The sequence below is a fragment of the Sphingomonas panacis genome (assembly GCF_001717955.1).
GTDB classification, from domain to species: Bacteria; Pseudomonadota; Alphaproteobacteria; order Sphingomonadales; family Sphingomonadaceae; genus Sphingomonas; species Sphingomonas panacis.
This window is the reverse complement of record NZ_CP014168.1, coordinates 2,017,501-2,132,843: the sequence shown is the minus strand read 5'-3', so window position 1 is coordinate 2,132,843 and position 115,343 is coordinate 2,017,501. Positions and strand designations below refer to the sequence as shown.

The 115,343-nt window shown below is 66.2% G+C and carries 90 protein-coding genes, 3 tRNA genes, 2 rRNA genes and 2 pseudogenes (2 of these 97 only partly in view); 53 read left to right on the top strand and 44 right to left on the bottom strand.

Annotated features, from left to right (window positions below; all coding sequences use genetic code 11):
* The 8 genes from J0A91_RS09640 to J0A91_RS09605 all read right to left on the bottom strand — a co-directional run.
* Positions 1-269 carry the start of a PilZ domain-containing protein gene (locus tag J0A91_RS09640; RefSeq protein WP_069204739.1) on the bottom strand. It extends 388 nt beyond the left edge of the window, so 269 of the gene's 657 nt are visible here — the first part of the coding sequence; its start codon is at positions 267-269; its stop codon lies beyond the left edge, outside the window.
* A gap of 342 nt (positions 270-611) precedes the next feature.
* Positions 612-1,745 carry a ThuA domain-containing protein gene (locus tag J0A91_RS09635; protein WP_069207189.1) on the bottom strand — a complete coding sequence of 378 codons (1,134 nt, stop codon included), beginning with the start codon at positions 1,743-1,745 and terminating at the stop codon, positions 612-614.
* A 114-nt stretch (positions 1,746-1,859) separates the two neighbouring features.
* Positions 1,860-3,281 carry an efflux transporter outer membrane subunit gene (locus J0A91_RS09630; protein WP_069204738.1) on the bottom strand — a complete coding sequence of 474 codons (1,422 nt, stop codon included), beginning with the start codon at positions 3,279-3,281 and terminating at the stop codon, positions 1,860-1,862.
* Positions 3,278-6,466: an efflux RND transporter permease subunit gene (locus J0A91_RS09625; RefSeq protein WP_069204737.1), complete on the bottom strand. Its 3,189-nt coding sequence runs from the start codon at positions 6,464-6,466 to the stop codon at positions 3,278-3,280. Before J0A91_RS09625 ends, J0A91_RS09630 begins: the two co-directional genes overlap by 4 nt.
* Positions 6,463-7,725 (bottom strand): efflux RND transporter periplasmic adaptor subunit, encoded by a 1,263-nt coding sequence (locus tag J0A91_RS09620; protein ID WP_069204736.1) that lies wholly within the window; start codon positions 7,723-7,725, stop codon positions 6,463-6,465. The genes J0A91_RS09625 and J0A91_RS09620 overlap by 4 nt, the downstream gene beginning before the upstream one ends.
* Positions 7,726-8,008: 283 nt before the next feature.
* Positions 8,009-9,550, bottom strand: a complete 1,542-nt coding sequence (locus tag J0A91_RS09615) for a cation:proton antiporter (protein ID WP_069204735.1) — start codon at positions 9,548-9,550, stop codon at positions 8,009-8,011.
* Entirely contained in the window at positions 9,547-10,113 is a 567-nt protein-coding gene (locus tag J0A91_RS09610) for a DNA-3-methyladenine glycosylase I (RefSeq protein ID WP_069204734.1), read from the bottom strand. Before J0A91_RS09610 ends, J0A91_RS09615 begins: the two co-directional genes overlap by 4 nt.
* Positions 10,114-10,130: 17 nt before the next feature.
* Positions 10,131-11,843, bottom strand: coding sequence for a thiamine pyrophosphate-dependent enzyme (locus J0A91_RS09605; RefSeq protein ID WP_069204733.1), 1,713 nt, complete (start codon positions 11,841-11,843; stop codon positions 10,131-10,133).
* A gap of 139 nt (positions 11,844-11,982) precedes the next feature.
* Between J0A91_RS09605 and J0A91_RS09600 the strand changes: the two genes are divergently transcribed.
* Positions 11,983-12,486 carry a hemerythrin domain-containing protein gene (locus J0A91_RS09600; protein WP_069204732.1) on the top strand — a complete coding sequence of 168 codons (504 nt, stop codon included), beginning with the start codon at positions 11,983-11,985 and terminating at the stop codon, positions 12,484-12,486.
* A gap of 47 nt (positions 12,487-12,533) precedes the next feature.
* On the opposite strand, the gene J0A91_RS09595 is transcribed toward J0A91_RS09600, so the two are convergent.
* Complete coding sequence (locus tag J0A91_RS09595) at positions 12,534-12,974, bottom strand: hypothetical protein (RefSeq protein ID WP_150126874.1); 441 nt, start codon at positions 12,972-12,974, stop codon at positions 12,534-12,536.
* A 108-nt stretch (positions 12,975-13,082) separates the two neighbouring features.
* Between J0A91_RS09595 and J0A91_RS09590 the strand changes: the two genes are divergently transcribed.
* From J0A91_RS09590 to J0A91_RS09575, 4 genes are all read left to right on the top strand, one after another.
* A complete protein-coding gene (locus J0A91_RS09590; RefSeq protein WP_069204730.1) occupies positions 13,083-13,427 on the top strand; it encodes a hypothetical protein in 345 nt (114 codons plus the stop codon).
* Positions 13,428-13,511: 84 nt separating this feature from the next.
* Positions 13,512-15,170, top strand: coding sequence for a glycoside hydrolase family 43 protein (locus J0A91_RS09585; protein ID WP_069204729.1), 1,659 nt, complete (start codon positions 13,512-13,514; stop codon positions 15,168-15,170).
* 211 nt (positions 15,171-15,381) lie between these two features.
* Complete coding sequence (locus J0A91_RS09580; RefSeq protein WP_069204728.1) at positions 15,382-17,376, top strand: glycoside hydrolase family 43 protein; 1,995 nt, start codon at positions 15,382-15,384, stop codon at positions 17,374-17,376.
* A gap of 15 nt (positions 17,377-17,391) precedes the next feature.
* Complete coding sequence (locus tag J0A91_RS09575; RefSeq protein ID WP_069204727.1) at positions 17,392-18,963, top strand: alpha-N-arabinofuranosidase; 1,572 nt, start codon at positions 17,392-17,394, stop codon at positions 18,961-18,963.
* Positions 18,964-18,991: 28 nt separating this feature from the next.
* On the opposite strand, the gene J0A91_RS09570 is transcribed toward J0A91_RS09575, so the two are convergent.
* Positions 18,992-19,993: a cupin-like domain-containing protein gene (locus J0A91_RS09570; RefSeq protein WP_150126872.1), complete on the bottom strand. Its 1,002-nt coding sequence runs from the start codon at positions 19,991-19,993 to the stop codon at positions 18,992-18,994.
* Positions 19,990-20,676 carry a SapC family protein gene (locus J0A91_RS09565; RefSeq protein ID WP_069204726.1) on the bottom strand — a complete coding sequence of 229 codons (687 nt, stop codon included), beginning with the start codon at positions 20,674-20,676 and terminating at the stop codon, positions 19,990-19,992. Before J0A91_RS09565 ends, J0A91_RS09570 begins: the two co-directional genes overlap by 4 nt.
* Positions 20,677-21,020: 344 nt before the next feature.
* Here J0A91_RS09565 and J0A91_RS09560 point away from each other — a divergent pair, with 344 nt between their 5' ends.
* From J0A91_RS09560 to J0A91_RS09540, 5 genes are all read left to right on the top strand, one after another.
* A complete protein-coding gene (locus J0A91_RS09560) occupies positions 21,021-23,972 on the top strand; it encodes a TonB-dependent receptor (protein ID WP_069204725.1) in 2,952 nt (983 codons plus the stop codon).
* Between the two features lie 59 nt (positions 23,973-24,031).
* Positions 24,032-25,573, top strand: coding sequence for a tryptophan halogenase family protein (locus tag J0A91_RS09555; protein ID WP_069204724.1), 1,542 nt, complete (start codon positions 24,032-24,034; stop codon positions 25,571-25,573).
* Between the two features lie 30 nt (positions 25,574-25,603).
* A complete protein-coding gene (locus J0A91_RS09550; protein WP_069204723.1) occupies positions 25,604-28,297 on the top strand; it encodes a glycoside hydrolase family 3 C-terminal domain-containing protein in 2,694 nt (897 codons plus the stop codon).
* A 10-nt stretch (positions 28,298-28,307) separates the two neighbouring features.
* Positions 28,308-30,239, top strand: a complete 1,932-nt coding sequence (locus J0A91_RS09545) for a sialate O-acetylesterase (protein WP_069204722.1) — start codon at positions 28,308-28,310, stop codon at positions 30,237-30,239.
* Positions 30,240-30,327: 88 nt separating this feature from the next.
* Positions 30,328-30,816 (top strand): hypothetical protein, encoded by a 489-nt coding sequence (locus J0A91_RS09540; RefSeq protein WP_150126871.1) that lies wholly within the window; start codon positions 30,328-30,330, stop codon positions 30,814-30,816.
* A 31-nt stretch (positions 30,817-30,847) separates the two neighbouring features.
* On the opposite strand, the gene J0A91_RS09535 is transcribed toward J0A91_RS09540, so the two are convergent.
* Complete coding sequence (locus J0A91_RS09535) at positions 30,848-31,759, bottom strand: LysR family transcriptional regulator (RefSeq protein ID WP_069204720.1); 912 nt, start codon at positions 31,757-31,759, stop codon at positions 30,848-30,850.
* Between the two features lie 103 nt (positions 31,760-31,862).
* Here J0A91_RS09535 and J0A91_RS09530 point away from each other — a divergent pair, with 103 nt between their 5' ends.
* Both J0A91_RS09530 and J0A91_RS09525 read left to right on the top strand, forming a co-directional pair.
* Positions 31,863-32,561, top strand: a complete 699-nt coding sequence (locus J0A91_RS09530; RefSeq protein WP_069204719.1) for a pirin family protein — start codon at positions 31,863-31,865, stop codon at positions 32,559-32,561.
* Between the two features lie 36 nt (positions 32,562-32,597).
* A complete protein-coding gene (locus tag J0A91_RS09525) occupies positions 32,598-33,425 on the top strand; it encodes an alpha/beta fold hydrolase (RefSeq protein WP_069204718.1) in 828 nt (275 codons plus the stop codon).
* Between the two features lie 144 nt (positions 33,426-33,569).
* Here J0A91_RS09525 and ung read toward each other — a convergent pair whose 3' ends face one another.
* Together ung and J0A91_RS09515 are read right to left on the bottom strand one after the other, a co-directional pair.
* Positions 33,570-34,271 carry a uracil-DNA glycosylase gene (gene ung, locus J0A91_RS09520; RefSeq protein WP_083224934.1) on the bottom strand — a complete coding sequence of 234 codons (702 nt, stop codon included), beginning with the start codon at positions 34,269-34,271 and terminating at the stop codon, positions 33,570-33,572.
* A gap of 48 nt (positions 34,272-34,319) precedes the next feature.
* Entirely contained in the window at positions 34,320-34,595 is a 276-nt protein-coding gene (locus tag J0A91_RS09515) for a hypothetical protein (RefSeq protein ID WP_169833113.1), read from the bottom strand.
* Positions 34,596-34,923: 328 nt separating this feature from the next.
* Between J0A91_RS09515 and J0A91_RS09510 the strand changes: the two genes are divergently transcribed.
* Positions 34,924-35,187, top strand: a complete 264-nt coding sequence (locus tag J0A91_RS09510) for a hypothetical protein (protein ID WP_069204715.1) — start codon at positions 34,924-34,926, stop codon at positions 35,185-35,187.
* Here J0A91_RS09510 and msrA (J0A91_RS09505) read toward each other — a convergent pair.
* From msrA (J0A91_RS09505) to galE, 3 genes are all read right to left on the bottom strand, one after another.
* Positions 35,184-35,849, bottom strand: a complete 666-nt coding sequence (gene msrA, locus J0A91_RS09505; RefSeq protein WP_150127075.1) for a peptide-methionine (S)-S-oxide reductase MsrA — start codon at positions 35,847-35,849, stop codon at positions 35,184-35,186. The genes J0A91_RS09510 and msrA (J0A91_RS09505) overlap by 4 nt on opposite strands.
* 77 nt (positions 35,850-35,926) lie before the next feature.
* Positions 35,927-37,324, bottom strand: a complete 1,398-nt coding sequence (locus J0A91_RS09500) for a M20/M25/M40 family metallo-hydrolase (RefSeq protein WP_069204714.1) — start codon at positions 37,322-37,324, stop codon at positions 35,927-35,929.
* Positions 37,325-37,571: 247 nt separating this feature from the next.
* A complete protein-coding gene (galE, locus tag J0A91_RS09495) occupies positions 37,572-38,570 on the bottom strand; it encodes a UDP-glucose 4-epimerase GalE (RefSeq protein WP_069204713.1) in 999 nt (332 codons plus the stop codon).
* 104 nt (positions 38,571-38,674) lie between these two features.
* Here galE and msrA (J0A91_RS09490) point away from each other — a divergent pair, with 104 nt between their 5' ends.
* The 5 genes from msrA (J0A91_RS09490) to J0A91_RS09470 all read left to right on the top strand — a co-directional run bounded on the left by msrA (J0A91_RS09490) (position 38,675) and on the right by J0A91_RS09470 (position 44,741).
* Positions 38,675-39,223 carry a peptide-methionine (S)-S-oxide reductase MsrA gene (msrA, locus tag J0A91_RS09490; protein WP_069207186.1) on the top strand — a complete coding sequence of 183 codons (549 nt, stop codon included), beginning with the start codon at positions 38,675-38,677 and terminating at the stop codon, positions 39,221-39,223.
* A 174-nt stretch (positions 39,224-39,397) separates the two neighbouring features.
* A complete protein-coding gene (locus tag J0A91_RS09485; RefSeq protein ID WP_069204712.1) occupies positions 39,398-40,132 on the top strand; it encodes a potassium channel family protein in 735 nt (244 codons plus the stop codon).
* Positions 40,133-40,150: 18 nt separating this feature from the next.
* On the top strand, positions 40,151-42,382 hold the full coding sequence (locus tag J0A91_RS09480) for a ribonuclease R family protein (RefSeq protein ID WP_069204711.1): 2,232 nt from the start codon (positions 40,151-40,153) through the stop codon (positions 42,380-42,382).
* On the top strand, positions 42,382-43,122 hold the full coding sequence (locus tag J0A91_RS09475) for a 16S rRNA (uracil(1498)-N(3))-methyltransferase (RefSeq protein WP_069204710.1): 741 nt from the start codon (positions 42,382-42,384) through the stop codon (positions 43,120-43,122). The genes J0A91_RS09480 and J0A91_RS09475 overlap by 1 nt, the downstream gene beginning before the upstream one ends.
* 233 nt (positions 43,123-43,355) lie before the next feature.
* Positions 43,356-44,741 (top strand): glutamate--cysteine ligase, encoded by a 1,386-nt coding sequence (locus tag J0A91_RS09470; protein ID WP_069204709.1) that lies wholly within the window; start codon positions 43,356-43,358, stop codon positions 44,739-44,741.
* A gap of 191 nt (positions 44,742-44,932) precedes the next feature.
* Here the strand turns inward: J0A91_RS09470 and J0A91_RS09465 are convergent, their stop codons facing one another.
* Positions 44,933-46,237 (bottom strand): methyltransferase family protein, encoded by a 1,305-nt coding sequence (locus J0A91_RS09465; RefSeq protein WP_069207185.1) that lies wholly within the window; start codon positions 46,235-46,237, stop codon positions 44,933-44,935.
* 95 nt (positions 46,238-46,332) lie between these two features.
* On the opposite strand from J0A91_RS09465, the gene J0A91_RS09460 reads away from it, so the two are divergent.
* The 5 genes from J0A91_RS09460 (at position 46,333) to mtnA (ending at position 49,342) form a co-directional block, all read left to right on the top strand.
* A tRNA-Gly gene (locus J0A91_RS09460) sits at positions 46,333-46,406 on the top strand.
* A 22-nt stretch (positions 46,407-46,428) separates the two neighbouring features.
* The gene (locus tag J0A91_RS09455) at positions 46,429-47,046 is read left to right on the top strand and encodes a methylthioribulose 1-phosphate dehydratase (protein WP_069204708.1); all 618 of its coding nucleotides are present in this window, start codon (positions 46,429-46,431) and stop codon (positions 47,044-47,046) included.
* Positions 47,043-47,582, top strand: coding sequence for a 1,2-dihydroxy-3-keto-5-methylthiopentene dioxygenase (locus J0A91_RS09450; RefSeq protein ID WP_069204707.1), 540 nt, complete (start codon positions 47,043-47,045; stop codon positions 47,580-47,582). Before J0A91_RS09455 ends, J0A91_RS09450 begins: the two co-directional genes overlap by 4 nt.
* Positions 47,579-48,226, top strand: coding sequence for an acireductone synthase (gene mtnC, locus J0A91_RS09445; RefSeq protein ID WP_069204706.1), 648 nt, complete (start codon positions 47,579-47,581; stop codon positions 48,224-48,226). Before J0A91_RS09450 ends, mtnC begins: the two co-directional genes overlap by 4 nt.
* 84 nt (positions 48,227-48,310) lie before the next feature.
* Positions 48,311-49,342, top strand: coding sequence for an S-methyl-5-thioribose-1-phosphate isomerase (gene mtnA, locus J0A91_RS09440; protein ID WP_069204705.1), 1,032 nt, complete (start codon positions 48,311-48,313; stop codon positions 49,340-49,342).
* A gap of 120 nt (positions 49,343-49,462) precedes the next feature.
* On the opposite strand, the gene J0A91_RS09435 is transcribed toward mtnA, so the two are convergent.
* Both J0A91_RS09435 and J0A91_RS09430 read right to left on the bottom strand, forming a co-directional pair.
* Complete coding sequence (locus J0A91_RS09435) at positions 49,463-50,230, bottom strand: metallophosphoesterase family protein (protein ID WP_069204704.1); 768 nt, start codon at positions 50,228-50,230, stop codon at positions 49,463-49,465.
* 14 nt (positions 50,231-50,244) lie between these two features.
* Positions 50,245-51,075 carry a diacylglycerol/lipid kinase family protein gene (locus J0A91_RS09430; RefSeq protein ID WP_069204703.1) on the bottom strand — a complete coding sequence of 277 codons (831 nt, stop codon included), beginning with the start codon at positions 51,073-51,075 and terminating at the stop codon, positions 50,245-50,247.
* A 111-nt stretch (positions 51,076-51,186) separates the two neighbouring features.
* On the opposite strand from J0A91_RS09430, the gene J0A91_RS09425 reads away from it, so the two are divergent.
* From J0A91_RS09425 to J0A91_RS09410, 4 genes are all read left to right on the top strand, one after another.
* Positions 51,187-53,133, top strand: coding sequence for an OPT family oligopeptide transporter (locus J0A91_RS09425; protein WP_069204702.1), 1,947 nt, complete (start codon positions 51,187-51,189; stop codon positions 53,131-53,133).
* A 235-nt stretch (positions 53,134-53,368) separates the two neighbouring features.
* Positions 53,369-55,363, top strand: coding sequence for an acyltransferase family protein (locus tag J0A91_RS09420; protein ID WP_069204701.1), 1,995 nt, complete (start codon positions 53,369-53,371; stop codon positions 55,361-55,363).
* Positions 55,350-56,840, top strand: coding sequence for an oligosaccharide flippase family protein (locus J0A91_RS09415; RefSeq protein ID WP_169833112.1), 1,491 nt, complete (start codon positions 55,350-55,352; stop codon positions 56,838-56,840). Before J0A91_RS09420 ends, J0A91_RS09415 begins: the two co-directional genes overlap by 14 nt.
* A complete protein-coding gene (locus tag J0A91_RS09410; RefSeq protein WP_069204699.1) occupies positions 56,837-57,943 on the top strand; it encodes a glycosyltransferase family 4 protein in 1,107 nt (368 codons plus the stop codon). The genes J0A91_RS09415 and J0A91_RS09410 overlap by 4 nt, the downstream gene beginning before the upstream one ends.
* A 15-nt stretch (positions 57,944-57,958) precedes the next feature.
* Here the strand turns inward: J0A91_RS09410 and J0A91_RS09405 are convergent, their stop codons facing one another.
* From J0A91_RS09405 to queF, 3 genes are all read right to left on the bottom strand, one after another.
* A complete protein-coding gene (locus J0A91_RS09405) occupies positions 57,959-59,242 on the bottom strand; it encodes a glycoside hydrolase family 130 protein (protein WP_069204698.1) in 1,284 nt (427 codons plus the stop codon).
* A gap of 46 nt (positions 59,243-59,288) precedes the next feature.
* On the bottom strand, positions 59,289-61,562 hold the full coding sequence (locus tag J0A91_RS09400; protein ID WP_069204697.1) for a glycosyltransferase family 4 protein: 2,274 nt from the start codon (positions 61,560-61,562) through the stop codon (positions 59,289-59,291).
* 133 nt (positions 61,563-61,695) lie between these two features.
* The gene (queF, locus tag J0A91_RS09395) at positions 61,696-62,142 is read right to left on the bottom strand and encodes a preQ(1) synthase (RefSeq protein ID WP_069204696.1); all 447 of its coding nucleotides are present in this window, start codon (positions 62,140-62,142) and stop codon (positions 61,696-61,698) included.
* A gap of 197 nt (positions 62,143-62,339) precedes the next feature.
* Between queF and J0A91_RS09390 the strand changes: the two genes are divergently transcribed.
* From J0A91_RS09390 to J0A91_RS09380, 3 genes are all read left to right on the top strand, one after another.
* A complete protein-coding gene (locus J0A91_RS09390; protein ID WP_069204695.1) occupies positions 62,340-63,179 on the top strand; it encodes a sulfurtransferase in 840 nt (279 codons plus the stop codon).
* Positions 63,176-64,363, top strand: a complete 1,188-nt coding sequence (gene metC / locus J0A91_RS09385) for a cystathionine beta-lyase (protein ID WP_069204694.1) — start codon at positions 63,176-63,178, stop codon at positions 64,361-64,363. Before J0A91_RS09390 ends, metC begins: the two co-directional genes overlap by 4 nt.
* Positions 64,364-64,549: 186 nt before the next feature.
* Positions 64,550-65,311 (top strand): TorF family putative porin, encoded by a 762-nt coding sequence (locus J0A91_RS09380; protein WP_069204693.1) that lies wholly within the window; start codon positions 64,550-64,552, stop codon positions 65,309-65,311.
* A gap of 86 nt (positions 65,312-65,397) precedes the next feature.
* Here J0A91_RS09380 and J0A91_RS09375 read toward each other — a convergent pair whose 3' ends face one another.
* Genes J0A91_RS09375 through ileS form a run of 3 tightly spaced genes read right to left on the bottom strand, consistent with a single transcriptional unit; the run spans position 65,398 to position 69,249 of the window.
* Positions 65,398-65,814: a DUF3035 domain-containing protein gene (locus J0A91_RS09375; protein ID WP_069204692.1), complete on the bottom strand. Its 417-nt coding sequence runs from the start codon at positions 65,812-65,814 to the stop codon at positions 65,398-65,400.
* Positions 65,807-66,328 (bottom strand): signal peptidase II, encoded by a 522-nt coding sequence (gene lspA / locus J0A91_RS09370; RefSeq protein WP_069204691.1) that lies wholly within the window; start codon positions 66,326-66,328, stop codon positions 65,807-65,809. The genes J0A91_RS09375 and lspA overlap by 8 nt, the downstream gene beginning before the upstream one ends.
* Positions 66,325-69,249, bottom strand: coding sequence for an isoleucine--tRNA ligase (gene ileS, locus J0A91_RS09365; protein WP_069204690.1), 2,925 nt, complete (start codon positions 69,247-69,249; stop codon positions 66,325-66,327). Before ileS ends, lspA begins: the two co-directional genes overlap by 4 nt.
* Positions 69,250-69,345: 96 nt before the next feature.
* On the opposite strand from ileS, the gene J0A91_RS09360 reads away from it, so the two are divergent.
* The gene (locus J0A91_RS09360; RefSeq protein ID WP_069204689.1) at positions 69,346-69,948 is read left to right on the top strand and encodes a DedA family protein; all 603 of its coding nucleotides are present in this window, start codon (positions 69,346-69,348) and stop codon (positions 69,946-69,948) included.
* Positions 69,949-70,041: 93 nt separating this feature from the next.
* On the opposite strand, the gene uvrB is transcribed toward J0A91_RS09360, so the two are convergent.
* Complete coding sequence (gene uvrB, locus J0A91_RS09355; RefSeq protein WP_069204688.1) at positions 70,042-72,255, bottom strand: excinuclease ABC subunit UvrB; 2,214 nt, start codon at positions 72,253-72,255, stop codon at positions 70,042-70,044.
* Between the two features lie 86 nt (positions 72,256-72,341).
* Between uvrB and J0A91_RS09350 the strand changes: the two genes are divergently transcribed.
* Both J0A91_RS09350 and J0A91_RS09345 read left to right on the top strand, forming a co-directional pair.
* Positions 72,342-72,932: a DUF3617 domain-containing protein gene (locus J0A91_RS09350; protein WP_069204687.1), complete on the top strand. Its 591-nt coding sequence runs from the start codon at positions 72,342-72,344 to the stop codon at positions 72,930-72,932.
* A gap of 101 nt (positions 72,933-73,033) precedes the next feature.
* Positions 73,034-73,309 (top strand): GCG_CRPN prefix-to-repeats domain-containing protein, encoded by a 276-nt coding sequence (locus tag J0A91_RS09345; RefSeq protein WP_069204686.1) that lies wholly within the window; start codon positions 73,034-73,036, stop codon positions 73,307-73,309.
* A 277-nt stretch (positions 73,310-73,586) separates the two neighbouring features.
* On the opposite strand, the gene J0A91_RS09340 is transcribed toward J0A91_RS09345, so the two are convergent.
* From J0A91_RS09340 to J0A91_RS09325, 4 genes are all read right to left on the bottom strand, one after another.
* Positions 73,587-74,768, bottom strand: a complete 1,182-nt coding sequence (locus J0A91_RS09340; RefSeq protein WP_069204685.1) for an MBL fold metallo-hydrolase — start codon at positions 74,766-74,768, stop codon at positions 73,587-73,589.
* A 57-nt stretch (positions 74,769-74,825) separates the two neighbouring features.
* Positions 74,826-75,746, bottom strand: coding sequence for a DMT family transporter (locus tag J0A91_RS09335; RefSeq protein WP_069204684.1), 921 nt, complete (start codon positions 75,744-75,746; stop codon positions 74,826-74,828).
* Between the two features lie 73 nt (positions 75,747-75,819).
* On the bottom strand, positions 75,820-76,083 hold the full coding sequence (locus J0A91_RS09330; protein ID WP_069204683.1) for a GIY-YIG nuclease family protein: 264 nt from the start codon (positions 76,081-76,083) through the stop codon (positions 75,820-75,822).
* A 110-nt stretch (positions 76,084-76,193) separates the two neighbouring features.
* The gene (locus tag J0A91_RS09325; protein ID WP_069204682.1) at positions 76,194-77,711 is read right to left on the bottom strand and encodes a fumarate hydratase; all 1,518 of its coding nucleotides are present in this window, start codon (positions 77,709-77,711) and stop codon (positions 76,194-76,196) included.
* A 183-nt stretch (positions 77,712-77,894) separates the two neighbouring features.
* Between J0A91_RS09325 and J0A91_RS09320 the strand changes: the two genes are divergently transcribed.
* Positions 77,895-80,075, top strand: a complete 2,181-nt coding sequence (locus J0A91_RS09320) for a putative bifunctional diguanylate cyclase/phosphodiesterase (RefSeq protein ID WP_083224591.1) — start codon at positions 77,895-77,897, stop codon at positions 80,073-80,075.
* 16 nt (positions 80,076-80,091) lie between these two features.
* Here J0A91_RS09320 and J0A91_RS09315 read toward each other — a convergent pair whose 3' ends face one another.
* A complete protein-coding gene (locus J0A91_RS09315) occupies positions 80,092-80,769 on the bottom strand; it encodes a glutathione S-transferase family protein (RefSeq protein ID WP_240502247.1) in 678 nt (225 codons plus the stop codon).
* A 424-nt stretch (positions 80,770-81,193) separates the two neighbouring features.
* Here J0A91_RS09315 and J0A91_RS09310 point away from each other — a divergent pair, with 424 nt between their 5' ends.
* Both J0A91_RS09310 and J0A91_RS09305 read left to right on the top strand, forming a co-directional pair.
* Positions 81,194-83,116 (top strand): ribonucleoside-diphosphate reductase subunit alpha, encoded by a 1,923-nt coding sequence (locus tag J0A91_RS09310; protein ID WP_069204681.1) that lies wholly within the window; start codon positions 81,194-81,196, stop codon positions 83,114-83,116.
* 103 nt (positions 83,117-83,219) lie between these two features.
* Entirely contained in the window at positions 83,220-83,627 is a 408-nt protein-coding gene (locus tag J0A91_RS09305; RefSeq protein ID WP_338056986.1) for an endonuclease domain-containing protein, read from the top strand.
* An 82-nt stretch (positions 83,628-83,709) separates the two neighbouring features.
* Here the strand turns inward: J0A91_RS09305 and J0A91_RS09300 are convergent, their stop codons facing one another.
* Positions 83,710-83,952, bottom strand: coding sequence for a DUF2171 domain-containing protein (locus J0A91_RS09300; RefSeq protein WP_069204679.1), 243 nt, complete (start codon positions 83,950-83,952; stop codon positions 83,710-83,712).
* Between the two features lie 74 nt (positions 83,953-84,026).
* Here J0A91_RS09300 and J0A91_RS09295 point away from each other — a divergent pair, with 74 nt between their 5' ends.
* The 10 genes from J0A91_RS09295 to J0A91_RS09250 all read left to right on the top strand — a co-directional run bounded on the left by J0A91_RS09295 (position 84,027) and on the right by J0A91_RS09250 (position 94,137).
* Positions 84,027-84,326: a hypothetical protein gene (locus J0A91_RS09295; RefSeq protein WP_069204678.1), complete on the top strand. Its 300-nt coding sequence runs from the start codon at positions 84,027-84,029 to the stop codon at positions 84,324-84,326.
* Positions 84,326-84,517 carry a hypothetical protein gene (locus J0A91_RS09290; RefSeq protein WP_069204677.1) on the top strand — a complete coding sequence of 64 codons (192 nt, stop codon included), beginning with the start codon at positions 84,326-84,328 and terminating at the stop codon, positions 84,515-84,517. Before J0A91_RS09295 ends, J0A91_RS09290 begins: the two co-directional genes overlap by 1 nt.
* Positions 84,518-84,575: 58 nt before the next feature.
* Positions 84,576-85,634 (top strand): ribonucleotide-diphosphate reductase subunit beta, encoded by a 1,059-nt coding sequence (locus J0A91_RS09285; protein WP_069204676.1) that lies wholly within the window; start codon positions 84,576-84,578, stop codon positions 85,632-85,634.
* A gap of 442 nt (positions 85,635-86,076) precedes the next feature.
* The gene (locus J0A91_RS09280) at positions 86,077-86,259 is read left to right on the top strand and encodes a hypothetical protein (protein WP_069204675.1); all 183 of its coding nucleotides are present in this window, start codon (positions 86,077-86,079) and stop codon (positions 86,257-86,259) included.
* Between the two features lie 7 nt (positions 86,260-86,266).
* Complete coding sequence (gene kdpF, locus J0A91_RS09275; protein ID WP_069207182.1) at positions 86,267-86,356, top strand: K(+)-transporting ATPase subunit F; 90 nt, start codon at positions 86,267-86,269, stop codon at positions 86,354-86,356.
* A gap of 13 nt (positions 86,357-86,369) precedes the next feature.
* Entirely contained in the window at positions 86,370-88,073 is a 1,704-nt protein-coding gene (gene kdpA / locus J0A91_RS09270; protein WP_069204674.1) for a potassium-transporting ATPase subunit KdpA, read from the top strand.
* Positions 88,074-88,088: 15 nt separating this feature from the next.
* Positions 88,089-90,119: a potassium-transporting ATPase subunit KdpB gene (kdpB, locus tag J0A91_RS09265; protein ID WP_069204673.1), complete on the top strand. Its 2,031-nt coding sequence runs from the start codon at positions 88,089-88,091 to the stop codon at positions 90,117-90,119.
* Between the two features lie 87 nt (positions 90,120-90,206).
* Positions 90,207-90,791, top strand: a complete 585-nt coding sequence (gene kdpC, locus J0A91_RS09260) for a potassium-transporting ATPase subunit KdpC (RefSeq protein WP_069204672.1) — start codon at positions 90,207-90,209, stop codon at positions 90,789-90,791.
* The gene (locus J0A91_RS09255; protein ID WP_069204671.1) at positions 90,788-93,454 is read left to right on the top strand and encodes a sensor histidine kinase; all 2,667 of its coding nucleotides are present in this window, start codon (positions 90,788-90,790) and stop codon (positions 93,452-93,454) included. The genes kdpC and J0A91_RS09255 overlap by 4 nt, the downstream gene beginning before the upstream one ends.
* Complete coding sequence (locus J0A91_RS09250; protein WP_069204670.1) at positions 93,451-94,137, top strand: response regulator transcription factor; 687 nt, start codon at positions 93,451-93,453, stop codon at positions 94,135-94,137. The genes J0A91_RS09255 and J0A91_RS09250 overlap by 4 nt, the downstream gene beginning before the upstream one ends.
* Positions 94,138-94,151: 14 nt before the next feature.
* On the opposite strand, the gene J0A91_RS09245 is transcribed toward J0A91_RS09250, so the two are convergent.
* The 5 genes from J0A91_RS09245 to J0A91_RS09225 form a co-directional block, all read right to left on the bottom strand.
* Entirely contained in the window at positions 94,152-95,207 is a 1,056-nt protein-coding gene (locus tag J0A91_RS09245) for a lipocalin-like domain-containing protein (protein WP_069204669.1), read from the bottom strand.
* Positions 95,207-97,720 carry an ABC transporter permease gene (locus J0A91_RS09240; RefSeq protein WP_069204668.1) on the bottom strand — a complete coding sequence of 838 codons (2,514 nt, stop codon included), beginning with the start codon at positions 97,718-97,720 and terminating at the stop codon, positions 95,207-95,209. The genes J0A91_RS09245 and J0A91_RS09240 overlap by 1 nt, the downstream gene beginning before the upstream one ends.
* Positions 97,710-98,390: an ABC transporter ATP-binding protein gene (locus J0A91_RS09235; RefSeq protein WP_083224589.1), complete on the bottom strand. Its 681-nt coding sequence runs from the start codon at positions 98,388-98,390 to the stop codon at positions 97,710-97,712. Before J0A91_RS09235 ends, J0A91_RS09240 begins: the two co-directional genes overlap by 11 nt.
* Entirely contained in the window at positions 98,387-99,583 is a 1,197-nt protein-coding gene (locus tag J0A91_RS09230; protein ID WP_083224933.1) for a multidrug effflux MFS transporter, read from the bottom strand. Before J0A91_RS09230 ends, J0A91_RS09235 begins: the two co-directional genes overlap by 4 nt.
* A 118-nt stretch (positions 99,584-99,701) precedes the next feature.
* The gene (locus tag J0A91_RS09225; protein WP_069207181.1) at positions 99,702-102,041 is read right to left on the bottom strand and encodes a TonB-dependent receptor; all 2,340 of its coding nucleotides are present in this window, start codon (positions 102,039-102,041) and stop codon (positions 99,702-99,704) included.
* Between the two features lie 401 nt (positions 102,042-102,442).
* On the opposite strand from J0A91_RS09225, the gene recJ reads away from it, so the two are divergent.
* The 4 genes from recJ (at position 102,443) to J0A91_RS09205 (ending at position 106,855) form a co-directional block, all read left to right on the top strand.
* Positions 102,443-104,209: a single-stranded-DNA-specific exonuclease RecJ gene (gene recJ / locus J0A91_RS09220; protein WP_069204665.1), complete on the top strand. Its 1,767-nt coding sequence runs from the start codon at positions 102,443-102,445 to the stop codon at positions 104,207-104,209.
* Positions 104,210-104,270: 61 nt separating this feature from the next.
* Positions 104,271-104,345: transfer RNA gene (locus J0A91_RS09215), tRNA-Glu, on the top strand.
* Positions 104,346-104,751: 406 nt separating this feature from the next.
* Positions 104,752-105,657, top strand: a complete 906-nt coding sequence (locus J0A91_RS09210; protein WP_069204664.1) for a tyrosine-type recombinase/integrase — start codon at positions 104,752-104,754, stop codon at positions 105,655-105,657.
* Positions 105,658-105,664: 7 nt separating this feature from the next.
* Positions 105,665-106,855, top strand: coding sequence for an IS91 family transposase (locus J0A91_RS09205; protein WP_069204663.1), 1,191 nt, complete (start codon positions 105,665-105,667; stop codon positions 106,853-106,855).
* 397 nt (positions 106,856-107,252) lie between these two features.
* Here the strand turns inward: J0A91_RS09205 and J0A91_RS09200 are convergent, their stop codons facing one another.
* Positions 107,253-109,214 (bottom strand): AAA family ATPase, encoded by a 1,962-nt coding sequence (locus tag J0A91_RS09200; RefSeq protein WP_069204662.1) that lies wholly within the window; start codon positions 109,212-109,214, stop codon positions 107,253-107,255.
* A gap of 251 nt (positions 109,215-109,465) precedes the next feature.
* Complete coding sequence (locus J0A91_RS09195; RefSeq protein ID WP_069204661.1) at positions 109,466-110,005, bottom strand: RNA 3'-terminal phosphate cyclase; 540 nt, start codon at positions 110,003-110,005, stop codon at positions 109,466-109,468.
* 425 nt (positions 110,006-110,430) lie between these two features.
* Here J0A91_RS09195 and J0A91_RS09190 point away from each other — a divergent pair.
* The 3 genes and pseudogenes from J0A91_RS09190 (at position 110,431) to J0A91_RS09180 (ending at position 112,963) form a co-directional block, all read left to right on the top strand.
* A pseudogene (locus tag J0A91_RS09190) lies at positions 110,431-111,668 on the top strand (tyrosine-type recombinase/integrase).
* Positions 111,669-111,767: 99 nt separating this feature from the next.
* Positions 111,768-112,550 (top strand): hypothetical protein, encoded by a 783-nt coding sequence (locus J0A91_RS09185; RefSeq protein ID WP_150126870.1) that lies wholly within the window; start codon positions 111,768-111,770, stop codon positions 112,548-112,550.
* 35 nt (positions 112,551-112,585) lie between these two features.
* A complete protein-coding gene (locus tag J0A91_RS09180) occupies positions 112,586-112,963 on the top strand; it encodes a hypothetical protein (RefSeq protein ID WP_169833111.1) in 378 nt (125 codons plus the stop codon).
* 217 nt (positions 112,964-113,180) lie between these two features.
* Here J0A91_RS09180 and J0A91_RS09175 read toward each other — a convergent pair.
* From J0A91_RS09175 to J0A91_RS09160, 4 genes and pseudogenes are all read right to left on the bottom strand, one after another.
* A pseudogene (locus J0A91_RS09175) lies at positions 113,181-113,357 on the bottom strand (Arm DNA-binding domain-containing protein); the annotation flags it as partial.
* 160 nt (positions 113,358-113,517) lie between these two features.
* A tRNA-Met gene (locus J0A91_RS09170) sits at positions 113,518-113,594 on the bottom strand.
* Between the two features lie 83 nt (positions 113,595-113,677).
* Positions 113,678-113,792: ribosomal RNA gene (gene rrf / locus J0A91_RS09165) — 5S ribosomal RNA — on the bottom strand.
* A 180-nt stretch (positions 113,793-113,972) separates the two neighbouring features.
* Positions 113,973-115,343, bottom strand: a 23S ribosomal RNA gene (locus tag J0A91_RS09160); it runs 1,421 nt beyond the window's last position.

The following is a 115,343-nucleotide window of genomic DNA, read 5'->3' as shown; positions in this document are numbered from 1 at the left end:
CGCCAGACGACGCGGCCTCGCACGATCTTCGAGGAGCGGAACTCGATCTTGACCGGATCGCCGACCTCCAGCTCGGAGAAGATATGCGCCATCAGCCCGCCGCGCGAGATGTTGCGGACGAGACAAAGCTCCTCGCCGAGCGCGGTGCGCAAGATCGCGGCCTTGAGAATCGACAGGTTGCGGGCGTCGCTGCGGCGCTCGGGCGCCGGCGGTACGTCGTCGCACATCGACACGACGGTCAAGGCTTTGTCATTGCAACGATCGAACATGGCCGCGCTCTCCCCCGATGTAGATGCCATTCGTGCTGGCCGATCGCACCATGCCGAGCGCCAACCCCAAAATGGGTATCCAGAGTTCGTTAACGTGCCGTTAATTAAAGAATTCAGGCCGGATCGGACAAATGCGCCTGACGCAATCAAGGGTGCTTTGTTCGCACTTGCAGCATTGTCAGTTCCGCCGCAAAGAGGGGGTGCCTTTCAGGCATCCTCTCCTAAAACTTTCAAGGCCGCCCTTCGGGGCGGCCCTTTTTTTGCCCGGCGCGTGGCCGATCCTGATGTCACCCCGAGCCGGGACACTTGCGAGATTGGGCGGACCGGCGGCATCCCGCCGGCTCAACGGGCCGTTTCGCGCCCGTCCCGGCAGGTCGTTTCGCCGAGCCCGGCCGACCAGGCGATTCCCTGTTCGAGCAAGCGCACGCTGTTGGGCTCGGTGTAGTTTTCCGGCCGGTGTCCGATCGCCGAATAGAAAGACCGCCCGGCGCCGATGCAACGCGTCCAGGCGATCGGGTGATCGCCCATCGCCAATGTCTCGCCGTGATAGCCGATCGGCGCATAGCTTTTCTCGTCGAGCGTCGCGAGGACATGCGTGCCGGGGCCGCGCGGGCTCTTGGCGAACGAATACCATTCCTCGGTCATCGTCCAGCCGTCACCGAGGCCGCGCGTGATCGCACTTTTCGTATCGTCGACGACGACGCGCGCCTGCTGGAATTGCGGCTTGCCGGGATGGCCGATGAAGCGCGCGCCGATCAGCGTATCGGGATACCAGTCCCACACGTAAAACGGGTCGCCCGACGCGCCGTGGAAGCCGGCGAACCCGCCGCCTTTGGCAAGATACGCCTGAAACGCCTTTTGCTGCGGCACCGTCAGCGCGTCGCCGCTGACGTTGTTCCAGATCACCGCATCGAATCGCGCGAGGTCACGCTGGTTGAACACCGCGCCCTTGTCGGTGAAGACCAAAGTCCAGCCGCGCCGCTGCGCCATCGCCTTCAACGCGGCGGTGGCGGCATCGACCGAGGGGGTGTCGCGAAAACCGGTGATCTTGTCGAACACCAGCAGCGCCGGGTGTTTGAGCGTGGCGGGCAGTTTGGGCGGGACATGATCGTAGCGCGCGCAGCGTGCGCGACTTGCCGCCGGAGTGATCGGGATCGCGCGCAATTCGGGATCGAGCCGGGCGAGAGTCGCCGCGACGTTGGGCGCTCCGATCATGCCCATCACTTCCTTGACCGAGATGATCGCCGCGAAGGTGGGCGGCGTGGTCGAGGCGAAACCTGGCGGCAGCTTGGCAAGCGCCGGCCCGAACTCCCGATCGAGTACCGCCTTGGCGCGCGGATCGAGCAGCAGGTCGATCACCGGTGTCCGCACCGAATACGGCGCGTGGGCGAGCGGGCAATCGAGCGGTTCGGCGCGGGCGACCTGAACGGTGCAGGCTGTCAGAGCGAACCCCAAAATGGTGCGTAGTGCGATCATGGCCGGCATCCCCTCGTGCCGGCGCGGTCCGCCTGGCGATGCCTTGCTAAGCGGGTTTCCGCCAGCGCACCAGAGATTGCGTGACGGCGTTCCCCCGCCTTCGCTGGGGAACCGCTATTGTGCTCCGATCCGGCTGCCGACCGCCTGAAACAGCGCGACCGTGTCGCTCAACCGTGCCGCGCGCGCCTGCACGAGTTGCGCGCGCGCCTGCGCATCGGCAGCGGTGGCGTTGAGCAACGCGAGCGTGCCGATGCTGCCAAGCTGGAGCTGCCGCCGCGCGAAGCCGAGCGCGCGGCCCGAGGCATCGCTCGCGCGCGTCGCGGCGTCGAGCGCGTCGGCATCGGTGCGCAAGCCACTCAGCGCATCGGAAACCTCGCCGAACGCCTGGAGCACCGTCGCGCGATACTGCGCCTTCGCGCCGTCGAGCGCGGCCTCTGCCGCGCGTTGCTGGTGGCGTAGCGCGCCGGCATGAAACAGCGGTTGCGTCACACCGCCGAGGATCGCCCAGAACGGGTTGCCATCCTTGAACATATCGCCGAACGCCTGCGCGGTGCCGCCGGCACTCGCGCTGAGCTGGATGCTCGGCAAGCGCGCCGCGATCGCGGTGCCGACATCGGCCCCCGCGCCCTCCAGCTGCGCACGCGCGGCACCGACGTCGGGGCGCCGCGTGACCAGATCGGACGGCAGGGCGAGCGGCAGACGCGTCGGCAGCGCCAGCGACGCCAGCGATGGCAGATCGGGCAAGGCCGCGCCGGCGGGCACACCGATCAGGCTGCCGATCACGACGCGCTGGTGGAGTTCCGCGCGGATCAGCGGCGGCAACGCGCCTTCAGCGGCGGCGAGCGCGGTCTGCTGAGTCGCGACATCGGCGGCGCCGACCTCACCGAGGTGCTGGCGCCGCTGCAAAGCGCCGAGGATGTCGCGGTTGACCGCGATGCTGGTCTCCGTCGCGGCGATCTGATCGGCGAGCGCGGCGCGCTGGATGACAGCGGCGACGAGGTTCGCCACCACGGTTGCGCGTGCGGCATCGCGCCTGTGCGCCTGCACCTCGGCGGCGGCACGCGCCGAGCGGATGCGCGAGCGGGTCGCCCCGAACAGGTCGAGTCCGTAGCTCACCGTCACCTGAGCGGTGTGGAGGCTGTAGAGATACTGGTTCGAATTCGTGACTGCCGGCGACAGCGCGCGCGAAACGCGGTCCCGCTGCGCCTGATAGTTGAGATCGACCTGCGGCAACGCCGCGCCAGCCGCCGCCCTGCCCGTCTCCTGCGCCTGACGCAGCGACGCTTCGGCGACCTGGATGTCATTGTTGTGCGCGAGCGCGGTGCCGACCAGCGCGTCGAGCTGATCGCTGCCGAACTCGCGCCACCAGTCGCCGGCAGGCACATCGGCGCCGACGGTCTGCGCCGGGCCGCTGACCGGGTGAATCGTCTCGGGCACGGGCGAGGGCGGCAACGCGGCATGCGGATCGAGGTTCTTCGGGCCGAGCGCGCAACCGCTGGTGGCGAGCAGCGCGGCGATCAGGAGCGAACGCGTCATGCCGGCATCTCCGCGTCGCCCGCAGGCGGTGTGTGATGCCCGACATCGCGGCCATGCGCGCCGCGATCATGCGGCGATACCCGGCGCGAGAAGCGCGCGATCAGCGCCGGCAGCACCAGCAGGATCAGCACCGGCGCCAGCGTCATCCCGCCGACCACGACGAGCGCGAGCGGCTTCTGCACCTGACTGCCGATCCCGCTCGACATCGCCGCCGGCAACAGGCCGATCGCAGCGACGAGGCAGGTCATCACCACCGGGCGCAGGCTGTGCGACACCGTCGTCGCCAGCGATCCCTCGCGATCGACGCCTTCGTCGATCGCATTGTTGTAGGTCGTCACGACGAGAATCCCGTCCATCACCGCGATGCCGAACAAGGCGACGAAGCCGATCGCCGCCGAGATGCTGAACGGCGTTCCCGACAGCGCCAGCGCGAGGATGCCGCCGATCACCGCCATCGGGATCGCCGAGAAGGCGAGCAGGCTGTCGCGGATCGAGCCGAAATTGGCGTAGAGCAGCAGCAGGATCAGCAACAGGCTGATCGGCACGACGATCTCCAGCCGCGCGACGGCGTTGTTGAGATTGTCGAGTTCGCCCGCCCATTCGAGGTGATAGCCAGACGGCAGATGGACGTTGCGCGCGATCCGCGCCTGCGCTTCCGCGACGGCGCTGCCGAGATCACGCCCGCGCACCGAATATTTGATCGGGATGTAGCGTTCCTGATGCTCGCGGTAGATGAACGAGGCGCCCGAGGTGAGCCGAACGTTGGCGATTTCGGACAGGGGCACCTGGATCATGCCGGTGCCGCTCGGCGCCGCCGCGCCGATCGTGATTCGGCGGATCGCTTCGACGGTGTCGCGTTGCTCGGGCTTCAAACGCACCATGATCGGGAAGTGGCGGTCGGTGCCTTTCTCGTACAGATCGGCGGTCGACGAACCGCCGATCGCGGCAGCGACGGTCTGGTTGACGTCGTCGGGCGTCAGGCCATAGCGCGCCGCTGCGCCGCGATCGACATCGACCTGCACGGTCGGCTGGCCGAGCGACTGGAACACGCCGAGATCGGCGATGCCCTGCACCTTGGCCATCTCGCTCTTGATCTGGTCGGCGTATTTTTCGAGCGTGGCGAGATCGGGGCCGAACAGCTTGATCGAATTGGCGCCCTTCACGCCCGAGGCGGCTTCCTCGACGTTGTCCTCGATGATCTGTGAGAAGGAGAATTCCACGCCGGGGTATTTGTCCGAAAGCTTCTTCGACAGTTCGGCGATCAGCGTGTCCTTGGTGACTCCGCGCGGCCAGGTGTCGAACGGCTTCAGCGGCACGAAGAATTCGGCGTTGAAGAAGCCCGTCGCATCGGTGCCGTCGTCAGGTCGTCCGTGCGCGGAAAGCACCGCGTTGACCTCAGGGTATTTCATGATGATCCGGCGCACGCCCTGCACCACCGGCTCGCCAGCTTCGAGGCTGATCGAGGGCGGCAGGCTGGCGCGGATGTACATGTTGCCCTCCTCGAGATGGGGCAAGAACTCGATACCCAGCGAGCGCCCGCCGATCAGCGCGACGACGAGCAGCAGCACCGCCCCGCCGATCGCGAGGATTCGGTTGCCGAGCGCGAAGGCGGCGGCGGGTTCGTACAGGCGCCGCAGCCGCGCGACGATCCACGTCTCCACTTCGGAGAGCTTGTCGGGCAGCAGCATCGCCGACAGCACCGGCGCGACGGTGAAGGTCGCGATCAGGCCGCCGCTGATGGCATAGGCATAGGTCTTCGCCATCGGCCCGAAGATGTGGCCTTCCACGCCGGTCAGCGTGAACAGCGGCAGGAAGCTGACGATGATGATCGCCGCCGCGAAGAAGATGCCGCGACTGACCTCGGAGCTCGCGCCAAGGATCGCCGAGAAGCGCGTCGCCGTGGTGTAATGGCCCTGCCCGCTTTCGACGCGCGCGGTACGATCGACCATGTGGCGGAAGATGTTCTCGACCATGATGACGCTGGCGTCGACGACCAGCCCGAAATCGAGCGCGCCGACCGAGAGCAGATTGGCGCTCTCGCCCTGCAACACCAGGATCAGGATCGCGAAGGCGAGCGCGAAGGGAATCGTCGCCGCGACGATGATCGCGCTGCGCAAATTGCCGAGGAACAGCACCTGCAACACGAAGATCAGCACGATGCCGACCAGCATGTTCTCGAGCACGGTATGGATCGTCAGGTGGATCAGGTCGGAGCGATCGTAGATGCGCTCGAGCTGGACGCCGGGCGGCAGGATGCCCGAACTGTTGATGTCGGCGACTTCCTTTTGCACCGCCATGATCGTCGGCATCGATTGCGCGCCGCGCTGCATCAGCACGATGCCCTGAACGATATCGTCCTGATCGTTATAGCCGGCGATGCCGAGCCGTGGCGCGTTGCCGATCTGGACGTTCGCGACATCCTTGACGAGAATCGGCTGACCGCCCGACGTGCCGACCAGCACGTTCTCGATCGCCGAGGCCGACTGGATCAGCCCGACGCCACGCACGATAGCCGCCTGCGCGCCGAAGTTGATCGTCTGGCCACCGACGTTGCCGTCGCTCTTGGCGAGCGCCGAAAGCACCTGCGAGATGGTGGCGTTGTGCGCGGCGAGCCGCGCGCTGTCGATCACCACGTCATAGGTGCGCAGCTTGCCGCCCCAGCCGGTCACGTCGATCACGCCGGGGATTCGCTTGAAGCGGCGTTGCAGCACCCAATCCTGCAAGGTCTTCAAATCCATCACCGAATAGCCCTTGGGCGCGGTGATCTTGTAGCGGTAGATTTCGCCGACCGGGCTGGTCGGCGACAACGTCGGTTGCGCGCCGCCGGCGAGCGGCGGAAGCTGCGACAGCCGGTTGATGACTTGCTGCTTGGCGGCCTCGTTGGTCAGATCATAGCTGAATTGCAGCTTGATGTCGGACAGGCCGAACAGCGAGATCGCACGGATCGCGGTGAGGTGCGGAATGCCCGCCATGCCGACCTCGATCGGGATGGTGACGTTGCGCTCCATCTCCTCTGCGGACAAACCGTGAGTCTGCGTGATGACCTCGACCATCGGCGGGACGGGATCGGGATAGGCCTCGATGTTGAGATTGAGGAAGCCGATCACCCCGGCCAGCAGCATGGCGCAGAAGATGCCGACGATCAGCATCCGCTGCCGCAGCGCGATCGCAACGAGACCGTTCATTCGCCGAGACCCGCCTCGTTGACGAACAAAGCGCCGGCGGTGACGATACGCTCACCGGGCTTGAGGCCGGCGGTGATCTCGACCGATCCGTCCTGCTCCTCGCCCGCCGTCACCGATCGCGCCGCGAGCAGCCCGTCCGGCCGCACCACCCACACCCGCGCCGAATCGCCTTCGTGGATGACGGCGGCGGCGGGGACACGGATCGCCTGCGCGGCGCCGGTCTGGTGGATCGCGAAGCTGGCGAACATCTGCGGTTTGAGCGCGCCGTCCGGGTTGGGGATCGCCGCGCGTACCGGCAGTCGGTGCGTATCGGGGTCGAGTGCCGCGCCGACCAGGTTGATCGTCGCATGGAAGATACGGCCGGGCAGCGCCGGCGTTGTCACCGTCACGGCATCGCCGACATGCACCGCGCTCGCGTCGCTCTCGGCGATCTGCGCGACCAGCCAGACGCGCGACGGATCGGTGATCGTCATCACCGGCTTGTCGCCGCCCTGCGACAGATATTGCCCGACCGACACGTCGCGCGTGGCGACAAGCCCGGAGATCGGCGCATGCAGCGTCGTCATGTCGTGGATGCCTGAGACTTCGCCGGCGCCTTCGAGTCTGTTGATCTCGGCCGGGCTCTTGCCGAGGATGGCGAGCTTGTCGCGCGCCGCGCCGAGTGCGGCGGCGGCGGTTCGCGCGGTCGCCTGCGCGGCGGCAAGATCGGCCTGCGCCTGCTGATAGTCTTTCAGCGCACCGCCGGCAGTCGAATAGATCTGTTGCTGGCGTTCGGTGGTGCGTTGCGCGGCCTGGAGTTGCGCCTGCGCGGTCTGGTACGCGGCACGCGCCGAGAACAGGCCGTTGCGCGCGTCGACGAAATCGCCGGTCTTCACCGTCAGGAGCGCCTGGCCCTGCTTCACATATTGCCCGGCATCGACGAGCACCTGCGCGACCTGCCCCGAATAGGGCATCAGCACCGGCGTGCTGTGATCGGCATCGACGGTGATCGCGCCGGTGGCGAGCGTGCGCGCATCCGAATCGCCGATCGCGACGCGCATCGTCTGCAACCCGGCGAACTGATCGCGCGAGAGGCGCAGGGTGCCCGGCGGCGTTGCCGGCGGTGCCGGCGGGGTGCTGCGGGTAAGCTGGGCGATCAGCATCACCAGCAGCACGATCACGACAAGCGCGGCGACACCCAAAGCGAGCCAGCGAAGCTGCGTGCGGGCAGGCAGGCGCGTCGACGGCGGCAGCGCCTTTGGCTCGTCGTGAGTGTGCATCGAATTCCTGTGTGTTTTGGCGGGCAGGCGCAAGAATGGGTCCGGCGCGGCATTACCGCGCTGCAATGCGGCGTAACAGTGACAAGTCCGTCATCCAGCGGTTATGAAATGCACGGGTTTGTAATATTTGACGGCGTCGGCATCATGTCGTGCCGGTCTTGACCGCCGTGCAGCAAGACTGGCGGCACGCACGATGCGACTACCGCCGACCCCGGACGTCCACCATCTATCCATATGTTTATGTACGTGAAGCCCGGTGACTCTTTCGAGCGCGGGCGCGAGGTCAGCTCTCGTCGATACGCCGGTCTTCGTCCGAAACGACGGCAAGTTGTTTCCAGTCGAGATCTTCCTGCAATTCGAGATATGCGTCGGGGCCGATCTCATCGGTATCGCGCAGGTCGTCGAGGCGCTTGCGCTGCGCCAGCACCGCGGCGAGCGACAGGCCGCGCCGGCGCGCGAGCGGTGCCTCGTGCTTGCGATCGGTCAGCCGGTCGCGATGTTCGCGATAGGCCTGGCGGATCGCTTCAGCGGAGTCGCCCGGCTCGCCCTCCAGCCGCGCCAGCGCCGCCTCGACGAGCGACAGGCGGGCGGCATCGCGTTCCTGCTCGGCATCCTTGCTGCGTTCGAGCTTGAGAACATGGATCAGCGGCGCGAGCGTCGCTCCCTGCAGCACCAAAGTCGCCAGCACGACCGCGAAGGCGGTCAGCACCACGAGATCGCGCTCCGGGAAGGTCTCCGGCAGCGCGAAAGCGGTGGCGAGCGTCACCAGCCCGCGCATCCCGGCCCAGCCGATCAGCACTGCCTCGCCGCGCGACGCCGGCTCGGCGCCGCCCGCGCGATTGTGCCGGTATTTCGCGAACTCGCGGTAGAGGAAGGCGAGCAGCAGCCGGGTAACGATCACCCCGGCCACCACCGCGCTGGTAAGGCCGACCGCGCGGTGCAGATCGGCGGTCGACATGCCGCCGACGATCCGCCGCGCCTGCAACCCCATCAGCAGGAAGGCGAGCACGTTGAGCAGGAACACCACCGTCGTCCACACCGCATAGGAATGGACTCGCATACGCGGGGAATCGGTGACGCGCGCGTGGTACGCGATCGTCATCGCGCTGGCGACGGTGGCCAGCACGGGCGAAAGGTGCAGCCGTTCGGCGATCAGCCATGTCGCGAAGGCATGGACGAACTGGAGCAAGGTGCCGGCGACGGTGTTGTCGGCAAGCGGCGTCAGCCGCGACACGAGCATCCCGTAGACGATCCCGAACAGGATGCCGCCGGGCACGGCGAGCGTCAGCCTGAGCGCAGTGCCGCCGTCGATCCCGCCATGCGCCTGCACCGCGAGCGCGGCACCGAACAGCAGCAAGGTCGTCGCGTCGTTGAACAGGCTCTCGCCCTTGAGCAAGGCATCGACCCGACGCGCGACCGGCAGATTGGTCAGCACCGCCGTCACCGCCGCCGCGTCGGGCGGCGACACGATCGCGCCGAGCGTCACCGCGACCACGACCGGCAAGCCGAACCCGCCCGAGCCGATCGCCACCACCACGGCGGTGGTCAGCAGCACCGCGCCGACCGCGAAGACGATCAGCGGCACCAACAGCCGCCACGCCGCACCGATCGGAAAGTCATAGGCCGAATCGATCAGGATCGGCGCGATGAACAAGGCGAGCGCGGTGTTCGGGTCGATCGGGATGACCGGCGCGCCGGGCACCATCCCCACCGCCACGCCGGCGGCGGCGAGCATACCCGGATAGGGCAGCCGCACCCGCCGCGTCACCTGCAACAGCAGGATCGCGGCGGCGAGCAATGCGATGAGGCTTTCGAAAAACGTCATGTCAAAGCGCGCACCTCGGCATGGCGGAAGCATTCGCGCGCGTGATCGTTGACCATGCCGACCGCCTGCATCCAGGCATGGACGATCACCGGCCCGACGAACTTGAAGCCGCGCGCCTTGAGCGCCTTCGACATCGCTTCGGAAGCGGGCGTGCTGGCGACGATATGCCCGTCGCCTTCCACCGGGGCACCGCCGGCGATGCCCCACACGAAGCCGGCGAAATCCTCGCCGCGCGCCATCATATCGAGATAGATCTGCGCGGCGGTGATCGTCGCGCGGATCTTGGCGGCGCTGCGGACGATGCCGGGGTCGGCTATCAGCCGTTCGATATCGGCATCGTCGAAGCGCGCCACGATCGCCGGATCGAAACCCTTGAACGCGGCGCGGAAGGCTTCGCGCTTGTGCAGGATCGTCCGCCACGACAGCCCGGCCTGGAAACCGTCGAGGACAAGCGTCTCCCACAGCTCGCGCGAATCGTGGAGGGGCACGCCCCATTCCTCGTCATGATAGCGCACCATCAGCGCGTCATCCCCGCTCCACGCGCACCGTGTCTTCCCGGCCATCGGCGATCCTCCCTCGTTTAGCTGATCGCGCCCTTCATAAGCTGGAACGCCTCGCCCGCGCGACCGGCGAGCACCGCCTTGGCGGAATAGAGCGCGGTGCCGAACACCTGGTTGGCCTCGACCTTGGGCGGCATCACCAGTTCGTAGCGATCGGTAACGACATCGAGCAAAGCTGGCCCCGGCTCGGCGAGCCATTGCCGCACCGCCGCGTCCAGATCGGCGCTGTCCTCGACGCGCCGGCTCCAGAAGCCCATCGCCGCGCCGACCTGCGCGAAATCGGGGTTCTTGAGATCGGTATAGGTGTCGAGCAGCCCCTCGACCTTCTGTTCCAGCTCGACGAACCCGAGCGAGCTGTTGTTGTAGATGCACACCTTGATCGGCAGATCTTCCTGAATCGCGGTCATCAGGTCGCCGATCAGCATCGCGATGCCGCCGTCGCCCGACAGCGAAATCACCTGCCGTTCGGGGAACGCCGCCTTGGCGCCGAGCGCCTGCGGCATCGCGTTCGCCATCGTGCCGTGGGTGAGCGAAATGACGGTGCGGTTGCGTCCAGTCGCGGGCACGTGGCGCAGCAGCCAGACCATCGGCGAGCCGCCGTCGGCGGTGAACACCGCGTCGGGCGAGGCGTGGCGGCCGATCGTCTCGGTGAGATATTGCGGATGGATCGCCTTGCCCGTCTCGGCGACGGCATGTTTGCTTTCGCTCTCCAGCGATTTTTGGCGATGCGTGAGGCAGGTGTCGAGAAAGCCGCGTTCCTCGCGCGTCTCGATCAGCGGGAGCAGTGCGCCAAGCGTTTCGCGAATCCCGCCGACCGCGCCGAGATCGACCGGATGGCGGCGGCCGAGATGCGATCCATCGATATCGATCTGGATGATCTTCGCCTTGGACGGGTAGAATTGCCGCCACGCGAAATCGCAGCCGAGCAGCAGCAGCGTGTCGCAGTCCATCAGCGCGTGATAGCCGCTCTCCGATCCGAACACGCCGGTCATGCCGACCACATACGGATTGTCATGTTCGAGGAAGTCCTTGGCGCGCGATGTATGCGCGACCGGCGCCTTGAGCCGCTCGGCGAGTGCGACCACCTCGTCATGCGCATCGTGACAACCCGAACCACCGTAAATCGCCACCTTCTCGCCCGCGTTGAGCAACCCGGCGATCCGCGCCAGTTCATCCTCCGACGGCAAGATGCGCGGCTGCGCGCGATGCACCGCGAACGCGGGTTCGTCGGGCGCGGCCGAGGACGACACATCGGCTGGCACGATCAGCACCGCCACACCCTTCTTCGCGAGCGCCGCCTGCGCCGCCATCGCCGTCATGCGGCGCGCCTGGGCGGGGGTGCGGATCTCGTCGCAGAACACGCTGCACGCCGAATAGACCTGCTTGAAATCGACTTCCTGCGGAAACTCGAAACCGAGTTCGTCGCGGACGATCTGGCTGGCGATCAGCACCACCGGCGCGCGGTTGCGGTGGCTTTCGAACAGCCCGTTGATGAAATGCAGGCTGCCCGGCCCGCACGACCCAGCGCACGCCGCCAGCTCACCGGTCAGCAGCGCATCCGCGCCCGCCGCGAAGCCGCCGGCTTCCTCGTGGCGGACATGAACCCAACGGATTCCCGAGGTGCGGATCGCATCGGTGATGTGGTTGAGCGTATCGCCGGGAACGCCATAACAGCGACGCACGCCCGCCTGTTCGAGCGTTTCGATGATAACCTGCGCGACGGTCTGGGCCATGAGGGATGCTCCGGGAAGAACTGGACCCGGCTGTAACCCATGAAGCGCCCGGACGGTCCTTGCGTCCGCTTTGCAGCCCCGAGGAACGCCCCGCGCCGACCGGACGTTGAGGGCGCACTATCCAACAGGAGAACACGACATGGCACACGACGCGATCGCCTTGCTCAAGGCCGATCACCGCAAGGTGGAAGATCTGTTTTCCGACTATGAGAGCGCCAAGGGTGCCGTCGCCAAGCGCAAGATTGCCGAGCAGATTTGCCTCGAACTCACCGTCCACACCCAGATCGAGGAAGAGATCTTCTATCCGGCGTGCAAGGGCGAAGTCGAAGACGATTTGCTCGACGAGAGCTATGTCGAACATGACGGCGCCAAGGTGCTGATCACCGAGATCGAGAACGGCAAGCCGAGCGACGATTTCTACGACGCCAAGGTGACCGTGCTGGCCGAGCAGATCAAGCACCACGTCCACGAGGAGGAAGCGTTCCTCAAGGGCCTGTTCGCGCAGGCGCGGCGCACCGACCTCGATCTCGCCGCGCTCGGCGAGCAGATGTTCGCCCGCAAGGAAGAGCTGACCGCGCAGTACAAGAAGAAGTTGCCCACGCCCGAGGCGCGCACCTTCGAGACCGTGTCGCTCGGCGGCTGACCGGACGGGCCGGGGCGTGAAGCCCCGGCCCTGACCGTTCGTGCGTTCTACTTCCGGAACCGGGTGTCGTTCGCCTTCACGCCGTCCTGAAGCGGCGCCAGCGTGGCGGTGGGGAGCGCGGCCATCGCCGCCGCCGCCGCGAGATTGCTTTCGGCGAGGCGCATCCAGTCGCTCGGCCACAGCACGCTGCCCGACGCCATCTTGCTCAGCGCCCGCGCATTGGCGCTGCCCGCGCGCTGCACGGCGTCGCCCGCCGCACTGATCGACTTGCCCGAGGTGGTGAACGCGCCAACCTTCTCCGAAACCATCCGGCTTAGTTCGACATGATCGGCAGCCAGCGGGTTCTGCATCGCCGCGGCGATCGTCGGCATGCGCGCGGCGACGACGCGCTGCGCACCGAACATCATATCGATGACGTCCTTGTTCCACTGCGCCGCGGCCAGCGGCCAGTTCCATAATGTCATGGCATTGTCGGTAACGGACGGCATTGCGGATTCCTCGAATTGCTGCACTGCAACAACGCACGGGAGTCAGCTTCGGACCCGTGCCTGGCACCCGCTACGATGTGATGCGTTGTGCCCGCAAGGAGAACGATCATGTCGGCACCCAAGGATCTACCCGAATCGCCCAGAGCGGGCGGCAGCATCGACAAAGACATCGACGTCCAGACCGGCGAGCTCGGCGCCGGCCCCGGCTATTCGGGCCAGGAATATGACAGTCAGGCGCATGCGAGCGAAAAGGCGCTGGAGGCCAATACGCGTGCCGACGCCGCGATCCCGCCCGACAATGGCAAGCGCGCCTCCTACGATTCCGCGACCGGCGCGGTCCACGGCAGCGGCTCGGGCGCGGGCGGCGGCAACGAAGGCGAGGATTTCGACAGCGACGCCGCCACCGGCGACGGCTTTCCGCTGACCGGGCGCAGCGCCGACGACGAGCGCTGAGCGAACGCCTCGACAGCGCTCTTTGATAGCGTTAACATCTGGCCTCGACGCCGTGGGACGGCGCGGTACGGGAGAGGTCGGACGATGAAGAGCACTATCCTGGCGATGGTCGGCGCGCTTGCGACAGCGACGTTGGTGTCGGCCGCGCCGGCACCTGAAAAGGCGCGCTTCGACTGGGTCGAATATCGCGGCACCGATGGCCCCGCCGCCCCGGCGGGCCAGTATCGCAACCCGATCCTCGCCGGCTTCTATTCCGATCCCAGCATCCTGCGCGTCGGCAGCGATTATTATCTCGTCACCTCGACCTTCTCGTGGTTCCCCGGCATCCCGGTGTTCCACAGCCGCGATCTGATCCACTGGAAGCAGATCGGCAACGCGATCGACCGCCCCGGCCAGCTCGATTTCGGCACGCTCGCGATGTCCCGCGGCGTGTTCGCGCCTGCGATCAACCACCACAACGGCCGGTTCTACATCGTCAACACCTGCGTCGATTGCGGCGGCAATTTCGTCATCACCGCGACCAACCCCGCTGGTCCGTGGTCCGATCCGGTCTGGCTCAAGACCGTCGAGGGGATCGATCCCTCGATGTTCTTCGACGACGATGGCCGCGCGTGGATCGTCAACAACCGCGCGCCCGAAGGCGAGCCGCGCTACTCGGGCCACCGCGCGATCTGGATCGAGCAGTTCGATCCGGTCGCCCTCAAGATGCTCGGCAACGCCAAGATGATCGTCGATGGCGGCATCGATCCCGCCGCCAAGCCGGTCTGGATCGAGGGGCCGCACGTCTACAAGGTCAACGGCACATATTATCTGATGGCGGCGGAGGGCGGCACCAGCGTCAACCACAGCGAGGTGATCCTCCGAGCCGACAAGGTCGATGGGCCGTATCGTCCCGCCCCGCCCTCGATCAACCCGATCCTGACCCAGCGCGATCTGCCCGCCGGTCGCGCCGCGCCGATCAGCGCGACCGGCCATGCCGATCTGGTGCAATTGCCCGACGGGCGCTGGTGGTCGGTGTTCCTCGGCACGCGGCCTTACGCCAAGGATTATTACAACGCCGGGCGCGAGACCTTCCTGCTGCCGGTGACGTGGCGTGACGGCTGGCCGGTGATCCTCGATCGCGGCAAGCCGGTGCCGACCTTGGTCAAGGCGCCGCTCCCCGCCGCCCCCGCCGGCACGACGCCGCTGACCGGCAGCTTCACCGTGCGCGACGATTTCACCGCGCCTAGCCTCGGCCGCGAATGGATGGCGATGCGCACCGCGCCGGTGCAGCCTGCCGGCGGCGCGCTGTCGCTGACGCCGGGTCACGACGGACTCGGCGATTTCGGCCGCCCCGCCTTTGTCGCGCGCCGCCAGCAGCATGCCGACGCGACCGTCACCACCGCGCTCAGCTTCGCGCCGCGCGAGGGCGAGATGGCAGGTCTCGCCGCGCTCCAGAACGACGAGTATTTCCTGACGATCGCGCTGACCCGCCACGACGGCAAGACCTTCGTCCGCGTCGCGCGCCGCGCCGGCAAGCAGGAGCCGCGCGACGGCGTCACCGTGGCGGAGCGTCCGATCGCGGCAGGCCCGGTGCAATTGCGCATCGCCGCCCACGGCGGCCGCTACGATTTCGCGGTATCGCAGGGCAAGGCGTGGACGACGGTCGCCGCCGGGGTCGATGCCACCAACCTCAGCACCGCGACCGCTGGCGGGTTCGTCGGCACGATGATCGGCCCGTTCGCGCAGGGGCTGCGGCGTTAACACGCGATGTTTTCACCTCCCCATTCGTGCTGAGTAGCTGCCGAGTAGCCCGAAGGGCGTATCGAGGTAGCGTATCGGAGTACAGGTTTCGCGCGCGACCTGTGCTTCGATACGAGCTCTCGATACAGGCCGTTGGCCCTACTCGATCTCTCCTCAGCACGAACGGAGCTGTTTGATGTCACGACGCTCTAAGAGCTTCCGGGAGACACGCATGAAATCGTTCGCAAGCCTGATCGCGCTGGCGCTCGTCGCCACCCCCGCCATCGCGTCGGAGCGCCCGACCTGGACCGCCGACAACGGCAACGGCACCTACACCAACCCGTTGTTCTACGACGAGTTCTCCGACCCCGACATGATCCGCGTCGGCGACGATTTCTACCTGACCGGCACGACCATGCACGCCATGCCCGGCCTGCCGATCCTCCATTCGAAGGACATGGTGAACTGGGATTTCGTCGGCTACGCGCTCGACACGCTCGATCTCGGCCCGGCATACCGGCTGGAGGACGGCAAGAATATCTACGGCCAGGGCATCTGGGCGCCGAGCTTCCGTTATCACGACGGCACCTTCTACATCTTCAGCAACGTCAACCACGCGATGACGCAGATGTTCACCGCCAAATCCCCCAAGGGGCCGTGGACGCGCACGCCGATGAAGCGGACCTTCCACGATCTGTCGGTGCTGTTCGATGACGACGGCAAGGCGTACGTCGTCTGGGGCTATCAGGAACTCCACCTCGCGCAGCTCGACGCCAGCCTGACGGACATCGTGCCGGGCAGCGAGCGGATCATCACGCAGAAGGGCACCGGGCTTGGCGAAGGCTCGCACTTCTACAAGTTCGGCAAGACCTATTACATCACCACCGCCGAATATTCCGGCAGCTTCCGCATGCCCGCCGCGCGCGCCACATCGCCGCTCGGGCCGTGGGAAATCAACCCGTCGATCAGCGAGCATGAGGATTTCGGCCTCGCCAAGGGCTATCACCTGCGCGGCAACAAGGATCTGGCGACGATCCTGCCGCCCGACCCGAAACTGCGCGATGCGATGTCGATGCATCAGGGCGGCATCATCCAGACCCCGAAGGGTGACTGGTGGGGCTGGTCGATGTTCGAGGGCAATTCGGTCGGCCGGCTGACCGCGCTGTCGCCGGTGACGTGGAAGGACGGCTGGCCCTATTTCGGCCTGCCCGGCAATCTCGGCCGAAGCCCGCGCACCTGGGTAAAGCCGATCGCTTCGGCGGCGGCGCCGCGCGCACCCTATCAGCGCAGCGACAGCTTCGACGGCGCGCTCGCCAATGTCTGGGAATGGAACCACGTCCCCGATCCGGCACGCTGGTCGCTGACCGAGCGGCCCGGCTCGCTGCGGCTTCACACCGCCCCCGCCAGCGATTTCCTGTCGGCGCGCAACACGCTGACCCAGCGCGCGATCGGCCCGCAATCGACCATCACCGCCGAACTCGATGCGAGCGGGCTCGCAGTAGGTGACGTTGCTGGACTGGCGTTGCTCAACCGCCCTTATGCATGGCTTGGCGTCGAACGTGGCGCGAACGGTCTGAGCATCGTGCGTTTCGACGAAAACGGCGGCCGCATCGCGAGCGCACCGGTTCGCGCGTCACACCTGTGGCTGCGCGCGGCGTGCGATTTCGATACCGAGCAGGCGCGCTTCAGCTATTCGACCGATGGCACCCATTTCACCGATCTCGGCCCCGATTTCACGACGGTCTATCAGTTGCTAACCTTCCAGGGCGTCCGCTCCGGGCTGTTCGCCTATAACCAGCACAGCGCGGCGGGTGGTTTCGCCGATTTCGCCAGCGTCGGCGTTACCGAAGGCCGGCCCGAAAGCCGCCCGACGATCCCCTTTGGCAAGAGCATCACGCTGCGCCCGCTCGGTTCGGATCGCACCGCCGCGCTGTTGCAGGCGCCGTTGCTGGTTGCCGACCGGAAGCTCGGTCGGGTGGCGTTGCTCAGCGGCCGCAAAGCGCTGACGGTAGCGGCGGACGGCGCGGTGTCGCTGCAACCGGTGCGCGCCGATTCACCGGGACAGAGCTTCCAGTGGATGGAAAGCCTCAGCGGCGGCGCGGTGCTGATGTCGCTCGCCACCAGCCGCTATCTCCATGTCGATCCCGCCACCGGCGCGCTTCGCGCCGACAGCCCGGGGCCAACCGCCGACAACGCCGATCTGGCGCGCTTCCGTATCCTGCCCTGACGACGAGGTCTCCCGATGAAACGCCTTGCCTGCACCGTCGCCGCGCTGCTGCTGTCGACTGCGACGCCCGCGCTTGCCGCCGACGCGCCGCTGATCGTCCGCGTAGAAGCAACCAAGCCTGGCCCCAGAATCGACCGCGACGTGTTCGGCCAGTTCGCCGAGCATCTCGGCACCGGCATCTATGGCGGCATCTGGGTCGGCAAGGCCTCGGCGATCCCCAACGTGCGCGGCATCCGCAGCGATGTCGTGCGCGCTTTGCGCGCGCTGAAGGTGCCCAACGTGCGCTGGCCGGGCGGCTGCTTCGCCGACGAATATCACTGGCGCGACGGCATCGGCCCGCAGACGAAGCGCACCGTCACGGTCAATGCGAACTGGGGCGGCGTGCCCGAGCCGAACAGCTTCGGCACCGAGGAATATATGGATTTCCTCGGCCAGATCGGCGCCGAGGCCTATGTCTCGGTCAACGTCGGCTCGGGCACCGTCGAAGAGTCGAGCAGGTGGCTCGAATATATGACCACCGACCAGCCGACCACGCTCGCCAAGGAGCGCGCCGCCAACGGCCATCCGGCACCCTATAAGGTCAAGTACCTCGGCCTCGGCAACGAGAATTGGGGTTGCGGCGGCGCGATGTCGCCCGATCATTATGTCGAACAAATGAAGCTGTTCAGCCATTTCTCGCGCAACGGCAATCCGGCGCAAAAGACCACCGACCAGATGAAGCGGATCGCGGTCGGTTGGGATGCCGACAAGGGCGATTATACCGAAGCGGTGATGAAGGCGTGGGCCAGCAAGGCGTGGAGCTGGGACATCGAGGGCGTGTCGCTGCACAGCTACAGCGTCGGCGGGTGGCCGCCGCGCATGGCGAGCACGGGCTTCGGCGAGGACGATTACGCGCGGCTGCTCAAGGAGACGCGCGGCATGGACGATCTGATCGTCAAGCAATCGGCGATCATGGACCGCTACGATCCGGGCAAGAAGATCGCGCTGGTAGTTGACGAATGGGGCGCGTGGCTGGCGCCGACGCCGGGCAGCAACCCCGGCTTCCTGCAACAGCAGAATTCGCTTCGTGACGCGATCCTCGCCGCGATCAACCTCAACATCTTCATGCGCCATGCCGATCGCGTGCGCGTCGCCAATATCGCGCAGATGATCAACGTGTTGCAGGCGATGATCCTGACCGACGGGCCGAAGATGGTGCTGACGCCGACCTACCACGTCTACCGGATGTACCTGCCGTTCCAGGACGCCACCTACGTGCCGCTCGCCTACAGTTCGGCCACCTATACGCATGGCACCATCAGCATGCCGCAGGTCGATGCCGTCGCGGCGCGCGATACCGGCGGTCAGCTCTGGGTGTCGGCGACCAACGTCGATCCGAACCGCCCGGCGGAGATCGTCCTCGACGTGGCCGGCGCCAGCGTCTCGCAGGGCAGCGGGCAGGTTCTGACCGCGCCACGGGTCGATAGCGTCAACAGCTTCGCCGCGCCCGACACAGTGGCCCCCGCCCCGATCACCGCGACACAGACCGCCAAGGGGCTGCGCATCGTGCTGCCGCCCAAATCGGTCGCGGTGCTGGCGCTGCGATAACGCTATCGCAGGCGGCCGGCGCGCGCCGTCAGCCGCCGCGCAGCCACCGCATCACCTGCGCGCGGATGCGGCCGTAATTGCCTTGCGCAAGCGGGCCGAGCGCGCCGTGCTTCGCCTCGGGCAGATGCGCGAGCGGATGGCCTCGGCCGCGGAACACATAATGGTCGAAATAGGCACGCCACGCCGCGCGCTCGCGCTCGGGCCGCTCGGAGATCGCGATCATCGCGAGCAGCAGGCTCGTATAGGGCGCGTCGGAGCCGCTTGCGAATTCATCCCACCAGAAATTGACCAGCATGTTGAACGGCGCGGTCGCCTCGACCGAATGCCACCACAGCTTTGGGAGGTAGAGAACGTCGCCGGGTTCGAGATCGACGGTGATGGCCCGCCCCCGCGCGGTCGCGAAGCGCGGGTAGCGCGGATCGTCAGGCGCCGCGCCGGCGGCGAGGCTGGTCGGCTGGCCCGCCATCGTGAAGTCGATCGGCCCGACATAAAGATCGCCGATCGCGTCGGGCGGATACAGCGTGAAGCGCCGCCGCCCGGCCACGACACAGGCGAAATTATCGAACGTGTCGTAATGGCAGGCGACGCTCGAGGCGGTGCCGATCCAGACATGCTGCCGCACCGCCGCATCGGGCAGCGCGGCGAGCCGATGCTCACGCTCGAAACCGGGTAGAAAGGCCTCGACCGGCAGCGAACCGACATAGATCGACGCGTCACCGGGCGTATCCGCCGCCGCGCCGATCCGCGCGAGCGCCGCGCCGAGCGGCATCGCCTCGCGAACGAAGTTGAAGCCGTCGAGATCGGCCGCATAATCATAGCGTCCGGCGATGCCGGCATCGCCGACGAACGCCTCAGCGACCTGCCCCGAATCGAAATCCCCCAGGCACGCGAACAGCGCCTGGCGCGACTCGGCGGCGGCCCGCGTCGCCGGCCACTCGCCGCACAGCCCGCGCAGGACGACCGGCTCGCACGCCGGCGCGATCCCGGCGAGGAACGTCGCGCGGTCGAGCGGGCCGTCTCGTTCGATCACGCGGCCTCGGCCAGCCGATCGTTGTGGAGCCGCGCCAGCCGCGGCACATGCTGGAGCGAGCCGATCACGGCATACGCGGGTTGCAACCAGCCGCGCCGGAACAGATCGAGCGCGGCGGCATCGTCGAGCGCACCGAGCGCATCGCGACTGATCGTGTACAGACCCTCAAGCGCGAGCTGCTCGCCGTCATCGAAGCGGAACGTCATGTCGATCGGCTCGATCAGCTTGAGGTCGAGGCAGGCGCGGATGAACTGGTCGGTCGCGTCCAGCCCGACGCTCAGTTGCGCGAGCGCGCGCTGCACGCGGCGCAGCGGCTCGTCGGGCTTGCCCTCCCAATCGAATACCGGCTTACCGTCCGCCCCGCCGAAACGCGGATGATCGCGGTCGATGACGATCGAGTCGTCGGACACGTAGAAGCCCTCGCGCTCGACATCGAACAGCCGCTCCGCGTCGATGCGGTCGCGCGAGTCGGCGAACAACGGCTGGCCGGGTTTGAAGCCGAGCATCGCGCCCGCGAAGAAGGCGCCGGTCTCGGCATTCTTGGTGAACAGGATCGGGAACCGCGCGGCCGCCGCTTCGAATTCGGCGGCGACGACCTGAACGAACAGCCGTGTGTCGACTGACGGTGCGGCGATGCTCAGCGTGGCATGGACCTGGCTGTTGAGAACTTCCCACGTGGGCACGTCACCCGTCTCCCTATATCATTATATCGCTATCGCCCCGCTCGCGATTCGCCCGCTCGGCGGCATCCCTCGGTCTGCGTGGTATCGCTGCATAAACGGCGTGCCGCCCCCGGCCAAGCCATCGGTCGCGCTTTATGTGCTCCTACAAAAAGCGCTTGCAGAACGATTCTGGTAGCGTTACCACCACGACACAGACGGAGTTGATTCCACAGCCGGGCGGATGATCCGGCCAGGATGCGGCTTCGAATGGGGTGAACCCCGCTTTCGCCAACGATGCGACAGCGGCAATGCCGACGAAAAACTTTTTCAAGGAGGGGAGTGCTGTGAAACCATCAATCACATTCATGTCCGCACGTGGCCGCAAGTTCGGCTTTATCGGTGCGTCGAGCCTGATCGCGCTAACGATCGCCAACCCGGCCGCTGCGCAGACCGCGACCACCACGACGGACGCCGCCACCCAGGCCGCACCGGCGACCGATCCGACAAACGGCCCCAGCTCGAGCCGGCCTGTCGATGAGACCCAGGACATCATCGTCACCGGTCTGCGCGGCTCGCTCCAGCGCAACCTCGACATCAAGCGCACGTCGTCGGGCGTCGTCGACGCGATCTCGGCAGAAGATATCGGCAAATTCCCGGATTCGAACGTCGCGGCCTCGCTTCAGCGCCTCCCCGGCGTGTCGATCCAGCGCAACGGCGCGCGCGGTGAGCCGACCGGCATCACCGTGCGCGGCTTCGGCGGCGACTTCAACACCACGCTGTATGACGGCCGTCGCATCTCGACCGGTACCGGCGGACGCCAGATCGACTTCTCGACCGTCGGTTCGGACTTCATCGGCGGGCTGAGCGTCTACAAGACGCCTGATGTCGCGGTGTCGTCGAACTCGATCGGCGCGACCGTCGATATCGCATTCCCCAAGCCGTTCGATCACCCCGGTTTCCGCATCGCGGGTAGCGCCTCGGGTTCGATCCAGGATCGTGCCGGCAAGGTCGTCCCGACCGGTGGCCTGCTGATCAGCGATACGTTCGCCAACGATACGCTCGGCGTCCTCGCCGACGCGATCTACACGCGCCACGATACTACCACGAACCGGGTTTTCGTATCAGGTTGGCCGGGCGGTTTTTACGCGCCGTGCCAGCTCGCTGGCAGCACCGCTGCGACCTGCAATCCCTCCGATCCCGGCACGGCAGGGGCCGGCCCGTCGGACATCAAGAGCGTCGTCGGCTTCTTCCCGCAGCAATATGGCTATGAGCAGAGCTACACCAAGGACGAGCGTGTCGATGCGCGCATCGCGCTGCAGTGGCACCCATCCGAAAACGTGATGCTGACGGTCGATGACAATTTCTCGCGTCAAACGATCACGACGGACGCCTATGGCGTCGGCATGTGGTTCAACCAGGGCGCCCTGCGCAACGTCACGCTCGACAAGAACGGCCAGGCGACCAATTTCGTTCAGGCCGGCACGCCGACCGATTTCACCTCGGCAATCAACAAGCAGGTGCTTCAGACCAACCAGATCGGCGGTAATCTGAAATGGGATGCGACCGAGCATCTCAACATCGACGCCGACGTCAGCTACGGCCAGAGCTGGCTCAATCCGGATGGCAACATCGGTTCGCAGAACGGCGATATCGGCTACGGCGGCAATCTCGGCACGCTGACCGGGCTGTCGATCACCGGCAACAGCAACAACGCCTTCCCATCGCTGACCAGCTACGGCCCGAACGGCAATCAGGCGGACTATGCCAACACCGGGCTGATCGGCTCGCACGTCACCGTCAACCAGACGCAGAAGAACACCGACCGCCTCAAGCAGGGCCGTCTGACCGCGACCTGGAAGCAGGACGACCTGACCCTCAAGGTGGGCGGTCAGTTCATCGACGATACATTCGAGTTCCAGAACGCGAGCACCTTCACCAACAACTTCTGGCAAGCCTATTCCGGCTACGGCGGCCCTTCGGGCCAGGGCGGTGGCATCAGCCCGCTGCCAGCCAACCTGTATCAGGGATCGATCAGCACCAACGGCTTCATCCCCGGCTTTAAGGGGTCACTGCCTCCCTCGATCTTCATGTACAGCCCGGTCGCTTACCAAAACTTCCTGACCGGCCTCGGCAATCCACAAGCAAAAAATATCCCGGGCTTCAACTATTCGCAGGTCCCCGGCTTTACCGGCACCTTTGATCAGAAGGTCGATCCGGGCAGCATCCAACGCATCAACGAACAGACCTGGTCTCTGTTCTTCAGCGCGTCGTTCCAGACTGAAGTGGCGGGCATGCCGTTCCACCTCAACGCTGGTGTGCGTAACGAGAATACGCATCTGACCTCGACAGGCCAGGGTCGCCTGCCGCTGGTGCTGAACACCAGCACTACCGACAAAACGCTGTTGTCGATCCCGGACCCTACGGGCTACACTGCAGTGCAGAACATCACTACACGCAGCAACTACTCGTATTTGCTGCCGAGCATGGACGCCAAGCTCGAACTAACCGATAAGCTGATCCTGCGTGTCGATGCTTCGCGAACGCTCACCCGTCCGGGCCTTAGCCTTCTCACGCCGGTGTTGAGCGTCGGCAGCGGCCAGCGCGTCGGGGCACTGACGGCGAGCGGCGGCAACCCCAATCTGAAACCGTATCTGTCGGACAACTTCGATGCCGCGTTGGAATGGTATTACCAGCGCAACTCGTACTTCTCGGTCGATTTCTTCCTTAAAAACGTCAGCAACTTCATCGTCGGTGGCGTGACTCGGCAGACGATCAACGGCGTGATCGATCCTACGACCGGCCAACCCGCGAGCTTCGCGGTGACGGCACGAGTCAACGGCCCGGACGCGACGGTGCGCGGCGTCGAAGTGGCATGGCAGCAGGTGTTCGGCGACAGCGGCTTCGGCTTCAACGCCAACGCCACCTTCGTCGGCACCAACAAGCCGTATGACCAGGCCGACATCTCGCAGACCGGCTTCGCGGTGACGGGCTTGGCCAACTCGGCGAACTTCGTCGGTTTCTATGACAAGAACGGCTTCCAGTTCCGTGCTGCGGTCAACTGGCGCGATGAATATCTGCTCCAGTTCGGGCAGAACCAGAATACCGGGTCGTTCGGCGCCGAACCAACCTTCGTCAATGCCCAGACGCAGATCGATCTCAGCAGCAGCTACGACATCACGCCACACTTCAGCGTGTTCGGTGAGATCACCAACGTCAACAACGCGCAGCAGAGCACGCACGGGCGGTTCAAGAACCAGATGCTCGACGTGTGGGATTATGGTCGCCGCTTCACCTTCGGCGCCCACTTCCGCTTCTGATCTTCCTCAACCTCGGGGGCGCCTTCCCGGCGCCCCCGTTTTTTTGGTATCGGAAGATCATGCAGCCTATCAGAAACATCGTGATCGTCGGCGGCGGCACGGCCGGCTGGCTTGCCGCGGGCGTGATCGCCGCGAAACATCAGGGGCGGATGCCGGCGGACTTCACCGTCACTTTGGTCGAATCCCCCACCACCCCGATCATCGGCGTGGGCGAAGGCACCTGGCCGACGCTGCGCACGACATTGTCCAAGATGGGCGTGTCCGAAACCGATTTCTTCCGCGAATGCCACGCGTCGTTCAAGCAGGGCGCACGCTTCGCCCGCTGGACCACCGGCGAGGTGGACGAAGGCTATTACCACCCGTTGATGCTGCCGCAGGGCTTCCAGCGCGTGAACATGGCCGCCCACTGGCTCGCCGACGGCCATGACCAGAGTTTTTGCGACGCCGTCACCCCGCAGGGTTTGTTGTGCGACGACGGCCTCGCGCCGAAGACGATCGCCACCCCGGAATTCGACGCGGTCGCCAATTACGCCTATCACCTCGATGCCGGCAAATTCGCCGGCTTCCTCCAGCGCCACTGCACCGCCAAGCTCGGCGTGCGCCACGTCCTCGCCGACGTCACCAGCGTCAACCAGGCCGAGAATGGCGACATCACCAGCGTCGTCACCGAGCAAGCGGGCGAAATCGCTGGCGATCTGTTCGTCGATTGCACCGGCTTCGCTGCGCTGCTGATCGGCAAGGCCCTCGGCGTGCCCTTCAAGAGCTGCGCCGACGTGCTGTTCTGCGACACCGCGCTCGCCATACAGGTGCCGTATGAAAGCGAGGACAGTCCGATCGCCTCGCACACCATCTCGACCGCGCAATCGGCCGGGTGGATTTGGGACATCGGCCTGCCCAGCCGGCGCGGCACGGGCCACGTCTATTCGAGCAGCCACATCTCCGACGAAGATGCCGAGCGCGAGCTCCGCGCCTATCTCGGCCCCGTCGGCGCGACCGCCGACGTGCGCAAGATCAAGATCCGTTCGGGCCACCGCGAGACGTTCTGGAAGAACAATGTCGTCGCGGTCGGGCTGGCGGCCGGGTTCCTCGAACCGCTCGAGGCCTCGGCGATCGTGCTGATCGAAATGTCGGCCAAGCTGATCGCCGAGCAGATGCCGGTGTGCCGCGAGGTGATGGACATCATCGCCGCGCGTTTCAACGCCACCACGCATTATCGCTGGGGGCGGATCATCGATTTCCTCAAGCTGCATTACGTGCTGACCAAGCGCACCGACAGCGACTTCTGGCGCGACAATGTCCGCGCCGACACGATCCCCGATCGGCTCCGCGACCTGCTGACGCTGTGGAAATACCAGCCGCCCTGGTTCCACGACGAGTTCGACCGGGTCGATGAAGTGTTCCCGGCGGCGAGCTATCAGTACGTGCTCTACGGCATGCAGTTCGGCACCGAAGTGTCGCGCGAGGCGCTCTCCGCCGAGGCGCGGATCGCCGAGCAGACCCGGCGCGAGGCGGCGGTGCAAACCCAGCGGCTGCGCGCGGGCCTGCCGCGCCACCGCGACCTAATCCGCAAGATCATCGACCACGGGCTTCCTGCGATCTGATTCCCCTATCCCCCCCAAGTGAGGTATTTCATGGCATCGTCCTTCCCGTTCGCCAAGGCGGTCCTGCTGCTCGGCGCCAGCCTCGCCGCCGTCACCGCGCAGGCGCAGACGGCACCTGCCGCCGGCCCCGCCTCCTCCGGCGATGTCCGTGCCGAGGCCGACCGGATGGCGGCGGCGATGGTCGCGCGCATGACGCTCGACGAGAAGGTCGGTCAGCTTCTCAACGTCGCCCCTGCGATCCCGCGTCTCGGGGTGCCGGCCTACAATTGGTGGACCGAATCGCTGCACGGCGCGATCGGCACCTTGCCGACCACCAACTTCCCCGAACCGATCGGCCTCGCCGCCACGTTCGACACGCCGCTGGTGCATGAGGTCGCCGGCACGATCAGCACCGAAGTCCGCGCGCTCCACACGCTTGGCCGCCAGACCGGGCGGCTCGGGCGGATCGGCACGGGGCTCGATACCTGGTCGCCCAACATCAACATCTTCCGCGATCCGCGCTGGGGGCGTGGCCAGGAAACCTACGGCGAAGACCCGTATCTCACCGCGCATATGGGCGTCGCCTTCGTCACCGGCATGCAGGGGCCGAACCCCGATCTGCCCGCCGTGATCGCCACGCCCAAGCACTTCGCGGTCCACAGCGGCCCCGAATCGACTCGCCACGCGGCCAACGTCTTCGTCTCGCCGCACGATCTCGAGGATACCTACCTCCCCGCCTTCCGCGCGGCGATCGTCGAGGGTCAGGCCGGCTCGATCATGTGCGCGTACAACCGCATCGACGGCCAGCCAGCCTGCGCCAACGACCTGCTGCTCAAGGACCATCTGCGCGGCGCGTGGGGCTTCAAGGGCTATGTCGTGTCGGATTGCGACGCGGTGAAGGACATCAGCGACAACCACAAATACGCGCCCGACGGTGCATCGGCGGTGGCGGCGGCGATCAAGGTCGGCGTCGACAACGAATGCCACACGCGCACACTCAACGACACCGCCGGTCTCGGCGATCGCTACCATGAAGCGTTGCGGCGCGGGCTGATCTCGGAAGGCGATGTCGATCGCACGCTCGTCCGGCTGTTCTCGGCGCGCTACCGCAATGGCGATCTGTCCGGCCTCAGCGCGCGCACCCCGAGCGTCGTGCCGGTCTCGCAGATCGACACGCCCGAGCATCGCGCGCTCGCGCTGACCGCGTCCGAAAAGAGCCTCGTGCTGCTCAAGAACACCGGCATTTTGCCGCTCAAGCCCGGCTTGCGGATCGCCGTGATCGGGCCGCTCGGCGATGCCACCCGCGTGCTGCGCGGCAATTACTCGTCGGAACTGTCGGCGCCGCCGATCTCGATCGTGGACGGACTGAAGCAGGCGCTGCCCGGCGCGACCGTGACCTTGGTTCCGTTCGGCCGGTCGTTCACCGATGGCGACCGCGTGCCGACCACGGCTCTCCGCGCGCCAGACGGCAAACCCGGCCTGCTCGCGCGCTATTACAACCCGGTCGAGACGCCGCCGAAATATTTCGCGCCGGATACGTTCAAGGACGTGACCAAGGCGATGCGCTTCTCGACCAAGCCGGTCGTCACGCGCGTCGAGGCCGGCGTCTCGGGCGCCAATCTCGATCTCGCCAAGGTTTCGGATCACCACCGGACCGTCTGGACCGGATTCCTGGTGCCGCCAGCGAGCGGCACCTACCGGCTCGGCATGAACGGCTCGGGGAGCCTCATGTTCGACGGCAAGCCATTCGTCGATGTCGCGGGCGCCTATGGCAGCCTGGGTACGTTCAAGGACGTGACGCTGGAGGCGGGCCACCGCTATCCGGTCACCGTCACCACCGACGCGCATGTCGGCGGCGGGGTCGATCTGGTGTGGAAGCGTATCTCGACCAACCCCGACGCGGATCTGCGCGCCGCCGCCGCCAATGCCGACGTTCTGGTCGCCGCGGTCGGCCTCACCTCGGATCTCGAAGCCGAGGAAACCCCGGTCAAGGTGCCGGGCTTCGAAGGGGGCGACAAGACCACGCTCGATCTGCCGGCCGATCAGCAGGCGCTGCTCGAAGCCGCCAAGGCGACCGGCAAGCCGATCGTCGTCGTCGCGATGAACGGCAGCCCGATCAACCTCGCCTGGGCAAAGGACAATGCCGCCGCGATTCTGGAGGCATGGTATCCGGGTGAAGCCGGCGGTCTCGCGGTCGGCAACGTGCTGTCGGGCAAGGTCAATCCGGCCGGCCGTCTGCCGCTGACCTTCTACAAGAGCATCGCCGATCTGCCGCCGTTCGGCGATTATGCGATGAAGGGGCGGACCTATCGCTACTTCACCGGCACGCCGGTGTATCCGTTCGGCTATGGCCTCAGCTACACCAGCTTCGCCTACGCCCCGCTCGACGTGACACCGGCGGCGGGCGGTGCCGAACAGGGCCTGCGCGTGACGACCGAGGTGAGCAACACCGGCAAGCGCGCCGGTGACGAGGTCGCTCAGCTCTATCTGACCTTCCCCGACGTGCCCGGTGCGCCGAAGATCGCGCTGCGCGGCTATCAGCGCGTGACGCTCGCGCCCGGCGAGAAGCGTCAGGTGACGTTCGATCTCAGCCCGCGTGATCTCAGCGCGGTCACCGCCGATGGCACGCGGCAGGTGATGGCAGGCCAATACCGGGTCAGCGTCGGTTCGGGCCAGCCGGGAACGGACGTGCCGGTGCGCTCGGCGAGCTTCAAGGCAGCGCAGTCCGCGCCGCTGCCGCTGTAAGGGAGAGACGATGCTCCGCACCATCGCGGCCGGCGCCAGCCTGCTCGCGCTCGCCACGCCGGCGCTCGCCGCGCCGAAACTCGACGGGCTGATCGGCGATCATGCCGTCGTCCAGCGTGGCAAGCCGGTCGTGGTGACCGGCACCGCCACGCCGGGCGAGCCGGTGACATTGGTTCTGGCCGGCCACAGCGCGCAGGCCCGCGCGGGCCGCGACGGTGTGTTCAGCGCCACCCTGCCCGCGCTCCCCGCCGGCGGACCTTATGACCTGTCGGTGATCGCGCCGAGTGGCACCACGCAAGTCCACGATCTGCTCGTCGGTGACGTCTTCCTGTGCTCGGGCCAGAGCAACATGGAATTGCCGGTCGAGCGCGCGCAGGATGCCGGCAGCGCGATCCACGCGCCGGTCGACGACCAGCTTCGCCTCGTCACCATCGCCAAGGCGACCGCGCCGGTCGCGCAGGATCATCTCGCGCAGCAGCCGGCATGGGCGTCGGCGGGTCCGCTCACCACCGGCGGCTTCTCGGCGGCATGTTTCTACATGGCGCAGGAGCTGCGCAAGACCGCCAAGGTGCCGATCGGCGCGATCCATTCCAGCTGGGGCGGCTCGTCGATCTCGGCGTGGATGGGCGACGCTGCGCAACGCGCCGCCGGGCGCGGCGCGCAAGCCGATCTGCTCAAGCTCTACGCGCGCGACCCCGCCGCCGCGATGCGCAGCGCCAATGCGACATGGGAAGCATGGTGGCGCGAACAGAGCGGCGACATGCCCGGTCATGAGCCGTGGCAGCCCGATGCCGCGCTCGACTGGCAGCCGGTGCCGCGCGTCGATTTCTACGAGAATTGGGGCGTGCCCGCGCTCCAGACCTATCTCGGCATGTTGTGGTATCAAAAAACCGTCGATCTGACGGCGGAGCAAGCCAAACAGGTCGCGATGATCGCGATCGGCCCGGCGGATGATGCCGACCGGGTGTGGATCAACGGCAAGCCGGTCGGCGGGCGCGGCGGCTGGGATGCGCGCGTCTATACCGTACCGGCGGGCACGCTCGTCGCGGGGCGCAACGTCATCACCATCAACATCGAGAACGCTTACGCGACCGGCGGGCTGCCCGGCCCGGCCGAGGCGATGAAGCTGAGCTTCGCCGATGGCGGCACCGTGCCGATCGGCGAAGGCTGGCGCTATGCGGTGGCCAAGAAGGCGGGCGGCACTTCGCCACGCGTGCCGTGGGACGACATCACCGGCGCGGGGACGATCTACAATGCGATGATCGCCCCGCTCGGCGGCATCGGACTGGCTGGCGTCGCCTGGTATCAGGGCGAATCGGACACCGACATTCCCGGCTATGCCGACCGCATGAAGGCGCTGATCGCCGACTGGCGCGGGCAGTTCGGCGCGCCCGCGCTGCCGTTCGCGATCGTCTCGCTCGCAGGGTTCGGCAAACCGGCGGTCGCACCCGGCGAAAGCGGCTGGGCGCGCGTGCGCGACGACCAGCGCCGCGTCGCCGAAACCGATGGCCATACCGCGCTCGCGCTGGCGATCGACCTCGGCGATCCGCTCGATATCCATCCGGGCGAGAAGCACGAGGTCGGTCGGCGGCTCGCGCGCGCGATGAGCAGCCTCGCCTATGGCGCGACCCCACCGCCCTCCGGCCCGCAGGTTGCGAGCGTTACGCGCGCCGCGAATGGCGGTGCGAGCGTGACGTTCAAGGGCGTGGTCGGCGCGCTGCACACCCGCAGCGCCGCGCAGGCGACCGGCTTCGAACTGTGCGCGGCGGCGGCCGGCTCATGCCGCTACGCCGCCGCGACGGTGGACGGTAATCGCGTGATGCTGGCGGGCGACGGCCAACCGGTCGCGCGCGTGCGCTATGCATGGGCCGACTTCCCGGTGGTCAATCTCGTCGATGATGCCGCGCTGCCCGCCGGCCCGTTCGCGATGGCGGTACAATAGGCACTGTTTACCCGCCCGCCCGGCACCCCGGGCGGGTCTTTTCCAGCCGGACGATGGTTGTGTCACGATACGCTTCGGCGCGGAGGGCATGATGGACGATTCGGAGCTTTGGATGATGGTCGGGGCGAGCACCGCGTTCGGCGTGCTGGCGTCGGCCGTGGTGTTGTTCTGGTTCTTCCGGGGGCAGCGCCGCCGCCTCGCGGTGCCGCCGACGACGGGTGCCGACGGCATGACCAGCTTCCCGGTGCGCGGCATCTCCACACAGAGCCGCCTGATCGTCGGCGGATCGCACAACAGCATCAACCCTTTGTTCGCGATCGGCCCGGGCGGGATCGATCTGCGCGTGCTGCGCCACCAGCACCTCGCTTTCTCCGACATCGAACAGGCCGATGTCCGCAACACGCTGGTCGGCCAGATGCTGGTCCTCAAGCATGTCGATGGGCGCAAATACGCGATCCGCTTCGGCACCGCCGATCACATCGGCCGCGTCCTCACGCGGATCCCCGCCTACACTGTGCGGCTGACCGAGGCCGCGACCCGGCTGCGCGATGCTGCGGCGACGGGGACATCGCGCTAGTCGCGCCGCCACGCCGGACGATGCCCCAGAGTTACGCCCAGGGCGGCGTCGCCAGCGCCTTGGCGAGATAATCGATCAGCGCCTGCACGCGCAGCGGGCGCAGTGGCGAGGGCGGCATCAGCAGGTGCAGCGCGAGCGGCGGCACCGACCATTCGGGCATCGCCACCTCCAGCGTCCCCGCCTGCAGCGCGCGCCACACGAGGAACTCGGGCTGAAGCGCCAGCCCCTGCCCCGCCGCCAGCGCCGGGCCGAGCATGTCGGCATTGTCGGTCCAGATCCGCACCGGCGGCTCGACGATTTCCTCGCCGAACTGCGGATGGGTGAAGCGCCATACGCCGCGCGGACCCCCGCCGGTATAAGCGAGCGCACTGTGTTCGGCGAGCTGCGCCGGGTGAGTCGGCCGCCCGCGCGCGTCGAGATAGCCGGGCGATGCGACCAGCAGGATTCGCACCGCGCACAGCCGTCGCGCCAGCATCGACGAATCCTCCAGCCGCGCGATCCGCATGGCGAGGTCGAACCCGTCCGCGACCAGATCCACCCGGCGGTCGCTGAGCGCGAGATCGAGCGTGATCTCGGGATACAGGTCGAGGAACGGCGGCAGCGCATCGCCGAGATAGCCGATCCCGAACGACAAGGGCGCGCTCATCCGCACCACCCCACGCGGCGTTGCCGATTGCTCGGCCGCTTCATCCTCCGCCGCTTCGCCCTCGGCGAGCAGCCGTATCGCGCGCGGCAGCGCGGCACGGCCGCCCTCGGTCAGCGACAGCCGCCGCGAGGTGCGCGCGATCAGCGCGACGCCGAGCCGCGCCTCCAGCCGCGTGATCGCTTTCGAAACGGTCGGGTTGGAGAGCCCCAGCGCCTGCGCCGCCCCCGCGAACGAGCCGCATTCGGCGACCTTGGCAAAGATCGCCCAGGCTTCGAGGTCGGGGAGTCTACGTGTCATTGTCGGCAATGATACAATGCAATTGTTTCTCTTTCGTCAAGTCACGATCGAACGCATCTTGTGCGGGTCAGGAGCGAAGGCCGCTCCGCCAAGGAGATTTCCGATGATCGACCGTAGACCCTTCAACCAGCTCGGCGGCGCCAACCACGGCTGGCTCGATGCCAAGCATCACTTCTCGTTCGCCGGCTATTACGATCCCGCCAAGATGGGCTGGGGCGACATCCGCGTCTGGAACGACGACACGATCGCGCCGGGCACCGGCTTCCCGCCGCATCCGCATGCCGACATGGAGATCATCACCTATGTCCGCGAAGGCGCGATCACGCATCAGGACAGCCTCGGCAACACCGGCCGCACCGAAGCGGGCGACGTGCAGGTGATGAGCGCCGGTTCGGGCGTGCGCCACTCCGAATACAACAAGGAAAGCGGCACCACGCGGATCTTCCAGATCTGGATCGAGCCGAAGACCCGCGGTGAAACGCCGTCATGGGGCGCCAAGCCCTTCCCCAAGGGCGAACGCTCGGGCCATTTCGTCACGCTCGCCAGCGGCTTTTCGGAGGATACCGATGCGCTGCCGATCCGCACCGACGCGCGCATTTCCGGCGCGACGCTGAAGGCCGGTGAAACCACCGAATATCCGATCGACGCCAGCCGCCACGCCTATCTGGTGCTCGCCAAAGGCTCGGTCGAGATCAACGGCGTACACCTCGACGCACGCGACGGCGCCGCCATCACCGGCGAGACGCTGCTTCGCATCACCGCCAACGACGAAGCCGAGATCGTCCTCGTCGACGCCGCCTGAACCACAACCACCGCACGACCAAAGGGGAACATCATCATGGCCACCATCACCACCGCCGACGGCACCGAAATCTTCTACAAGGACTGGGGCTCGAAAGACGCGCAGCCGATCATGTTCCACCACGGCTGGCCGCTCAGCGGCGACGATTGGGACGCGCAGATGATGTTCTTCTTGAACGAAGGCTACCGCGTGATCGTGCATGACCGGCGCGGGCATGGCCGCTCGTCGCAATCGGCGAGCGGGCATGACATGGACACCTATGTCGCCGACGTGGTCGCGCTGACCGATCATCTCGATCTCAAGCACGCGATCCACATCGGCCATTCGACCGGCGGCGGCGAAGTCGCCCGCTACGTCGCGCAAGCCAAGCCGGGCCGCGTCACCAAGGCGGTGCTGGTCAGCGCGGTCGCGCCGATCATGGTGGCGACCGGGAGCAACCCGGACGGCGTGCCGATGTCAGTGTTCGACATGGTCCGCGACCAGACCGCCACCAACCGCGCGCAATTCTACTATGACTTCACCTTGCCCTTCTTCGGCTACAACCGTGACGGCGCCGAGGTGAAGGAGGCGGTGCGGCAGAATTGGTGGCGGCAAGGCATGATGGGCAGCGTTCTCGCCCACACGCTCGGGGTGAAGGCGTTCTCCGAGACCGACTTCACCGCCGACCTGAAGGCGATCACGGTGCCGACCTTGGTACTCCACGGCGAGGACGATCAGGTCGTGCCGTTCCCGACCACCGGCAAGGTCTCGGCGACGCTGGTGCCCGGCGCCAAACTGATCTCCTACCCCGGCTATCCGCATGGCATGCCGACCACCCACGCCGACGTCATCAACGCCGATCTGCTGGCGTTCGTGAAGGGCTGATCCCCTGAAATGCAGAAGGGCGCGGCGAACCTGCCGCGCCCTTCCCGCATCCACTCCGTTCGTCCCGAGCGAAGTCGAGGGATGTGCCACGAACGCTGTGGCCGGTGTCTCGACTTCGCTCGACACGAACGGTTGAGGATGTCGCTACACCGCTTCCGGCAATGCCCAGTCGATCGGCTCGCGGCCCTGTTCACGCAGGAAAGCATTGGCCTTCGAGAACGGCCGGCTCCCGAAGAACCCGTTATGCGCCGACAGCGGCGAGGGATGCGCGGACTTCAGCACCAGATGCCGCCCGCCGCGAGTCACATCCTCGATGAACGCCGCCTTCTTCTGCGCATAAGCACCCCACAGCAGGAACACGATCGGCTCGGGCGACGCCGCGACGGTGCGGATCACCGCATCGGTGAACCGCTCCCAGCCACGCCCCTGGTGCGAGGCGGCGGCGCCCATCCGCACCGTCAGCACCGAATTGAGCAATAGCACGCCCTGATTCGCCCAATGCTCCAGGAACCCGTGCCGCGCCGGCGCGATGCCGAGATCGGCCTGCATTTCCTTGTAGATGTTGACGAGGCTCGGCGGGGTACGCACCCCCGGCTTCACCGAGAAACACAGCCCATGCGCCTGCCCCTCGCCATGGTAGGGGTCTTGCCCGAGAATGACGACGCGCACCGATGAGGGTGCGGTCAGGTCGAGCGCGCGGAACCACGCGCTGCCCTTGGGGAACACGCGCGCGCCCGCCGCCTTCTCGGCGACAAGGAAGTCCCTGAGTTCGGCCATATAGGGGCTGTCGAACTCGGCTTGCAGCGCGGTGCGCCACTCGGGATGGAGGGTGATGTGGTCGCTCATCTCGGCGCGTGCTGCCGGATCGGTGATGCGCCTGTCAACGCGCAAACGTCAGCCCGGTTCGCCCATCCGCGCGGGCGGGTGCTCGGGATCGAAATCGGCGATCTTGGCGTCACCATAGACCGCGCCGGATACGGGAAGATCCGCAACCGCCGCGACCGGCGCCGGCACCACGATCACCGACGGAGGAACGAACGCCGGCAAGCGCGCGGTCGAGGCCACCACCCGAAAAAATACCGGCCGCACCCCCACGCCCGGTGCGGCCAACACGCCGAGATGAGGGGTTGCGACCGCAACCAGGACGAGGAACCCTGCACCGAGGGTCATCTTATACGACACGTGTACACCTTATTTAACATCCATATCGGCGATAGTTCATTAACTCACGGTAAAATAGCGTTTTATCTACGCCACTCCGGCCGCGATGGCTCTGCCATCCATGCGTGTTCCTCGTCTTCGCGGCCCCGACGAGTTCTCCGGCGGCTCGCGGCGTGGATGATGCTGCGCCGATAGTTTGGATTACGGCGCATCGCGCTGACTTAACAGGCCAAACTTATGATTATAAACGCGAAGACTTCGCGCTTGCAGCGTAAAACGGGAAAGGTTAGCGATACGACCCATCGCGACCGTCGGTTAGCGCCCGGGAGACATTTGCATGCACCACGCACTTCGCACCGTTTCGTTCGCAGTTCTTGCCGTCGCCGTATCGAGCGCAGCAACCGCCGGCGACAAGAAGGCTGCCGATCCCAACAAGCGGATTTGCCGTGGGATCGAACAGACCGGCTCGATCTTCACGCATCAGGTCTGTCATACCCGCGCCGAATGGACTCAAATCGGCGAGCAGAACGACAAGGACACCTCACGGACCGTCCAGACCAACCACTTCCAATCGCCGAGTCAGGAAGGCACGCGCTACTAGGCCGCCTTGGTCGCCAACGCCGGGAAGCCTGCCTTGAACGCCGCGACCTTGGGCTTGTCCCACCGCACGATGTACGGGTGGCTCGGGTTCCGGTCGTAGAAATGCTGGTGATAGTCTTCGGCCGGGAAGAAGCCGCCGCTCTCGATCTTGGTCACGATCGGCGCCTTGAACACATGCGTCTGGCCAAGCTGCGCGATATACTCCGCGGCGACCGCGCGCTGCGCCGGGGTCTGCGGGAAGATCGCCGAACGGTAGCTGGTGCCGCTATCGGGCATCTGCCGGTTGAGCGTGGTCGGATCGTGCGCGACCGAGAAATAGACGCGCAGCAACGTCGCGTAGCTCACCTGCGCGGGATCGTAGACGATGCGGATCGCCTCGGCATGGCCGGTGGTCTCGCTGCTCACCTGCTCGTAGGTGGCGGTGCGCGCGGTTCCGCCGGCATAGCCCGCCGTCACCGATTTCACGCCCTTCACATGCTCGAACACCGCTTCCATGCCCCAGAAGCAGCCGCCTGCCAGCACCGCCACCTGGCTACCGCCGGTCTTGGCGACATCATGCAGCGCCGCCGGGATCGGCACCGCGCGCTCGGCGCTGGCCGCGCCACCCGAGAGTGCGAACGTCGCAATGCCAGCGACGCTCAATCCTGCAAGCACGGTTTTCATCACCAGGGTCTCCATGTCACCGATATCGGTGACAGGCGGCCGATTTACACCCCCTCGGCTGAACCGCTGCCAAACGCCTAGCCGGCATAAGCCTTGACGAGATCGTAGAGATAGTCGCGCCCCTCGTAGAGCGACTTCACGCCGATCCGCTCGTTGAGCCCGTGAATGCCATTGCCATCGGCATCGAAGAACAGCCCCGGCACGCCGTACACGGGAATGCCGATCGCTTCGAAGAAGATGCCGTCGGTCGCGCCGGTCGACATCAGCGGCAGCATCGGCACGCCGGGGAAATGCCGCTCGGCGACCGCCTTGGCCGGGCCGAGGATTTTCGGGTCGAGCGCGGGGGGGATCGCGGTCGGGCGGATCGGCGCATTGATGGTGACGGTCACGTTCGGCCCGGCCAGCTCCTTCAGCTTGGCGAGCGTGCCCTCGACCGTCTCGCCGGGAAAGATGCGGCAGTTGATGTTGGCGGTGGCGCGTTGCGGCAAGGCGTTCTCGGCATGGCCCGCCGACACCAAAGTCGCGACGCAGGTGGTGCGCAGCGTCGAATTGAAGGTCTTGTCGCGGGCCAGCAACGCCGCCGCCTCGGCCTCGTCGGGGTTGGCGAGCAACCGCCGGATCGCGTCGGCGACGGGCGCTGGCGTGGTCGCCGCCATCGCGGTGAAAAAGGCACGCGTGGTGTCGCTGAAGCGCACCGGGAAGGTGTAGCCCTGCACCGCCTTCAACGCATCGGCGAGCTGGTAGATCGCATTGTCCGCGGTCGGCTGCGAACTGTGCCCGCCGGGGTTGGTGGTGGCGAAGGTGTAATTCTGCGCGGCCTTCTCGCCGACCTGGATCGCGAGCACCTCGGGCTTGCCGTTCGCGCCGTAGCGCCCGCCGCCGCCCTCGTTGAGCGCGAACTCGGCGGCGATCAGATCGGGCTTGGTCTTCGCCAGCCACGCCGCGCCGTTGAAGGCGTAGGTCGTCTCCTCGCCGCAGGTCAGCGCGAGTTTTATGGTGCGCCTGGGGCGATAGCCCGACCGGCGGAAGCGGATCAGGCTGTCCGCCCAGATCGCTGCCATCGATTTGTCGTCGGCGGCACCGCGCGCGTAATAATAGCCGCCGTCCTCGATCAGTTTGAACGGATCGCGCTTCCAGTCCTCGCGCTTGGCCTCGACCACGTCGAGATGCGCGAGCAGCAGGATCGGCTTCACCGACGGATCGCTGCCCGCCAGGATCGCGACCATGCCGCCCTCTTTGGGGTGGTCGGGTGCGGAAAACAGCGTGATGTCGCGCGCCGGATAGCCGGCATCCTCAAGCCGCGCCGCGATCTTGGCGGCGGCGTCGGTGCAGCTTCCGGTCGGGAGCGTGGTGTTGGTCTCGACCAGCTCCTTGTAGAGCGTGAAGAACGGCTGCTGGTCGGGCCGGGCCTGCGCGGAAACGGCCGCTGGAAGCATCACCGCGCCCAGCCCGAGCGCCATCGCCATCCTTCGCATCCGCCCCGCCCCTTTTTCGTAGAAAGTCAAAGGCTAGCGTCTTGGGTGCGGGAAAGTCGAGCGAAACCCCGCAAGCGAAACTTCTGCGGAAGTTCCTGCGACCCCGCAAAACCTTCTCGTGTTCCAACGAAAGCGGGAACCCAGAGCCAAGCAAAACCCAACTTGCAACGTTCCCGGCCCTGGACTCCCGCGTGCGCGGGAGAACAAGACTTACGAAGGCTCGCCGGTGCCGGAGAAGGCCGACCGCCTACGCGTCGCGTTCGGCGAGCACGCGCTCCCACGCGAGCGCGTCGCGGACGATCAGGTCGAGATCGTCGCGCTGCGGGCGCCACTCCAGCGCCTTGAGGATCGCGCTGTTGTCCGCCACCAGCGCGGCGGGATCGCCCGCGCGGCGGCCCTCGATCTTGCGCTCGATCTTGACGTTGGTCACGCGATCGACCGCGTCGAGCACCTCCAGCACCGAGAAGCCGCGCCCGTAACCGCAGTTGAGCGTGTGGCTCTTGGCCGGATCGGCGGTGAGCAGGTCGAGCGCGGCGACATGTGCCGCCGCCAGATCGCTGACATGGATGTAATCGCGCACCCCGGTCCCGTCGGGCGTGTCGAAATCGGTGCCGAACACGCCGACCGACGCGCGCTTGCCCGTCGCCGCCTCGACCGCGACCTTGATGAGATGAGTCGCGCCGGCGGTCGACTGGCCCGAGCGGCCCTGCGGATCGGCGCCCGCCACGTTGAAATAGCGAAGCGCGCAATAGTTGATCGGGTGCGCGGCCGCGACATCGCGCAGCATCGTCTCGGTCATCAGCTTGGACATGCCATAGGGGTTGATCGGCACGGTCGGATCGGTCTCGACGACCGGGATCTTGGCCGGCGTGCCATAGGTCGCGGCCGTGGAGGAGAAGATGAAGTGCGGCACGCCGCACGCCACCGCGCTTTCCAGAAGCGCGCGCGTCGCGACGGTGTTGTTGCGGTAATATTTGAGCGGGTTGCTGACCGACTCGGGCACCACCACCGATCCGGCGAAATGCAGGATTGCACGCACCCCGTGGTCGCGGATCGCGGCGCGCACCGCATGGTCATCCTCGATGTTCGCCTCGACCAGCATCGCGCGCGGATCGACCGCCCAGGAAAACCCGGTCACGAGATTGTCGACCACTACCACGCGGTAGCCCGCGTCGAGCAGCGCCAGCACCGCATGGCTGCCGATATAGCCCGCTCCGCCCGTTACCAGAACCGCGCCGTCGATCATCGAATCACCCCTATGCTGCATCGCACCCGTATCCGCGCCTACCACCGGAGATTGCGCCGCGCCAATCGCTCCCTATCTTCATGGCTATCAAGAAGGAGCAGATAATGGCGAGCGAAGTCGCGACATTCGCGGGCGGATGTTTCTGGTGTACCGAGGCAGTCTTCGCCGACGTGATCGGCGTGGAGAAGGTCGAGAGCGGCTATATCGGCGGTACGGTCGCGAACCCGACTTACAAGCAGGTGTGCGGCGGCGATACCGGCCATGCCGAGGCGATCCGCGTTACGTTCGATTCGGATCAGGTCCGCTATGCCGATCTGCTCGACATCTTCTTCGCCACGCACGATCCGACGCAGCTCAACCGCCAGGGTAACGATGTCGGGACGCAATATCGCTCGGCATTGTTCCCCGCCTCGCCCGACCAGCGCGAGGAAGCGCAGGCCGCGATCGAACGCGCCAGCGCGGATTGGCCCAAGCCGATCGTGACGACGATCGAGCCGGCGTCCCACTGGTATCCGGCCGAGGACTATCATCAGGAATATTGGGAAGGCGAAGGCCAGCGCAATCCCTATTGCCTCGCGGTGATCCCGCCCAAGCTGGCGAAGCTGCGCAAGAGCTTCGCCAAACGCTCCAAAACCGCCGACGCGACCGCGTAAATCGTCGCCCCGGCGCAGGCCGGGGCCGCTGGTTGCGGAGCAATCGGTTCGCCAAAGTGCGTAACGGTCCCGGCCTTCGGGCCCCATCAGAGTATTACTTTGATGGGATGCCCTGCGCCGGGGCGACGGTGTTGTTCACCGCTGGTTCGTGCAGCGTGGTAGAAACGGCGGATCATGACCGCGCCCTCCGTCTCCACCCCACCCCCGCATGCCGACCGTGCGCTCAGCGCCCTGCTGATCGTACAGGCGGTGTCGCTGTTCGTGGCGATTCCGTTGTCGGCGCAGCATCCCGGCTGGCACGTCGTGCTCGATGCCGGGCATCTCGCGTTCGCCGCCGTCTCGGTCGCGGTGCTCGCGCACAACCGGATGATGCGCGCGCTGCTGCTCGCGGCGCTGGCCGGGCTGGCGATCGGGCCGATCATCGGCGAACAGGCGGTCGCGTCGCGCGGTCTCACTGCGGTCACGATGCACGAATCGATCGCGCTGACCGCCTTCGTGTTCAACGGGCTGGTGACGGCGCTGATCGCGCGCCACGTGTTCGGCCCCGGGCGGGTCACCAGCCATCGGTTGCAGGGCGCGGTGCTGGTCTATCTCAACGTCGCGCAACTGTTCGCGATCGCCTACGGCGTGATCGAGACGCGCGCGCCAGGTGCGATCGTCATGTCGGACGGGCTACGCTTCGCCAATCCCGCCAGCGCGCGGACGGCTGCGCTCACCTATTTCAGCCTCGTCACCATCACCACCACCGGCTTCGGCGATATCGTGCCGATGCACCCGATCGCGCGCAGCCTCGTCAATCTCGAATCGGTGTTCGGGCATCTCTTCCCGGCGACCTTGCTCGCCCGGCTGGTCGCGCTCCATCTCGCCCATGCCGATGATCCGTCGGGAAAAGGTGACGCGGGCGCCTAACCACCCTATCTCTGGCGGATGCCCAAGCGTACCCCGCCCGGCCTGCCCACGCGCGAGCAGGTCCTCGACTTCATCTCCACCTCCCCCACGCCTGCGGGCAAGCGCGAGATCGCGCGCGCCTTCGGGCTGAGCGCGCAGGACAAGATCGCGCTCAAGGCGCTGCTCAAGGACATGGCCGACGAAGGGCTGATCGACAGCGCCCCCGGCCGCGCCTTCCACAAGCTCGGCGGTCTGCCCAAGGTGACGGTGCTGCGCATCGCCGATGTCGATGACGGCGGCAACGTCTGGGCGGTGCCTGAACGCTGGGAGGCGGAAACGCCTGCGCCGCGCCTCCGCGTGCGCGAACGCAAGCATGGCGCGCTCGCCGTGGGGGATCGGGTGCTGGCGCGCACCGAAGAAGCCGGCAACGGCTGGATCGCGCATCCGATGAAGAGTCTCGCGCGCGGCGAGGAACTGATTCTCGGCGTGCTCCACGAGGAGGGCGGCAAGCTCTGGCTGCAAGGCGTCGAGAAGAAGGATCGCCGCGATTTCCAGGTCTCCGACGCGGGCGGCGCCCAGCCCGGCGATCTCGTGCTGGCCGAGAAGGCGGGGCGCCCGCCGCGCATCACCGCGCGCGTGACCGAGATCCTCGGCGACCCCTTCGCGCCGCGCAGCTTCTCGATGATCGCGATCCACAAACTCGGTATTCCAACAGCCTTCGCCCCCGAAGCCATCGACGAAGCCCACCGCGTCGCCGGGCTTCATATGGGCGAGGATCGTGAAGATCTGCGCCACCTGCCGATCGTCGCGATCGACCCCGCCGACGCGCGCGACCATGACGATGCGGTCTGGGCCGCCCCCGACGACGACCCCGCCAACCCTGGCGGCTGGCAGGCGATCGTCGCGATCGCCGACGTGAGCTTCTACGTCCGCCCCGGCGGCGCGCTCGACAAGGACGCGCGGCGGCGCGGCAACAGTGTCTATTTCCCCGACCGCGTCGTACCGATGCTGCCCGAAGAACTGTCGGCGGACATCTGTTCGCTGAAAGAGGGCGTCGATCGCGCAGCGCTGGTCTGTCATCTGCGCATCGCCGAAAACGGCACGCTGAAGACCTGGCGCTTCACGCGCGGCGTGATCCGGGTGGTGGCGAATATCGCCTATGAGGACGCGCAGGCGGTGATGGATCGCGCGACCTCCTCCCTTCCCCAATCGCGGGAGGCGGATTTGCTGCCTATCCTCACGCCCCTCTGGGGCTGCTGGAAGGCGCTCTCCAAGGCCCGTGCCGCACGCGCGCCGCTCGATCTCGATCTTCCCGAACGGCGGGTGATGCTCGACGAAAAGGGTCGAATCCTCTCGGTCGCGCCGCGCGAGCGTCTCGACGCGCACATGCTGATCGAGGATTACATGATTGCCGCCAACGTCGCCGCCGCCAAGGCGCTGGAGGCGAAGAAGGCGCCGGTGATGTACCGCGTCCACGAGCCGCCCAGCCGCGAGAAGCTCGTCGCGCTCAAGGAGTATCTCAAGACCTTCGGCGTCGAGTTCGCGCTCGGTCAGGTGGTGCGGCCGGGCACGTTCAATCATATCCTCGTCAAAGTCGGCGAGGCGGATTTCCGCCCGCAGATCATGGAGCAGGTGCTGCGCACGCAGACCCAGGCCTATTACGCGCCCGAAAACCACGGCCATTTCGGCCTCGCGCTCGGCAGTTACGCGCATTTCACTTCGCCGATCCGGCGCTATGCCGATCTTCTCGTCCACCGTTCGCTGGTCGATGCGTATAAGCTGGGCGCAGGCGGGCTGACCGAGGGCGAAGCGGCGGCGATGGAGAAGATCGGCCAGTCGATCTCGATGCTGGAGCGCCGTGCGATGGAAGCCGAGCGCGACACGATCGACCGCTATGTCGCCGCCTTCCTCGCCACCCGCATCGGCGAGATCGTAGATGTGCGGATCACCGGCGTCGCCAGCTTCGGCTTCTTCGCGACGGTCGAGGGGATCGGCGGCGACGGGCTGATGCCGGTGCGCGATCTGGGGCGCGAATATTTTCGCTACGACGATGCCGGCAAGCGGCTGGTCGGCGAGGATAGCGGCACCGTCTACGCCAGCGGCATGCGGCTGCAATTGCGGCTGGCGGAATCGAACCCGGTATCGGGCGCGCTGCGCTTCGAGATGGTCGAGGGCGGCGCACGCCCCGCACGCGAAGAGCGCGCCGGCCCGCGCGTCATCAAGCGGCGCGGGCGACCGGCCAACATCCGGCATCAAGGCAAACGCCGCTGATGATCGCTACCCCTGCATGGCCACCGCAATCGACGCCCCGGCTGTTCGTCGAACAGCCACTCGGACCAGGCCAGATTCGCATTGAGGGCGCGCAGGCGCATTATCTCGTCTCGGTGATGCGGACCAAGATCGGCGATCCGGTCAAGCTGTTCGACGGCGTGTCGGGCGAGTGGCTCGGGGTCGCGAGCATGGTCGGCAAGCGCGACCTGCTGCTCGATGTGGGCGAGCAACTGCGCGAGCGCGAGCATGTCCCCGATCTGTGGCTCTGCGCGGCCCCGCTCAAGAAGGGCAGGATCGATTGGCTGGTGGAAAAGGCCTGCGAACTCGGCGTCGCGCGACTGGTGCCGACACTGACGCGGCGAACCGTGGTCGATCGGCTCAACCTCGAACGGTTGCGCGCGCATATGATCGAGGCGGCCGAGCAATGCGGCCGCACCGCCGTGCCCGACCTCGCCGAGCCGGTGAAGCTTACCGCGCTGCTGCGCGAATGGCCGGCGGATCGCACCTTGTTCTTCGCCGACGAAGCGGGCGGCGTGCCCGCGCTGGCGGCGATGCGAGACGGCGGCGCGGCGGCGGCGATCCTGATTGGCCCGGAGGGCGGCTTCGACGACGCCGAACGCGCAGCAATCCGCGCATTGCCACAGGCGATCGGCATCTCGCTCGGCCCCCGCATCCTGCGCGCCGACACGGCGGCGGCGGCGGCGGCGAGCCTGTGGATGGCGGCAAGGGGAGATTGGTGATTCGAGGTGATGCGCGCAAGCGCATCACCTCGAACGGCCGGCGGGTCGGGCGAAGCTCCGAACCCGGCCACTTTCGTCACCCCAGCGCAAGCTGGGGTCTCTAGCGAGACTCGGGACAGGAGCCGCACGAGACCCCAGCTTGCGCTGGGGTGACGATAGTACCGAAAGCGATTCTGTACCGATCGTTTCGCCACCCTCTAGCGCAGCCCCGCACGCCCCGCTAAGGCGCGGCGATGAGCACCAAGACCGCCTCTTCCGCCAAGCACGCGGTCATCGAGCACCGCGACCAGTTGATCGCGAGCTTCGCCAAGGGCGAGAAGCCCAAGGACCGCTGGCGGATCGGCACCGAGCACGAAAAATTCGTCTATGCGCTCGGCGATCATCACGCACCGAGCTATGACGAAAAAGGCGGCATCCGCGATCTGCTGATGGGACTCCAGCGCTTCGGCTGGGAGCCGGTGATCGAGAATGGCCCCGATGGCGCCAACGTCATCGCGATGACCGGCGCGGACGGCAGCCTCAGTCTCGAACCCGCCGGCCAGTTCGAACTGTCGGGCGCGCCGCTCGACAATCTCCACCAGACCTGCGCCGAGACCGGACGCCATCTCGAACAGGTCAAGACGGTCGGCGACGAACTCGGCATCGGTTTCCTCGGGCTCGGCATGTGGCCGGACAAGACCCGCGCTGAACTGCCGATCATGCCCAAGGGCCGCTATGCGATCATGCTGCGCCACATGCCACGGGTCGGCAGCATGGGGCTCGACATGATGCTGCGCACCTGCACCATCCAGGTCAACCTCGACTATGCGAGCGAGGCGGACATGGTGAAGAAGTTCCGCGTCGGCCTCGCGCTGCAACCGCTCGCGACCGCTTTGTTCGCCAATTCGCCGTTCACCGAAGGCAAGCCCAATGGCATGCTGTCGTACCGCAGCCATATCTGGTCGGACACCGATCCGGCGCGCACCGGCATGCTGCCGTTCGTGTTCGAGGACGGGTTCGGCTACGAGCGCTACGCCGAGTACGCGCTCGATGTGCCGATGTACTTCGTCTACCGTGAAGGCACGTATATCGACGCGGCCGGCCTTTCGTTCCGCGATTTCCTCAAGGGTGAGCTGTCGGTGCTGCCGGGCGAACTGCCGACGATCGACGACTGGAACGACCATCTCTCCACCGCCTTCCCCGAAGTGCGGCTCAAGACCTTCCTCGAAATGCGCGGCGCCGATGGCGGACCATGGAGCCGGATCTGCGCGCTGCCGGCGTTGTGGGTCGGGCTGCTCTACGACGATGCCGCGCTCGATGCAGCGTGGGACGTGGTCAAGCACTGGACGATGGAGGAGCGCGAGGCGCTGCGGTCGTCGGTGCCCAAGCTCGGCCTCGACGCGCCGATCGCGGGCGGACGACGCTTGCGCGACATCGCCGGCGACGTGCTCGACATCGCTCACGCCGGCCTGTCCGCACGCGCGCGGTTCGACGCGGGCGGCAGCAACGAAACCGGCTTCCTCGATCCGCTGCGCGAAGTCGTGCGGAGCGGCAAGGTGCCGGCCGAAGTTCTGCTGGAGAAGTATCACGGCGTCTGGGACGGCGACGTCAGTCGGGTTTACGAGGATATGAAGTTCTAGAGTTCAATGCCTCCCCTCAACTCCGCTCGTTCTGAGTAACCGCCGAGTAGCCCGAAGGGCGTATCGAGGCAGTGTATCGAAGGACATGCCCCGCACGATCGCCTGTGCTTCGATACCTGCTCTCGATACGGCGCAAGCGCCTACTCGATCACTACTCAGCACGAGCGGATGCAGGGTGGCGGTCGAAAATTCTATCCGCTCCGCCGCTTGCCCGCCACCCAATCGAACAACCGAGGCACCGCACCATTGCGCGCCATCCACTCGGAATAGGCACGATACGCCGGGTCCATGCCGAGATGGCGTTCCTCGGTCTTCGCACGCCAGTAATAAACGCCGGCCGTCACCGCCATCAGCCCGGTCGCGCGCACCGCGTCGATCCAGTTGCCCGTCGTCAGGAACGGCAAAGTCGAGATCAGCCAAAACAGGTTCTTCGACAGATAGGCCGGGTGCCGCGTGAAGCGGTACGGCCCGTGCGTCAGGATCCCGCGATGTGTAAGGTTGGAAAAGCGCAGGCCGAACGCCACGGTCGCCCAGGCGTAGATCGCGGTCAGCGCGACCAGCACCGCGCCGGTCGCGGCGAGCAGGATCGGGTGGCCGCCCAGCCAGATCGTCCAGCCGTCCGGCCCGCGTGTGCCGGGGTGGTAATCGAGCACGCCCCCGTCAGCCATCAACACGAAGGGCGGATAGCAGATCAGCGCCGCCGTCCACGCCGCCGCGAACGGATTGGCGCTGCGGATGTGCGAATCGAGCGGGCGCAGCGTCAGGATGTAGCCGACCGTCGCGAAGGCGACGTCGATCACGAACATCAAGGTGATGAGCCAATTGGCGAGCGCGACCGGATCGTGGAGGACCAGCCCCGTGTCGGCGCGAATGAAGTCGCCGAAGCCCGGCGGCACGATCGCCAGCATGAACGCGAGGAAGAACCCCTTCACCGCCCACGCCCGTAAATGGCCGTAGATTGCCTCGCGATCGATCGACTCGTCGAGGCCCATCAGCCATGCGCCAAGCGCCCAGGCGCCATCCTTCGGCGCGACCAGATAGCGGTCGAGCCACAGCACATACGGAATCGACGCTACGAACAGCACCGGCGCGGCGACGCCGAGGCACCCCATCGCGAAGCTGTAATTGCCCTCCCAATAGAAGCGTTCCAGCCCGTAGATCACGCCGATTCCCGCCCAGGTGAGCCACAGCCCGGCGAGTTTGGTCAGGCTGATCTCATAGGTTGCGCGCAGCGGCTTGGCAGCCGACCAGTCGATTCCGCTCGAGGCGTTGCGGTGGACCTTGTCGACGAATACCGACCACAGCACCATCGGCAGCCCGCACGCGACGACGTTCACCAGCGCCGAATACGGCCCGTCCATGCCATAGCTGCGCGCGAGCGCCACCCACAGCAGCAGCCCGACGAGACCAGCCAGTCCGCAGCCTGTGCTCACCGCCGAACGCGGCCGGGGATCGGCGGGGCGCGCGGCGCGCGCGAGGTCGGTATGGTGAAACATCACGCCGAGCTGTAGCGCGGCAAGGGTTAGCGCAGCGTAAAGCCCTTCGAGGGTGCTTGCGCAGCCCGTGGCTTGCCGGTATCTCCCCGCGCAACGCGGGTATAGTACAATGGTAGTACAGCAGCCTTCCAAGCTGAATACACGGGTTCGATTCCCGTTACCCGCTCCACCTTTTCCGGTAGAGCGCACGCATGACCGCCATCTCCTTCCCCGAGGCGAGACGGCAGATCGTCGCGGTCGGGCGCTGGCTCGACGGCAAGGGCTGGGCGCCAGCGACATCGGGTAATTACTCGGTGCGGCTCGACGACGGCAGTTTCGCGGTCACGGTGTCGGGGCGGCACAAGGGACGACTGGGCGAGGAGGACGTGATGCGCGTCTCCGCCGATGGCGCATCGCTCGACGGCAAAAAGCCTTCGGCGGAAACCGCGCTTCACCTCGCCATCTATCGATTGTTCCCGGAAGCGGGCGCGGTGCTGCACAGCCATAGCCCGGACAGCGTCGGGCTGAGTCGCGCGGTCGCGGGCGATGGCTTCACCTTCACCGGGCACGAGATGCTCAAGGCGTTGCCGGGCAATCCCACGCACGATGCGTCCGTCGTCCTGCCGATCGTCGACAACAGTCAGGACATGGCGGTGATCGACGGCGCGATCACCCCCGCGCTGCTGGCGGCGGGCGCACCGCCCGCCTATCTTATCCGCAGCCACGGCCTGTACGGCTGGGGCCGTGACATGGCGGAGGCCGAGCGCGTTATCGAGGCGATCGAATTCATGGTCGCGACCGAACGCGCCGAGAGGAGTTTCAGGGCATGAGCCGCTTGCAGGTGTTTGACGAAGCCGATGGCGGCACCGCGCTGCTCGACACCGAAGATGGCGAGCGGATCGCCACCGAACTCGCGCCGGTCGGCGTGCGCTTCGAACGCTGGGCGACTCGCGAGACCGGCTCCACCGACATCCTCGCCGCCTACGCGCCGGAAATCGCAAGGCTCAAGGCCGAAGGCGGCTATCTGTCGGTCGATACGATCACGATGACCGCCGATCACCCCGAGCGCGCGAACCTGCGGCAGAAGTTCCTGTCCGAGCACACCCACGGCGAGGACGAGGTGCGCTTCTTCGTCGCCGGCGAAGGGCTGTTCACGCTCCACGCCGACGGGCGCGTGTTCAACATGCTGTGTACGCAGGGCGATCTGATCTCGGTGCCGGCGGGTATGCCGCATTGGTTCGACATGGGGCCGTCGCCGAGCTTCACCGCGATCCGACTGTTCCGCAACCCCGACGGCTGGATCGCGCGTTTCACCGGCGATGCCATCGCCGATCGCTTCCCGCGCCACGAACCGGCAACCGCGTGAAGGCGATCCTCACCGATATCGAGGGCACCACGACGAGCCTGTCGTTCGTCGCGGACGTGCTGTTTCCTTATGCGCGCGCGCATCTGCCGGCCTATGTGGCGGCGCACCCGGCCGAGACCGCGCCGATCCTCGCCGAAGTCGAAGCGGCCGAGCCGGGCGATCCGATCGCGACCTTGCTGCGCTGGATCGACGAGGACCGCAAGGCGACCCCACTCAAGACGCTGCAAGGCATGATCTGGGCGGACGGCTATGCGAGCGGCGCGTTCACCGGCCATGTCTATGCCGATGCGGTGAGCGCGCTGCGCCGCTGGCACGCGGCCGGGGTGGCGCTGTACGTGTTCTCGTCCGGCTCGGTCGCCGCGCAGAAGCTGCTGTTCGGGCACAGCGATGCGGGCGATCTGACCCCGCTATTCTCAGGCTATTTCGACACGACCACGGGGCCGAAGCGCGAGTCGGCGTCCTATGCGAAGATCGCCGAGTCGATCGGCGTGGCAGCGGATGAAATCCTGTTCCTGTCCGACATCGCCGAAGAGATCGCCGCCGCGCGGGGTGCGGGCATGCAGGCGCTGCTGATCGACCGCGCGGGCAGCATGGGCGATATCGCGACGTTCGACGACATATCCGTAGCCGAGACCCAACCCTGAACCGTTCGTGCCGAGCGACGTCGAGGCCCCTCCGCCGGTCCCTCCACGTCGCTCGGGACGAATGGATGTGAGAGCCAGAGTCGCATGATCCTCGAAAACACCCACCAGCGTTCGATCACCCGCACCGCCGATGGCACGGGCGCGCGCATCCTCGACCAGCGTCGGTTGCCTTGGGAGATCGTCTGGGTCGAGCTTCGCTCCGCACGCGACGCCGAGGTCGCGATTCGCGAGATGTGGACTCGCGGCGCGCCGCTGATCGGCGCGACCGCCGCCTATGGCCTCGCGATGGCGCTCGCCGAGGATGGCTCGGACGCGAGCCTCGACGCCGCCTTCGCGCTGCTCGCCGAGGCGCGGCCGACCGCGGTCAACCTGCGCTGGGCGTTGGAACAAGTCGCCAAAGCCGTTCGGTCGCTCCCGCCGGCCGAGCGCGCGCAAGCCGCCTTCGCGCGCGCGGACGCCATCTGCGACGAGGATGTCGCGCTCAACAAGGCGATCGGCGAGCACGGCCTCGCGCTGCTGCGCGATCTGCACGCCAAGCACCCCGACCGGCCGCTCAACATTCTCACCCATTGCAACGCCGGCTGGCTCGCAACCGTCGATTACGGCACCGCGACCGCGCCGATCTATCTCGCACACGATGCTGGCATCCCGGTCCATGTCTGGGTCGACGAGACTCGCCCGCGCAACCAGGGCGCCTTGCTCACCGCATTCGAACTGGCCGGGCACGGCGTCCCGCACACCGTCATTGCCGACAATGCCGGCGGGCACCTGATGATGCGCGGGCAAGTCGATGCGGTGATCGTCGGCACCGACCGAGTCACCGCGAACGGCGATGTCTGCAACAAGATCGGCACCTATCTGAAGGCGCTCGCCGCGCACGACAACGATGTGCCCTTCTATGTCGCACTGCCCTACACCACCTTCGACGCCAACACCGCGACCGGCGCGGACATCCCGATCGAGGAGCGCAGCGGCGAAGAGGTGACTCATGTCGCGGGCGAAGGCGGCAGCATCCGCGTCACAGCGTCGCGTGCCGCGAACCCCGCGTTCGACGTGACGCCGGCGCGATTGGTGACCGGCTATCTGACCGAGCGGGGGTTACTCGACAAAATTTAATCCGGCCCTCCCCGTTCGTGCTGAGCCTGTCGAAGCACGTGCCGAGAACGCTGCGTTGCGTAGCACGCCCTTCGACAGGCTCAGGGCGAACGGTGTGAGAGGGACGCCCACAATGGACCGCTACGCCACGCGCTCCACCGGCAGCCGCACATCCGGTTCCGGCGCGAGCGTGCGAACCTTGACCGAAAAATCCTCCGCGCCAATGCGGATCTCATTGAACGACGGCGGCGTCTCACGCGTGCGCTCCGACAGCGTTCCCGCGCCGATCAGCCGGATCGGATAGCCGGCGGCATCATGCGCGATATCGAACGGATCGTGGACGTGCCCGGTGAGCACCGCGCCCGCCCCGGCCTCGGCAAGCGCCTGCAACGCCTCGGCGCCGCGATGCGTCTGCGCGGACATGCGCGTGTGCGGCTCGATCAGCGGATGGTGGCACGCGATGAAGACGCGGGTGTCCGGCCGCGCCGCGCGCGTCAGCGCGACCGCCTTGGCGAGTTCGCGTTTCGCGACATAGCCTTTCGACCAGTTGAGCCGCCACTGGAACCGCGCCGTCGTCACCATCGGCACGATCGTCACGCCGGGCAGTTCGAGCGGCTGTTCGATCATCTGTTCGACCGAGGTATATCGCCGGTACGGGCGGAAGAATCGCTCGAGGAGATTGAAGTACGGCAGATCGTGGTTGCCGACCTCGACCGTCACCGGCACGCCGAGCCCCTGCAACCAGGCAAGACCATCGGCAAACTCGCGACGGCGCGCCCGGATCGTCAGGTCGCCGGTCATCACGACCGCATCGGGCTGCTCCTTGTGGACGACGTCATTGAACCACGCGATCGCCGCCCGGTCCTCGCGCCCGAAATGCACGTCGCTGACATGGAACAGTCGGATCATCGCATTTTCCCCGGTTAGCCTGCCTTCAGCGTGCGTATGAACATGGCCCTCGTCTCGCCGCCGCAGATCTGCGTGGCGGGATCGAGCATCACCGGCTCGCCATCAAACAGCGCGAGCACGGGCTTGCGGCTGCCGATGCGGAAGCGCTCGGCGAATACCTGCGTCACCGCGCGCGCGGCAACCCAGTCACCGGTCAGCCACTCCCACCCGAGCGCGGCGATCGAGCGGAAATCGCGCGCATCCACCGCGGCGATATCGAGCCGCGCCCTGCCCGGCCGCACGAACACCGCCTGCGCGCGATGCTCCAGCCCCGGCACACCCTCCAGCCGGATGCCGCGCGAAAAGGTGCGCCGTATCCCATGCCGTAGCGCCCGCACGAGGCCGCGCAGCTTGCCCGACCGCACCAGTTCTCGCGCATGCACCCAGCTCGTCGCCGGGCCGAGAATCAGCCCGACCAGCGCACGGTGCTGCCCCGCCTCGACGAACGGGAGCGCGACGATCTCGCCGTATTCATGCGCGGCGTGGATGATCGCGGCGGGATCGGCATTGCCATGCAGCTCCTTGGCGAGCAGGTTCATCGTGCCCCCCGGCAGGATCAGGATCGCGCCGCTCCATTTGGCGAGCGCGCAGACGGCGGCGTTGATCGTCCCGTCACCGGCGAACAGCACGACGGTATCGGCGCCGGCCGCGTCGAGTTCCTCGCCGGTCGGCAGGTCGTCCTTGGGAAACGCGGTTCGGCCGACCAGCGCCAGCCCGCGCTCCTCGAACACCGCGACGAGCGCCTCGACCTTGGCGGCGGTCGCGGACCCGGAGGCCGGATTGGTGATGAACCAGATGGTCTTCATGCCGCGCCAACGCGCGGATCTGCAAAAGGCCGCATTCCATCGGCCCTCTCCCCGAAGGCGGAGGGAGAAAAAGGGCTGTGCTTCCTTCGTGCGATCGGGCAACCTCTCACAATGCAGACCACCGCCAAGCCCCTCGCCGAACTCACCTTTCGCGGTGTTATCCTCGGCGGGATCATCACGCTCTTCTTCACAGCCGCCAATGTCTATCTCGGCCTCAAGGTCGGGCTGACCTTCGCGACGTCGATACCCGCGGCGGTGATCTCGATGGCGATCCTGCGGCTGCTGCCGGGCGGATCGATCCTCGAGAACAACATCGTCCAGACGATCGCGAGCGCGGCGGGCACGCTGTCGGCGATCATCTTCGTGTTGCCCGGCCTCGTCATGATCGGCTGGTGGCAAGGCTTCCCTTATGTGCAGACCGCGCTCATCACCGCGACCGGCGGCATCCTTGGCGTGATGTTTTCGGTGCCGCTCAGGCGTGCGCTGGTGGTCGATACCGACCTCCCCTATCCCGAGGGCGTCGCCGCCGCCGAAGTGCTCGAAGTCGGCGCAGGCTCGCGCGAGGGTGGCGAAGAAAGCGCGCGCGGCCTCAAGGTGCTGGTCGTCAACAGCCTCGCCTCGGCGGGCTTCGCGATCGCCACTCAGACCAAGATCATCACGGACACCGCCGCCACCGCTTTCCGCGTCGGCGCGGGCGCTACCGGGATTTCGGGGAGCCTGTCGTTCGCTTTGCTCGGCGTCGGCCACCTCGTCGGCATTTCGGTCGGCGCGGCAATGGGGCTGGGCCTCGTGATCGGCTGGTTCGTGCTGGTGCCGCTGATGACCGCATATCACCCGATGCCGGGTGACGTTGCCGATTGGGTCGGGGCGATCTTCAAAGGGCAGGTGCGTTTCTTCGGCGCCGGCGTGATCGGCATTTCGGCGATCTGGACGCTGCTGCGCATCGCCGGGCCGGTTCTCGGCGGTGTTCGCTCCGCGCTGGCGGCGAGTGCCGCGCGCAAAGGCGGCGAGACGCTCGCCCTGGAAGAGCGCGACCTGCCGATCCTGTGGGTCGGCGCGGCGGCATTGCTGACGTTGCTGCCAATCGTGTGGCTGCTGTGGGACGTGCTGGCAGGCGGCGCCCTATCGGGATCGGCGGTGCTGCTGATCGCTGGCGCGCTCGTCTTCATCCTCGTCGCCGGGCTGATGATCGCGGCCGTGTGCGGCTATATGGCCGGCCTCATCGGCGCGTCGAATTCGCCGGTATCGGGGATCGGCATCCTCGCCGCGATCGGTTCGGCGCTTCTGCTGGTCGGGCTGTTCGGTCAGCATCCCGGCGAAGACACCACGCGCGCGCTGATCGCCTATGCACTGATCGTCACCGGCATCGTGTTCGGCGTCGCAACGATTTCGAACGACAACCTTCAGGATCTCAAGACCGGCCAGCTCGTCGGCGCGACGCCGTGGAAGCAGCAGGTCGCGCTGGTGATCGGCGTGGTGTTCGGCTCGCTCATCATCCCGCCGGTGCTCAACGTGCTCAACACCGGCATCGGCTTCGTCGGTGCGCCCGGCGCCGGGCCGAACGCGCTGGCGGCGCCGCAAGCGGGGCTGATCTCCGCGCTGGCCAAGGGCGTGCTGTCAGGCGACGCGAACTGGACGATGCTTGGCTATGGTGCGCTCGCGGGCGTGGCGCTGATCGTGCTCGACGAGCTGCTCGGCCGGCTCAAGCTGCTGCGGTTGCCGCCGCTCGGCGTCGCGCTCGGCATCTATTTGCCGATGTCGGTGATCCTGCCGACCGTTACCGGATCGGTGGTCGGGTTCTTCTACGATCGCTGGGCGCGGCGCAGCGGCAATCCCGAAGTGGCGGAGCGGATGGGGACGCTGACCGCGACCGGGCTGATCGTCGGCGAGAGCCTGTGGGGCGTGGCGTTCGCGTTCATCGTGTATCTCACCGGCAGCGACGCGCCGCTCGCGCTGGTCGGGCCGGGCTTCGCAGGCATCGCGCTGATCGCGGGGACATTATGCTTCATCGCGCTGGCAGCCGGCCTGTATCGCCGGACGATGGCGGTCGCGCGGTAGCCGCGACGATGTTCGCTCAGCCGGCATAGCTGCATCCAATCAGGATCTTGCAGACCACCCTCGAAAAAGGGTTCGCATAACCCGGACCCGCGCGAGCCATTGCGCAAGAATTGCCGCCAAAACCGCGCAGTCTCATCCGCGCTGCACCGCACAAAGCGTTGGCAAAGTGATACAGGCATCCTCGCAGCCTGAGTTCGGGAAACACTCCCGAATGCGGAGACGGGGGTAGACGTTCATGCATGGAAACAGGCCGGACGCGGGGCACGTCCACTCGCGCGAAGCACTGCGATATCGGCCCGAGATCGATGGATTGCGCGCGCTGGCGGTCGTACCGGTGGTCCTGTTTCACGCTGGCGTGCCGGCTTTCAGCGGCGGCTTCGTCGGGGTCGATGTGTTCTTCGTCATATCGGGATTTCTGATTACCGGGATTCTCCATCGTGAGCTCGCCGCGGGCACCTTCAGCATCCTGAAATTCTACGAACGCCGTATCCGGCGGCTATTCCCGGCGCTGTTCGCGATGATCGCGGCGAGTTCGGCAATCGGGTTTTTTCTGCTTCTTCCCGATGAGTTCGCAGCCTTCGGGCGCCAGATCCTCGCCACCTGCCTGTTCGCGTCGAACATCCTGTTCTGGAACGAGGACGGGTATTTCGACGCGGAATCCGCGACCAAACCCTTGCTGCACACCTGGTCGCTGGCGGTGGAGGAGCAATATTACATCGGCTTCCCGCTGCTGCTCTGGTTAATCGTCCGCTACGCTCCGCGCGCGATCCGGCCGATCCTGATGGTGGGCATCGTCGGATCGCTCGCTGTCAGCGAGGTCATTCTACACCGCTTTCCCAGCACTGCCTTCTACATGCTGCCGACGCGCGCCTGGGAGTTGTTGATCGGCGGTCTGATCGCAGTCGTCCCTGCCTATTGCAGCCGATACGCCGCCGCGCTGGCATGGGCGGGGGTCGGCGCGATCCTGGTTCCCGTGTTCACCTATCAGGAATCGATGCTGTTCCCCGGCCTAGCCGCCCTGCCGCCGTGCGCCGGCGCGGCAGCGATCCTGTGGGCAAGCCGCGGAACCTCCTGCGCGACGGCACTGTCGAATCGCGACGTGCGGTTCTTCGGCCTGATCTCCTACTCGCTCTATCTCTGGCACTGGCCGATCATCGTCTTCCTCGGTCTCAAATTCGGCATACCGATGTCGCCCACGCTGGCCGTGGTCGCGATCCTGCTTTCGGTCGCAATCGCCACCGCGTCATGGCGCTTCGTCGAACGCCCGCTGCGCAAGAGCGGCGGCGAGGCGTTGGTATGGCGCTTCGGCGGCGCCTGCCTTGCGACCGGGGTGACCGTCGCCGCGATACTGATCGCAAGCGACGGCCTGCCTAGCCGGTTCACACCGTTGCAGACCCGAATGGCCGATCAATCGAGACGGGAAGGCGCCGCGATGAAAGCGGCGTATGATTGCGGCGCGGCGCACAAGATCGGCGCACGCAGGAAGGTCGGCGTTTGCGATATCGGCCCGGCCGGGCGACCGCGCCTGGTCATCCTCGGCGATTCCGAAGCTATGGCGCTGAAGCCTGCGTTTTCGAGTGTGGTCGACGGGCTGGGTATCCCCGCCCGCTTGATTTCGAAACCGGGCTGCGCACCGCTTATCGGTCTCGAGCGGGTCGAGACATCGCGTGGCTGCGCGGCCGCGAGTGCGGCGATGGTGGAGTATGTCCGCACCATCAGGCCGGTGGCCATCATCATCATTGCCAATTGGCGCAACCAACTCATCGCCAAAAATACCGTCTTCGAGGGGCGGACCAGTCGCGATACCGCCTCGCGCTTCGACAATGTCGCGCGGGCGTTATCCCGGACGATCGCTGCCTACCGCGCGATGGGGGTCCGGATCGGTGTCGTTCGTTCGTTGCCGGGCGCGCCGACATCGCTCGCCCGCGCGCTGGCGCGGAACAGCCTCGCACCCTTGCGCTACAGCCTGGCCGACTATCACGCCACGTTCGCCCCGCTGAACCGGGCGATCAACGCAACACGACCAGATGCCGTCGCCGATCCTGCCGGCGTTACATGCCGGTCGTTTTGCGCCGTGACCGATGCCGCGGGAACGCCGCTATATTGGGACGAGTCACACCCGAGTGCGGCCGGCAACGTCGCCTTCGAACCCATGCTCGCCGCGCTCGCGATGAGACTGTTGAAAGGTCCCGCGCGAACCGCGATTGGACGTGATGATGCCCAGTCTTGAAGTGACCGCGCGAGACGGCACACGCCGGCCCGGCGGACATAGCATCGCGGGCGGGCTCGCCTGGTTGATCGCCGGGCGCTCCAGCAACATCGCTTTGTCGATCGTCACCACCGCGATCTTGTCGCGCTTTTTGACGCCCCAGCAATTCGGCCAACTGGTGCCGGTGATGATCGTCATCTCGCTGTCGGTGGCGGTGTTCGACGGCACGTTCGGGGTCGGCATCATCCGCAGCCCGCAGCTTGACCGCGAGCGGGTGCGGGTCGCGCTCGGCAACTGCCTGCTCGTCGCGGTGGCGCTGACGATGGCGCTGATCGCGGGATCGCCGTTGATCGAGCGCTTCTTTCACATCGACCAGCTCGCCGAACTCATCGCCGCCGCGACGATCGTCATCCTGCTGCGCGCGGTGTTCGTGATCGCCTGCGCGGTGTTGCAGCGGGAACGGCGCTACAAGGAGATTTCGCTCGCTTCGCTGGTCGCGGCGCCGTTCGGATCGCTGATCGTGTCGGTGCCACTCGCGATTGCCGGCTGTGGCGCATGGTCGCTACTGTTGGGCACGATCTCTATGGGGCTGGTCGAGACGGTCATCGTCGCCCGCAAGGCGCGGCTGCCGTGGCGCATCACGATATCGCGTGCGGGACTGTCCGAACTCGGCGCGACCGAGGGGTTTTTCGCGCTCAACCAGTTGCTCAACTGGGCGGCGCTCTCCAGCACCAACCTCGTTGCCGGGCATGTCCTCAGCCTCACCCAGCTCGGTTTTTATTCGCGAAGCTGGCGACTGCTCGACATCGCCGTCTCCGCGACAAGCGGGCCTATGCAGCGTGTGCTGGTGCCGATGTTCGCGGGGTTGCAGGATGGCGGCGGCGGCGCGCGCGACACGTTCGAGCGCGCGCTGGCGGTGGCGGTTCCGGTGTTCGCGGTCGCGGGCGCGCTCGCCTGCCTCCATGCCGAAGCGATCGTGCGCGCGCTGCTCGGCACGCAATGGTTGGCGACGATCCCGCTCGTGCAAATCCTGTTCTCGGCGCTGGTCGCGCGCTGCGGCTACAAGGTTTCGGAAAGCGTACTGGTCGGGTTCGGCCGTGCACGCTCGGCGGCGGTGCGGCAGTTGCTCTATCTCATCGCGCTGGGTTCGGGCGCGCTGATCGCGGTGCGCTGGCAGTCAACCGGGATCGCGCTCAGCACATCGGTCGCGGTATGGTTGTTCTATCTGCTGTCGTTGAGACAGGCGGTTCGGCTGATCCGCGCGAGCATCGGCCGCGTAATCATGATCCACGTCCGCGCCGCCGCGCTCGCTTCGCTACTGGTGGCGTTCCATCTCCTGCTGGCGATCCCAGTCGCATGCCTGAGCTATTGGCCCGGCGAGCTGCTGATCGCGGCGGCGGATGTCTGCTTCGTCGGCGCGATCCTGCTCACCGCGCCGCCGTGGCTGGTGGAGCGCACCTTGCGCACGATCATCCTCACGCGCGGTCGCGGCGCGTGACCAGCCCGACGATCCTCTATCTCTACGGACAGACCTTGCCCAACAAGGCCGCCAATTCGGGTGCGGTGATCGGGCTATGCTCCGCGCTCGCCGCCACCGGGGAACGCGTGTGCGTGGTATCCCCCACCGGCGGCGGCACGGCGACCGAAATCGCAGCAACCTACCAGCCGCATCCCGGTGTCACGTTCCGACATCTCGACGTACCCGATAGCGCCCGGCGGTATCCGGCCTTCGCCGCCGCCGCGCGCCATGCCGAGCTCGCGCGCGCAATCGTCATCACCCGCATGCCGCAGGTCGCGATCCTCACCGCACTGCTGGGGCGGCGAACCGTGCTGGAGCTGCACCAGCATTCGAACACCTTCAAACATTGGCCGCTGTGGCGGCGCCTGCTCCATCTCGTCCAGCCGAACCGGCTGCGCATCGCGGCGCTATCGCAAGGCGTTGTCGATGAACTTGACCCGTTGCTTCGCGCCAAGGGCGGCGAACCTGCGATCATCGCCAGTGCGGCGCGCGACTTCGGTGCGGACGCCAAAGTCGAGCCGCTGTACGATATTGGCTTTATCGGCAGCTTCATGCCCGGCAAGGGCGTCGGCTTCATTGAGACGATCGCACGGCTCGCACCCCGCTACAGCGTCGTCCTGTATGGCGATCCATCGCGCGACCCGCCCACCGCGGCGCGGCTGGCGGCGCTCCCCAACGCCACGCTCGCCGGCTATGTGAACCCGAGCGATGTCGGCGCCGCGCTGGCCAGTTTCCGAGTCGGTCTCGCGCCCTATGAACGCGCCGGCTTCGGCGGTGATGGATCGCCCTTCGTGCGCGCGGACGATCTCTCGTCTCTCAAGATCGTCGAATACCTGTCGGCACGGCGGATCGTGGTGGCGTCGCGCATTCCCTCGGTGACGCGGATGGTCGCGGATCGCCACAGCGCGATGCTGTGCGATCCCGACGATCCCGCCGACTGGCTGCGCGCGATCGACACGGTGCTGGCCGATCGAGCGCTCGGCGCGTCCATCGCCGACCAGGGCCGCGCGCTCTATGCACAGCAGTTCAGCTTCAACATCCGTGCCCGGCGATTCCGCGCGCTTGTCGATCAGCTCCGCTGACCGGCCCGCCGCGCGTCACATCGCCGCGAGCAGGCTCGCGATCGGGATGAACGCGAACGCGACCGAGCTGTCCGCCACGCCGTAAGGCACGAACAGCTTGTCGCCGTGCTTCATCGCGCCGCAGGTGTAGACGACGTTGGGCACATAGCCCTCTCGGTCCTGATCGGCGGCGGCGAGGATCGGCTCCTTGGTCCGGCCCAGCACCTTGGAGGGATCGTGCTTGTCGAGCAGTACCGCGCCGATCGCATATTTGCGCATCGCGCCGACGCCGTGAGTCAGCAGCAGCCAGCCCTGATCGACCTCGATCGGTGGCCCGCAATTGCCGATCTGCACCAATTCCCACGGCAGCTCGGGGGTGAGCAATTTCTCGCCCTCTTCCCAATGCGTGAGCGTGTCCGACTTGAGCAGGAACAGATTCTCGCCGTCCTGCCGACCGATCATCATATATTGCCCGTCGATCTTGCGCGGGAACAGCGCCATGCCCTTGTTGCGCGCGGCCGGGCCGCTCATCGGCACCAGATCGAACGCGCGGAAATCGCGCGTGCGCATCAACTCGGACTGGATCACCGAGCCATTGTAGGCGGTATAGGTGCCGAGCCACTCCCACGATCCGTCTTCGTGCTGGAAGTGGACGAGGCGCAAATCCTCCAGCCCCTTCGACTGAGCGTTGGTGATCGGGAAAATCACCGTGCCCGACAGAGTCGAATCGCGGTGGCGGTACACCGTCACCGGCCCTTCCGGCACATGCTCCTCATCGACGCCGATCATGTCGGTCGCGGTCGCGAAGGGCGGCTCGGGCGCGAGCTTCAACTCGTTGTTGTCGGTGATGATGCCTTCGCGGAACGCGACCGAGGAGATGTGCCCCTCGCCCACCGCCCGCAGGCTCATCAGGATTCGCTGCGACCCCGGCGGCATGCCCGACTGGTCGTGATGCGGCACCGCGCTCGGGTTCATCAACGCGGCGGCGGCGTAGCTGTATTCGTGACAGAAATAGGCGCCGATCAACTGGCGCTTCTCATCGTCGATCGTCGCGCCGTCGAGCCCGAGCATTCCTTCGATCTCGTCATAGCGCGTCATGAACACGCGGCGGGTCTGCCAGTGCCGCGCCTCGAAATCCTTGAGCACGACCTCCAGCTCGGCACTCGTCTCGGCGGCGTCGAGTTGGAGCACCGCGTCGACGATCCGCTCGGTGCGGCTCGGCCCCTGCCCGTTATTCGCCCAGGCAAGGTGGAACGGACGCACGACGACCCGCGAGGGATCGGCATGCAGCCGCAATGCATGGTGAAACAAATCTATCACGCGTAAGCCTCGCCAATCGTCCGCACTCGCGGCGTCGCGAGCGAGGCTACGCGACGGCGCGATCCGGTCCTGCCACGCTTTCGGCCCGCTTTGAAAGCCCCGAAATCGCACAAGAGGCAAGTTGCAGCGCCAAAATCGACTCAGCACCCTGATTGCGGTTGAGTCCGGTCGGCATCAACCCGTCGAAACAGCCGCCATCCTTCACCGTGGCGAGCGGCAGGTCGAGATCGTTGACCCCGAGATACCAGAGGTACGCCCGCATCGCCTCGTCGATCCAACGCTGCTCGCCGGTCGCCTCGAACGCCGCTTCGCACGCCTCGATCGTGGCCTGCGCTTCAAGTGGCTGCTGGTCGAACGGGAGCGGCGGCTGATACGGCCGGTTGAAGCTCTCGCTGCCGACCGCGCGGAAGCGGCCCTCGGGCGAGGTCTGCTGCGAGATGATCCAGTCGAGCGTCGCCTTACCGCACGCGATCAGATCGTCACGGCGCAGCGACTTGCCGGCGCGGAGCAGCGCCTCGGGCAGACGCGCATTGTCATACGCCAGGACGATCTCGAACCATTCCCACTCGGGCCGACGCGCCTCTTCGAGAAGCGCGAGCAGTTCGGCCGAAAACCGCGTCAGGATGCTGCGCGCCAACGTGTGGCCAGGAAACGCTTCAAGGATCGCCGCCGCGCCGAGCATCGCGAAGCCATGCGCGCGCGGGCTACCAAGTTCGAATGCGAGGCTCGCCGTCATGTCGAACATCGCCACCGCCCAGTCGCGATGCTTGGCGTGCCGCGCGTCGCGCGCGGTAACGCCGAGCGCCCAGAGCGTCCGACCGTTCGAATCCTCCGATCCGACCTCCTCGCACCACGTCCGGTCGAAGCGCATGAAGTTGCGGAAGCGGCGCGCCTCGGGGTTCCAGGCATATTGCAGGAACGATTCGTAGATCGTCATCCACTTGTCGCGCGTGTCGTCGGCAAGCGATTCCATTTTGCAGGTCAACATCAGCGCACGGGCATTGTCGTCGATGCAATAGCCGTGGCGGCGATCGGGCACCGAGAAGATCGCGTGCTGGAACATCCCGGTCGAATCGCTCATTCGCTCCACTGCGGAGAAATCCGGGTCGAGCGGTGCGAGCGAGACGCTCGGCCCGGCGATCCGGCGGGGGCGGGCGGCTACCATGCCGATGATCTCGCGCATCGCCCGCTCCGCGAGGCGCGGCCAGATCATAGTCCGGCCACGCTCATAGGCGCGCTGCGACAGCCGCAAGCGGTTGCGATCGCTGCCGAGCAGCGCATTGATCTCGCGCGCAAAGGCTTCGCTGTCGCCGAAATCGACCAGCACGCCGTGCCCGTCGGACAGGATCTCGGTAGCATGGACATAGGGCGTGGATACCACCGCCTTGCCAACGCCAACCGCGTAGGAGAGCGTACCCGAGGTGATCTGCGCCGGGTTCACATAAGGCGTCGCATAGATGTCAGCAGCCTGGAGATACTCGATCAGATCGTCATGCTCGAGGAACTCGTCGATGAAGGCGACCTGATCCGCCACGTTCTGCTCGGCGGCGAGCGCCTTGAGACGGTCGCGATAGGCTTCGCCTTCGTGCGCGACGAGATTGGGGTGAGTCGCGCCGAGCACGACATACAGCGCATCGGGGTGCTTCTCGGTGATTGCCGGCATCGCCTCGATGATCGTCTCGATGCCCTTGCCGGGCGCGAGCAGACCGAAGGTGAAGATCACCTGTTTGCCCTCCCAGCCGAACTGCGCCTTCAGCGTATCGGGTTCGACGAACTCGCGATCGGGCACGCCGTGCGGGATCATCACCACCGTGCGCGCGCTCGCGCCATAGACACGTTCGAGGATCTCGCGGCCGCGCTCGGCCATGACGATGATCTTGGCGGCCCGGCGCAACAGGCCCTCCATAACGCGGCGCTCATCGGCGCTCGGGCGTTCGAGGATGGTGTGCAGCGTGACGATGACGGGGATCGTCACACGGTCGAGCAGCGCAAGCAGATGCTCGCCCGCCGGCCCGCCGTAGATGCCATATTCGTGCTGCACCCACACAGCCTGCGCGCCGCTCAGCTCGATCGCCCGCGCGGCTTCGGAATAGGCGATGCGATCCTGCTCGGGGATGCTCATCGTCACTTCGGGCGGGTAGACGTACCGGCCCGGATGATCGTCCATCGCATAGACGTCGATCTTCAGGTCGGGGAAACGCCCCTTCAACGCCGTGAAGGTATCTGTCGTATACGTGGCAAGGCCGCACTTGCGCGGAAGGAAATTACCGATCAGCGCAATGTGGTCGACCGAAGAAAGCACGTCTGCTGATCGCGTCATCGAAGGCCATCCTGCATGAACTGGGGATTAATCCCCGCTATCGCCTCTCAACGGTTCGATCGCGAGATGGTTGCACTATTGCTGCAGTGCAGTACCGCGAATCCCGTTGATTTGAATCAACATTTTCCCCGGCTTAGCCTCGCCCGCGATAGCCGGGCACGTCCTGGGACGGCAGCCACAGCCCTTCCGGCGGCGTGCCCGATTGCCAGAACACGTCGATCGGCATGCCGCCACGCGGATACCAATAGCCGCCGATCCGCAGCCATAGCGGCCGCATTTCCGCGAACAAGCGCTCGCCGATACCGACCGTGCAATCCTCGTGGAATGCCTGATGGTTGCGGAAGGCGCCGAGGAACAGCTTGAGCGACTTGGACTCGACGATCGTCTCGCCCGGCGCATAGTCGATGACGAGGTGCGCGAAATCGGGCTGCGCCGTCACCGGGCACAAGGACGTGAATTCGGGTGCGGTGAAGCGCACCAGATACGGGCGCCCGCGGCGCGGGTTGGGAACATAATCGAGCACGGCGTCTTCGGGCGAGGAAGGCAGCGCGCTGGTCTGGCCGAGATGCATTGGAGTCATGCGCCGCTATGTAGTGCGGCGCGCGGCGGATCGCTACCGTGCCTCGACGGCGCGCGGATGCGGGGCTAGGACGCGATCGGTGTGCGGACCCCCGTTCGTGCCGAGCCTGCCGAAGCCCCGGATGCCCGGTGCCAGCCCCGCGACAGACTCAGGCCGAACGGTCGCGAACGTCCGCCGGACAGCAACGAGGTGTGACGATGGACTCCCTGGTATCGACCGAATGGCTCGCCGCCGAACTTGGCGCGGCCGATCTGCGCATCGTCGATGCGAGCTACTACCTTGCCGAGCATAACCGCGATGCACAGGCCGAGTTCGCAGTCGCACACATTCCAGGCGCGGTGTTTCTCGATCTCGCCAAGGTCGCCGACACGGTAAGCCCCTTCCCCACCATGTTGCCCCCGCCCGAGGCATTCGCGAACCAGATGCAGTCGCTCGGCCTGGGGGATGGCACGCGGATCGTGATCTATGACGCCTCGCCGGTGCGCTCCTCGGCGCGCGCATGGTGGATGCTGCGCCATTTCGGCATGCGCGATATCGCGATCCTCGACGGCGGCTTCACCAAATGGCGTGCCGAAGGCCGCGCCACCGAAAGCGGGGTGCCAACCCCGCACCCCGGCCATGTCACCATCACCGCCATACGCGATGACGTGCGCGATCTGGCGGCGATGCGCGCCAACATCGACAGCGGCGCCGAACAGGTGCTGGACGCGCGCTCGGCGAGCCGCTTCACCGGCGAAGAAGCCGATCCGCGCCCGGGCGTCGCGTCGGGGCATATTCCCGGCTCGAAACACCTGCACTATGCCAAGCTGTTCAACGCCGACAACACGTGGAAGACGGGCGAAGCGCTGCAGGCTGCTTTCGACGCCGCCGGGATCGATCTCTCGAAGCCGCTCGTCACGACCTGCGGATCGGGCATCACCGCCTCCGGGCTGTTGTTCGGCGCGCATCTGCTCGGCGCGGACGGGGCGCTCTACGACGGCAGTTGGTCCGAATGGGGTGCCGATCCCGCCACTCCCAAGGCGACGGGCGAAGCATGAGCGTGAACGAGAAGGGCGATTCGACCCGCGTCGTCACCGCTGGTCGCCGCAACCAATGGACTCAGGGCATCGTCAACACGCCGGTGTGGCGCGCCTCGACGATCCTCTACGACAGCGTCGCCGATCTGCGCGCATCGGGTGCGACCGACACCCATCACCGGCTGTTCTACGGGCGGCGCGGCACGCCGACTCAGTGGAGCCTCGCCGACGCGCTCACCGAACTTGAGCCGGGCGCCGAGGCCACCTTCCTCTACCCTTCGGGCGTTGCGGCGATCGCGGCAGCACTGTTGTCAGTGCTGTCGCCCGGTGACGAACTGCTGCTGGTCGATAGCGCCTATGATCCGTCGCGCGGCTTCGCCAACACGCTGCTCAAGCGGATGGGCATCACCACGCGTTTCTACGATCCGCTGATCGGTGCCGGCATCGCCGAGCTGATCGGCCCCGCGACGCGCGCGATCCTGATGGAAAGCCCCGGCAGCCTCACCTTCGAGGTTCAGGATGTGCCGGCGATCTGTGCGGCGGCGAAGGCGCGCGGCGTGGTGACCTTGCTCGACAACACTTGGGCGACTCCGTTGTTCTTCCCCGCGATCCAGCACGGCGTCGATCTGTCGATCCTCGCCTGTACCAAATATATCGTCGGCCATTCGGACGTGATGCTCGGATCGGTGACCGCCGCACCGGGACATTTCGGCACGCTGCGCGATACCAGCTTCCAACTCGGCCAGGTCGCCAGCCCCGACGATGCGTGGCTCGGCTCGCGCGGCTTGCGCACGATGGCGGTGCGGCTGCGCCAGCATCAGGCGAGCGCGCTGCGCATCGCCGAGTGGCTGGCCGGTCGCCCGGAAGTATCGCGCGTGCTCCACCCCGCGTTGCCCTCCTGCCCCGGTCACGCAATTTTCGCGCGCGACTTCAAAGGATCGTCGGGGCTGTTCTCGTTCGTGCTGAACGGCGGCGACGAGGCGGCACGCGCCGCGCTGATCGACGGGCTGGAGCATTTCGGCATCGGCTTTAGCTGGGGCGGGTTCGAGAGCCTCGCGCTGCCGGTCGATCCCGCGCGTCATCGCACCGCAACACGCCGCGATGATGCCGGGCCGATCGTCCGCCTCCAGATCGGGCTGGAGGACACCGACGATCTCATCGCCGACCTCGACGCGGGGCTGGCGCGATTCCGTGCGATCGCGTGAGCGATCCATGTTGCGCTTGCACCACACCAGCAACAAATCAGACACAGAACAGCAAAATTTTGTTGTACTGCACCATGAGCAGCGGCACATGAAAATCTCCAACGGCCAGTAGCGCGGAGGGTTCGCCCTTACAGACGCACATGCTCGCGGAAGCAGGCGGGGACGACGCATTTCGAAAGGAAAACGATGCGCTTCTCCACACTCTCGCTCGGCGCGCTGCTGCTCGCCGCCTCCGCGACGCCCGCCTTCGCGGACGACGCACCGACCGCTCCCGCTCCGGCGTTCACCGTTTCGGGCGGCGCGACGTTGATCTCCGATTATCGGTTCCGCGGTATCTCGCAGACCAACAAGAAGGTGGCGTTGCAGGGCACCTTCACGGTTTCGCACGAATCCGGCCTCTATGCGACCGTCTGGGGCTCCTCGATCGACGATTACGTCGCCAACGGCAGTGACCAGGAAGTCGATCTGATCGCGGGCTATTCGAAGACGATCAACGGCATCAAGCTCGATGGCGGCGTGCTCTATTATTACTATCCGGGCGGCGGCCACGCCAACACCGACTTCGCCGAGCCGTATTTCGACATCTCGACCCAGATGGGTCCGGTCAACGGCAAGGTCACGGTCAATTACGCGCCCAAGCAGAAGGCGCTGAGCGTCGGCAATGGCGCGGAATCGAACGTCTATCTCGCCGGCGATCTCGCGGCATCGATTCCAAACACAGCATTCGGCCTGACCGCGCATCTCGGCCACACGTTCGGCCCGAGCTATCTGTCGATCGGCAACGAATATACCGATTGGGGCCTGGGCGCTTCCTACACCTGGAACCATCTGACGCTCGGCGTGAGCTATGTCGATACCAACAAGGACTCGTTCATCACCGACCAGCACAACGAGACCCGCAACATCTCCAAGGGCGGTGTCGTGGTGTCACTGGGCGCGGCCTTCTAAACCCCGCGCGCACGCAAAGAAAAAGGGAGCGGTGCGCCGCTCCCTTTTTTTGTGTCCGGATACGACCGGCCCGAAGGCCGGCCGGGTCACTTCGGCGCGGATGCCCGCGCGCTCTGGCCGTCGCCCTCGGGAGCGGCGACCACGTCGCGGGTCGAGGCGCCTTTGTCGACCACATTGGTCTGCGGATCGTCGACCGAAGAGCGAATGCCGGGATCGTCCGAATCGACGCCCGCCGCCGCGATCGTCGCGCTCTCACCCGCACCACGCGCCGCAGGGCCACCGAACAAAGCATCGAGCGCCTGCGCATTGGGGCTGATATCGTTGGCACGCGCAGCACCCGGCTGCGGTGGCGCCAGCGAGAAATCGGGCGGGATCACCAGCGGCGCCTGACGCGCGACGGCGAATTCGTCCGGCCCGCCGGGGCGCCCCAGCCGCGAATGGCCACAGCCGCCGAGCAACAGCGCGACGCTCGATACGCTCGCGACCCAAACCAGTTTACGCATTGCCAGAATTCTCCACAGAAGCTCGTTCCGCCCGGGGCTTGTCGCGTACCAGAAGCGCGCGGACGAACAAGACGAGCACTCCTACCGTAATCGCCGCGTCGGCGACATTGAAGACCAAAAACGGCTGCCATGCGCCGATATGAAAATCGGCGAAATCGACGACATAGCCGAGCCGCATCCGATCGAGGATATTGCCGAGCGCCCCACCGAACACGCAACCGAGCGCGATCTGCTCGATCCGTTTGGGTTCGCGCAACATCCACACCAGCACCCCAAGCGCGATCAGTCCGGTCATCGCCACCAGCAACCAGCGCGACGTGTCGTTGCTCGCATGCAGCAGCCCGAGCGAAACGCCGCGATTGGCCACGAATTGCAGGTTGAAGAACGGCGTGATCTCACGCGCATTGGTCAGCTCGTCGAGGCCAAGCACCTGCGTTACGCCATATTTCGCCGCCTGATCGGCGATGAACAACACAGCGGCGGCGGCAAAGCCGGCTACGGGCAAGCGGCTCATGCCACCACACTTTCGCAACGATCGCACAGCGCAAGGTCTTGGATCACTTCGGGCAGCAGCCGCCAGCAGCGGCCGCATTTGTGATACTCGGTGCGCGTCACCGACACACCCTCGCCCTTGGACACTTTCGCGACGATGAACGCCTCGGCCAGCTCCGCCGCATCGACCGGCAGCGACGGCACCGTCACCTCGGCCTCAAGGCTGGAGCGCACCACCTTCTCGCGGCGAAGCGGCTCGATCGCCTCAGTGACTTGCGTACGCAGCGCCCGCACTTCGGCCCACAGCGTCGAGACGCCGTCATCGCCCGGCACCGCCGGCAGTTCGGGCCATTCGAGGAAATGCACCGAACCATCCTCGCTCGGGAAGCGCGCCTGCCACACTTCCTCGGCGGTGAAGCACAGGATCGGCGCGGCATAGCGCACCAAAGCGTGGAACAGGATGTCGAACACGGTACGCGCCGCGCGGCGCTTGATGTCCGACGGCGCGTCGCAATAGAGCGAGTCCTTGCGGATATCGAAGTAGAAGGCCGACAGATCCTCCTGCGCGAAATCGGTGAGCAGCCGCAGATAGCGGTTGAACTCGAACGCTTCCGCCGCCGCCTTAAGCTCGACGTCGAGCATGCCGAGCAGATGGAGTACGTAGCGCTCCAGTTCGGGCATTTCGGCGGGGGTAAGCTTCTCGGCATCGTCGAACCCGTCGAGCGCGCCGAGCAGATAACGGAAAGTATTGCGCAGCTTGCGATAGCCGTCCGAGGTGGTGGTGAGCACCTCCTTGCCGATCCGCACGTCTTCGAAATAATCGACCGAGGCGACCCACATGCGCAGGATATCCGCGCCGCTCTCGCCGATCACTTTCAGCGGATCGACGACGTTGCCGAGGCTCTTGGACATTTTTCGCCCATTGCCGTCGAGCGCGAAGCCGTGGGTCAGCACCGCGTCATAGGGCGCACGCCCGCGCGTGCCGCAGCTCTCGAGCAGCGACGACTGGAACCAGCCGCGATGCTGGTCCGAGCCTTCGAGGTACAGATTGGCGCGAACACCCGCCCCGTAGCGCGCTTCGATCACGAAGGCGTGAGTCGAACCCGAATCGAACCACACGTCGAGGATGTCGGTGACGACCTCATAGTCGGCAGCGTCGTACTCGGCGCCGAGCAGCGCCTGATGATCGGCCGAGAACCACGCATCGGCGCCGCCCGCAGTGAACGCGTCGCGGATGCGCGCGTTGACCGCCGGGTCACGGAGATAGTCGCCGGTCGCACGGTTGACGTAGAGCGCGATCGGCACGCCCCACGCGCGCTGGCGCGAGATCACCCAATCGGGGCGCTGCGAGACCATCGCGTTGATTCGGTTCTTCGACCGCTCGGGCACCCAGCGGGTGTGCTCGATCGCGTCGAGCGCGATCTCGCGAAGCGTGGCGCCGTTGCCTTGCACGCCATGCGTCACCCCAGCGGAAGCTGGGGTCTCCTGCGGCTCCTGTCCCGCGCCCTCGCCAAAGACCCCAGCGTGCGCTGGGGTGACGAGATTGGCTGGGGTAATGCCCTCGGCCTTGTCCATCGGGATGAACCATTGCGGGGTCGCGCGGAAGATCACCTTCGCCTTCGAGCGCCAGCTATGCGGATAGGAATGCGCGAAATCATCGCTCGCCGCGAGCAGCGCGCCGGCATTGCGCAGATCGGTGCAGATCGGCCCCTCGACGCTGACAAACTTCTTGTTGATGACACTGCCCTGCCCGCCAAGCCACAGCCAGTCGGCGCGGTACATGCCCGCACCATCGACCGCGAATACGGGATCAATGCCGTTCGCCTTGCACAGCAGGAAATCGTCCTCGCCATGATCGGGCGCCATGTGGACGAGGCCGGTGCCGGCGTCGGTCGTAACGAAATCACCGCTAAGGAACGGTCGCGGCTTGGCGAAGAAGCCGCCGAGCGCGTGCATCGGGTGGCGCGCGACGGCGCCTTCAAGCTGCGATTCGCGGACGGACTGCAGCGCCGTCACCGTACCTGCCGTATCACCCAGCTTGACGATAACCGGATGCCCGATGCGTGCGCCGAAGCTTTCGAGAAGATCGTGCGCGATCAGCAGGGTACGCGGCCCGTCAACCATATCGTCAAAGCGAACGAGCAAATACTCGATCTCCGGCCCATACGCCAAAGCCTGGTTCACGGGGATCGTCCACGGCGTCGTCGTCCAGATCACCGCATGCGCGCCGACCAGTTCGGGCGCGTTCGGCGCCTCCGTGATCTCGAACGCGACGTCGATCTGAGTCGAGACCACGTCCTCATATTCGACCTCAGCCTCGGCCAGCGCGGTCTTTTCGACCGGGGACCACATCACCGGCTTCGCGCCACGGTAAAGCTGGCCGGTCTCGGCGAATTTGAGCAATTCGCCGACGATCGCCGCTTCCGCCTCGAACTTCATCGTCAGATACGGATCGGCCCAGTCGCCCATCACGCCGAGCCGCTCGAACTGCGCGCGCTGCACCGCGACCCACTTCTCGGCATAGGCGCGGCACTCGGCGCGGAACTGCGCGACCGGCACCTGATCCTTGTCGAGCTTCTTGGCGCGATATGCCTCCTCGACCTTCCATTCGATCGGCAGGCCGTGGCAATCCCAGCCCGGCACATAGGGTGCATCCTTGCCCAGCAGCGACTGGCTGCGGACGATGATGTCCTTGAGCACCTTGTTCATCGCATGGCCCATGTGAATGTCGCCATTCGCATAGGGCGGGCCGTCGTGGAGGATGAAGCGCTCGCGCCCGGCACGCTGTTCGCGCAGGCGGTCGTACAGGCCGAGCTTCTCCCACCGCGCCAGAATCGCGGGTTCCTTGGCGGCGAGGCCGGCCTTCATCGGGAAGTCGGTCTTCGGCAGGAAGACGGTCTCGCGCCAGTCGCGCGGCGTATCGGATAGGATCGTATCGGTCATGGGTGGAGGCGCAGTATACGAGCACCGCGCGCGATACAAATTGTTCAAAGCGGTTCCCTTTCGCACCCGTGCGGCTAGGGACGGCGTTCAACCGTCATGACCGACCTCATCGTCCAGCTCATCGCCCGCAGCGGCTATCTCGGCATCTTCCTGCTGATGGCGCTCGAAAACATCTTCCCGCCGATCCCGTCGGAGATCATCATGGGGCTGGGCGGCATCGCCGTCGCGCATGGCAAGATGGGCATGGTGCCGCTGATCGTTGCCGGCACGCTGGGGACGACTGCCGGCAATTACGCCTGGTATGCGCTCGGCCGGCATTTCGGCGTGGCCCCGCTCAGGCCCGTGGTCGCGCGCTGGGGCCGCTGGATGACGGTCGAGTGGCACGATGTCGAGCGGCTCCACGCCTTCTTCCAGCGCCACGGCGAATGGGTGGTGTTCGTGTTCCGCTTCATGCCCGCCTTCCGCACGATCGTTTCGCTGCCCGCCGGCATGGCGTGCATGCCGCGCTGGCGATTCTGCCTGTGGACGACGGCGGGCGCGGCGATCTGGAATACGCTGCTGGCCTGGGCCGGCTGGTATCTCGGCGCGCGGTTCCGCGTGCTTGAGGCGTGGTTCGGCCCGGCGAGCATGGCGATCATGGTCGCGATCGCGGTGGTGTATGCGTGGCGCGTGGTGACGTGGAAGCCGCGAGACCGATAGCCGTCGCCCGAAAAAGCCAACGCCGGCGCAGGGCATCCACATCGAAGTCTGTCTTGAGAGCGAGAGTATCTCGCCTCAAAACCGACGCCACTCTCACCGCCCCCGCCGGCTCGCCCCCGGCAGCCCGCCGCGCATCTTCTGGCTCTTGCCGTAGCGCGTCTTGCGCGTGCCCGGCTTACCCTCGTTGCTACGGCCCATCACCGGCGCGACCGCGCGGTCGCCCGCGCCCGGTAGCCCGAGTTCCTCCGCCTCCAGCGACCGGATCTCATCGCGCAGGCGACCGGCTTCCTCGAACTCGAGGTCCGCCGCTGCGGTGCGCATCTTCTTCTCGAGTTCCTCGATGTACGCGCGCAGGTTGTGGCCGACCATGTGCGGGCGGTCCTCGTCGATCTCGACCGTCACCTGATCGCGCTGCGACACGTCCTGGATGATGTCGCCGATGTTGCGCTTGATCGTCAGCGGCGTGATGCCGTGCTGCAGATTGTATTCGCGCTGCTTCTCGCGCCGGCGGTCGGTTTCGTTGAGCGCGCGTTCCATGCTGCCGGTCATGCGGTCGGCATAGAGGATGACGCGGCCATCCACGTTGCGCGCGGCGCGGCCGATCGTCTGGATCAGCGAGGTTTCGGAGCGAAGGAAGCCTTCCTTGTCGGCGTCGAGAATACACACCAGCCCGCATTCGGGGATGTCGAGCCCCTCGCGCAACAGGTTGATGCCGACCAGCACGTCGTAGACGCCGAGCCGCAGGTCGCGGATCAGTTCGATCCGCTCGAGCGTCTCGACGTCCGAGTGCATGTAGCGGACCTTCAATCCCGCCTCGTGCATGAACTCGGTCAAGTCCTCGGCCATGCGCTTGGTCAGCGTGGTGACGAGCGTGCGATAGCCGGCTTCCGCCGTCTTGCGGCATTCGACGATGCAGTCCTGCACCTGCTCCTCGACCGGCTTGATTTCGACCGGCGGATCGATCAGCCCGGTCGGGCGGATCACCTGTTCGACGAACACGCCGCCAGTCTGCTCCATTTCCCACGTGCCCGGCGTCGCCGAGACATAGGTGGTCTGCGGGCGCATCGCCTCCCATTCGTTGAAGCGCAACGGGCGATTGTCGATCGCGCTCGGCAGGCGGAAGCCGTATTCGGCGAGCGTCAGTTTGCGGCGGTGATCGCCGCGCGACATGCCGTTGATCTGGCCGATCGTCTGGTGGCTCTCATCGACGAACAGGAGCGCGTTGTCGGGCAGATATTCGAACAGCGTGGGCGGCGGTTCGCCGGGCATGCGGCCGGTGAGGAAGCGCGAATAATTCTCGATGCCGGCGCAACTGCCCGTCGCGGCGATCATCTCGAGATCGAAGTTGGTGCGCTGTTCGAGGCGCTGCGCTTCGAGCAATTTGCCTTCGGGGATCAGTTCCTTGAGCCGCTCGGCGAGTTCGTGCTTGATCGCTTCCATCGCCTGTTTGAGCGTCGGGCCGGGCGTGACGTAATGCGAGTTCGCGTAGATGCGAACATAGTCAAGGTTAGCCACCTTCTTGCCGGTGAGCGGATCGAACTCGGTGATCTCCTCGATATCGTTGCCGAAGAAGGAGATGCGCCAGGCGGTGTCCTCGTAGTGCGAGGGAAAAATCTCGAGATTATCGCCCTTTACGCGGAAATTGCCGCGCGCGAAGGCGGCGTCGTTGCGCTTGTATTGCAGCGCCACCAGCTTGCGGACGATCTCGCGCTGGTCGACGCTCTGGCCCTTCTTCAGATCGAAGATCATCGCCGAATAGGTTTCGACCGAACCGATGCCGTACAGGCACGAGACCGAGGCGACGATGATGACGTCGTCCCGCTCCAGCAGCGAGCGGGTGGCCGAGTGGCGCATCCGGTCGATCGCCTCGTTGGTCGAGCTTTCCTTCTCGATATACGTGTCCGAGCGCGCGACATACGCCTCCGGCTGATAATAATCGTAATAGCTGACGAAATATTCGACCGCATTGTCCGGGAAGAACGACTTGAACTCGCCATAGAGCTGCGCGGCGAGGATCTTGTTGGGGGCGAGGATCAGCGCCGGGCGCTGCACCGCCTCGATCACCTTCGCCATCGTGAAGGTCTTGCCCGATCCGGTCACGCCGAGCAGCACCTGGTCACGTTCGCCACTTTCGGTCTGCGCGACGAGTTCGGCGATCGCGGCAGGCTGATCGCCGGCGGCGGTATATTCGGAGACGAGCTTGAACGGTCGGCCGCCTTCGGCCTTGGGCGGACGGGAAGGACGGTGCGGAACGAAGGTTTGCCCGGTTTCGGGCTCGTCCAAGGTCGTGCGAATCTGGATTGCCATGTTTGCCAATATGGGCTGTACCGAGCCCAGCCGCAACAAAGCGGGAACGGGTCGCACCAAACAAACCAGATCAAAGGGATGAGTTCATGCGTTTGGTGTTTGCCGCCGTTCTGAGTCTGCCGCTCGCCGCCTGCGGCCCCACCAGCACCCCCACCGTCAAGGCGACCAACGCCACGCCGGCCGAGGTTCAGGCAAAGGTAGCCGCCGCGACCGGCGACACCGATCTCGTCAGGCCGGGTCGCTGGGAAGGCAAGATGACGATGCACGACATGCAGATGAGCGGCCTGCCCCCCGAAGTGCAGCAGCAGATGACCGCACGCATGAGCGAGCCCCACCCCTTCACCAGTTGCGTCACGCCCGAGGACGTCAAGGCCAAACGCGGTTTTTTCACCGGCGCGAAGGACAGTCACTGCACCTACGACCATTTCACGATGGCCGGCGGCAAGATCGACGCGGCGATGGTCTGCCGGGAATCGGTCGGCACGATGAAGGCGACGATGGCGGGCAACTACACGCCCGACAGCTATCATTTCGACATGCAATCGACGACCGAGGCGCCCGGCGCCGGCGCGGCGCAAGGCCCGGCCGCGCAGAAGATGACGGTGACGATCGACGCCAAGCGCACTGGCGAATGCCGCGGCGATGAGAATGGGGCGGCGGCGAAGACCAAGCCTTGAGGCACCGCTCCCGCGTTCGATCAGGTGGGCCCGCATCGGGTCAGCCCGCGGAACACCGGCAACGGATGCGCGTTCCACCGCCTCCGAATGAGGAGGTGTGTATGCGTAAACGTCTTGCCGCCGCATTTGCGATTGGAGTCGCGATGCTGTCCGTGTCGAGCGCCGAGGCGCGCGATGGTTGCGGCCCGGGTGGCCATCGCAACCGCTGGGGCGATTGCCGCCCCAATCGCAGGCCGGTGATCGTTGATCGCGGCCCGGTGGTGATCGAGCGCGGTCCGCTGGTGGTCCACCGCTATTATGCGGGTCGGGGCTATTGGGACGGGCGGCGTTATTGGCAGCACCGTCACCGCTGGCACGGCGGCTGGCGCTACCGGTAAGGCTTTTCGCGCCGTCGCCTTGGGGTGACGGCGCGTCTCCTCTGGACGCCGCGCTGAGGTTGCTGCACTGGCGTACCAACCCCGCGGAAGCGACCTGCGCGAAGACGCTTTCTTGTTCTCCCGCGCACGCGGGAGAACAAGGCGCCAAGAGCCGTAATCGGTGTTTTGCTTGGCTCTGGGCTCCCGCTTTCGCGGGAGAACGGGAAGTTCCTGGCACGGCTGAGGCGAGTAAGCCGCTACGCTTCGGTGTCACGCCAAGGGCGGAGGTAGCCCAGTGTTACGGCAAATCCCGCACCGCCGGCGAAGCGAGGCACGCCGCTTCCGCTGCCGGCGTAACGGCCTTCGCCACCGGCGGCGCGTAAGGCGCGATCCGTACCGGCTGGCCAAGCGCTACGGTGCCGAAGCCGCTCAGGCCACGACAGCGCTCCACCGCCGCCAGCAGACGTGGCGGCGTGTCATAGGCCTCGTAGGACAGGCGGAAGGTGCCCCAATGCACGCCGATGCCCGTCGATGCGCCGAGCCGGCGATACGCCTCGACCGCGTCGATCGGCCCGATATGGCTGCCGGATGCCATCTGCCCGGCCGAGAAGCGGAACGCGCCGATCGGGATCAGCGCCAGCCGCACCGGGCCATAGGCCGCCGCTTCATCCGCCCAGCGCAGATCGCCGGCACCGGTATCGCCCGCGAAGAACAGATTGCCGCCGGGCAGCCGCACCACGAAGCTCGACCACAAGGCGCGGTTCCGGTCGGCGATCCAGCGGCTGCCCCAATGGTGGTTCCGCGTGACGATCACCTCGACGCCGGGCTTGACCCGCACCCGCCCGCCCCAGTCGCGCGCGATGGCGGGCACGCCGGCCTGACCGACCACGCTGTCGTTGCCGAGGCTGGTGATGACGCGCGGGTGATCGCGATCCCACAGCCGTTTCAGCGTGGCGAGATCCATGTGATCGTAGTGATCGTGGCTGATGAGCACGAGATCGATTTTCGGCAGTTGCTCGAACGCGATGCCCGGTTCGGCGACGCGCTTCGGGCCTAGCCCGAGCGGGCCGGCGCGCTCCGACCAGACCGGATCGGTGAGGATGTTGAGGCCCTGCGTCTGCACCAGCATCGTCGCGTGGCCGACCCAGGTGGCGAGCATCGCATCGCCGGCAACGCGCGGCGGCGGCGCGATGCGGTGGACCGCAACGTGGCTCGGCCATGCCGGCCGGCCGTCGCTGCCAGTCAGGAAACGCACTATCATGCCGACGCCGGTGGCCGGGCCGGGCTTGCCGCCTGGCTTGGTGGCCGGCGCGAACGTGTCGTCACCGTCGGGATTGGCGAAGCGCTTGCCATCGAAATGCGCGCTCGGGGCGCCGCGATAGTATCGCGCATCGAGGAAGCGTGGCACGATCGTGATCGCGAGGCACAATGCGACGACGATCCACAGGACCGCCGCCGCGAGGAAACGAAGAAGCCGCATTTCATGCAGTTGGGGGATAGCGCGACCCGGCGCAAGCCCGACACACCGCGATGTCGGTCAGCGTGCGCCCCACAGAGCCAGCACCACGCCGACCGCGACGATCAACAACCCCGCCACTTCGCTGCGCGCCATCCGCTCGCCGAGGTAGAAATGGGCGAATGCCATCGTGAAGGCGACCTCGACCTGGCCGACGATCCGCACCAGCGCGACCGGCGCGGTGGCGAAGCCAGTAAACCAGCAGGCCGAGCCGACCGAGGAGAGCAGCCCGACCTGGCCGGACACGCGCCAGCTCGCCAGCACGCGCGTCATCTGGCCGCGCTCGCGCAGCAGCACATAGCCGCCTTGCAGAAACGTCTGGAGGCCGACGGTCGCGGCGAGCGTGACGAGCGCGGCGAGGATGTGATCAGGGGTGCCGACCTCGAAGGTGGTGCGGCGGATCGCGATCACCGCCAGCGCGAACACCGTGCCCGAGGCGATGCCGTACAGCGCGGCACGCTCGCCGAGCGCGCGCACGAACGCGGCCGGCGCCGTCGGCCGACCGCCGGTCGCGAGCACCATCACCCCGATCACGCCGAGCGCGATACCGGCCCAGCTCAGGACGCTCAGGTGATCGTGGAGCAGCACCGCCGAGAACAGCGCCGCCTGCACCGCCTCGGTCTTCGAATAGGCGGTGCCGACGACGAAATTGCCCTCATCGAACGCCATCAGCAGCAGGTTGGTCGCGACGATCTGCCCGACCGCGCCGGCAAGGCAGAACGGCCAGAACTGCGCGCCCAGCACCGGCCACGCGCCGGGTGCCGCGAGCGCGTGATAGGCGGCGAGCATGATGAGCGCGAACGGCAGGCCGTACAGATAGCGCACCAGCCCCGCGCCGTTCACCGACAGCGACTTGCCGACCCGCCGCTGCACCGCCGTCCGCCACGCCTGCATCGCGCCTGCGGCGAGCGTGACCGGGAGCCAGATGGGGGAGGTTATCATGAAGTTTCGCCGATGTGTTCACGCGAAGGCGGAAGCGCAGACTGGACCCCCGCCTTCGCGGGGGAACACGATGCTAGGCGATCGTTTCGTAGAGGTCGGTCCAGTTGGGATTGAGCCTCTCGATCTCGCTGAGCTTCCACAACCGCTTCCATTTTTTCATGCGAAGCTCGCGCTGGCGAGCGTCTTCGATCGTGTCGTGCGCTTCGTACCAGACCAGCAGCTTGCAGCCATATTTCTTGGTGAAGCCTTCGACCAGACCGTTACGATGCTGATAGGCACGAACTGGCAGATTGCTGGTCACGCCAATGTAGATCGTGCCGTTACGGCCACTCGCCATGGTGTAGACGAACCCTGCCCCCACCGCTCACCCCCATGTTCCCCCGCGAAGGCGGGGGTCCAGTCTGGGCCCCCGCCTTCGCGGGGGAACATTCTACGTAGCCGCAGATGCTATGCCAGCAGCTTCTCCCGCGCGATCTTCTCTTTCCACACGAGCGGCGCGAGTTGATGCACGTTCGCGCCGGTCGAATCGACCGCGACCGTGACCGGGAAGTCCTGCACCTCGAATTCGTAGATCGCTTCCATGCCGAGATCGGCGAAGCCCACCACTTTCGATCCCTTGATCGCGCGCGCGACGAGGTAGGCGGCGCCGCCGACCGCCATCAGATAGGCGCTTTCCTTTTCGGCGATCGCCTTGGTCGCATCGGCGCCGCGCTCGGCCTTGCCGACACAGGCGAGCAGGCCCTGATCGAGCATCATTCGCATGAACGAGTCCATCCGAGTCGCGGTGGTGGGGCCGGCGGGGCCGACGACTTCCTCGCCGACCGGATCGACCGGACCGACATAATAGATCACGCGGCCCTTGAACTCGACCGGCAGCGGCTCGCCGGCATCGAGCATATCCTTGATGCGCTTGTGCGCGGCGTCGCGGCCGGTGAGCATCTTGCCGTTGAGAAGCAGGCGGTCGCCCTGTTTCCAGCCCTTCACGTCCTCGGGCGTGAGCGTGTCGAGGTTGACGCGGATCGCGGCGGCATCGGGCTTCCAGTCGACCTTGGGCCATCCGTCGAGCTTGGGTGCTTCGAGGAAAGCCGGGCCGGAGCCGTCGAGCGTGAAGTGCGCGTGGCGGGTGGCGGCGCAATTGGGGATCATCGCGACCGGCTTGCCGGCGGCGTGGCACGGCGCATCGAGAATCTTGACGTCGAGGATGGTGGAAAGCCCGCCCAGGCCCTGCGCGCCGATGCCGAGCGCGTTGACCTTGTCGAAAATCTCGATGCGAAGCCGCTCGATGTCCGTCTTGGCCCCGCGTGCCTTGAGCGGCCCCATGTCGATCGGCTCCATCAGCGCCTGCTTGGCGAGCAGCACGCAATGTTCGGCGGTGCCCCCGATGCCGATGCCGAGCATGCCCGGCGGGCACCAGCCGGCGCCCATCTGCGGCAGCATCTCGAGCACCCAGTCGACGATCGAATCGCTCGGGTTCATCATCTTGAACTTGGACTTGTTCTCGCTGCCGCCGCCCTTGGCCGCGACATCGACCGAGACGCGAGCGCCCGGCACCATCTCGACGTGGAGCACGCAGGGCGTGTTGTCCTTGGTGTTGCGGCGGGTGAAGGCGGGATCGGCGAGTACCGAGGCGCGCAGCTTGTTCTCGGGGTTGAGATAGGCGAGCCGCACGCCCTCGTCGACGATCTCCTGGAGCGAGCGGCTGGTGTCGTCGAAGCGGCAGTCCATGCCCCATTTGACGAACACGTTGACGATGCCGGTATCCTGACAGATCGGCCGGTGTCCCTCCGCGCACATCCGCGAATTGGTGAGGATCTGCGCGATCGCATCCTTCGCGGCGGGGCCCTGCTCGGCCTCATAGGCGTCACCCAGCGCGCGGATATAGTCCATCGGGTGATAGTAAGAGATGAACTGGAGCGCGTCGGCGACGCTTTCGATCAGGTCGGCTTCGCGGATGATGGTGGTCATGGCTGCTCGCTCGAAGGGTATGGTGGTGGCCGCACCTAGACCACATCGCGCGGAAAGGGGAAGTCCCGTGCCCCAAGCTGAAATCGGGGTGAACGCCGCGTTGACGAACATAATCGTCGGAGCGATCGTTTCGGCGGTGTTCCGGCAAGCAATTGGCAAGGATCGACGGCTAGGGTCCGCCGCATGATTCCCCCGCTCAGCCCAATCCGGACGGCCGCGCTGTGCCTGTGTGTCGCGGTCGCGACGGCGGGCGCGGTGGCGACCCGCGACTGGCGCGCCGCACCCGTCGCGCTGATGCTGATGGGCGGAGTGGCGGCGCTGCTGTTTCTCACCGCGCGGCCCCGCCAGCGATCGGGGGCGCCAGCGACCGCCTCGGCCGAGCGGGTCGCGGCGCGGCTGGTGCAGGAGTTCGAGGAACAGGGCACCGGCTGGTTCTGGCAGACCGACTGCGAGGGCCACGTCACCTATCTCTCCGCCAAGGTCGCCGCCGAACTCGATACCGCCGACACGCCCGCGATCGGTGCGCCGATCCGCTCGCTGTTCCGGGTCGATACCAACGCCACCGAGACCGAGCGGACGATCGCCTTCCACCTCGCCTCGCGCACCGCCTTCGCCAACTATTCGGTGCGGCCGGCGGTCGCGGGCAAGCTGGAGCGTTGGTGGTCGATGTCGGGGCGGCCGGTGAGCGATGCCGACGGCAATTTCCAGGGCTTCATCGGCAATGGCAGCGACCTGACCGAACGCCGCCGCGCCGAAGCGGAGATCGCGCGGCTGGCGTCGTTCGACAGCCTGACCGGGCTCTCCAACCGCCAGCGCATGCGGCAGTGGCTCGACCAGACGCTGTCGCACGCGCATGGCGGGCGCGGCACGGCGCTGTTCCTGCTCGATCTCGACCGGTTCAAGGCGGTCAACGACACGCTGGGCCACCAGACCGGCGACGCCTTGCTCAAGCAGGTCGCGCAGCGGCTGGTGCGCGCGATCGGCGACAGCGGGCTGGTCGGGCGGCTCGGCGGTGACGAGTTCCAGGTCGTGCTGCCGGGGATGACCGAGCGCGAGGCGCTCGGCGCGATCGCGCGCGCCGTCATCGAATCGCTGTCGCAGCCCTATTCGATCGACGGCTCCGCGATCACAATCGGCTGCTCGATCGGCATCGCGATCGCACCCGGGGACGGTGCCGATTCGGAGACGATGGTGCGCAACGCCGATCTCGCGCTGTACGGCGCCAAGGGCGACGGGCGCGGCATTCACCGCTTCTTCGAGCCGGAGATGCTCGACGGCGCGCGCAGCCGCAAGCAGATCGAGGACGATCTGCGCCGGGCGCTCACCGCCGATCAGTTCCATGTCGCGTATCAGCCGGTGGTGAGCACCGCGAGCGAGCGGATCGTCGGGTATGAGGCGCTGGTGCGCTGGGAGCATCCGACGCGCGGGGCGATCTCGCCCGCGGAATTCGTGCCGGTCGCGGAGGATTGCGGTCTGATCGAGGCGATCGGCGAATGGGTCTTGCGCACCGCCTGTATCGAGGCGGCGACATGGCCGAGTGACGTGCGGGTCGCAGTCAATGTCTCGCCGATCCAGTTCGCCAATCCGGCGCTGCCGACGATCGTCACCTCGGCGCTGGCGCGCTCGGGGATCGCGGCGGGGCGGCTCGAACTGGAGATCACCGAGGGCGTGTTCCTCGACGAGACCGCCTCGTCCGAACAGATGTTCAAGACGCTCAAGGGAATCGGCGTGCGGCTCGCGCTCGACGATTTCGGCACCGGCTATTCGTCGCTCGGCTATTTGAGGAAGGCGCCGTTCGACAAGATCAAGATCGACCAGGGCTTCGTGCGCGGCGCGGCGATCGCCGGCAACCGCAACGCCGCGATCATCCGCGCGATCGTCACGCTCGCCGAGGCGCTCGACATGGAGACGACCGCCGAAGGCGTCGAGACTCACGATGAGATCGCGCTGATCCGCGAGCTTGGATGCAGCCACATCCAAGGCTGGGTGTACGGCAAGGCGGTACGCGCGGCCGAAGTACGCACGCAACTCGCCGCGCAAGGCGGCAAGGCGCTTGCCTCAGGCCACCGCAAGAGCCGCCTGCCGCGCCACGCGATGATCCGCACCGCGCGCATCCGCGCTGGCGACGCCACCGGAGAGGTCCGCATCCGCAACCTGTCGCCGCGCGGCGCGATGATCGACGGCATAGACATCGACGGCCAGGCGGCGGGCATGGACGTGATGATCGAACTGATCGAAGACGAGATGTTCCCCGCCAAGCTGCGCTGGGCGACCGACGGCCGCGCCGGCGTGGAGTTCGAAAGCGCCTTCAACATGGAGCGGCTCGGTTCGCCGGCGGTGCAGCCGGCGCGCAAGACCGGATAGCGCCAGGGTTCGCGGTCTAGCCGGCGCCCGAAAACGGGAACATGGCCCAGTATGGCGCCGCCTCGACACGGGTGCGGGCGACCGAGGGGCGCGCTTCGAGCCGGGCGTGGTAGGCGGCGAGCGTCGCGTGAGTGTCGAACGGCACGATATGGCGCGCATACCAAAGCGCCGGCGCGGCCGCGCAGTCGGCGAGGCCGAACGTGTCCCCAGCCGCCCAGATCCGCCCGGCCAGCGTCGCGTCGAGCCAGCGATAGGCGCGCTCCAGCGCCGCACGCGCCTGATCCACGCCATAGGAGTCAGAATGGCCGCCGGGGCGGATGCGCTCGGACACGATCGTCTGCATCGGCGTCATCACGTAACAATCGAAGCAGCGATCCATGAAGCGTGTTTCGAGCGCCGTCTCCGGATCGTTCGCGATCATCGGCGGCGCGCCGGAGGGGAGCCGATCGCAATATTCGATGATGATCGAGGATTCGGCGACCGCACGCTCGCCATCAAGCAGCAGCGGCATCTTTGCCATCGGCCAAGCAGCCGCGAACGTCGCGCCGTTCTCCGCCTCACCGGGCGCGAGCAGCCGGTGTTCGAAAGGCACATCGCGCTCGTACAGCGCGATCAGCACTTTCTGGCAATAAGACGACAGCGGATGGGCGAACAGCGCGAGCATCGCGGCACGATAGCCGCAGGCGTCGCCCATCGCCACAGGATGTATGGCATCACACCGAACAAAGAAATATCTGTGGAATTCCGGGTCTGTTCTCTTGCGTTTCACGGACCCGGCGGAAGTCCACGCGTCGCGCCTTCGCGGGTGGCCCGCCGTGCCATAGACCGAATCAAAATAGCGACGAACCGAGTCCCGGATCTGTCATTTACCGTCTTGCGGTCGGGCGCGATCCGGCACAATCTGTAGGGGCAAGGTTCGGGGGCGAACCCCATAACTGGTAGAATGGGGTTCCAAACCCCATATGATAGAGCGGTTGCCCGGTGCGTTTCGCATAGGTGCGGCCTCATTTTGTTCTCACGGGTAAGCGCCCGCAATGATAGCATCGGGGCATGCCCCCGATTCGAACGGACCGGGAACGCGGTCCGCCTTAGAGATGGTTTGAACAGGGGCGATACCGATGGATTTCAGGGACACCCAGGAAGTGAGCGTAGACATGGCGACCGACACGATCGAAGCGATGAAAGTCGATAGCAACGGCGCCGACCGCAAGCTGGCCGAGCGCGGCGATTCGAAGGCGGTGCGCGCGCAGCTCTATCCGGTCGAGGTCGATCATTCGCGTGACGGCCTGCTCACCGATTTCGGCAAGGAGACGCTGACCGACCGCTATCTGCTGCCCGGCGAGCGCTTCCAGGATCTGTTCGTGCGAGTCGCCTCGGCCTATGCCGACGATGCCGGCCACGCACAGCGGCTGTACGATTACATTTCGCAATTGTGGTTCATGCCGGCGACGCCGGTGCTATCGAACGGCGGCACCGGGCGCGGCCTGCCGATCTCGTGCTTCCTCAACTCGGTGCCCGACAGCCTCAACGGCATCGTCGATACCTGGAACGAGAACGTGTGGCTCGCCTCGCGCGGCGGCGGCATCGGCACCTATTGGGGCAACGTCCGCGGCATCGGCGAGCCGGTCGGCCTCAACGGCAAGACCAGCGGCATCATCCCGTTCGTGCGGGTGATGGATTCGCTGACGCTGGCGATCAGCCAAGGCTCACTGCGGCGCGGCTCGGCGGCCTGCTATCTCGACGTCTCGCATCCCGAGATCGAGGAGTTCCTCGAAATCCGCAAACCCTCGGGCGACTTCAACCGCAAGGCGCTCAACCTGCACCACGGCGTGCTGATTCCCGACGCCTTCATGGAGGCGGTGCGCGACGGCGCCGACTGGGATCTGATCAGCCCCAAGGACGGATCGGTGCGCAGCACGATCAACGCGCGCGCGTTGTTCCAGAAGCTCGTCGAGACTCGGCTCGCCACCGGCGAACCGTATATCGTCTTCGCCGATCACGTGAACAAGAACATGCCGAAGCATCACCGCGAGCTCGGCCTCAAGGTCTCGACCTCGAACCTGTGCAGCGAGATCACGCTGCCGACCGGCAAGGACCATCTCGGCAACGATCGCACCGCGGTGTGCTGCCTGTCCTCGCTCAACTTCGAGACGTGGGACCAGTGGAAGGACGCCAAGGGCTTCATCGAGGACGTGATGCGGTTCCTCGACAATGTGCTTCAGGATTTCATCGACCGCGCCGAACCGGGCATGGAGCACGCCGCCTATTCGGCGATGCGCGAGCGCTCGGTCGGTCTGGGCGTGATGGGCTTCCACTCGTTCCTGCAGGCGCGCGGGCTCGCCTTCGAAGGCGCGATGGCGAAATCGTGGAACCTGCGCATGTTCAAGCACATCAAGGCGCAGGTCGACGAAGCCTCGATGCACCTCGCGGTCGAGCGCGGCCCCTGCCCTGATGCCGCCGACCGCGGCGTGATGGAGCGTTTCTCGTGCAAGATGGCGATCGCGCCAACTGCGTCGATCTCGATCATCTGCGGCGGCACCAGCGCGTGCATCGAGCCAATCCCGGCCAACGTCTATACGCACAAGACGCTGTCGGGCAGCTTCTCGATCCGCAATCCGTATCTCGAGAAATTGCTGATCGACAAGGCGCGCAATGCCGAAGCGGTGTGGAACTCGATTCTGGAGCGCGGCGGATCGGTGCAACATCTCGATTTCCTCACCCCCGAGGAAAAGGATTGCTACAAGACCAGCTTCGAGATCGACCAGCGCTGGCTGATCGAGCTTCAAGCCGACCGCACGCCGTATATCGACCAGTCGACCTCGCTCAACCTGTTCATCCCCGCCGATGTCGAGAAGTGGGATCTGCTGATGCTGCACTTCCGCGCGTGGGAGTTGGGCATCAAGTCGCTGTATTACCTGCGTTCGAAATCGGTTCAGCGCGCCGGCTTCGCGGGCGGGGTGGAAGCCGACAACACGATCGACGCGCCGAAGTTCGAGCTGGGCGAGAGCACGGATTACGACGAATGTCTGGCGTGCCAGTGAGGTGGCGGAGCTAGGTCGCCCTTATTACCCCTCTTTCCTTGTGAGAGAGGGAGACACCCGCGCCGCGCAACCGCGTGGGAGGGTGAGGGGCGATGCCGATGGCCTGACTAAGCGGCAACGGCTGCCTGCGTCTACCACGGATCGATCGCGCCAACTCCGCCGCGATGCGACCGAAGCGGAGAAGCACATCCGCCGCGCTTTGCGCGACGCCTTTCCCGAGGCGAAATTCCGGTTTCAGGTGCCACTTGGCGTCTATCATGCCGATTTCTGCTCGCATCGGGCGCGGCTGGTCATCGAGATCGACGGCGGCCAGCATGCCGATACTGCGGCGAAAGATGAGAAACGCACGCGCTTCATCGAAGGCGAGGGCTATCGCCTGATCCGCTTCTGGAACAACGATGTGATGACGAATATCGAAGGCGTCATTGCAGTGGTCGCTGACCACCTTCCTTCTCCCCTTGTGGGAGAAGGTGGCCCGAAGGGCCGGATGAGGGGGAATTATGAAGCGTAACCTCGCCTCGGCCCCCTCACCCTTCCGCCGCTTTGCGGCTCCCTCCCTCTCCCACATGGGGAGAGGGAAAGAAGAAATCGGCTTACGCTTCTTCTTCGAACGTCACGGCGACGTCGGCGTTGGCGCTGAGGCGGACCTTGTCGCCTTCGACGTCGGCGACGAGGCCGAGCGAGATGTAGTGGTGGTGCCCCTCATGGCTGCCTTCCCCGCTGTCCTTCTTGGTCAGCTTGATGCGGTCGCCATCGAGATGATCGACGGTGCCGACATGGACGCCGTCGGCGCCGATGACTTCCATATGCTCTTTGATCGCGCTCGTGTCGGCCATGTGCAATGCTCCTGCGTTGTGGTTGCCGGGGCTGAACGCATACGCGCGCGAAACGATGCAAGCGAGAGAGTGAGATGAAACACCGCCTGATTCCGCTGCTGGCACTGACGCTCGCGCTGGCCGCCTGCGCGCACCGCGTCGCGAGTTCGGTGCAGCATACGCCCGACACGCCGGGCTTCCTGCTGGGGGTGTGGCACGGCTTCATCTTCCCGGTGGCGTGGGTGCTGTCGCTGTTCGTTCAGGGGGTGGCGGTCTATGCCGTGCCCAATCAGGGCGGCTGGTATGATTTCGGCTATTTCATCGGCATCGTGTTCCTCGGCGTCGGCTCGCACCGCACGCGGACCGTCTATGTGACTCGGACGGTGCGGCGGTGATGCCGCGCGCGCTGATCGCGATCGATGCGTGTGCGGGCGGCGCGTTCGTGTGCGGCGTCGCGCTGGTCGCCCGCTCGGGCCGGGCGGGGGATGCGGCGGCGACCTATCGCAAACGCATCGGCGGCGCGATGCTGGCAGCGGCGGCGCTGTTCCTCGCCGGTTTCGCGACGATGGCGTGGGTGACGGCGTGAGCGGCCCCGCGACAATTTCTTCCAATTTTTTCTGATTTAAGACCGAAAGGCGTACCCCATGTCCCTCCTCGAAGCCCGCAAGCAGTACAAGCCGTTCGAATACCCCTGGGCGTTCGATTTCTGGAAGCGTCAGCAGCAGATCCACTGGATGCCGGAGGAAGTGCCGCTCGGCGAGGATTGCCGCGATTGGGCGCAGAAGCTCAGCGATCACGAGCGCAATTTGCTCACGCAGATCTTCCGCTTCTTCACCCAGGCCGATGTCGAGGTGCAGGATTGCTACCACGAGAAATACGGCCGCATCTTCAAGCCGACCGAGATCAAGATGATGCTCGCCGCCTTCTCCAACATGGAGACGGTGCATATCGCCGCATACAGCCATCTGCTCGACACGATCGGCATGCCCGAGAGTGAGTATGGCGCCTTCCTCGAATATAGCGAGATGAAGGACAAGCACGATTACCTGCAGACCTTCGGCGTCGACAGCGACGAGGATATCGCCAAGACGCTGGCGATGTTCGGCGGCTTCACCGAGGGGCTTCAGCTCTTCGCCAGCTTCGCGATGCTGATGAACTTCCCGCGCTTCAACAAGATGAAGGGCATGGGGCAGATCGTCACCTGGTCGATCCGCGACGAGAGCCTGCATTGCGAGGGCATCATCAAGCTGTTCCACACGTTCGTGCGTGAACGCGACTGTTTCACCAAGTCGGTCAAGTCGGACATTCGCGACATGTGCCAAACGACAGTGCATCTGGAAGATAACTTCATCGATCTCGCGTTCGAGATGGGGCCGGTCAACGGCATGACCCCCAAGGAGATCAAGAAGTACATCCGCTACATCGCCGACTGGCGGCTGGGGCAACTCGGCATGAAGCCGATCTACATGATCGACGAACATCCCCTGCCCTGGCTCGCGCCCATGCTCAACGGCGTCGAGCACGCCAATTTCTTCGAGCAGCGCGCGACCGAATATTCGAAGGCGGCGACTCGCGGCAACTGGAACGAGGTGTGGGATTCGTTCGACACGCGCCAGAAGGCCAAGGCCGGCCCTGCCGCGAACGAGGATGCCGGCGATCAGGGCGGCGACATGTTCTCGCGTGCCGGCGTAGCGGCGGAGTGAGGTGACTTCGGGCGGGGCGGCTTGGGCCGCCCCGCCCGAGTTTTGTTGAGATTGCTTCCTACCGTTCGTGCTGAGTGAAGATCGAGTAGGGCCAACGGCCCGTATCGAGAGATCGTATCGAAGCACAGGTTGCGCGCAGGGCCTGTCCTTCGATACGCGTCTTCGACTTCGCTCAGCCGCTACTCAGGACGAGCGGCAGTATTCAAGCCCGTCGACCATTGTCCGGGGCGGACCGGCTGCAGATGCCGGCACACCGCGCAAATACTATGTAAAACCTATGCGCTCCTCCGGGAATCGATCTCGAAACCCTATGCGAGTCGAGCCTAATTAGGCGTCCTCACGAGGGTCCGCGGCCGGAAGTCGGGCGCGGCGCATCGTGATCGAGGACGATCATGACAGGTGCCTTTGTACGGCCGGCCCGCGCCGCTGCCGCTAATCCGCTTTGCGCCAGACCCTTCCCGGCGGCCCGGCCCGCCTGAACCCGCGCGCCCGCCGCGTGCGCGGGCGTGTCTTCCCGTTCGCATTTCGAAAGGAATATCCCATGCAGGATCTGCTCTGGATCGCGGCGATGGCCGGGCTGGTGGCGGCAACGCTCGCCTATGTCCGCCTCTGCGACAATGCGTGAGGCGGCGATGACGCTCGACCTCTGGCTCGCCGCGCTGACCACTATCGGTCTGCTTCTCTATCTCGTGGCCGTGCTCGTCCGGCCCGAACGCTTCTGAAGGGAGCGCATCCATGACCATCCAGGGTTGGATTCTCATCGCCGCGTTCGTCGGCATTCTCCTCGCGCTCACCAAGCCGATGGGGCTGTGGCTGCACGCGCTCTACGAGGGGCGGCGCACGCCGCTCCACAGCGTTCTCGGCCCGGTCGAGCGCGGTTTCTACCGGCTCGCCGGGATAGACCCAACGCAGGAACAGGGCTGGCGGCGCTATGCCGTCCACATGCTGCTGTTCAACGCGGTGCTGATGATGTTCACCTACGCGATCCTGCGGTTGCAGGGCGTGCTGCCGGGCAACCCGCTCGGCTTTGCTGGCACCAGCCAGCATCTCGCCGCCAACACCGCGATCAGCTTCACCACCAACACCAACTGGCAGAGCTACGCCGGCGAATCGACGATGTCGAACCTGTCGCAGATGCTCGGGCTGACGATCCACAATTTCCTGTCGTCGGCGACCGGCATCGCGCTCGCCTTTGCGCTGTTCCGCGGGTTCGCGCGGCGTGAGGCGAAGACGGTCGGCAATTTCTGGGCGGATTGCACGCGCGTCACGCTCTACCTGCTGCTGCCGATCTCGATCGTTTACGCGCTGTTCCTGATCGCCAGCGGCGTGCCGCAGACGCTCGCCGGATCGGTCGATGTGGCGACGCTGGAAGGCGTCAAGCAGACGCTCGCACTCGGCCCGGTGGCGAGCCAGGAAGCGATCAAGATGCTCGGCACCAACGGCGGCGGCTTCTTCAACGCCAACAGCGCGCATCCGTTCGAAAACCCGACCGCGCTCACCAACCTCGTCGAGATGCTGTCGATCTTCGTGATCGGGTTCGGGCTGACCTGGACGTTCGGCAAGGCGGTCGGCAACACCAAGCAGGGCTGGGCGATCCTGTCGGTGATGGTGATCCTGTTCCTCGCCGGCACCACCGTCGCCTATTGGCAGGAAGCCGCCGGCAACCCGATCCTGCACCATCTCGGCGTCGCCGGGGGCAATATGGAGGGCAAGGAGGTGCGCTTCGGCATCGTCGCCTCCTCGCTGTTCGCGGTCGTCACCACGGCGGCGTCATGCGGCGCGGTCAATGCGATGCATGACAGCTTCACCGCGCTCGGCGGGATGATCCCGCTGTTCAACATCCAGTTGGGCGAGGTCGTCGTCGGCGGCGTCGGCGCGGGCATCTACGGCTTCCTGCTGTTCGCCATCCTGGCGGTGTTCGTCGCCGGGCTGATGGTCGGCCGCACGCCCGAATATGTCGGCAAGAAGATCGAGGCGCGCGAAGTGAAGCTGGCGGTGCTGGCGATCGCGATCCTGCCGCTCGTCATCCTCGGCATGACGGCGATCTCATCGGTGGTCGCAGACGGCTTGGCGGGACCGCTCAACAAGGGGCCGCACGGCTTCGGCGAGATCCTGTATGCCTTCACCAGCGCGGTCGGCAACAACGGCTCGGCCTTCGCCGGCATCAGCGCGAACACGCCCTATTACAACGCCATGCTCGGCGTCGCGATGTGGCTGGGGCGGTTCTTCGTGATCGTGCCGATGCTCGCCATCGCCGGCAGCCTCGCCGCCAAGAAATACACGCCGGCTTCGGCCGGTTCGTTCCCGACCACGGGCGCTCTGTGGGTCGGTCTGCTCGTCGGCATCATCATGATCCTCGGCGGCCTGACCTTCCTGCCGAGCCTCGCGCTCGGTCCCATCGCCGATCATCTCGCGATGATCGCCGGCAAAACCTTCTGATCGGGGGCCGCCACAATGGCACGCACGGCTGCAAAATCTCTGTTCACCGCCGATCTGATCGTACCCGCGATCGGGGACGCGTTCCGCAAACTCAACCCGCGTGAGCTGATCCGCAACCCGGTGATGTTCACCACAGCGATCGTCGCCACACTGCTGACCTTGCTGCTCGTCGTCGGGCATGACGGTCTCGGCATCGGCTTCAAGCTCCAGCTCGTGATCTGGCTGTGGCTGACGGTGCTGTTCGGCACCTTCGCCGAAGCCATCGCCGAGGGCCGCGGCAAGGCGCAGGCCGCGTCGCTGCGCGCGACCAAGGCGGAACTCACCGCCAAGCGCGTGAAAGGCGCAGGCGTCGAGGACGTCGCCGCCAGCGCGCTGCGCATCGGGGATGTCGTCGTGGTCGAAACCGGCGAATTGATCCCCTCCGACGGCGAAGTCGTCGAGGGTGTCGCCTCGGTCAATGAAGCGGCGATCACCGGCGAAAGCGCGCCGGTGATCCGTGAGGCCGGCGGCGACCGCTCCGCCGTCACCGCCGGCACGCGAGTCCTTTCAGACCGGATCAAGGTGCGGGTGACGGTCAATCCGGGCCAGGGTTTTCTCGACCGCATGATCGCACTCGTCGAGGGCGCCGAGCGCCAGAAGACGCCCAATGAGATCGCGCTGACGATCCTGCTGGTCGGGCTGACGATCATCTTCCTGATCGCAGTCGCCACCATACCCGGCTTCGCCAGCTATGCCGGCGGCGGCATTCCGGTGGCGATGCTCGCGGCACTGCTCATCACGCTGATCCCGACCACGATCGCCGCCTTGCTGTCGGCGATCGGAATCGCCGGCATGGACCGGCTGGTGCGCTTCAACGTGCTCGCCAAATCGGGCCGCGCGGTCGAGGCGGCGGGCGACATCGACGTGCTGTTGCTCGACAAGACCGGCACCATCACGGTGGGTGACCGGCAGGCTTCGGAATTCCGCGCGGTCGGCGGCGCGAGCCAGACCGATCTCGCCGAAGCGGCTTTGCTCGCCAGCCTCGCCGACGAAACCCCCGAAGGCCGCTCGATCGTGGTGTTGGCGCGCGAGCAATTCGCGGTCACCACCACCGCCCTGCCGGCGGGTGCCGAGGTGATCCCGTTCACCGCGCAGACGCGGATTTCGGGCGTGCAGATCGCGGGTTCGCTGATCCAGAAGGGCGCGGTCGATTCGATCCTGCGCGCCAATCCGGGTGCTGGCGAAACCGCGGCAGCGACCGAATTGCGCCGCATCACCGACGAGATCGCGCGCGCCGGCGGCACGCCGCTGGCGGTCGCGCAGGACGGGCGGCTGCTCGGCGCGATCTTCCTCAAGGATGTCGTCAAGGCCGGGATCCGCGAGCGCTTCGGCGAGCTGCGCCAGATGGGCATCCGCACGGTCATGATTACCGGCGACAACCCGCTGACCGCCGCCGCGATCGCCGCCGAGGCGGGGGTCGATGATTTCCTCGCGCAAGCGACACCCGAGGACAAGCTCGCGCTGATCCGCAAGGAGCAACAGGGCGGCCGCCTCGTCGCAATGTGCGGTGACGGCACCAACGACGCGCCGGCGCTCGCGCAGGCAGATGTCGGCGTCGCGATGAACACCGGCACGCAAGCCGCGCGCGAGGCCGGCAACATGGTCGATCTCGACAGCGATCCGACCAAGCTGATCGAGGTCGTGGGTCTCGGCAAGCAATTGCTGATGACGCGCGGGGCGCTCACCACCTTCTCGGTCGCCAACGATGTCGCCAAATATTTCGCGATCATCCCGGCGATGTTCGTGGTGCTCTATCCGGGCCTCGCGGTGCTCAACGTGATGGGGTTGGCGACGCCGCAATCGGCGATCCTGTCGGCGATCATCTTCAACGCGCTGATCATCCCGCTGCTGGTGCCGCTCGCGCTGAAGGGCGTGGCGTACAAACCGATGGGGGCCGGCCCGCTGCTCGCCCGCAACCTCGCCGTCTATGGCCTGGGCGGCCTCGTCGCCCCGTTCATCGGCATCAAGATCATCGACCTGGCCGTCACCGGCCTCGGTCTCGCCTGAACCAAGCAACCCGTTCGTGCCGAGCGAAGTCGAGGCACCCGCGAGGCCCCTCGACTTCGCTCGGGGCGAACGGTGGAGAAAACGACCATGAACAACGATATAACTTCCGCACTGCGTCCCGCCCTGGTCATGACCCTGCTGTTCGCGCTGCTGCTCGGGATCGCCTATCCGCTCGCGCTGACCGGCATCGGCCAGACGCTCTTCCCGAGCCAGGCCAATGGCAGCCTGATCTCGCAAGGCGGCAAGGTGATCGGCTCGACCGTGATCGGTCAGGCCTTCACCGGCGACCGCTATTTCAAGACACGTCCTTCGGCGGCGGGTAAAGGCTATGACGGCCTCGCCTCGTCCGGTTCGAACTATGGCCCGACCTCGCAGGCGCTTGCCGACCGCGTGCGTGCCGATGTCGCCGCCGCGAAGCCTTCCGCACCAGGGATGAAAGTCCCCGCCGATCTGGTGACGGCCTCTGCCTCGGGGCTTGATCCCGATCTTAGCCCCGAGGCGGCTTTGTATCAGACGCAGCGTATCGCTAAGGTGCGCGGCTTGCCGGTTGAAAAGGTGCGCGCGCTCGTGATGGATCATGTCGAACGGCCGCTGCTCGGCGTGGTCGGTGAGCCGCATGTCAACGTGCTGGCGCTCAACCGCGCGCTCGATGGTGTTGGGTCCACGCGTTGACCGACACGACCGGCCGTCCGTCCCCCGATGCCCTTCTGCGCCAGGCGGCGCAGGAGGGTAAGGGGCGGCTGAAGATCTTCCTCGGGGCGGCGCCCGGCGTCGGCAAGACCTTCGAGATGCTGAGCGACGGACGCAGCCGCATCAAGGCCGGGGTGGATGTCGTCATCGGCGTGGTCGAGACTCACGGACGGATCGAAACCGAGCAACTCACGCGCGGCTATGAGATCATACCGCGCCGCGCGGTGGCGCATGCCGGCGGCACGCTTCAGGAAATGGACCTCGACGCGATTCTCGCGCGCAGCCCCCGGCTCGTGCTGGTGGATGAACTCGCCCACACCAACGCGCCGGGCAGCCGCCACCCCAAACGCTATCAGGATGTCGTCGAGCTGCTCGATGCCGGAATCGACGTCTATTCCACGCTCAACATCCAGCATGTCGAAAGCCTCAACGACGTCGTCGCCTCGTTCACGCGCGTGCGGGTGCGCGAGACCGTGCCCGACAGCATCCTCGAAAACGCCGAGATCGAGGTGGTCGATATTCCGCCCGACGAGCTGATCGAGCGGCTGAAGGACGGCAAGGTCTATCTGCCACAGGAGGCGACGCGGGCGCTGTCGCATTTCTTCTCCAAGTCGAACCTGTCCGCTCTTCGCGAACTGGCGCTGCGCCGCGCGGCGCAGGCGGTCGATGCGCAGATGCTCGACCATGTCCGCGCGCTCGGCGTCGGCGGCACCTGGGCAGGCAGCGAGCGGATCGTCGTGGCGGTGAGCGAGGCACCGGGCGCCGAGGGACTGGTACGCGCCGGCAAGCGGATCGCCGATTCGCTACATGCGCCCTGGACCGCGCTGCATGTCGAGACGCCACGCACGCAGGGGTTCAGCGACGACGAGCATCGCCAGATCGCCAAGGTGCTGAACCTCGCCACGCAGCTCGGCGCGGCGGCCGCGACGGTGCCGGCCGCTTCGGTGATCGAGGGGCTGAAGGCGTTCTCCGCCAACGCCCGCGCCACCCAGCTCGTGGTCGGCAAATCGGTGCGATCGCGCTGGTTCGAACTGCGCTACGGCTCGGTCGTCGATCGGCTGGTGCGCGAAACGCCCGGGGTCGCGGTGCATGTCCTGCCGATCGAGGGCATGGCACCACGCACGCTGCGGTTGCGGCCCGGCCATTGGGGCAGCCGTTCCGGCTATGGGTGGACCGCGCTGATGGTTGGCGGCGTCACCGCCGTCGCCAACGGGCTGTTTCACATCCTCAACCTCGGCAATGTCGCGTTGCTGTATCTGCTGCCGGTGATGGCGGCGGCGAGCCTGTTTGGCTTGCGCACCGGGCTGTTCGCCGGGGTGTTGTCGTCGCTCGCCTACAACTTCTTCTTCCTGCCGCCGACGGGTACGCTGACGATCAACAATCCCGAGAACGTCATCTCGGTACTGGTGTTGCTCGGCGTCGCACTGGCGACCAGCCAGCTTACGTCGCGGGTGCGCGCGCAAGCCGATCTGGCGGCGGCGAGCGCGCGCGCCAATGCCGCGCTCGCCGGTTTCCTGCGCCAGCTCGGCGCGATCAACGATGCCGAGGCGCTGTCGCGCGCGATCTGCGAGGAGATCGGGCGGCTGTTCGATTTCCGCACGATGCTGCTCGTCCCCGCGCCGACCGGCACCGGCCTCGTCCTGCAAGCCGCCAATACCGAGGTGCGGCTGGAGACGATGGAACTCGCCGCCGCGCAATGGGCGCTCGACACCGGCACGCCCGCCGGGCGCGGATCGGATACGCTCGCCGCCTCGGAATGGCTGTTCCGGCCGATGCGCGCGGGCGAACGCACGCTCGCGGTGCTGGGCATGGCGCGCGACGACAGCGCCGAGCCGCTGCGCGCCGACCAACTGCCGCTGCTGACCGGGCTGATCGATCAGGCCGCGCTGTTGCTCGAACGGTTGCGGCTGGAGGCGGACATGCGCGATGTCGATCGCCTGCGCGAGCGCGACCGGCTGCGCGCAGCGCTGCTCTCCTCGGTCAGCCACGATCTGCGCACCCCGCTGACCGCGATGATCGCCGCCGCCGGCCAGCTCGAGCAGGGCGCGACGCCCGAACTGATCGCCACGCTGCAAAGCGAGTCGGCGCGGCTCAACCGCTTCGTCGCCAATCTGCTCGACATGGCACGAGTCGAGGCGGGCGCGCTGACGCTTGCGCTCGAGCCGGTCGATCTGTCCGACGCGGTGGCGGGCGCGGCGCAGGACGCGCGGCGCGCGCTGGAGGGGCATGCGATCGTGCTCGACGTGCCGCCCAATCTGCCGCTGGTGCGGGTCGATCCGCAATTGCTCCACCATTGCCTGCTCAACCTGCTCGACAATGCCGGCCGCTATGCCGATCCGGGCACGCCGGTGACGGTGCGCGGGGTGCATCGCCACGACACGCTGACGCTGTCGGTGCTCGATCAGGGGCCGGGCATCCCGCCGGGGCGCGAGACCGAGGTGTTCGAGACGTTCCGGCGGTTGCAGGGGTCGGATCGCCAGATCGGCGGCACCGGGCTTGGTCTCGCGATCGTCAAGGCGTTCGCCGAGGCGATGGGCATGGCGGTACGCGCCGGCAACCGCGAGGACGGCACGGGCGCCGAGTTCCGGCTGATCTTCCCCAAGGCCCTGCTGGTCCGCGACAGCGACGGAGACCTGATTTTGTGAGCGATGCCACCATCCTCGTCGTCGACGACGAGCAATCGCTCCGCCGGCTGCTGCGCAACACGCTCGAACGTGCCGGCTATGTCGTGGTCGAGGCGGCGAACGGGGCCGAGGCGCTGAAGGCGGCGGAGCGCTATACGCCGACCGCGATCCTGCTCGACCTCGGCCTGCCCGACCGCGACGGGCTTTCGCTGGTGCCGTTGCTGCGCAAAATGGGCGAGGCGACGATCCTCGTCGTTTCGGCGCGCGACGAGACCGACCAGAAGGTCGCGGCGCTCGATCTGGGCGCGGACGATTACGTCACCAAGCCGTTCGATTCGGAGGAATTGCTGGCGCGGCTGCGGGTGGCGCTGCGCCACACGGGGCATCGGCCCAAGCCGAAGAGCTTACGCGCCGGCGACGTGGAGATCGATTTCGAACACCGCCGCGTCCGCCGCGCCGGCGAGGACGTGCATCTCACCCGCAAGGAATATGACGTGCTGGCGTGTCTTGCCGACGCGCCGGGGCGCGTGGTGACGCACCAGCGCATCCTCGCGGCGGCGTGGCCGCTCGATCACGACCGCAAGATCGAATATCTGCGAATCGTCATCCGCAATCTGCGCCAGAAGATCGAGCCGGCCGACGCGATCGGATCGGTGGTCGCGAACGAACTTGGCGTGGGATATCGGCTGCTGACGCCGGGCTGATCCGCCCCCTGCCCTTACATCGCGAGCGGCTTGTCGTATCCGGTCAGTTCCAGATAGCCGCGCCCGCCCTCCGTCCGCACCGCGCCTTCCCAGTATACCGGCATGCCGCTGCGGCGGGTGTCGAGTTCCTGCGCGGCGAACAAAGGTTGCAGGCGCCAGCGGTGGATGCCGTCGGCCAACCGCACGCTGAGCTGCTGCGCGACCGGATAGGTCGCGCCGGTGGCGGGGCTGCGCCAGGTGGCGAGCGGGCGGAAGGATACGTCGCCGGGCGCGAACACCGTGCGCGTACCATCGGCGCGACGGAAGGCGCCGCCCGCCCAAAGCGTGCCGCCACCCTTGCGGCGGATGCGGAACGCCATCAGTGCGCTGCCATCGTCGAAGTTGAGGCCGGTCCAGTCCCACCCCTGCGCTTGCGGCGCCAGATAATCGGACGACCATTCGCGATCGAGCCACGCCTCGCCGGTCACCGGCTCGGTCGTGCCTGCCCGCGTCACCCGGCCGCCGACGCGCAGATGCGGGATCGAGTAATAATAGCTCGCCTCCTCCGGGCGCGGTCCCTTGCGGCTGTAGCCGCTTTGTCCTTGCGGCAGCGGCGGCTGGGTCGGGCTGAGCGCCAAAGTCAGCGCGAAGCCATCGACGGTGACATCCGTCGCCCAGCGCCCGTCGGGGAGCCGCCGCATCTGCCAGTCGCGGATCGCGACATCGGCGTCACGCTCGCGCGCCTGTGCCAGACCGAAGCCGGCGCGCGCGGCGCGCTCGCCGTGGAGCAGGCGGCCCGTCTTCGGATCGGACAGAGCGGCGTGCGCGAACAGCACCTGCGCGGGCGCGAAGAGGCTTGGATTGCGGGGGTCGGTCTGCGGGCGGGTGCGGAAGAACGTCACCTGAAAACCGAGATCGTCGCCGCGCGCGGTGCGCAGCCAACCGGTGACGTACCACCATTCGGTGCGGAACGCGGGATGCGCGCCGTGGTCCTGCGGGAAGCGAAGTACGATGCCGGGCTGGACCACCGGATAGGGGGTGGCCGCCGGTGCAGCCGCGGCGAGGGCGAGGCCGAACATCCAGCGCAGCATCACCAATCCTCCCGTACCGATTGCACCGCGCCACGCGCGGTCGCGCGACGGCCAGCGACGATCGCGGTCGCCGCCGCCGCGCCCGACAGCGCCGCCGCCACCGCCGCGAGCGTGCCGAACGGGATTCGCGTGCTCATCGTGAAGTTGAAAGACTGCGGGTTAATGACGTGGATCAGCACCTGCGCCAGCACCAGCCCGAGCGCGATGCCGGCGAGCGCGCCGGTCAGTCCGACCAAAGCGCCTTCGGTGGCAAGCATCGCGGTGAGCTGGCGGCGGGTGAGACCGAGATGGCGCAACATGCCGAACTCGCGCTCGCGCGCCATCGTCTGCGCCGAAATCGTCGCGGCGACGCCGGCGAGACCGACGAGGACGGCAATCGCTTCGAGCAGATAGGTGACGGCGAAACTGCGATCGAACAACGTCAGCGCGAAGCGGCGCAACGTGGCGGGCCGGGTGATCTCGACCTGATCGCGCAGATCCGCTGGCAGCCGCGCCTGTATCGCGGCGGTGACGGCGGTGGCATCAGCGCCGGGGCCCAGCATCGCCGCCAGTTCATCGCGCCCGGTGTCGCCGGTGAGGCGCTGATAGTCCCGCGCATCGACCAGCACCGCGCCGGTCTGCCGCCCGTAATCGCGCCACACCCCCGCGACAGTGAAGCGCGCGCCGCCGCCCATCGGCAGAGTCAGGCGGTCGCCGGGGTTCCAGCCGTAGAGCCGCTGCGCCGGTTCCGACACCCAGGCCGGACGCGCGCCGGGCGGGAGCGGAACGGCGGGGGCGATCAGCACGCGCAACGGATCGCGCGTGCCCTGCTCGGGGCGGGCGATCAGCGTGATCGGCGGACGGTCGGGCGCGATTGTCAGCGGGAGCTGACGGCTGAACGCGGCGCGGGCGATGCCGGGAGTAGCCGCCAACCGCGTCTGCGTGGCGGGATCGAACACCGCGCCCGCGTTGGTGCGCAGGTACAGGTCGGCACCGAGTACCTGGCCGAGCCAGTCGTCGACCGCGCCGCGAAAGCTGGTGATCATCGTCGCCATCGCGATCATCAGCGCGGTCGAGGCGACGATCCCGCACAAGGCGGTCGCGGCATCATTGGGCGCGCCGTGGAGGTGGCGGATCGCGAGCCGACGCGGCACCGAAGCGCCGCTGCGCCGCGCAAGCGGGGTGAGCAGCACGCGCGCGAACCACGGCACCCCCGCCACGCCGCCGGCGAGCAGCAAGGCCATGCCGGTGAAGCCGAACAGCGGCAGTCCACCGACCGGCGGCAGCAAGGTCACCGCGCCGCCGACGAGCAGCAGCACAGCCGCCGGCCACCATGCGACACGCGCGCGCGGATCAAGCACGTCGCCTGCGTTCTTGAGCGCGGCGGCGGGCGCGGCGCGCGCCGCCAGCCGCGCCGGTATGGCGCTGCCGAGCGCGGCGGCGGCGAGGCCGAGCGCGAAGAAACCGAATGCCGCGCCCGGCTGGAAGGCGAGCTGCACCATGCCACCGCCGAAATAGCCCGCACCGAGATCGCCGCCGAACCACTGCAACGCCGCCCACGCCATCGCATAGCCCGCCGCGAGGCCCGCGCCTGCGCCGACCACGCCGATCGCCAGCCCCTCGACCGCGACCGCCGCGACCACCCCGCCGCGCGGCATGCCGAGCGTGCGGAGCAGCGCGAAAGCGCGCTGCCGCCGCGCCACCGACAGCGATTGCGCCGAATAGACGAGGAAGCCGCCGGTCAGCAGTGCCACCAGAGCGAGCATGTCGAGATTGACCCGGTAGGCGCGCGACAGCGCATCCCCTTGCGCGTTCTGCGCCTCGGCGGCAGACAGGCTCGCATCCGGCAGGTTGGCGAGCGCGGACTCGGCGGCGGCACGGTCGGAGACGGCGAGATCGATCCGGTCGAGCTTGCCGAGCCGCCCGAAGCGCCACTGCGCGGCGGCGATGTCGATCACCGCAAGCGACGCAGTGTCACCCGCGCCCGGCAGCGTGCCCACGATGCGCAGCGGCACGCTGCGCCCGTTGGCGGTGATGACCACGCGCGCGCCGATCTTCATACCGGCCTGCGCGAGTGCGGCGCGCGACAGGAAGACGGCGTCTTCAGCGAACATCGTGTCGTTGCCGCGTTCGGGCGCGATGCCGATCAGCGCCGGCGTCACCGCGGCAGCGCGGATCGGGTCGAGGCCGAGCAAAGTCAGCCGTGCGGTGCCGATGCGGGCGTCGAGCTTCACCACCGGGCTGGCGTCGCGCACGCCGGCGGCGCGCGCGACGCGCGGATAGAGGTGCTCGTCGAAGCCGAGCGGACTGGTCGCGCGTACCGACAGTTCTGCGCCTCCGCCGACACCGCGCACCGCGCCGTCGAACGAGGCGAGCGCCGAGCCGTTGATGAGATGCACCGCGAAACCCAGGGCCACCCCGACCGCGATCGCCACCGCCGTCAGCAGGAAGCGGCCGGGATGGAAGCGCCACTCGCCGCCGATCAGCCAGCCGAGCGCGAGCCGCCCGGACCAAAGCCCCGGTTCAGCGGCCACGTCGCTCCACCAGCCCCTCGGCCGTCAGCGTCAACACGCGGTCGGCGATGGCGGCGGTCGCGTCGGAATGGGTGACGATCACGCCCGCCGCACCACGCTCGCGCACCGCGCCGCCGAACAACGCCAGCACGCGCGCGGCGGTCTCGGGATCGAGGTTGCCGGTCGGTTCGTCGGCGAGGATCAGCGCCGGCGCATGAACGAGCGCGCGGGCGATCGCGACACGCTGCAACTCGCCGCCCGAGAGATCGCGCGCATAGCCGCCGCCGCGCCCGCCGAGGCCGACCGCCTCCAGCATCGCCTCGGCGCGAGTCCGCGCGGCGCGCGCATCGGCCGACACCAAGGCGAGCGGCAGCGCGACGTTCTGCGCGAGCGTGAGATACGGCAGGATGTGGAAGGCCTGGAACACGAAGCCGATCCGCTCGCGGCGCAACCGCGTGCGCGCCGCCTCGTCGAGCGGGCCGAGCGTGGTGCCCTCGATCGTGACGGTGCCTTCGTCGGCATCGTCGAGTCCGGCGAGGATGTTGAGCAAGGTTGATTTGCCGACCCCCGATTCGCCGAGGATCGCGACCAGTTCGCCGCCGCGCACCGCAAGATCGAGGCCGGCGAACAGCCGGCGCGGGCCGGGCACGCTTTTGCCCAGGCCGCGCACATCGAGGCGCGGCGCGGTCATGCGCCGGCGCGTGCCTGGAACAGCCGTCCGCCTTCGATCCACAGGATCAGCGCCAGCGCGACGACGCCAATGCCGAGATAGCCGAGCGCCAGCGGCAGCGTGGTGCCGTCATAGGATTGGCCGATTCCGGCAGCGACCACGACTGCGCCCACGCTCGAGATGAACCCCTGCACCGAGGAGGCGGTGCCGGCGATATGGCCGACCCGCTCCATCGCCATCGCGCCGAAATTCGATCCGCACAACGCGATGCACGTCATGCTCAGCGCTTGAAACACGATATAGGTGACGAGCGTCTCGTGTCCGCTGGCGATGATCGCGACGTGGACCAGCGACAGCGCGATCAGCCCGAACACCGCGCTTTGCGAGATCATCCGCATACCAAGCCGCTCGACCAGGCGGCTGTTGGCGAAGGCGGCGCACCCCATCGAGAAAGCGCAGACCGCGAACAGGATGGTGAACTTGCCGCCGGCGTGGAATTCATCGACGAAAATCTGCTGCGACGAGGAGACGAACGCGACGATCCCGCCGAAGGTCAGCGCGCTGCTCACCGCATAGCCGATCGAGAAGCGGTCGGTCAGCGTCAGGCGGTAGGACTGGCGCATGGCCGCCAGCGAAATCGGGACTCGGCGCGCCTGCGGCAGCGTTTCGGCGAAGCGCGTCAGCGCCCAGACGAACACCACCAGCGTATAGGCGCCGAGCGCATAGAAGATCAGCCGCCACGGCCCGAACGCGAGCACCGCGCTGCCCAGCGTCGGCGCGAGGATCGGGAAAACGAAGAAGATCATCTGCGCGACCGACAAGGTGCGCGCCATCTGGCGGCCGGAGAAGCGATCGCGCACGATCGCGACCGACAGAACGCGCGACGAGGCCGAGGTCAGCCCCTGCAACACCCGCGCGCCGAGCAGCGCCGCGAACGAGGCCGAATGCGCCGCGAACACCGCCGCCGCCACGAAACACAGCAGCGCCACCACCACCACCGGCTTGCGCCCGAACCGGTCAGCGAGCGGGCCATAGAAGATCTGTCCGATGCCGAAGCCGAAGATATAGGCGGTGACGATCCACTGCCGATCATTTGCGGTGACGATCGCGAGATCACGCCCGATGTCGGCGAGCGCGGGGAGCATGAGGTCGACGCCCAGCGCGTTCACCGCCATCAATGCGGCGATGAACGCGACGAACTCGAACTCGCTCATCGGATAGCGTGCGGTCGGCGCGGTCATACCGCTCCCTTTCGCGGCACCCGCCCGACATTACAAGCTTTTGCGCCGCAGCGCGGGGTGCGGGGCCGCCCAGAAGGACGGCCCCGAACGATCAGAACTTGCCGCTGAGCTGAACGCCGACGATGCGCGGATCGTTGAAGACCGCCGCATTGTAATTGTCGAGCACGCCCTTGAGGTTCTTCTCGTTGGTCACGTTGCGCGTGAACACGGCGATCTCATACGCGCCTTCCGGTGCGGTGTAGCCCGCCTTCAGGCCCGCCTCGAACGTGCCGTCCGTGGTGTATTCGACCGTCTTGTACGGCACGAGGCTGGTATAGCCCTGGAGCGTCACGTCGCCGCCGACGAACAGCTTGCCGCCGTTGGGGAGCGGGAAGTCGTAGCGCGCGTTGCCATCGAGCTGATATTTCGGCGCGTTGGGCAGCGGGTTGCCGTCGATCTGCGCGAGCGTCGCCGTCGTCACGCCTGCCGGGTTGCGGATGGCAATCGTCGGGTTGAGCACGGTGCAGGTTACCGCGCCGTTGAGGAAGCACACCGGCGTATAGACGCGCTTGTCGTTGATCTCGGTGTGAAGCACGCTCGCGCCGAGGCCCATCGTCAGGTTCGGCACCGGGCGCCAGGTCAGCTCCGCCTCGCCGCCCCAGGCCTGTGCCTGATCGGCGTTGAACAGCAGGCCGTTGTTGTTGGCGTCGTTGCCGTTCAACTGGATGTTCTTGACCTTGTAGTAGAAGCCGGTCGCGTTGAAGCGCAGCGTGTTGCCGAGCAGGTTCGATTTGAAGCCAGCCTCATAGGAGGTGATCGTTTCCGAACCCGCAGTGACGAACGCAGAGCTGAACACGGCGTTGCGGCCCTGGATCGTCGGCCCGCGGAAGCTGTGTGCAACGCGCGCGAACAGGCTGACGTCGTCGGTCGCCTGGTAGCGCAGCGCAACGTCCCAGCTCGGCTGCGTGTCGGACAGACGGACGAAGGTCGGCGCCGTCGCCGGGAAGGTCGAGACCCCAGCCGCGTTGCGCGGCCCGACAACGAGGCGAGTCGATTTGGCGTCGTTGGTGACGCGCACGCCGCCCGTGATCGTCAGCTTGGGGACGATCTCATAGCTGGCCTGACCGAAGCCGGCATAAGAGGTGTTGATGTTGCGCAGCACGACATAGTTGTTCGGGTTGCGCGCCGCCTGCCCCGGCAGCAGGAAGAAGCCGCGCTGATCGAACTCGGTATTGTCGCGCGAGTAGAAATAGATGCCGCCGATCTGCCATTTGAAGCGGCCGGTGCTGTTGTTGGCGAGGCGGACTTCCTGGGTAAGCTGGTCGAGATCACGCACCCGGCCCTGGCTCTCGCCGAAGTACAAATTGCCCGGGAAGTTGGTCGCGACGCCGCCATCGGTGTCGCCACGGCTGTAGCCCGAGGTAGTCTCATAGGCGCTGATCGAGGTCAGCGTGACGCCGCCGAAATCGTTCTTCATGTTGAGCGACGTGCCGTAGGTCTTGTACGCCTGCGGGTTGCCAGCACCTTCGTCGAGCCCGACGAATGCGCGCGGCGTGTTGCTCACGTCGTTGCTGCCCTTGAGGATGCCGCCGCGATGGAAGATCGTCGAGGTGCCGCTGTAATCGCGCGCATGTGCCGAGAGCAGGCCGGTGAAGCCGGTGTCCGGCGGAGTCAGCTCGAGCTGGACGCGGATGTCCTTCTCCTCGAAGCCGCCCAGAGTGTCCTTCCCGCCGGTGGTGCCGTCGGCGCTGTTGGTGCCGGTGTAGGTGTTGGTGATCCAGTTGTCGCGGCGCTGGTACAGACCCGACACGCGGAACTTCAGCACATCTTTGACGATCGGCCCGCCGACGCCAGCATCGAGCGTGACGGTATTGTACGTGCCGTAGGACGCCGTCGCACGGCCGGTGAACTCGTTGGTCGGCTTGTTGGTGTCGAACTTGATGATGCCCGCAGTGGTGTTGCGGCCGAACAGCGTGCCCTGCGGCCCGCGCAGCACTTCGATCTGGGCGACGTCATACACCGGGTTCGACTTGAGCACGACATGCTCGAGCACGACGTCGTCCTGGATGATCGACACGGGCTGCGACGCGCCGAGGTAGAAATCGATATTGCCGAGGCCGCGGATGTAGAAGCGCGGGAAGATCTTGCCGGTGGTCGTCTCGGCATACAGGCCGGGGACGCGGTTGGCGAGTTCGAGCAACGTGTCGCTGCCGCCAGCGGTATAGTCGCGCAGGTCGCTGCCCTGGAGCACGCCGACCGAGATAGGCACATTTTGGAGATTCTCCGAACGCCGCTCGGCCGTCACGACGATATCGCCGAGCGTGCCATCGGGCGCAGCCTCGCTCGCGGCTGCTGTCGTTGGCGCGTCCTGCGCCGAGGCGGCAGTCGCGAACGACAGCGCGGCGGTGGCGCAGCCGACGAAGAGAAACGAGCGGACGGTAAAGTTGGACACGGGAACCCCCAAGGTAAAATGATCGATTCGATCGAAGCGCTTCGTCCGCACGCACGCCACCGCGCGCCGGTTCCTCAAGAACAGGCGTCCGATGGTTTTTGCGGCTGACCCTTGCATCGCGGCTAGGATCGGATTGTGTAGTTTTGATGACAGCGATTTTGCTTTTAAGGCGACCTGCCGTTCAGCCGGCCATGCCCCGTAAACACTTGCTCCCCTAGCGATCTTTTCATCGACGCGGCGCGCCCTTCGCGCAAAATTCCGCCATGCGCCAGCCCCACTTCGGGCAGGGTGATGCGATTACGAACCAGTGTGATATTCATCCCACACCGGTGGGGGCGCCTGTTAACCCGCTTCGATTTGGTGCAGGGAGCGGCGATGCAGTGCCCCCGACCCAGCGCGCGATGACCCCGACCGTCCTCAACATCACCCGATCGATCCTCGGCCAGCCGTGGCGCTGGCGGATGCTGGCGGCGGACGCGCGCGATCCCGGTTTCGCGCCCGACGATCTCGTCACGCACCTGCTGCTCGCGCGCGGCTGCCCGCGCGACGCGCTCGACGCGCACCGGGCACCGAGCATCCGCGCGTTCATGCCCGATCCGTCGATCTTTCAGGACATGGACCGCGCCGCCGCGCGACTCGCCGATGCGGTACAGGCTGGCGAGCAGGTCACGATCTTCGGCGACTATGACGTCGATGGCGCGACCTCGGCCGCGCTGATGATCCTGCTGCTGCGCGATCTCGGACTGGAGGCGCGTGCCTATATCCCCGACCGGCTGATGGAGGGCTATGGCCCCTCGGGCGAGGCCTTGGTGCGGTTGGCGCAGGAAGGCGCGAGCCTGATCGTGACGGTGGATTGCGGCGCGCAGGCGTTCGAGGCGCTGGAGATGGCGCGTGTGGCCGGAGTCGACGTGATCGTGGTCGATCATCACAAATGCGCGACCGCGCTGCCGCACGCGCACGCCTTGGTGAACCCGAACCGGCTCGACGAGGACGAAGGCGCCGCGCACGGGCACCTCGCGGCGGTGGGGGTGGCGTTCCTGCTTGGCGCGGCGCTGGTACGGACGCTGCGCGCGCGCGGCCATTTTGCGGACCGGGCTGAGCCGCGGCTGCTCGACCTGCTCGATCTGGTCGCGCTCGGCACGGTCGCGGACGTGGCGCAGTTGAAGGGGCTTAACCGCGCGTTCGTGGCGCAGGGTCTCAAGGTGATGGGGCAGCGCCGCAACATCGGCCTCGGCGCGCTGGCGGACGCGGCGCGGATGAAGCGCGCGGCGGTGTGTTCCGATCTCGGCTTCGCGCTGGGGCCGAGAATCAACGCCGGCGGGCGAGTCGGCAAGTCCGATCTCGGCGTGCGGCTGCTGACCACGCGCGATCCCGCCGAAGCGCAGGCGATCGCGGCCGAGCTCGACCGGCTGAACGAGGACCGCCGCGCGATCGAGGCGCAGGTACAGGAAGCGGCCGAGGAGATCGCGGTCCACAAGGGCAACCGCGCGGTGATGGTCGTCGCCGGGCGCGGCTGGCACCCCGGCGTGATCGGCATCGTCGCGGGGCGGCTCAAGGAGAAATACGGCCGGCCCGCGATCGTCATCGCGTTGGATGACGCAGGCGTCGGCAAGGGGTCGGGCCGGTCGATCACCGGAGTCGATCTCGGTGCTGGCGTGCTGGCGGCGAAGGACAGCGGGCTGCTGGTCGCGGGCGGCGGGCATGCGATGGCAGCGGGTCTGACGATCGCGGAAGATCGGCTTGAGGCGTTCGGGGATTTCCTGGAGGAGCGACTGGAAGCAGCGGTGACGCGCTCGATCGGCGACCGCGCGCTGCTGGTCGATGCACTGCTCGCGCCGGGCGGGGTCAACCCCGCGCTGGTCGAGTCGATGGAAGCCGGTGGCCCCTACGGCATGGGCTGGCCCGCGCCGCGAATCGCCGCCGGGCCGGTGCGGATCATCAAGGCCGATGTGGTCGGCAACGGCCACGTCCGCGCGATCGCCAGTGGCGACGACGGCCGCCCCTTGAAAACCGTCGCCTTCCGCGCCGCCGACACATTATTGGGGCAAGCGCTGCTGGGGGCGCCCCCGCACCGCAAGCTATGGCTCGCCGGACGCGCCAAGATCGACGACTGGGGCGCGAAGCCTGCAGCGGAGTTGCACCTCGACGATGCGGCCTGGGCCGATTAGGCGCTTGACGTTGCGCGCGTGTTTCCCTAGCAGCGCCCAACGCCCGCCCGGCAACAGGCATGGCCCCTTCGTCTAAGGGTTAGGACGCGGCCCTTTCACGGCTGAAATACGGGTTCGAATCCCGTAGGGGTCACCATCGTCAAGCCAGAATTGACGGGATTCGGTGCTTTTTGGTGGTACCGCGAATTCTGCACCCACAATCGGTCCCACATTTTCTGTAGGCTTTAATGGGCGGCCTTGGACCTATCTGGGCGATAAGTTGCCGTTTTTAGATCGGGGGCAAACAATCGACCGTCCCCCGCTTCCCGGGAAATTGCATGGGAAAATGACCGGTCCTGGGCCGATGACGGACTAACAGGTTTGCGCGTACGGCGGTGGGAAACGGACATTCGTTTAAGCATTTCGCGGAGCCGGAAAGACCCAGAGCACGAAGCCGCTGCGCGGCAGTGGTGTTGGCGTTGATGTAGTGCGTCGGCGCCGAGGTTTGGCCACGCTGCGGCGGTAGCGGACGATGGAGTTCCTTCAACGAGAGGAACTTCACCATGGCGATTGTACCGACCGAGCGACCCGTCACCCCGCTGCGTCAGCGCATGCTCGACGACATGGCGATGCGTTCAATGGGCGCTCGAACCCAGCACGACTATATCCGCCACGTTCGCGCCTTCGCGGCGTTCCTCGGGCGCTCACCCGACACCGCGAGCGCCGAGGACGTGCGGCGCTTCCAGCTCCACCAGCGCGAGCACGGTATCGGGGAGTCCACCATCGGGGCCACCGTGTCGGCGCTGCGCTTCCTGTTCGACGTAACGCTCGAGCGACCGGACCTGTCGCGCAAGCTGGTGCTGGCGCATCGCCCCAGGAAGCTGCCCGACGTGCTGAGCGTCGATGAGGTAGCCAGGCTGCTCGAGGCGGCACCGGGCATCAAGTACCGGGCGGCACTTGGCGTGGCCTACGGCGCCGGGCTGCGCGTGTCGGAGGTCGCACATCTCAAGGCCGACGATATCGACAGCAAGCGGATGCTGATCCGCATCGAGGAGGGCAAAGGGCGCAAGGACCGCGACGCCATGCTGTCGCCGCAGCTGCTCGAGTTGCTGCGACTGTGGTGGCGCGAAGGCAAGCGGCGCAGTGTCCTGCTGCCGCACGGCTGGCTGTTTCCGGGGCGCAGCTACACCGATCCGATCTCGACACGGCAACTCCATCGGGCCGTCTGCGAGGCGGCCGAAGCGGCGGGGATCCGCAAGCGCGTCAGCCCGCACACGCTGCGGCACAGCTTCGCCACGCACCTGCTCGAGCAGGATGTCGATATCCGCGTAATCCAGGTGCTGCTCGGGCACCGCAAGCTCGAGACGACCGCGCTTTACACCAAGGTCGCCACCCGCACGATCCGCGCGGTCACCAGCCCGCTCGACCGGCTTATGGCGCTCATGGAAGGGAAGACGCCCGCCGGTTGACGCGGCGTTGCGCGCCTCCTTCGAGGTCGCCGACATCTTCCGCAGCGCAGGGCCTGCCTACCGGGCTGCGCATGCCGGACATCTGAGCTTGCACCAGCTCAAGGTCATGTCCGCGATCGAGCATTGCCGCACCGCCGCGCTCGGCGGTCACACCGAGGCCTGCACCGACTGCGGGCACTGGCGGGTCGCCTATAACTCCTGCCGCAACCGGCATTGTCCGCGATGCCAGGGCGCCGCTGCGCGCACCTGGCTCGAGGCACGAGAAGCCGACCTGCTGCCGCTCGGGTATTTCCATGTCGTCTTCACGCTGCCTGCCGAGATCGGCGATATCGCCTATCAGAACAAGACGGCGCTCTACGGTCTGCTGTTCAAGGCGGCGTCCGACACGATGATGACGATCGCCGCCGACCCCAAGCATCTCGGCGCGCGGATCGGCATCACTGCCGTGCTTCACACCTGGGGATCGGCGATGACGCATCATCCGCACATTCACATGATCGTGCCGGGCGGCGGCATCGCCCGAGACGGCACGCGATGGATATCGTCGCGTCCCGCGTTCCTCCTGCCGGTGCGGGTGCTGGGCAAGCTGTTCCGCCGCCTGTTCCTGACCGGGCTGGTGGCGCTGCACGCGGCCGGGCGCCTCGGCTTCTACGCCGGCATGGCGCACCTCGCCGACCGTCGCGCCTTTCTGCGCCACCTCGCACCGGTCAGGAAGAAGCGTTGGGTCGTCTACGCCAAACCACCGTTCTCGGGGCCCGAGGCGCACCTCGCCTATCTGTCGCGCTACACCCACGGCGTCGCCATCTCGAACAGCCGCCTGCTCCGCATCGACGAAGCCGGGGTCACGTTCCGCTACAAAGATTACCGCCGCGACGGTGCCGATCGCCAGCAGGTCATGACGCTCAGCCCCGACGAGTTCATCCGCCGCTTTCTGCTGCATGTTTTGCCAAAAGGCTTCCACCGCATCCGCCATTACGGCCTGCTCGCCAGCTCCGCCCGAAAGGCCAGCCTCGCCCGCGCCCGCCAGTTACTGAATGTCGCGCCGCCGCCTGAACATGTACCCGAAGACCAGCCCGACGCGCGCCCGCCATGCCCGTGCTGCGGCGGACACATGGTCGTCATCGAGACCTTCGAACGCTGGCGACAGCCGCGCGCGCCACCAAACCCGACCGTACCGCCCGGGACGATCGCGCCATGACCCGGCATGGCCTGGCATCATCGAACCGCGCTGTTGCTCCGCTTGCGGCGTCGATGCCACTCGTGCCGCCCTCGCCTGCCACCACGCTGGGCCCTGATCCGCACCCCACCCTTTGCTCCTGACCGATGAAATGACGCTCGAACACGCCCTGTCCGCAAGCTCCGGCGTCCCGATCGTCGACCATCGCGCTCGGCCGACGACCGGGCCAAAAACGCTTTCCCCATAGCTCACCGCCCGTGGCCCGCGGCTTCCTGCTTTGGAGGAAATCGTACACCTGCCGGTGCCCGATTTTCTTCACAGAACGCGACGTTCACACCGACTTGAACTAGGGCGCGAAGCAGCCGTAGGGTCTAAGCGCAGCCGTTAGCATCGGCTGATCGCCGCGCTCACCCGCGCCTCAAAAGCCGATACGACCGCCGTTCTCCGGCTTCACCAGACTCTCGCACCGCAACCGCTCGATGATCTCCAGCGCACTCGTCGTCGGCGCATGTCGCAACTGCCTGGCCACTACCGCGAAATCACCGGGCGTGAGGTTCCGCAATTCGCCCAGCGCCGCCGGAGCCGCCTGCCCGAAGAAGCGTGCGAACGCTTGCGCGGCTCGATCCTGTCCGAGCGGACGCAGGTCGAGCTTGAACACGAAGCGGCGCAAGGTCGCTGGGTCGAGGCTACCGGCATGATTGGACGCCGCGACGACCGGCAGCGGATGCCGGTCAAGCCAGGTGAGCAGTTCGTTGACCTGGCCCACTTCCCAGCTGTTATGCGCCCGCGAGCGATCGAACAGCAGCGAATCCGCCTCGTCGAGCAGAAGTACACCTTCAGCACGGCGCGCTTCGGCAAAGGCGTCGGCAATCTGCTTCTCGGTCTCGCCGACCCATTTCGACAGCAGGTCCGACGCGCGCTTGACGATCAGCGGGCGGTCCAACGCGCGGGCGAGGTGATGCGCCATCGCGGTCTTGCCGGTGCCGGGCGGACCGGTGAGCAGCAGCGACACGTCGGGCGTATCGCTCCCGCGTATCGCATCGAACAGCGGCGCGAGCGGGCGATCGAGCTCGAACAGGTCGAGATCGAGTGCGCCCGGTCCGTCGAGCGGGAGTTCTCCGCCACGCAGCGCGCGTACCAGAGCGGTCGCCGCGCCGACGCCGCCATCGGCCTCATCCGCGAGCCGCGCCGCTCGCGCAGCAACGCGCAGCACCGATGCCGTCTCCGGCGCACCATCGATCAGGCGCGCGAACCCGTCGCCCGGCGTCACACCTTCGTCGCGTGCGATCCGGTCGAGGATGCGCAGCGCGGCCCGGCGTGGCGGAGCCGACAGCTTTAGCACGAAGCTCATCCTTCGCAGGATCGAATCGTCGACGTTGCCGATCGCATTGGTCGTCCAGATGACCGGAACGGCATTGGTCTCCAGCATGCGGTTGACGAAGACCTTGCTGCCCTCGCGCTTCGCGAACCAGTCGCCATCGGAGCGCTGGCTGTCGCCGATGAAATCCTCCATCTCGTCAAACAGCAGCGCCGCGCCGCCGGAGGGTCCGAGAAGGCGCTGCGCCAGCCTCAGCGCGCCGACGCGCTCCTTGCGCGTCGGTTCGTTGTCGTCTTCGTCGGCTTCCGCGACACCACGCATCTCGACCCCCGCCGCCGTGGACAGCGTGCGGGCGAACTCGGTCTTGCCGGTGCCGGGCGGACCGTGAATCAGGATGTTGATGCCCGGCGCGCGCTCGCGCACCGCCCCGCGCAAAAGCCGTACGAGGAAGTCCGCATCGGCGACATGCGCGAAATCGTCGAGCGTCAGCGCCGCCTGCTGGCGCGCCCCGACGAGCGCATCGATCATCTCCGCCCCCGATGCCGGCGCGCGGTCGAGCAGGCGCTCGAGGGGCCAGCGCAGATCGACCTCGACCACGCCCTGCCAGTCGGCCACGAAGCTGACTAGCCCGAGTCGCAGCACGGGACTCTGCCGCACGGCACGCTCGGCGTCCTGGGGTTCAGCCCCTGCCAACACGCCGAGCAGCGTCGGCAGATCATGCCCTTGACGCGAAGCGAGTTCCGCGAGTGAACGGACACGCTGGAGCCGGTCGCACGCCACCATCAGCGTGAGCAACGCCGCATCGACCGGCCCGAACCTAAGCAGGCGCGCGAGTTCGGCCGCGAGGCGCAACGCCTGCGGTTTTGCAGCACGCTCAGGCCGCGCCTGTTCGAGGCCGGCCAGCAGCATGTCCCAGCCAAAATCCTCGCCGGGCGCGCCCGCGACCAGCCAGTCGGCGTGGGGCTGCGCCCATTCCGTGATCGCCTTCGCGAGTCCTGCGGTCGCGGGCACGCCGCGACCGATCCGGAGCAGCATGCTCCGGACGATATAATGTTCGTCCATGATGTCCCACCGGCCTCGACCGGACGCGCCGAAGCTCGCCCGTCAGGCTCTTTCGAATTTCAGATTATTTCGAAACGCGGCCGCGGATCATCCCGCCGGGCCGCAGCGCCGTGGGACGCTTACGAGAAGGGCTGGAAACCGGCGGGCAAAACGCCCCGAATGTCGGTAATCACCAGCAATGCATATCTCCGTGTCGACTCCGTGAGCGGTGTCGCGGCGGCGCCATTAGCCGAAAAGCGCCGCCGCGACAACTAGGATACCGTGACGAGGTTGGACTCGCCCTGCCGCACCTCGAACGTCGTGCGGCGCCCGGTGAACCGCTCGATGATGTCCGCCGCCGTGAGGCTGTGCTGGCTGAGCTTGACCGTCGTGAAGCTGCCCCCGCCCGCGAGCGCGAACGGCAACAGCAGCTGGTCCGCCAGATATGGCCCGGCGAACGCATCGGTCGCGAGGAACCCGGCCATGCGGTGCGCCGCCGTCTTGGCGAGCGATTCCGCCGACACGCCGAGCTTGCCGAAGCCCGTGACGATCTCCGTGACATGCTCGAACTGCGCATCCAATAACAACGCATTACCCGGCCCCTGCTCGGCGGGGAGCTCGCGCACGGCGAACGCATCCTCCGGCCAATCGGGCAGGAACTTCCGCGCGGTCTTGAGCTCGCGGTCGGCGATGTCGCACGCCAGCGCCGCGAACAGCGCCGTCGCCGACACCGATTGCAGCGCGCCGCGCATCAGACAGTCGATCGGCGCGAGCTTGCCGGGCATGATGTCGACCTCGATCGGGGCCGCCACCGCGCGGGTAAAAGCCGTGCCGCATCAGCCGCATCTCGATCTGTGCTCTGCCGGGACCTGCATGTTTGACCTTGAGAGTAGTCAATGCCATCTGAAACCCCGCAATGAAGTCCCACATCAAGTCCCACACTTTGATCCGGATTTAGCGGAAAACTGTGGGACGCACTGGCTCGACAGTTTTCAAGTATTAGCAATAAGATCAAGAAGCTGGGACGTAATGATGGTTCCTGGAATTTCACAACGGTATCCGTAGGGGTCACCAACAAGCCCCCCCAGAGGGTGCCAGAAGATGCCGTAAATGGCTGTTTTCTGCGAGTTTTCGTGGTATAAGCATCCCAGTCGGATCGGCGGAATACCACTCCATACCAGCAAATTTATGGTATTTCTGATGGCAGCTCGCCGGTCGCTCGGATGGAGATACCATCATGGCGTTATCGGTGGTGGCGATCAAAGCTGCTGAGAATCGCAGCAAGGCATACAAGATTAGCGACAGAGACGGGCTCTATCTGCTCGTGACGCCGACCGGCGGCCGGTACTGGCGGATGAACTATCGCTATCTCGGCAAGCAGAAGACGCTGGCGTTCGGCGTCTGGCCGGACACCGGCCTAGCCGAGGCTCGTGCCGAATGCGACGCAGCGCGCAAGATGCTCGCGCGCGGTGAGGACCCAGCCGAGCGGATGAAGCTCGACCGGATCGCCGCGACAGTAGCGGCGTCCAACAGCTTCAAGGCGGTTGCCGACGAATGGCTGCTCAAGATAGAGAAGGAAGGCCGCTCGGCGGTCACGATGAAGAAGCTGCGCTGGCTGCTGGACTCCATCAATGCCTCCATCGGCAAGCGCCCCATCGCGTCGATCTCAGCGCACGAACTGCTGCTGATGCTGCGGAAGATGGAAGGCAAGGGCCGCTACGAAACCGCTAAGCGGCTTCGCAGCACCTGCTCGCAGGTATTCCGCTATGCCATCGCTACGGCACGCGCCGAGCGCGATGTGGCGGCCGATCTGCGTGGCGCGCTAATCGTCCCGAAGCCGGTCCATCGTGCTGCCATCACCAGGCCCAAGGCCGCAGGAGAGTTGCTGCGGGCCATTGACGCGTTCGAGGGACACCCGAACACGCTGACGGCGCTCCGGCTGCTACCGCACGTGTTCGTGCGGCCAGGAGAGCTGCGCTTCGTCGAATGGGCAGACTTCGATCTTGAGAAAGCGATTTGGACGATACCGCCGCACAAGACCAAGATGCGGCGGGCGCACACAATCCCCCTCTCCCGCCAAGTGCTCAAGATCGTCGCCTCGATCGAACACGATGCGGAGTACAGCTCCTATCTCGTCCCGTCGCTACGCTCCGTCGAGCGGCCGATGTCGGAGAACACGATCAACGCCGCCCTGCGCCGCATGGGGTACGCACAGGACGAGACGACCGGGCATGGCTTCCGCGCGATGGCGGCCACGCTGCTGAACGAAATGGGGCTATGGCACACCGACGCAATTGAGCGTCAGCTCGCGCATTGCGACAACAATGCGGTCCGTCGCGCCTACACGCGCGGCGAGTATTGGGACGAGCGCGTCGTATGATGCAGCACTGGTCCGACCATCTCGACTTCCTCCGCGACGGCGCCAAGGTGCTCAAGGGCAAGTTCGGGAAGGCAAAAGGCAGTAGGGACTTCTAAAAATGGGGCCGATTGCGGAATGGATGCTTTTCGAAATGACTGCCACGAAAGCTGACGTCGCATAGAACTCGCGTCGCTAGAAGATTGATCGGAATCGGCGTGACCGCCAAGGATCAAATGGCGAACACGACAGACAGTGCGTGCAACTTTCTCGAGAGCCTTCAACGCTTCGATCTGTCGATGCTGCTGCGGCATTGCCGGGCCTCGATTGAACAACTCGAAACCGCGTTAGATTGGTTTTCCGACCTGGAAGACGAAGCAATCATCGTGCGGGCGCCGAACCCGATCGCCGACGCGTTGCGATCGTTGCCGCTGCAGGATCGGGAGCGGATCGCCGAAGCCATTCTGAGCGCGCAGCAAGCCAGTAGGCAACACGAAGATATCCGCGTCGAAACGCTAGAAGGTCCCAACGCAACCGGCGCGGCCGCATTGCTATCGGAATTGCTGATCCATCGCGCAATGATGATCGACGTTGCGACCGGCGGCGCACGGATTCAGGACGTCGACGACTACTATCGGGCGCGAGAAGTCCGCATCCGGCAATCGATCCCCGATGGCGTCGCATACGAAAACTCCACGCCGATTTGTGGGCGTGGTATCGCCATTGGAGCGCGGAACTGCCGCAATACAAGGATCGGCGTTTCTATGTGCGCCAGCTATTCGGCCCCGCGATCGAAGCCATTGCAAAGCGCTCTTCGCTGCCTTCGGAACCCCGCGAGGCCACAGGCTGGGAGCGGGTTGACCGCGCATTGTCGAAGGCGCGGGCACAGCTTGAAACCGCATCCGCTGAAGAAGATTTCCAGGCGATCGGCCTACTATGCCGCGAAGTCATCATATCGCTGGCGCAGGCGGTCTATGATCCTACAATCCACGAAACCTTAGACAGTGTTCGGCCAAGCGAAACTGATGCGAACCGGATGCTTGAAGCATATATCGCTCACGTCTTTCCTAGCGGGAGCAACAAGGAAGTCCGGGCGCACCACCGCGCCTCACTGGCGTTGGCGCTGACCTTCAACATCGCCGAACCGCTACCCAGCAACTCGCCGCACTGTGCGTCGAAGCGACCGCATCAACAGCCGCAGTTGTGTCGATCATCGCCCGCGCAAGTCCAGATCAATGATCCCAGCGCGGAGGTCGAAAGCCACCGATCCGGTTTTGGAATAGGTCTGCACATCATTGAACGGGCGCATTGTCGACCGGCAGCTCATGCGGAAAGCGGGCTTCCCGCTTCTGGGCCGATTGCAGACTGGCAGGTTTCGGATGGAGTGAATGGCATAGCGGATATTCTTCATTAGGTTCGTTAACCCGCCGAGACCCACAATTGGCTATTCAGACCGCCCCGCTTGCTCGCCGATTTTCGGGCGCAAGTTAATGTCCGCGGGTGGCCTTCGCCACTCAACTCGAAAAGCAACGGGCGGGTTTAAACCCGCCGTTGCTTCACCCGCGCACCTGCGCGACAACGACGGCCGGTCTCTGGTTGCAGCTAGATGAAAGACGGGGGTCACGTCAGATGACATCCGGATAGGCGCCGAACGACAGCAGCTTTTCCTTGCCGTCAAACCGGTATTTGAACCGCCAGAGCTTCGAGCCATTGGGACGAACGAGCAGATACAGCCCCTCGCCGTCAGCGAGCTTGTAATCCTTCGCGCGTTCGGTGGCGTAGCATGCTTCGAGTTCCTTGAGCGCCATTGGGGGTACTCCTGCCGGGATGCAGGATCATACGACGTAGTGGCATCCAGAGCGATCCGGTGAGCGGATCTGGCGGCCTGCGACTCGGCGGAAGGCGTGGAAAAAAGGCAATAAAAAACCGCCTCGGGCTGACCTGAGACGGTTTGGTATGTGTGGTGTATGGTTGCGGGGACAGGATTTGAACCTGTGACCTTCAGGTTATGAGCCTGACGAGCTACCGGGCTGCTCCACCCCGCGCCAAGGTGTCCCCGCTGTTGGGCGGGGTATGAGACATGTGAATGGGTTCTGATCCGATTTCGAGCTTGCGCACAGGCTTCAATGCCTGGCGACGACCTACTCTTCCATCGCTTAAGCGATAGTACCATTGGCGCAGTCTGGTTTCACGGCCGAGTTCGGGATGGGATCGGGTGGGGCACAGACGCTATAGCCACCAGGCAATGGAGCCGGTGCGCAAGCTGTGATCGGGTTTAAAATCGTGCACGTGCTGTGAAGGTATGTTTGTATCAGGCGTTGCAAATGATCATCCGCGCGTCTTTGACACATGCTGGTCACCGGGCACCCATCAAAGTGATACTTTGATGGGACCCGCCCAGGATTGTCATTGATGGCGGGACTCTCAAGCGCGAATAGAGCAATTAGTATCGGTTAGCTCCATGCGTTACCGCACTTCTACATCCGATCTATCAACGTGATGGTCTTTCACGGCTCTATGAAATCTTATCTCGAGGGAGGCTTCCCGCTTAGATGCTTTCAGCGGTTATCCCGTCCATACATAGCTACCCTGCTGCGCTCCTGGCGGAACGACAGGTACACCAGAGGTATGTTCAACCCGGTCCTCTCGTACTAGGGTCAACTCCTCTCAAATTTCGACGCCCACGGCAGATAGGGACCAAACTGTCTCGCGACGTTCTGAACCCAGCTCACGTACCACTTTAATTGGCGAACAGCCAAACCCTTGGGACCTGCTCCAGCCCCAGGATGTGATGAGCCGACATCGAGGTGCCAAACAACCCCGTCGATATGAGCTCTTGGGGGTTATCAGCCTGTTATCCCCGGCGTACCTTTTATCCGTTGAGCGATGGCCCTTCCACGAGGGACCACCGGATCACTATGACCGACTTTCGTCTCTGCTCGACTTGTCAGTCTCGCAGTCAGGCGGGCTTATGCCATTGCACTCTAACAGACGGTTTCCAACCGTCCTGAGCCCACCATCGCGCGCCTCCGTTACTCTTTAGGAGGCGACCGCCCCAGTCAAACTACCCGCCACAGAGGGTCCCTGATCCAGTTTCATGGATCGAGGTTAGACATCAGAAAACAACAGGGTGGTATTTCACCTATGGCTCCACATCAGCTGGCGCCGATGCTTCAAAGCCTCCCACCTATGCTACACAGTTCTTTCCTAATGCCACTCTGAAGCTGCAGTAAAGGTGCACGGGGTCTTTCCGTCTAACCGCGGGAACCCCGCATCTTCACGGGGAATTCAATTTCGCTGAGCATGTCCTGGAGACAGTGGGGAAGTCGTTACGCCATTCGTGCAGGTCGGAACTTACCCGACAAGGAATTTCGCTACCTTAGGACCGTTATAGTTACGGCCGCCGTTTACCTGGGCTTCATTTCAGAGCTTGCACTCCTCCACTTAACCTTCAGGCACCGGGCAGGCGTCAGGCCCTATACGTCGTCTTGAAGCCGACTTAGCAGAGCCCTGTGTTTTTGCTAAACAGTCGCTACCCCCTGGCCTGTGCCCCCTCATAATGCTTGCGCAATGTGAGGGCCTCCTTCTTCCGAAGGTACGGAGGCAATTTGCCGAGTTCCTTCAGGACACTTCTCTCAAGCGCCTTGGTATACTCTACCTGACCACCTGTGTCGGTTTCGGGTACGGTCTATACGGTGGGGCTATTTCCTGGAACCTCTTCGAAGCCCTCCCAATCCAATAAGGGAGAACAACACACGAGATCCGTCACACACCACCAGGCCCACGAATATTAA

What these genes read in the sequence shown, in the direction of transcription:
- J0A91_RS09635 (WP_069207189.1), bottom strand. Translation starts at nt 1,745, where the DNA reads ATGATCGCACTACGCACCATTTTGGGGTTCGCTCTGACAGCCTGCACC.
- J0A91_RS09630 (WP_069204738.1), bottom strand. Translation starts at nt 3,281, where the DNA reads ATGACGCGTTCGCTCCTGATCGCCGCGCTGCTCGCCACCAGCGGTTGC.
- J0A91_RS09625 (WP_069204737.1), bottom strand. Translation starts at nt 6,466, where the DNA reads ATGAACGGTCTCGTTGCGATCGCGCTGCGGCAGCGGATGCTGATCGTC.
- J0A91_RS09620 (WP_069204736.1), bottom strand. Translation starts at nt 7,725, where the DNA reads ATGCACACTCACGACGAGCCAAAGGCGCTGCCGCCGTCGACGCGCCTG.
- J0A91_RS09615 (WP_069204735.1), bottom strand. Translation starts at nt 9,550, where the DNA reads ATGACGTTTTTCGAAAGCCTCATCGCATTGCTCGCCGCCGCGATCCTG.
- J0A91_RS09610 (WP_069204734.1), bottom strand. Translation starts at nt 10,113, where the DNA reads ATGGCCGGGAAGACACGGTGCGCGTGGAGCGGGGATGACGCGCTGATG.
- J0A91_RS09605 (WP_069204733.1), bottom strand. Translation starts at nt 11,843, where the DNA reads ATGGCCCAGACCGTCGCGCAGGTTATCATCGAAACGCTCGAACAGGCG.
- J0A91_RS09600 (WP_069204732.1), top strand. Translation starts at nt 11,983, where the DNA reads ATGGCACACGACGCGATCGCCTTGCTCAAGGCCGATCACCGCAAGGTG.
- J0A91_RS09595 (WP_150126874.1), bottom strand. Translation starts at nt 12,974, where the DNA reads ATGCCGTCCGTTACCGACAATGCCATGACATTATGGAACTGGCCGCTG.
- J0A91_RS09590 (WP_069204730.1), top strand. Translation starts at nt 13,083, where the DNA reads ATGTCGGCACCCAAGGATCTACCCGAATCGCCCAGAGCGGGCGGCAGC.
- J0A91_RS09585 (WP_069204729.1), top strand. Translation starts at nt 13,512, where the DNA reads ATGAAGAGCACTATCCTGGCGATGGTCGGCGCGCTTGCGACAGCGACG.
- J0A91_RS09580 (WP_069204728.1), top strand. Translation starts at nt 15,382, where the DNA reads ATGAAATCGTTCGCAAGCCTGATCGCGCTGGCGCTCGTCGCCACCCCC.
- J0A91_RS09575 (WP_069204727.1), top strand. Translation starts at nt 17,392, where the DNA reads ATGAAACGCCTTGCCTGCACCGTCGCCGCGCTGCTGCTGTCGACTGCG.
- J0A91_RS09560 (WP_069204725.1), top strand. Translation starts at nt 21,021, where the DNA reads ATGTCCGCACGTGGCCGCAAGTTCGGCTTTATCGGTGCGTCGAGCCTG.
- J0A91_RS09555 (WP_069204724.1), top strand. Translation starts at nt 24,032, where the DNA reads ATGCAGCCTATCAGAAACATCGTGATCGTCGGCGGCGGCACGGCCGGC.
- J0A91_RS09550 (WP_069204723.1), top strand. Translation starts at nt 25,604, where the DNA reads ATGGCATCGTCCTTCCCGTTCGCCAAGGCGGTCCTGCTGCTCGGCGCC.
- J0A91_RS09545 (WP_069204722.1), top strand. Translation starts at nt 28,308, where the DNA reads ATGCTCCGCACCATCGCGGCCGGCGCCAGCCTGCTCGCGCTCGCCACG.
- J0A91_RS09540 (WP_150126871.1), top strand. Translation starts at nt 30,328, where the DNA reads ATGATGGACGATTCGGAGCTTTGGATGATGGTCGGGGCGAGCACCGCG.
- J0A91_RS09535 (WP_069204720.1), bottom strand. Translation starts at nt 31,759, where the DNA reads ATGACACGTAGACTCCCCGACCTCGAAGCCTGGGCGATCTTTGCCAAG.
- J0A91_RS09530 (WP_069204719.1), top strand. Translation starts at nt 31,863, where the DNA reads ATGATCGACCGTAGACCCTTCAACCAGCTCGGCGGCGCCAACCACGGC.
- J0A91_RS09525 (WP_069204718.1), top strand. Translation starts at nt 32,598, where the DNA reads ATGGCCACCATCACCACCGCCGACGGCACCGAAATCTTCTACAAGGAC.
- ung (WP_083224934.1), bottom strand. Translation starts at nt 34,271, where the DNA reads ATGAGCGACCACATCACCCTCCATCCCGAGTGGCGCACCGCGCTGCAA.
- J0A91_RS09515 (WP_169833113.1), bottom strand. Translation starts at nt 34,595, where the DNA reads ATGACCCTCGGTGCAGGGTTCCTCGTCCTGGTTGCGGTCGCAACCCCT.
- J0A91_RS09510 (WP_069204715.1), top strand. Translation starts at nt 34,924, where the DNA reads ATGCACCACGCACTTCGCACCGTTTCGTTCGCAGTTCTTGCCGTCGCC.
- msrA (WP_150127075.1), bottom strand. Translation starts at nt 35,849, where the DNA reads ATGAAAACCGTGCTTGCAGGATTGAGCGTCGCTGGCATTGCGACGTTC.
- J0A91_RS09500 (WP_069204714.1), bottom strand. Translation starts at nt 37,324, where the DNA reads ATGCGAAGGATGGCGATGGCGCTCGGGCTGGGCGCGGTGATGCTTCCA.
- galE (WP_069204713.1), bottom strand. Translation starts at nt 38,570, where the DNA reads ATGATCGACGGCGCGGTTCTGGTAACGGGCGGAGCGGGCTATATCGGC.
- msrA (WP_069207186.1), top strand. Translation starts at nt 38,675, where the DNA reads ATGGCGAGCGAAGTCGCGACATTCGCGGGCGGATGTTTCTGGTGTACC.
- J0A91_RS09485 (WP_069204712.1), top strand. Translation starts at nt 39,398, where the DNA reads ATGACCGCGCCCTCCGTCTCCACCCCACCCCCGCATGCCGACCGTGCG.
- J0A91_RS09480 (WP_069204711.1), top strand. Translation starts at nt 40,151, where the DNA reads ATGCCCAAGCGTACCCCGCCCGGCCTGCCCACGCGCGAGCAGGTCCTC.
- J0A91_RS09475 (WP_069204710.1), top strand. Translation starts at nt 42,382, where the DNA reads ATGATCGCTACCCCTGCATGGCCACCGCAATCGACGCCCCGGCTGTTC.
- J0A91_RS09470 (WP_069204709.1), top strand. Translation starts at nt 43,356, where the DNA reads ATGAGCACCAAGACCGCCTCTTCCGCCAAGCACGCGGTCATCGAGCAC.
- J0A91_RS09465 (WP_069207185.1), bottom strand. Translation starts at nt 46,237, where the DNA reads ATGTTTCACCATACCGACCTCGCGCGCGCCGCGCGCCCCGCCGATCCC.
- J0A91_RS09455 (WP_069204708.1), top strand. Translation starts at nt 46,429, where the DNA reads ATGACCGCCATCTCCTTCCCCGAGGCGAGACGGCAGATCGTCGCGGTC.
- J0A91_RS09450 (WP_069204707.1), top strand. Translation starts at nt 47,043, where the DNA reads ATGAGCCGCTTGCAGGTGTTTGACGAAGCCGATGGCGGCACCGCGCTG.
- mtnA (WP_069204705.1), top strand. Translation starts at nt 48,311, where the DNA reads ATGATCCTCGAAAACACCCACCAGCGTTCGATCACCCGCACCGCCGAT.
- J0A91_RS09435 (WP_069204704.1), bottom strand. Translation starts at nt 50,230, where the DNA reads ATGATCCGACTGTTCCATGTCAGCGACGTGCATTTCGGGCGCGAGGAC.
- J0A91_RS09430 (WP_069204703.1), bottom strand. Translation starts at nt 51,075, where the DNA reads ATGAAGACCATCTGGTTCATCACCAATCCGGCCTCCGGGTCCGCGACC.
- J0A91_RS09425 (WP_069204702.1), top strand. Translation starts at nt 51,187, where the DNA reads ATGCAGACCACCGCCAAGCCCCTCGCCGAACTCACCTTTCGCGGTGTT.
- J0A91_RS09420 (WP_069204701.1), top strand. Translation starts at nt 53,369, where the DNA reads ATGCATGGAAACAGGCCGGACGCGGGGCACGTCCACTCGCGCGAAGCA.
- J0A91_RS09415 (WP_169833112.1), top strand. Translation starts at nt 55,350, where the DNA reads ATGCCCAGTCTTGAAGTGACCGCGCGAGACGGCACACGCCGGCCCGGC.
- J0A91_RS09400 (WP_069204697.1), bottom strand. Translation starts at nt 61,562, where the DNA reads ATGACGCGATCAGCAGACGTGCTTTCTTCGGTCGACCACATTGCGCTG.
- queF (WP_069204696.1), bottom strand. Translation starts at nt 62,142, where the DNA reads ATGACTCCAATGCATCTCGGCCAGACCAGCGCGCTGCCTTCCTCGCCC.
- J0A91_RS09390 (WP_069204695.1), top strand. Translation starts at nt 62,340, where the DNA reads ATGGACTCCCTGGTATCGACCGAATGGCTCGCCGCCGAACTTGGCGCG.
- metC (WP_069204694.1), top strand. Translation starts at nt 63,176, where the DNA reads ATGAGCGTGAACGAGAAGGGCGATTCGACCCGCGTCGTCACCGCTGGT.
- J0A91_RS09380 (WP_069204693.1), top strand. Translation starts at nt 64,550, where the DNA reads ATGCGCTTCTCCACACTCTCGCTCGGCGCGCTGCTGCTCGCCGCCTCC.
- J0A91_RS09375 (WP_069204692.1), bottom strand. Translation starts at nt 65,814, where the DNA reads ATGCGTAAACTGGTTTGGGTCGCGAGCGTATCGAGCGTCGCGCTGTTG.
- lspA (WP_069204691.1), bottom strand. Translation starts at nt 66,328, where the DNA reads ATGAGCCGCTTGCCCGTAGCCGGCTTTGCCGCCGCCGCTGTGTTGTTC.
- ileS (WP_069204690.1), bottom strand. Translation starts at nt 69,249, where the DNA reads ATGACCGATACGATCCTATCCGATACGCCGCGCGACTGGCGCGAGACC.
- J0A91_RS09360 (WP_069204689.1), top strand. Translation starts at nt 69,346, where the DNA reads ATGACCGACCTCATCGTCCAGCTCATCGCCCGCAGCGGCTATCTCGGC.
- uvrB (WP_069204688.1), bottom strand. Translation starts at nt 72,255, where the DNA reads ATGGCAATCCAGATTCGCACGACCTTGGACGAGCCCGAAACCGGGCAA.
- J0A91_RS09350 (WP_069204687.1), top strand. Translation starts at nt 72,342, where the DNA reads ATGCGTTTGGTGTTTGCCGCCGTTCTGAGTCTGCCGCTCGCCGCCTGC.
- J0A91_RS09345 (WP_069204686.1), top strand. Translation starts at nt 73,034, where the DNA reads ATGCGTAAACGTCTTGCCGCCGCATTTGCGATTGGAGTCGCGATGCTG.
- J0A91_RS09340 (WP_069204685.1), bottom strand. Translation starts at nt 74,768, where the DNA reads ATGCGGCTTCTTCGTTTCCTCGCGGCGGCGGTCCTGTGGATCGTCGTC.
- J0A91_RS09335 (WP_069204684.1), bottom strand. Translation starts at nt 75,746, where the DNA reads ATGATAACCTCCCCCATCTGGCTCCCGGTCACGCTCGCCGCAGGCGCG.
- J0A91_RS09330 (WP_069204683.1), bottom strand. Translation starts at nt 76,083, where the DNA reads ATGGCGAGTGGCCGTAACGGCACGATCTACATTGGCGTGACCAGCAAT.
- J0A91_RS09325 (WP_069204682.1), bottom strand. Translation starts at nt 77,711, where the DNA reads ATGACCACCATCATCCGCGAAGCCGACCTGATCGAAAGCGTCGCCGAC.
- J0A91_RS09320 (WP_083224591.1), top strand. Translation starts at nt 77,895, where the DNA reads ATGATTCCCCCGCTCAGCCCAATCCGGACGGCCGCGCTGTGCCTGTGT.
- J0A91_RS09315 (WP_240502247.1), bottom strand. Translation starts at nt 80,769, where the DNA reads ATGGGCGACGCCTGCGGCTATCGTGCCGCGATGCTCGCGCTGTTCGCC.
- J0A91_RS09310 (WP_069204681.1), top strand. Translation starts at nt 81,194, where the DNA reads ATGGATTTCAGGGACACCCAGGAAGTGAGCGTAGACATGGCGACCGAC.
- J0A91_RS09300 (WP_069204679.1), bottom strand. Translation starts at nt 83,952, where the DNA reads ATGGCCGACACGAGCGCGATCAAAGAGCATATGGAAGTCATCGGCGCC.
- J0A91_RS09295 (WP_069204678.1), top strand. Translation starts at nt 84,027, where the DNA reads ATGAAACACCGCCTGATTCCGCTGCTGGCACTGACGCTCGCGCTGGCC.
- J0A91_RS09290 (WP_069204677.1), top strand. Translation starts at nt 84,326, where the DNA reads ATGCCGCGCGCGCTGATCGCGATCGATGCGTGTGCGGGCGGCGCGTTC.
- J0A91_RS09285 (WP_069204676.1), top strand. Translation starts at nt 84,576, where the DNA reads ATGTCCCTCCTCGAAGCCCGCAAGCAGTACAAGCCGTTCGAATACCCC.
- kdpF (WP_069207182.1), top strand. Translation starts at nt 86,267, where the DNA reads ATGACGCTCGACCTCTGGCTCGCCGCGCTGACCACTATCGGTCTGCTT.
- kdpA (WP_069204674.1), top strand. Translation starts at nt 86,370, where the DNA reads ATGACCATCCAGGGTTGGATTCTCATCGCCGCGTTCGTCGGCATTCTC.
- kdpB (WP_069204673.1), top strand. Translation starts at nt 88,089, where the DNA reads ATGGCACGCACGGCTGCAAAATCTCTGTTCACCGCCGATCTGATCGTA.
- kdpC (WP_069204672.1), top strand. Translation starts at nt 90,207, where the DNA reads ATGAACAACGATATAACTTCCGCACTGCGTCCCGCCCTGGTCATGACC.
- J0A91_RS09245 (WP_069204669.1), bottom strand. Translation starts at nt 95,207, where the DNA reads ATGCTGCGCTGGATGTTCGGCCTCGCCCTCGCCGCGGCTGCACCGGCG.
- J0A91_RS09235 (WP_083224589.1), bottom strand. Translation starts at nt 98,390, where the DNA reads ATGACCGCGCCGCGCCTCGATGTGCGCGGCCTGGGCAAAAGCGTGCCC.
- J0A91_RS09230 (WP_083224933.1), bottom strand. Translation starts at nt 99,583, where the DNA reads ATGAGCGAGTTCGAGTTCGTCGCGTTCATCGCCGCATTGATGGCGGTG.
- recJ (WP_069204665.1), top strand. Translation starts at nt 102,443, where the DNA reads ATGACCCCGACCGTCCTCAACATCACCCGATCGATCCTCGGCCAGCCG.
- J0A91_RS09210 (WP_069204664.1), top strand. Translation starts at nt 104,752, where the DNA reads ATGGCGATTGTACCGACCGAGCGACCCGTCACCCCGCTGCGTCAGCGC.
- J0A91_RS09200 (WP_069204662.1), bottom strand. Translation starts at nt 109,214, where the DNA reads ATGGACGAACATTATATCGTCCGGAGCATGCTGCTCCGGATCGGTCGC.
- J0A91_RS09180 (WP_169833111.1), top strand. Translation starts at nt 112,586, where the DNA reads ATGCTTGAAGCATATATCGCTCACGTCTTTCCTAGCGGGAGCAACAAG.